Below are 113,058 nucleotides of genomic sequence, written 5' to 3' on the forward strand. Positions count from 1 at the left end.
GAGCAGGCGGTCCGCCCGGTGGAGGATCGCGGCGTCCACAGGGTGTGGATCGCCGTCCGCATTGAGGCGGCGGGCGATCTGGTTGACGTTGTTGCCGATCCGGGCGATCTGCGCCCGCATAGCGGCGAGCTCGTCGACCGCATCGTCGTAGACCGTGCGCTCGGCAGCGACGGTGATCTCACCGCGGACGCGAGCCATGGTGGCGTCAGCAATGTAGCGGGCCATGGTCACGTGAGCGGTCTTCGCCGACGACTGGATGTCGTGCTTCTCGTGCGGCGCGAAGCGCGCGGTGACGTGCTCGGAGCGCTGCGCATCGAGGTTCGCGCGGCGGTACGGCGCACGCTGCGTGGCCCCAACGGAGGGATCGCGCGGCTGCTCGCCGGCGACCACTCGCTCCTGTTCCGGCACGCCCTCGTGCCGGAGCTGCTCCTCCGCCACCCCCGGGGCGGAGGGGTCCGCGATGGACCGGCCTATGGACGGTCCATCGCCATTGCTTGCTGCGCTGTCGAGGCCGGTGATCATCTCCTCCTGGGGAGTGGGGAGTTCGTTGTGCGAGTCGTGCATTGAGTGGTTGTCCTTGGGCGTTGGGGGTGGTCTCAGTGCGGGTGGCCGACGGGCGCCGTCGGCAGCTCGGCCTTGACGGTGCGGACCACCTCGCCGGCGGTGTCGCTGGCCACGCTGTAGCCGTCCTTGCGCACGGCTTCCTCCAGCAGGTCACGGGAGAGACGTCCGTGCTCGCGGTAGAGGTCACCGGCGTACTTGTGGAGGAGGTCCCGTGTCGCGCGCGGTTTGGAGCCCGGACGCTTCGACTCCGCCCGCCAGGCTGGGCTTTGGCCGCTGCCCGGCAGTTCATCGCCCGGTTCTCGTTCTGGGCCGACGGTGGTGTGGACTGACTGTCGCGGGCGGTTTTCGGGCTGGGGACGGGCTGCCCGGTCGGCGGCGTCATCGCCCGCGACCTTGGAGGGCGGGCGGCCCGAAATTTCTGTCCGCTCTCTTGCCGTGGCCCGCGGGCGGGCCGTCGCGGAGCTGCCCCTCGTACGCGCGGCTGGTTCGGGCCACCGCGCGGGCAATGGCTTGGAGGCCAGGGCAGCGACCTGTTGGCGGGTGGCGAGCTTGCGCAGCAGCAGCTCGTCCTGGCGTTCATCGCGGTCGACATCGGCCTGCTCCAGCGCCTGGTACAGGCGGCGGGTGAGGCGCCGGCCTCGCCACTTGGTGTGCTTGTCGGGCGGCATGATCTCTACCCGGAGGATCAGGGTGACGGCCCGGTCGAGGGCGCGGTCGCGGATGATCCGGGCGGCATCGGCGTCCCGGTCGGTAATCCCCAGACGAGCCAGCAGCCGTTCGCGTGCTTGTCGGGTGAGGATGGCGGTCAGGCTGCGGGAGTCGGCGTGCGGGCTGCGGTGGCGCAGTTCGATGCCCATGGCCAGGTGCCAGAGCACGGCCGCCAGGACCGGGCCGAAGACGGCCCGCACAGTTCCGCCGACCAGGCCGGACTCGGCGTAGGCAGGCACGATCTGCACGCCGGTGATTACCCAGGTAAGAGTGCCGGGCGCGCCAGGCGCCTGCTTCGGGCCGTTGAGGTTCTGCCGGGCCATGAGCGCGGTGGCGAACAGGGCGAGTTCGGCGGCGGCGAACATCGCGGCGCGCTCGGTGGTGCTGCCCATGTCGAGGTAGTCGGCGGCGAAGCGCCAGCTGGTGTCCGCGCTGTAGGCGGTGCAGCCGATCGCGGCGACGGCGGCGACCGGGATCGCGGCGGTTCTACGGCGCTGTCCAGCGCTCGGCTTCCGTAGGTACCGCTGCAGGGACCATGTGGCGGACAGCGCGACGACGAACAGGGCGGCCATGGCTGCAGGCGCCGGGAGCCAGTGCGGCAAGGCGGGCATGCCGAGGTCGTTGGCGTTGGTGAGTGTGGTGGTGCCAGGTGTCATGCAGAGGCTCTCCAAGGGGTCCACGCGTTCGAGGGCATGCGGAAGCGCGGACGGGCGGGGTGGTGAGGAGGGAGCGCGCGCCGTTCAGGCGGTGGGCGAGGTACGGCGGCGGTCGGGTCCGGTGAGGATGACCCGCTCGGTCATCTCGGCGAGGCGGGAGGCGACGCGGTCGCCGAGCGCGGTGCGCAGCTCGGCGGTGGGGAGGTTGGTGGTGATGAGGGTGGGGAGCATGTGCTCGTACCGGTGGTTGATCAGCCGGTAGGTCAGCTCCTCGGTCCACTCGCTGGTCTTGGCCGTGCCGAGGTCGTCCAGGAGCAGCAGCGGGCAGCGGGCCAGCGTCTGCAGGTCCCGTTCGGCGTCGTGGCCGGCGCGGGGGCGGAGGCGCGCGTGCAAGTCGGCGGAGGTGGTGGCCTCCCAGCGCAGGCGGACGCCCCGGGTGAGGAGGGCGCGTACGGCGCCGTACGCCTGGTGGGTCTTGCCCGTGCCGGTGGGACCGGCGATCAGCAGCGAGGGGCCCTCGGCGATGCCGGGTCCGCTCGGGCCGGGGCGCCCGGCGCGGGCGATCTGGTCGGCCCAGGCGGTGATCTGGGGGTGGTCGGCCAGGGCGCGGCGATAGCGGGCGGAGATGCGGGCGTCGGCGAGTTCCAGGGCGGTGACGGTCTCGGGCGGCGGCTCGTGGGCGGCAGTTGTGGTGGGGTCGATGCCGCGGTTGGTGAGGATCGTGTTGAGCCGGTCGGTGATCGCGCCGACGGGCTGGGGTGCGCGGGTGAGGGTGGCGGTCAGAGCTCATCTCCGTAGGCGGCGACGACGTCGGTGGGGTTCGTCCACGCTCGGTGGGCGGCGGGTGCGGTGGGGGATGCGGCGTTCATGACCTCGTGGACGAGGCTGGGCAGGACGCCCGGGGACAGGCCCTTGACCCGGTGGCGTTCGAGGGCGGCCCGGAGGTGGGCGGGAGCGATGCCCTCGTCGAGCAGCTTGCGCACCTGACCGCCGAGATGGTTCAGGAAGGCACCCGGCGGGCGGTGATTGCAAGCGGCGACGTACTCACCAAGGAGCTGCTTGGCCGAGACGCTGTCGGGCGCGTGGGCGCTTGCGCCCCCCGAAGGGATATCTCCTAGATCCACGGTCCTAGGTCCTAGATCCGGACGGTGAGACGCCACTGCTGCTTCATGGAGCGCTCCCTGATCCGTCACGGAGGACTTCGTGACGCGCTCCTCACCTGCGGTTTCGCTATCACGCCTCGGATTCAGGGCGGACTCACGGGACTCGCCGGAGCCCTCACCGAAGACTCCGTGAGACGGTAGTGAGGATTCCGTGACACTGGCGCTCATGGCGGGAGCGGCAGCGACCGAAGCGTCGTGAATCGGGCAGGCAGGGAGGCGGCTCTTGCTGGGCCGGTTGATCTTCTGATGCTGGTGCCAGGTCACGACGTGCAGGTACCGCTTGTGATCCGGCCCCTTGTAGCGGCAGATCAGTCCGGCGTCGGCGAGCTGGGTGAGGTCCGTCTCGACATCGGACGGGGTGTGCTCGGGGCGCAGCACCCACAACTGCCCGGCGATGATCGCGGCGTGGTCGCGGTGGCGGCCCTGGTCGTCGGCCTGTGTGAGTAGGCCGAGGAAGGTGCGCTCGGCAGTCAGGGAGACGGCGGCCAGGGACTCGGAGACGAAAGCTTCGGGCTTGATGGTGCGGATTCGTGCCAAGTGCGGGGCGGTCCTCACTCGGTGGCCTGTGCGTGGACATCACGGCTCACCGTCGGTCGGGGCGGGATTCGAGGGGGTGCTGGCGCGGGCGCGCGCCGGGAAGCGATTGCGTTTCCGGGGGTGTCGTCAACATAGCCACACCCCAGTCGCGCAAGTCCAGCCCTATCCGGCGCAATCTCTCACGGCAGAAAGGCCGCGAGAAATGGGGCTCGGTGGCGGGCGGGAGCAAAACCGTAAGGCACGATCCGCTGTTGACCAAATAGTTGCCCGAACTGCAGAGCCAGAAGCATCACATCGGCAAGCCGTTGACGAGCCGCAGACGGGGAAGCTACAACACAACACCCCACGTCAAAGCCATGATCGGCACACTGTTCCGCGCCCCTTCCCGACCTTCCGGGAACCGCATCTCGGCGAACGACGCGAGCGCAACATAGACCATGATCGCCGGTTACCCAAACCGGCGAATGCACCTTTCAATTGGAGTCATGTCCCCACGCTCACTGGAAGTCGGACCTGCAGGAATTCAGGCGCCCGCACCATCGAAATCCTCCGAACCGAACGCGGCCTGTCACAACGCCAGTTGGCCGACCGCGTCACCGCCCTCGGCCACCCGATGTCCAACACCATGCTGTCCCGCATCGAACGCGCCCAACGACGATGTGATGCAGACGACCTCGTCGCGATCTCCGAAGCCCTCCTCGTCTCGCCTCTCGTGCTGCTGCAGAGGCCGACCGCCACGTGACGAGGCCCGCCCAGCGCCGCTGACAGAGCACGCTCCCACCCAGTAAGGACCCGCCCTTCTTGCACCACTCCGACATACCCCCTGCCCTCGTACGACGCCTTCCCGGCACAGAGGGCGGAGCCCCCTTGCCCCGCCTCTACCGTCCTGAAGAAATCGCCGAAGCCCTCGGCTGTTCCGCCTGGTGGGTCAAGGACCGGGCCCGACGCGGACTCATCCCGCACACCCGCGTCGGCCGCGCCTACCGCTTCACCGCCGTGCACCTCGCCGAGATCGTCCGCCTCCACGAAGAGCGCCCGAAGCGATCCGACAGCAGCGTGTCGGCGAGTCGGGCAGCGACAAGTCCTCCCGCGGTACGAACTCGTGCCGCCCGGCCTCCTGGGCCGACTACGGCCTCGACGCCGGGGCGTCTGCGGGCTCGACCGCCGCGCCGTACCCAGTACGAGACCGTCGCGTAGCGCGCCCGCGCCCAGTCACAAGCCGAGAGCAGGGGAGGAAGACGGAAGTTGGGTTTCGCGGAGAAGCGCGGAAACTACTGGCGCGGCCGGTACAAGACCGAGCCCGGCAAGCACCTCACGGTGGTCGACGGCAACGGCAAGGCGATCCGGTTCGCAACCAAGGGAGAGGCCCAGCGCGCCGCGAGCGAGGCCGAGAACAAGTACCGGCGCGGCGACTGGCGCGACCCTGCACTCGGCCAGGAGACCTTCGGCGAGTACGCGAACCGCTGGTACGAAACCCAGGACCTGGCCGCCTCGACCATGCAGAACTACAAGCGCCACATCGAGGAGCACCTGCTCCCCGACTTCGAGGACAAGGCGCTTGTCGGCATCCTGCGCACGGACGTCGCCCTGTGGGAGAAGAAGGAGAAGGCCGTCTACGCGGCCTCCAGCGTCAAGACCTGGCGCTCGACGCTCCACCTGATCTTCGAGGACGCGATCGACGAGGGCCTGATCACCTCGAACCCGGCTGCTAGACGGCGCGGACGCGGCAAGCGCGCCGGCCGTTCCCGCGACCGTGGCCCGGAGAAGGTGGTCACTGACCCGCTCGGCATCCTGCTGACCGCGGAGCGCGCTGCCTTGCTCTCCGGCCGTGACGACGAGTTCGTCGCCGTCGTCCTCAAGGGCTACACCGGCATGCGCTGGGGCGAAATCGTCGGCCTGGAAACGGAGTTCGTCCGCCCCGGTGCCTTCCGCGTCGAGTGGCAGCTCTATGAGCTGGACACCGGCGAACTGGTGCGCTGCCCGCCCAAGGACGACAGCTACCGCACCATCGACTCGATGGACTGGCTGTCCGCCCTGGTCTTCAACCACGTCGCCCGCACGAAGCCGGCGCCCTGCTCATGCCACGGCAGGACCTACGTCTTCCGGGGGCTGGGAGCCGCTCGCACCGGTGGCCACCAGGGCGCGAAGCTCGTTGACGTCGCACGCTTCGCAGGGGTGTCCACGGGGACAGTGTCCAACGTCCTCAACCACCCCGACCGCGTGCGGGAGGACACCCGCGTCCGCGTCGAGCAGGCGATCGCCGACCTCGGTTTCGTGCGGGGCGGCACGACCACTGAGCACGCGGCCCACTGGCGCAGGAACGGCTTCGGCACCTGGCTGTTCACCCCGGCGGTCTCCGGCTGGTACCCGAAGAAGGCACCGCAGGAGGCCCGACCGGTGCCGATCCTCGGTGAGCCGTGGCCCGGTATCCCGGCACGCGGGCGCGGCGCGAGTCAGCGGGCCGACGCCTGCTGGCTCCCGATCGCCAAGGGCCTCACACCCCACGGCCTACGCCACACTCACCGCACGATGATGGAGGACCTCGGCACTGAGAAGGTCCTCATGGACGAGCGCATGGGCCACATCGACGGCTCGGTCTCGGCGCGCTATGCCCACGTCCCACTGGGCATGCGCAAGCGCCTCATGCTCGGTCTCACCGAGCAGTGGGAGATGGCACTCGACGCTCGCCTCGCGAGGCGCCCGACGTCACCGGTGCGTGTGCTGGATGATCTACTGCGCGCACGCTAGTAGGAACCTGGGCTCGTCGCTCGGGACTCTCAATTGCCCCGAGCGACGAGAACCCGGTCAGGGAGTGCTCCGTAAGCGGAGCACTCCCTGACCGGCTTTCAGCGCAACCAGTTCGCTGCTCCCATGGCAACGGCCGTCATCGTGCTCCCGAGTGCCAGCAACTTGAGCGGTGCGCGATCAAGTGTCACGTGCAAGGGGCCGCAACGAAGCTCGAAGGCCGGCGTGCGTGAGGGCGGCTCTGACTGGTAGACCGCTTGAGCGTCAGGAACCACGTGAGAGTTGAGGTGCTTGGCCATGGCCTCTCCGATTCTTCGGGCCTACGGCGCATATCGACCGTAAGCAAGTGGGTTGCCCGGTGATTCGAGCGCGCCCACCTTCGAGCAGCTGCTACTTAGCACCGCAAGTCAATCCGCCCGCTTTCCGGCCTTGCTGTCGAGGCTGGTCACTTCCTCTAGGCCAGGTCATGCGGGCGTGACCTGCAGTTTTGTTCTCCTCTCTGTGGCTTCGAGTCGAGTAGCCGAGCACATCAAACTTTCGAAGTCCGCTCTGCGACGGGCCCGTTGCGACCATCACGGATGTCCTCACCGGGCATGCTGTGACAACTACGGTTGTCCCCATGCGTTCAGTGAGCGATGACGAGTTCTGGTTCGATTCGGACGCCATGGCGGATCCGTGGCGTCCGCCTCATGCTGCCGAAGCAGCCTGGATGCAGGACCAGTTGAGGGAGCTTGCCTGCAAGATCGCGGGTCGGATCTCGGCGCGTGGTCAGGAATGCCTGGTCAACGGACACGAACCCTCTGCTATGGCGGAGTTGTTCGCAGACTGGCAGCTCGCCTACCTGCATGCCCTGCGGCGGGTGCATGAAGCCGCTGAGGCGCTTGCCGCAGAGGCTGCGCTGATGGGCGGGGGAATGGGCGCTACCTATGGCCATCTGGGATCTGCCTGGGGGATCTCCAAGCAGGCAGCGCGTAAGAAGTGGCCCGGCGCGGTCGACGACGGCTCGGGGCAACCAGAGAAGATCACGGTGGAAAGGTACGGCGGGGTTGCCGAGATCACATACCTTCCAGATCGGTGTGCTTGGGGCTGGGCTGCTCACGGCGACGATGGAACATACCGGGAGGCGGAGGAGGCGTATACCGTCCGGTGGATAGCCATGAGTGCGGCCGAGGACTTCCTTCGTGATCACGCCGTGCCTTGGGAGGGCGTCGATGTTCCGCATGCGCTTGGCGATCCGAAGGATTGCTGGTGCTGGGATGACGACGTCTGGGCGTAGGAGCCGAGCAGCGACACGTGACGGCGGTTCCCTCGGTGGAGCTGTGCAGGGGGACTGATCCCTCTTTCGGGTCCGGCTCCCAAATGGCTCCCAAGAGTGCCCCAGAAACCCAGAAGGGGCCCGACCCGCAAAGCGGATCAGGCCCCTGACCTGGTGTTTCACTGTCGGGGTGGCGGGATTTGAACCCACGACCTCTTCGTCCCGAAGCAACTTGGGTGGGCGCTCGACCTTGGGCCAGTGTGCTTCTCACCTGCGGCGCCAGTCCATGGGTGCTCGCGGTTGTCCGCCGCTGTGCGCTGGCGTTGTCACGCAGTTAGACACTCACCTTCCCACGGGCGGTGTCGTAGGGCTCGGCTAAGTTGCCCGCATGACTGACAGGGATCCGCTTGTGCCGGCACTCACCGGCCTGCTCGTCGACGTCGTGTGGTGGCTGGAGAACTGCGGGGATGAGGAAGTGGATCCCGACTCTGCGGTGAAGATGATGGAGAGCCTGGGGTGGGCGCTCCTGCAACTGTCCCCAGACCAACGCCAACGACTCTTGCATGTGCTCGCGGACCTGGCCGAGAGGGAGCAAGATCCTTCGCGGCGTGAGTTCCTGGACTCGTTCCCCTCCGCGATTGGCATGGTCGAGGAACAGGAGGTCTGAGCTGGCTGCGACTCAGTTCAGCCACAACTGATCACGCGCGGCCGTGACCTGCGGCCGCCCTATCGATCAACGCCCTGACCTGCTGCTGAGCCGTCGGTAGCTGTCGGCGTTGGTCAACGCTGAGTGCCCTTCCACGGCCCTAGGACGGCCCGGGAGGGCGCTCTGTGTGTGGTACGGCTTCCCGTCACTATTTGCAGTCTCGGCAGATGTCGCGCATGTCCACATCCTCCAAGCCCTCGGGCCTGTAGCTAGGCACTCCGAGCCGGTCTCCGTCGAGGGACAGTCCTCCGGAATCCGATCGCATGTCGCACGAATAGCCCAAGAAGTAGCAGTTAATTCCGAAGTGGCTACTTATGGACCTGATGGCCGTATTGGTTGAATTGAGCCAAACCTGATTAGGGCCAGACCAGAGGCTGCCGCCGTGAATTCCGTGAACATCTCTTAGGTGTGCGGCCATCTCGCGGACCGAGAGGTTTATGCTCATTTCCATTTGCACGTGTGGCAAATCTGCCCGCGCGTCGTTCAGGAAATCAACAACACCATCCGGGATGCGCAGTCTGTCTTCGGCCAATCGGCAGCATACGTGCTTAACGAAGTACTTCAGTAGGTCTGAGGATCTCTCGCTCCAGTTGGTGCCGAATATCGCACTCATGCGAACTTCTCCAGTGGATACGATCAGCTCCTCCTCGGTGTGCAGGTACTCGGCGAAGACGTCATAGGCCCTGTCGAACGCCTGGCTGCGTTCATTGTTGCAGCGTGCGCAAAGAACTTTGGCGAACTTTAGCTTTCCTGAATTAGCGCCCTGGATATATTCTTCACGGCTGGATCCACCCTTCACGCGTATAACTCCTGCCTTCCAGACGTCCGTCTGGAAGTTTCGGACAACATCAGACCTCTTGTAGCGGTGCTCTCTGGAATCTGCCTCATTTCCGCACCACCAGCACCTCCCTTGATAGTCGTGTAGTAGTGCATCCGAAACTGAAGTGCTCATCTCGATCCTCCTCGACTCTGACCACATGATGGCACGTGGTAGGTCTTTCGGTAGCAGCTTTATCGACTCTGTTGGTCAAGGCGCTAGAGACCATGGAGTGCAGGAGTCCGCGGCGGTAGAGTCCCGGTGTGACTAAGAGAGCTAAGCGGCAGGTATCTGACGGTGCTGCGCAAGCGGCCATAGCTGGTGTTGCGACAGGCGCTGGCGCAGTCTTGGGAGGGCCTGCGGGTGCACTTGTGGGGGCTGTGGCCACACCTGCACTGTCGACCGGGCTGAGACTGCTTTCGGAAACGGTTGCGCGAAAGCGTCAGGAGCGGAGTTCTGAAGTAATTCTTCTGGCGGCTGGTGCGCTCGGAATAAAAGAGGAAGACTTGGCGGGCATTCTCTTGCAAGATGAACGCCTTCTAGAGCTAGCTGGGAGGGTGATCCTTTCGGCTCAAGACATATCACTAGAGGCGAAGCGTCGGGCTTTGGCGCTTGCTCTTGCTGCGGCCGTAGACGACCCCTCGCCAGCGAGACTGGATATCATGGAGCTAGTCCATACGGCTCTATCATCCATAGATGCTCCCCATATTCGATTTATGCACGTCATGTCAGAGGCTGAACCTCTGCCGGAACTCCCTGAGCAGCCGATTCATGGGCAGAGCTATGGAATGTCCGTCGATCAAGTCTCCAAGAGGGATCCAGGGCTAACGGAAGGTGCCTCGGCGATCCTTCAGAAGCTGTTGTCTCTAGGTCTAGTAGAAAGCGCGTCGAACGGTATAACGTTCGGTGATCGATACAAGGCATATGCGCTCTCACGTCTTGGGTACCGTCTCCTCTCGTTCCTCCGGGATCCGCAGGTCGAGTGAGTGAGAAGGTCGGCGGAGCGGCTTTGGGCTGGAGCTGCTTTGGGGCGAGTGATCTTGGCCCCGTAAGCTGATGGCGAGTCGGGCAGTCTGTGGACCTGCCCGTTAAAGCACGACGTTGGGGCCAAGATCTTAGAGGCTCGCCCCAAAGTGGCTGCCTAAAGCCGTGGAGCCGACCGCCCCAGCCACAGAGGGTGTCTCCCCACTTCATGCCCGCAGCCGCCGAGCGCGCCGCCGGGCGCGGCCAGCCGGGGCGAAGACAGGAGGCGGGCCGCGCCGTAGAGGCGGCGCGCGCCCGCGCCGTGCGCGGGCCTTGATGAAGTAGAGAAAGTCTTATCCCGCTGGGATGAGGTGCTTGCCGTCGTGACTCCGCACGTGGGGACCAGCTCCGTCTAGGGCGTCCAAGAGCCTGATCGCGTAGACCTCGGCCATGCGCTCGCTGACTTCGTCGGGCGTGAGCCACGAGACAGCCGTCGACTCGCTGGACGTGCGCTCGACCCCGCCGGACGGCTTGCACCGGAAGACCAGGGCCACGATGCCTCGGGTGGTGTTCTTGTAGACGCCGGTGAGCTCGTCGACCTCGACGCGGATGCCTGTCTCTTCCCAGACTTCGCGGGCTACGCCGGTCTCCGGGGTCTCGTCCAGTTCGAGTACACCGCCGGGGAGCTCCCAGGTGCCGTTGTCGGCTCGGCGGATCGCCAGGAGACGCCCGTCTTCGCGCACCACCACTCCAGCAACGGATACGGAGTGCAGCGGCGGCGACGTGGCTTCCTGTGGTTGACTCATGTACAGGAGCATAGGAGGCAGAGAAGGACTATGGGAACCACGGTAGAAGGGGGCAGGTCGGGGCCTCGATACGTGCAGATCGCGGACGAGATCGTGCAGCAGATCCGGGCTGGTGTCCTCAAGCCCGGCGACATGGTGCCAAGTGAATCGGAGCTCGTCGATCGCTACGGCGTGTCCGGCGGCACAATCCGCAAGGCCATGGTCGAGGTGCGAGCGAGCGGACTCGTCGAGACCCGGCACGGCAAAGGCTCGATCGTGAAGGACCGGCCGCCGGTACGGCACCGCTCCTCCGACCGCTTCCGGCGCTCGCTCCGCCAGGGCGGCAAGGCCGCCTACCTCGCCGAGTCCGCGCAGTCCGGAGCCACGGCCAAGGTGAGCGTCCTCTACATCGGCCCCATGGAGGCCCCCGCGGACGCCGCCCAGCGACTGGGCGTCCCCGCCGGCACTCAGGTGCTCGCCCGGCGGCGCCTCTACTTCCGCAACGGCACCCCGGTCGAGACCGCCTCCTCCTACCTCCCGTGGGACGTCGTCAAGGACATCCCCGAGCTGTTCGCCGAGAACCCCGGCGGCGGTGGCATCTACGCCCGACTCGAAGACCACGGGCACGAGTTCGCCGAGTTCGTCGAGACGCTGCAAGCACGGCCGGCCTCTAAGGCGGAAGCCACCGAACTGGCTCTCAGCCCAGGCGCCCCGGTCGTTCACCTGATCCGGGAAGCCCGCACCACGGCCGGGCTCGTCGTCGAGGTCTGCGACACCCTCATGGCCGCTGACCAGTTCGTTTTCGAGTACCGGATCCCAGCAGCCGACTGACGACCGCTCAACTCCTCACAGCCCGTCGCGAGTTCTCTGTCGCGGCGGGTTGACTCATGTATAGGAGTGGTGTACTCTTCTTCATGTCACTCATATACATGAGTGACGGAGTCCAGCCTCTATAGAGGAGTGATCCGCTGTGCGTCAGATCCCCGTCGACACCTCCGCCGCAACCGTGATGGTCGCCAAGACTCCGGAGCCGAAGGTGAAGGACCGCCGGACCGGTGAGCTGGCCGTCGACGCCGAGACCGGTGCCAAGCTCATGACCGTGAACGTGATGTTCGCGGCCAACGACGAAGTCGAGATTCTGTCCGTGACCGTCCCGGAGACCGGTATCTCCGGTGAACTGGCCATGGGTACCCCGGTCGCGCTGACGGGGCTCATCGCCCGGCCGTGGGAGAACGAGTTCAACGGCCAGAAGCGGCACGGCATCGCGTTCCGCGCGGTCGCGGTCACGTCGCTGACCGCTGCGGGCTCGAAGGCTGCCTGATCATGACGTGGTTCATGGTCGCTGTGGTTGTGGTCGTCGCTGCTGCGGGTCTCCTGCGGTGGCGGCGCCCCGCCTGGTACTGGCTCACCTTCGGGGCCCTGGTCGCGACGGTGCGGGTCCTGGTCCGCTACGCCTCGGTCATGGAAGCGTGCGGGCTGACGGTCCCGCCCTCACGCTGGCGGCTGGCTCTGGCCCGGATGGCGAATCGGCCGGCGCCTGAGTCCCGGCCGCCGCGCATCTTGCGGTTACGTCCCACTCGTACCGGCCTGGTCCTGCGGCTCAAGCTCCGGCCGGGACAGGATGCCTTCGACGTGGCCGCCACCACCGACCGACTCCGCCACTCCTTCGGCGTCTACGGCGTCACCTCCCGTGAACTGCGCTCAGGTGTGGTCGAGGTGCGGATGACCGGCTACGACGTCCTCCAGCGGGTGCAGATGCCCGCCACAGCCGAGACGCGGCCGATGCGCATCCCTGTGGCGCTGCGGGAGGACGGTGCGGTGCACTACCGCGACTACCGTGCCGTCCCGCACGGTCTGACCCTGGGGGCCACGGAGTCCGGGAAGTCCGTCTACCAGCGCAATCTGGTCGCCGGGCTCGCTCCGCACCATGTTGCCCTGGTCGGCATCGACTGCAAGCAAGGCGTGGAACTGTTCCCGCTGGCCCGCCGGTTCTCCGCGCTCGCCGACAACCCCGACACCGCCCTCGATCTCCTCGAAGCGCTCGTCGGACACATGGAGGACGTCTACCAGCTCATCCGGGCCGAGCAGCGCATCAGCGTCGCCGTGCCGGATGCGGAGATCGCCGCCGATATCTGGGACCTGCGCGAGGACCTGCGGCCAGTGCCGGTCGTGGTCCTGGTCGACGAGGTCGCCGAACTCGCTCTCTTCGCCACCAAGGACGAAGAGAAGCGCCGCGACCGCATCATCACTGCCTTGGTCCGCCTCGCCCAGCTCGGCCGCGCCGCTGGCATCTACCTCGAAATCTGCGGGCAGCGCTTCGGCTCCGAACTCGGCAAGGGAATCACCATGCTCCGTGCCCAGCTCACCGGCCGTACCGCCCACCGCGTCAACGACGAAACGTCCGCGAACATGGCCTTCGGTGACGTGTCACCCGATGCCGTCCTGGCTGCCATCCAGATCCCCACCGACACACCCGGCGTCGCTGTCACCGGTGACTCGACAGGCGGCTGGGCCCGTATCCGCGCCCCGCACACCACGCTGCGCGAGGCCGTGAACATCTGCAACAAGCACGCCGACCGCACACCTGATGTGCCCGCGCTGGCCGCCTTCCGGCCTGCCCTCGCCCCGCTGCCCCAGGCCCGGGTGCCGCTGTCCAAGACAGCCCCCGCCACCGCCTGACCTACCCGCTCCTCGGTCGGCGCGACCACCCTTCGTGCCAGCTCCCTACCCCTCCCATGCCTGAAGACAGGAAGGAGACGTGATGGCCCGCCCCGCTCTCCGCATCGACGCCGTGCTCGTCCAGGCCGTCATCGCCGGGGCACTGTCCTTCGCCCACCTTCACGACCTGGCCGCCGCTGCCGGACAGGACGGCTGGAAAGCCTGGGCCTACCCCGTCTCGGTCGACCTGCTCCTGGTCGCAGCCTGGCGCCGACTGCGCACCGACGGACCGTCCCGGCTGGCCTGGTCCTGGTTCGTCATCGCCCTGGTCGCCTCGCTCGGCGCCAACGTCGCCACCGCCGGACTCCTCGACCTGAACGACGTCCCGGCCTGGCTTCGCATCCTCGTCGCCGCCTGGCCCGCCCTGGCCTTCATGGGCGGCACCCTCCTCGCCCACACCGCCACCCACCACGAGCCGGAAGCGCCGGCACCCACCCAACCGGCGCCCGAACCCCCGGCCTTCACGGACGAACACGACCTCGTGCGCGTGGACGACACCGAAGAACCCCCGGAACTCCCCGCACCCGGACTCCAGCAGGCCCCGGCTCCGCCCGCGGTTCCCGCCCCGCCGGTCCCGGCTGCACTGATCGACCACGCCCGCAAGGTCGCCGCCGACCACGAACACCGCACCGGCAGCCCTATCGACACCGACACACTCCGCACCCGCCTCGGCGTCCCGCCCCAGCTCGCCGACGCCATCGCCGCCCAGCTCGCCTGACCCGAAAGGAGAACGACGCCTCATGCCTGCCCGCGACCACTTCCACTCCGTGATGCGGATCGGCCCCGTGCAGATCGGCACCCACCGCGACCGCCACGGCCGCACCAAGCACGCCGCCGTGTGCACCAACGACCGCTGCGGCTGGTCCGCCGACTACACCGCCCAGTCCGCCGCACAGCTCGCCGCCCGCACCCACCGCTGCAAGGTCAGCTAGGAGGCCCCCGTGGACGTCCCGCTCTGGTTCGCCCTGCTCTGCGTCGGAGTCCTCGGCGTCAAGCTCATCCGCCCGCCCTGGTGGCTCATCGCCGTTCTCCTCCTCGGCGGCTACCTCCTCGCCGACAGCCTCCTGGCCCCGGTCATCGACACCGCCGTCAAGTAAGGAGATCCGCCCATGTTCCGGCCCAAGCACCCGACCATGCCCCAGCCCACCGGCACGGTCACCCCGCCCGCCGTCGTCGAGCCGACGACCATCACGCCCGGCACCCCGGCCCCGTCACCGGCCCCCACCGCCCCGGCTCCGTCCCGCCCGGTCTTCCACCTCACCCCGGGCACCGCGCTCGCCCTCGTCGGCGGCGGCACCGCCGTCGTCCTGGTCGTCGGCGCCGTCCTGGTCTCCATGCTCCTCGCGGCCGCCGTCACCGCCGCCTCGCTGGCCATCTGCGCCCTGGTCATCCGCTCACTCGTCAACGCCCAGCACCGCCGCTGAACGAATCACCGGGGCGACGCACAAGCCGCCAAGCACGCCGCCGCCCCCGGGCTGACCGTCCCGCCAAACCAACCGCCATCGCCAAAAGGAGAACACCGTGGACCCGCAGACAGCCGCGACCCTCCTGCCGTTACTCGGCTGGGCCCTGCACGGAAGCGTCCTCACCCGCCGCCTCGCCTCCGCCCGCCGCGACCCCCTGACCGGCCTGCACACCCGCGCCGGATGGACCGCCCGCGCCGAACACTGCATCCACCGCCACCCCCGCGCGGCCGTGCTCCTGGTCGACCTCGACCACTTCAAAACCCTCAACGACACCCACGGCCACGCCGCCGGAGACGCCGCCCTCATCGCCACCGCCCACCGCCTGAGCAGCTGGTGCGGACGCCACGGAACCGCCGGCCGACTCGGCGGAGACGAATTCGTCACCGCCATCCGCGACCTGGACGCCGTCGACCTCGACGCCCTCACCACCGCACTCCACCAGCCCACGAACTACGACGGCACCGCCCTGCCGCTGGCCGCCTCGGTGGGGGTCTGCCGCGTCGCTGAGCTGCCGGTGCCCGCGCTCACCGATGCCCTCGCCGCCGCTGATGCGGCCATGTACGCCGCCAAGGGCCGTAGCCGCCGGGGCTCGCGCCCTGCTCGCTGACCGGCCACCGGGTGGCGCACAAGCCGCCAAGCACGCCGCCACCCGGGGCCGTCCCTTCCAACCGCAATCGAAAGGAACCACCATCATGGCCCACTACACCCCGCCCCGGCCGAGGATCTGCCCGGCCTGCGACGGCTTCGCCTCCGTCCACATCACCACCGGCGGCCGCAACGCCCGCGGCCACCTGCGCACCATCACCGCCCACTGCCCGGCCTGCCACGGCACCGGCACCACCACCCGCCCCACGCGGGAGGGCGCCCGTGCCTGACACCCTGCTCGACCCGACCACCCTCGGCGACCTGCTGAGGGTGGCTTCGGCCCCTGACTACGCCCGCTGGGAAGACCAGATCCGCCGCACCGGCGCTGGCGCCAACCCCATCCACCTCACCGGCTGGACCCTCCACAAGGACAAGACCACCGGCGAGACCCTGCACCACTACACAACCGCCGTTGAGCCCGGCGGACGCCTCCGCCTCGCCTGCGGCAACCGCCGCGCCTCCCGCTGCCCCTCCTGCGCCTGGACCTACGCGGGCGACACCTACCACCTCATCCGCGCCGGACTCGCCGGAGACGACCGCCGCGACATTCCCGCCACCGTCCGAGACCACCCGCGCGTGTTCGCCACCCTCACCGCCCCCTCCTTCGGCCCAGTCCACAACCGACCCGACCACGGCACCTGCCGCTGCGGCACCCGCCACGCCCCGGACGCCCCGGAGTTGGGCGCCGCCCTCGACCCGACGACGTACGACTACGCGGGCGCCGTCCTGTTCAACAACCACGCCGGACAGCTCTGGCAGCGCTTCACTACACGATTGCGCCGTGAGATCGCCGCCCGCGCCGGCCTTTCCCGCCGGGAACTCCCCGACTGCCTTCGAGTCTCTTACGGCAAGGTCGCCGAGTTCCAGAAGCGTGGTGCCCTGCACTTCCATGCCGTGATCAGGCTCGACGGACCGGAGGGGCCCGACACCACGCCACCGGCCTGGGCCACGGTCGCCCTCCTCGCCGACGCGATCCGAGCCGCCGCCGCGCACTCCTACACCTCCGTCTCGGTCCCGGCCGCCGAGGACCAACCGGCCCGGACCTTCCGGTGGGGCACACAGCTCGACGTGCGCCCGGTCAAGGCGTTCGGAGACGGCTCCGACATCACCGAACAGGCCGTCGCCTCCTACGTTGCCAAGTACGCCACCAAGGCCGCCGAGAACACCGGCACCCTCGACCGCCGCATCGGGGAGCTGTCCGAACTCGACCGGCACGACGTCCCCGACCACACCCGCCGCCTGGTCGAAGCCTGCAAGATGCTCGATCCCCTGTACCCCGAACGCCGCCTGTGGGCCTGGGCGCACATGCTCGGCTTCCGCGGCCACTTCTCCTCCAAATCCCGCCGCTACTCCACCACCCTCGGCGCCCTCCGCCAGGCCCGCGCCGACTACCGCGCCGCACAGGAACACGCCGCCCTCGCCCTGGACGACCGCGAGCCGGACACCGTCCTCGTCCTCGCCGACTGGCAGTACGCCGGCCACGGCCACACCCCCGGCGAATCCGTGCTCGCCGCCACCATCGCCCGGAACCTCCAGCTCAACCGCGAGACAGCTCGTGAAGCCGTACGCGACCAACTCGACCAGGAAGGAGTCGCAGCATGACCACCGTCACTCCAGAGCTGCTGACCGTGCCGGAAGTCATGGCGCGGCTGAAGGTTGGACGCAGCAAGGTCTACGACCTCATCCGCACCCGCCGCCTTGCCTCCATCAAGATCGACGGAGCGCGTCGAGTACCCACCGACGCCGTACGCGACTTCATTCAGGACCAGTTGGGAGAGGCCATCTGATGGCCAAGCGACGTAGCCGGGGTGACGGCGGCCTCCACTGGGACGAGAAGAGACAGCGCTGGATCGCCACGGCGAACCTCGGCTTCGATCCGAGCGGTAAGCGGATCGTCAAGCGGGGGAGTGGCAAGACCAAGACGGAGGCCAAGAACAAGCTCAAAGAGGTTCTGCGTGACCACGAAGACGGTCTCGCGATCGCACCCACGGGGTACACCGTCGCCGACGCGGTGAACGACTGGCTTGCCTACGGTCTCGCTGGCCGTGACCAGCGCACCGTCGAGAACTGCACCCACCTAAGCCAGAAGCACGTCATACCGGGTTTGGGTGCCCGGAAGCTGCGTGACCTCAGCGCAGAGGACGTCGACCGCTGGCTGGCCGCCAAGGCTCAGACTCTGAGCACGCGCAGCCTTCAGGCGGTCCACTCCTGCCTGAACCGGGCGGTCAAGCGGGCCATGGCGCGTGACAAGGTGAAGCGCAACGTGGTGGAGCTGTGCTCTGTGCCCCAGGGCCAGCCTGGCCGGCCGTCCAAGGCGCTCACCTTCGCCCAGGCCGAGGCGGTGCTGAATGCTGCCGAGGGCACGTCGATGCACGCCTACATCGTCGTCGCCCTGCTGACCGGTGCGCGCACCGAGGAGCTGCGGGCGCTGACCTGGGACCACGTCTTCCTCAAGGGAAGTCCGGACGTTGAGCCGCCGCAGCCTCCGCACATCGCCGTCTGGCGCTCGGTCCGGCGCGGTGGGGACACGAAAACCCGGAAGTCTCGGCGAACGCTCGCCCTGCCGGCGCGTTGCGTGGAGGTCCTCTGGCAGCACTTTGAGGACCAGGGCTGGGAACGGCTCGCCGCCGGTGACAAGTGGGAGGAACACGGCCTGGTCTTCTCGTCGGCCGTTGGCAAGCCGCTCGACGCGACTAACGTCCGGCGCGCCTTCCGCCAGGCGCTCAAGGATGCCAACGGGATCAACGCCGACGAGTGGACACCGAGGGAGCTGAGGCACAGCTTCGTGTCCCTGCTGTCCGACCGCGGCGTCCCGCTGGAGGAGATCTCCCGGCTCGTCGGACACTCCGGTACGGCCGTGACTGAGGAGGTCTACCGGAAGCAGATCCGGCCCGTCATCCAGACCGGCGCTGTGGTCATGGACGGCATCTTCAAGCGGGGTCCGGCGCGATAGTCACGCAGATAGACACGCACAGAAAACAGGTGAGGCAGACCGTAACGTTACGGTCTGCCTCACCTGGTGTTTCTCTGTCGGGGTGGCGGGATTTGAACCCACGACCTCTTCGTCCCGAACGAAGCGCGCTACCAAGCTGCGCCACACCCCGATTGTCGCTGCTCGTCGCGGCGACGTCGTTTACTTTAGCCCACCGGGGGCCGGAGGCGAAATCCGGATTACCGGCGGCGGCGGAGGGGGTTCGGGCGGATGTGGTCCAGGGCCACGAGGAGAACGCCCAGGGCGTAGAGGGCGAGGCCGAGGAGGAGGGCGTTGCCGAGGACGCCCTTGTAGCCGTGCTGGTCGACGTCGAGGAAGGGGTAGAGGTAGCGGCCCTCGGTGCCGGGGAGCAGGAGCTCGCCGCGGGCCAGGGTGAAGGCCAGGTAGGCCAGGGGGTAGAGGATCCACGCGGCGGCCTGGCGCAGGTGCAGACGGCCGGGGACGCTGAGGAGCAGCCAGTCGAGGGCCGCGGCGACGGGGACGGCCGTGTTGAGCAGGTGGGCCGCGACCGTGTCCCAGCCGCCGGCGCCCGTGCTGCCCGGCACCGCGAACGGGCTCGCCGGGTTGGCCAGGAGCAGGTGGTGGACGAGGCCTGCGGCGGTGACGTAGAGAAGCGCCGCGCCGGTGAGGGCACCCGACAGGGGGCGGCGGGCGGACCAGGCGCGACGGGCCGAGGCGAGCATGACCAGGGACAGCAGGATGCTGCTCTGCGCCGTGAAGTGGCTCAGGGTCCTGCTCGCGGGGCCACCCAGGAGGAGCTGTGCCGTCACGCCCGTCAGCGCCAGCACCGCGGTGACGAGGCGGAAGGCGGCGACCAGCGGCCGGCGTACAGGGGTCACGACGGCCGTCGCCGGGACCGGCGAGGGCAGCAGCTTGGGCGGGCGCGGGACCGCGGGGAGGTCCGGGATGTCCCTGGGTATCGAGGCTGTCATGGCATCAAGCTAGGCATACCAGACATAACGGGCTATGCGGGGTGAGCCGTGTGGGTTACCGGACCCCGCGAGGCCCCGCCGATCACCGCTCCCGGCTTCAGGCCCCCGGCCCCGCTCCTCCGCCGGTCACCGCTCCCGGCCCACCAGCGTCAGCAGCGTCGCCTCCGGCGGGCAGGCGAAACGGACCGGGGTGTAGCGGTTGGTGCCGCAGCCCGCCGACACGTGGAGGTAGGCGGTACGGCCCTCCGCCGTGTGTGTGGACAGGCCCTTCACACGGTCCGTGTCCAGGTCGCAGTTGGTGACCAGGGCACCGTAGAAGGGGATGCACAGCTGGCCGCCGTGGGTGTGGCCGGCGAGGATCAGGGGATAGCCGTCCGCCGTGTAGGAGTCCAGGACGCGCAGGTACGGCGCGTGGACCACGCCCATCGAGAAGTCCGCCGCGCCCGACGGGCCGCCCGCCACCTCCGCGTACCGGTCCCGCTTGATGTGCGGGTCGTCCAGTCCCGTCAGCTCGACGGACACGCCCTCGACCTTGAGCGTGCCGCGCGTGTTGGTGAGGTTCTGCCAGCCGGCGGCGTCGAAGCCGTCACGGAGGTCCTCCCACGGGTTGTGGACGACACCCTCGGCGGGCGCGTTGCCGTTCAGGCCGTGACGGCCCTGGGCCTTCTCGATCAGGTACCGCGCGGGATTGCGCAGCTTGGGGCCGTAGTAGTCGTTGGAGCCGAAGACATAGGCGCCCGGGAACTCCATCAGGGGGCCCAGGGAGTCCAGGACCTCCGGGACACCGTCCGGGTCGGACAGGTTGTCGCCGGTGTTGATCACGAAGTCGGGACGCAGGCCGGCCAGCGAGCGCAGCCAGCGCTGCTTCTTGCGCTGGCCGCCGACCATGTGGATGTCGGACACCTGGAGCACGCGCAGCGGGCGCATTCCGGAGGGCAGGACGGGGATCGTCACCCGTCGCAGGCGGAACGAACGGGCCTCGAAACCCGCCGCGTAGACCAGACCGGCGGCGCCAACCGCCGTGATTCCCAGGGGTACTCCGTATCGCGCGCGCATACGTCCATCGTGTCAGAAGCCGTGCCGGAAGCGAGCGGCCGCCGGACGCACGGCCCCCTCCGGGCCGTGACGGGGCCACCGGGGCCGGCCGGGAGCGACGAGAGTCTCCGGACGGGAATCACGAGGGCCGCGAAATCGGCAGGCGTCCTTCCTCCCGCACCTGCGACAATCACCCCCATGACCACGCTCAAGTCGAAGCTGCAGGACGACCTCAACGCCGCGATCAAGGAGCGCGACGAGCTCCGCTCCTCGACGCTCCGGCTGACGCTCGCCGCGATCACCAAGGAGGAGGTCGCGGGCAAGGAGAAGCGCGAGCTCTCCGACGACGAGGTACAGAAGGTGATCACCCGCGAGGCGAAGAAGCGTCGTGAGGCCGCGGACGCCTTCGCGCAGGGTGGCCGCCCCGAGAGCGCCGAGCGGGAGAAGGCGGAGGGCGAGGTGCTCGCCGCCTACCTGCCGAAGCAGCTGTCGGACGACGAGCTGAACACGATCGTCGCGCAGGCCGTCGAGGAGGCGAAGGCGGCCGGTGCGGAGGGGCCGCGGGCCATGGGCGCCGTCATGAAGATCGTGAACCCGAAGGTGGCCGGGCAGGCCGAGGGCGGCCGGGTCGCCGCCGCGGTGAAGAAGCTGCTGGCGGGCTGACCCCGTGACCGGGCGCCACTGGCTGATCCCCGTAGCCGGGTACCACCGGCTGATCCCGTAGCCGGTACAAGCGAAGAAGGCCGGTGGCCCTCACCTCTCGGTGAGGGCCACCGGCCTTCGTGCGTACGGGATAGGCGTACGGGGCGGCGGGGGACGGACTCAGTCGCGCCGTCCGCCGATGCCGCCGCCGTTGCCCTGTCCCTGGAAGATGTTGCCGGGGAAGCCACCGTCGCCGCCGCCGCTGCCCGTGCCGCCGTCGATCAGGCCGCCGATGACACCACCGGCCTCGTTGCCCTCGTCGCCGTTGCCGCCGTCGTCCCGGCCGCCGTCGTCACCCCGTCCGCCGTCGTTGCCGCGGCCCTTGTCCTTGTCCTTGCTGTCCGGGATGTCGACGAGGTTGAAGGGGTTGGGCGGTGTGCCCTCCAGCGCGCCCGCCATCATGTCGCCCCAGATCGGGCCGGGGACCTCGCCGCCGAAGACCTTCTCGTGCGGGACGCCGCCGATGGTGATGTCGACCATCTTCCGCTCGTGCTTGGGGTCGCCGACCCACACGGCGCCCGCCAGGTCCGGCGTGTAACCGACGAACCAGGCCGCGAAGCGTTCGTCCGTCGTACCGGTCTTGCCGGCGCTCGGACGGCTGTCGAGGCCGGCCTGCTGACCCGTACCGTCCTCGACCACGCCCTTGAGGAGCGTGTTGACGGTGTCGGCCGTCGTCTCGGACATGGCCCGCGAGCACGTGGACTTCGGCACCTCGAGCGACTTGCTCTTGTTGCCGATCCGCTGGCTGATCGACTCGATGGCGACCGGCGTGCAGTACATGCCGCGCGAGGCGAAGGCCGCGTAGGCGCTCGCCATGGTCAGCGGGGACACCTCGGTGACGCCGAGGGCGATGGACGGCGTCTGCTCCAGCTCGTTCCCGTTGGCGCGCTCGACGCCCATCTTCTGGGCCATCTGCGTCACCGGGCAGATGCCGATGTCGCTGATCATCTGGACGTAGTAGGTGTTGACCGACTTGGCGGTCGCCTCCCGCATGTCGTAGGGGCCGACCTCCGTCTCGTTCTCGTTGGCGAGCTCGGCACCCTCGTTGTTCACCCAGTTCTTGCCGTCGCAGGCCGCGACCGGGCTCGGGTACTCCATCTCGTACGGCGAGGAGTACGACTTCGTCGCCGGCATGCCGCCCTCGATGGCCGCGGCGGCCACGATCGGCTTGAACGTCGAACCGGGCTGGTAGCCCGCGCCGCCGCCCATGGCGCTGTTGACGGACAGGTTGAGGGTCGTCTCGCCGTTCTTGATGTCGACGCCGTACGGGCGGGACTGGCCCATCGCGACGATCTTGCCGGTGCCGGGCTCGACGATGGTGGCCGCGGTCGCCACGTCGTCCTTCTTGTAGACGTGGTCCTTGATCGACTGCTGCACCGACTCCTGCGCCTGCGGGCTCATGGTCGTGCGGATCGTCAGACCGCCCTGGTTCCAGACCTTGGCCCGGTCCTCCTTGGTCTTGCCGAAGACCGGGTCGCTCAGGAACACCGCGCGGACGTAGTCGCAGAAGAAGCCCGCGCCCTTGACGGCCGTGATGCAGCCGTTCTTGGGCCGGCTGACCTTCAGCCCGAGCGGCGCCTCCTTCGCCTTGGCGGCCTCCGCCTCGGAGATGTCGCCGACCTGCGCCATGCGGGTCAGGACCACGTTGCGCCGCTTGACGGCCTCCGCCTCGTCGTTGACCGGGTCGTACCGGCTGGGTGACTGGACGATGCCGGCCAGGAGCGCGGACTCCTGGACGTTGAGGTCCTTGGCGGACTTGGAGAAGTAACGCTGGGCGGCCGCCTCGATGCCGTAGGCCTGCTGGCCGAAGAACGTGATGTTCAGGTAGTTCTCGAGGATCTTCTTCTTGCCCAGCTCCTCCTCGACCTGGATCGCGAGCTTCAGCTCGCGGATCTTGCGGCCGATGGTCTGCTGGGTGGCCTGCGCGACCTTCGTCGGGTCGTCGCCGGCCTCCTCCACGAAGACGTTCTTGACGTACTGCTGCGTGAGCGTGGACGCGCCCTCGGAGACCCCTCCGCTACGGGCGTTCTTGTTGAGCGCGCGCAGGACGCCCTTGAGGTCGACCGCGCCGTGCTCGTAGAAGCGCGAGTCCTCGATCGCGACGATCGCCTTCTGCATGTACGGCGAGATGTCCTTCAGGGCGACCACCGTGCGGTCGCGCGAGTAGACCGTGGCGATGGTGCCGCCCTCGGCGTCGAGGATGGCGGTGCGCTGGCTCAGCGGGGGAGTCTTCAGGTTGGCCGGGAGAGCGTCGAAGCTCTCCACCGAACCCTTGGCCGCCAGCCCCAGCGCGCCCACTGCGGGCAACGCGATGCCGGCCAGCACGGCTCCCGCGAGCACACTGACACCGAGGAACTTGGCGGCCTGCTGCGTTGGCGACAGACCACCGCCCGAGCGCTTCTTTGGCATGGAGGCAGCCTACGTTCTCATTCGCCGGACACGCGTGAATGCCTTGGCCTAAGCTGCACTCAACTGTCACAGCAGTGAGGCCACGTATCAATACGTCCGGCGACCCCGAATCGTTCCGGATCCGCTCGAGTTTTTTCCGAGAGGCGCCCCTGGGGGGCGTGTTGGTGTGTACGGGCGCGTGCCACGGCGTGTGGGATACGTGTCCGAAACCGCCTTGTGTGTCAATTGGTGTCCGTTGTGGCGCAACTGAAACGACCCTGATGCCGGGATCGTCGCGTATGTCGCCAGCTCACTCCCCCGGGTGATCTGCCGCTTACCCATAGTCCGTTCGGGCCATTCAAGATTGGGCCCGAAGGGGGTGTTGCGCTGTGCCCACCTTCCGTAACGTCCTCAACTGGCGGCGGTGAATATGCCGCTGCCGCCGTGGGGGAGCCTCGATTCGGGAGAGGACGGCGCCGGTATGGGCTGGGTAACCGACTGGAGTGCGCAGGCCGCCTGCCGCACTACCGATCCGGACGAACTGTTCGTTCAGGGAGCAGCGCAGAACAGGGCCAAGGCGGTGTGCACCGGATGTCCGGTGCGGACCGAGTGCCTGGCCGACGCGCTCGACAACCGCGTCGAATTCGGCGTGTGGGGAGGCATGACGGAGCGGGAGCGCCGCGCACTGCTGCGCCGGCGGCCCACCGTGACCTCCTGGCGCCGACTGCTGGAGACGGCGCGGACGGAGTACGAGCGAGGGGTCGGCATCGTGCCCCTCGACGACGACGAGGTCTACGAGAACTTCGCGGCCGTGGGCTGAGGCGGCCGGGGTCTTCCCCACGCACGCACGCCTCGGGTACGTGCGTCCCCGGGGCGCCCAGGGACCCGGGGGCCGGTCAGGCGCCGGGCTCGGGCAGCTCGGGTCGGCTCGTCGCGAGACGGTCCCCGATGTCCCGCAGCCCCGCGAGGTCGTGCACGTCGCCGGGCAGCGCGGCCACCTCGGTGACCGCCACCTCGGGATGACGCGCGGTGAAGCGGTCGCGCGTGCGCTGCTCGCGGGCGAGCAGGTGCATCCGATCGGCGTGCAGCCTCAGCAGGCCCGCGGCGAGCTGGTCGACGGACCGCTCCGGCGCGTCGGCAGCCTCGGGAGGGGCGTCGGCAGAAGGTCGGGGCTCGGGGGTGGACCCGGAGGCGGGGCCGGTCTCAGAGGCGTGCTCGGTCTCGGGTGCGAGGTCGGTCTCCGACGAGGGGTCGGCCTCGGGGGCGGTCGCGGGTGAGAGGGAGGGCTCGGGAGCGTCTGAACTTCCTTGCACGTCGGGAGAGTTACGAACTCCAGCTTTCCCGCCGTCCTGATCCACAATGCGACGGTCCTCAAGATTTTCCGCGGCGGCGAGCGCCCGCTCGGCCGACAGCCGGTCGGCGTCGCTGCCGTGGACCCGGTTGAGCACCAGACCGGCCAGCGGCATGTCCTCGGCCGCCAGCCGCTCCACGAAGTACGCGGCCTCGCGCAGTGCGTCCCGCTCCGGGGCCGCGACGACCAGGAACGCCGTCCCGGGCGCCTGGAGCAGCTTGTACGTCGCGTCCGCGCGGGTACGGAAGCCGCCGAACATCGAGTCCATCGCGGCCACGAAGGTCTGCACGTCCTTCAGGAACTGCCCGCCCAGCACCTTTCCCAGGACGCCCGTCATCATCGACATCCCGACGTTCAGGAACTTCATGCCGGCCCGGCCGCCGACCTTCGCCGGGGCCAGCAGGAGGCGGATCAGCTTGCCGTCCAGGAAGGACCCGAGGCGCTTGGGCGCGTCCAGGAAGTCCAGTGCCGAACGGGACGGCGGAGTGTCGACGACGATGAGGTCCCATTCGTCCCTCGCCCGAAGCTGTCCCAGCTTCTCCATCGCCATGTACTCCTGCGTGCCCGCGAAGCCCGCCGAGAGCGACTGGTAGAAGGGGTTGCCCAGGATCGCCGCCGCCCGGCCGGGATCCGCGTGCGCCTCGACGATCTCGTCGAAGGTGCGCTTCATGTCGAGCATCATGGCGTGCAGCTCGCCGCCCGCGGAGTCGTCGACGCCCTTGACCCGGCGCGGGGTGTTGTCCAGGGAGTCGATGCCCATGGACTGGGCGAGCCGCCGGGCCGGGTCGATGGTGAGGACGACGACCTTGCGGCCCCGTTCGGCGGCACGCAGGCCGAGGGCCGCCGCGGTGGTCGTCTTGCCGACGCCGCCCGAGCCGCAGCACACCACGATGCGGGTCTTCGGGTCCTCCAGCAACGGGTCGACGTCCAGTACCCGCGCGGGGCTCAGGCGCCGCGCGCCCTCCTGGGGCCGGGCCGGGTCCGGACTCATGCGATCCCCTGCTTCCGCAGCTCGGTGGCCAGTTCGTACAGCCCCGCCACATCCATGCCCTCGGAGAGCAGCGGGAGTTCCAGCAGGGGCAGGTCCAGATCGCCCAGGACGGCCCGCTGCTCCTGCTCCAGCGCGTACCGCTCGGCGTACTCCTCGGCCTGCCCCAGGAGCGGGTCCACCAGCCGCTCGGCGTGCCCGCCCCGCCGCGCCCCGCCGAGCCCGGCCCCGGACAGCGACCGCGCGAGCGCCGTACGCGGTGTGCTCCGCACGAGCTCCAGATCGGTCGCGTCCAGCACCGAGGGCCGGACCATGTTGACGATGACCCGCCCCACCGGGAGCCGCGCCGACCGCAGCTCGGCGATGCCGTCCGCGGTCTCCTGGACGGGCATCTCCTCCAGCAGCGTCACCAGGTGCACGGCCGTCTCGCGCGACTTCAGCACCCGCATCACCGCCTGCGCCTGATTGTGTATCGGGCCGACCTTCGCGAGGCCGGCCACCTCGTCGTTGACGTTGAGGAAGCGCGTGATGCGGCCGGTCGGCGGGGCGTCCATCACGACGTGGTCGTAGACGAACCGTCCGCTCTTGTCCTTGCGCCGCACCGCCTCGCACGCCTTGCCGGTCAGCAGGACGTCCCTGACACCGGGCGCGATCGTGGTCGCGAAGTCGATCGCCCCGAGCTTCTTCAGGGCCCGTCCGGCGCTCCCCAGTTTGTAGAACATCTGGAGGTAGTCGAGAAGGGCCCGTTCCGCATCGATGGCGAGGGCGTACACCTCCCCGCCCCCGGGAGCGACGGCGATCTTCCGCTCCTCATAAGGCAGCGCTTCGGTTTCGAAGAGCTGCGCGATGCCCTGGCGACCCTCGACCTCGACGAGAAGCGCGCGCTTCCCCTCGGTGGCCAGGGCCAGCGCGAGGGCCGCGGCCACCGTGGTCTTGCCGGTTCCGCCCTTGCCGCTGACGACCTGGAGCCTGCTCACGTATTCGAGCGTAACCAGTCCGCGCGCGGAGTACGCGGGAGGCTGTGGACAACGTCGCCGTGGTCGGCCGCCGGAGGCGCGTCGGGCAGCGGCTAGAGTCGGCCACATGACCAAGTGGGAATACGCAACCGTGCCGCTGCTCGTCCACGCCACGAAGCAGATCCTGGACACCTGGGGCGAGGACGGCTGGGAGCTCGTCCAGGTCGTGCCCGGGCCGAACAACCCCGAGCAGCTGGTGGCCTACCTGAAGCGCGAGAAGCAGGCATGAGCGCCGTCGAGGCCAGGCTGGCCGAGCTGGGCCTGACGCTGCCGGAGGTCGTACCGCCGCTGGCCGCCTACCAGCCGGCCGTGGTGTCCGGCCCGTACGTCTACACCTCCGGCCAGCTGCCGATGGTGGAGGGCAAGCTCGCGGTCACCGGCAAGGTGGGCGGCGAGGTCACGGCGGAGGAGGCCAAGGAACTCGCCCGCGTCTGCGCGCTGAACGCCCTGGCCGCCGTGAAGTCCGTCGCCGGTGACCTCGACCGCGTCGCGCGCGTGGTGAAGGTGGTCGGTTTCGTGGCGTCCGCGCCCGACTTCACCGGCCAGCCCGGCGTGATCAACGGCGCCAGCGAGCTCCTCGGCGAGGTCCTGGGCGACAAGGGCGTCCACGCCCGCAGCGCGGTCGGCGTGGCGGTGCTGCCGCTGGACGCGCCGGTGGAGGTCGAGGTCCAGGTGGAGCTCGTCCAGGCGTAGCCCGTACGGCTCGGCACGAGGGCCGTGGGAACGCGCGCGGGCGGTACGTCCGGCCGGGTGACGTGAGGCCTCCTCGGGCCGCGTGCCGCCCCGCTCGACGCGGGGTCGTTGCCGGGCCGGCAACACAGCTCGCCTCCGCCGCGGCGGCGCCGCAGGATCGCTCCCGGTGCCCCGTACGGAGCGGAGGCCGGCCCCGCAGCGGGGCGCGGCCCCGGCGCGTGCGTCCCCGGCACCGGTCCGACCGCACGTGCCAGGAGGAGCCATGCCGCAGCCGCCCGCGACCGACCACGACCGCCCCGTCCACCGTCTCGTGCCCTCACCGGCCGGCCGGATCCATCTGGTGGAGCAGGGCAGCGGGCCCCTGGTCCTGCTCGTCCACGGCTTCCCCGAGTCCTGGTACTCCTGGCGCCGCCAACTGCCCGCGCTGGCCTCCGCCGGCTTCCGCGCCGCCGCGATCGACGTGCGCGGCCACGGGCGCTCCTCCCGGCCCGAGGCCGTGGAGGCGTACCGGATGCTCGACCTCGTGGCGGACAACGTCGCCGTGGTGGAGGCCCTGGGCGAGCGGTCGGCCGTGGTCGTCGGGCACGACTGGGGTGCGACCGTGGCCGCGCACTCGGCGCTCCTGCGGCCCGACGTGTTCCGCGCGGTCGGCCTGCTGAGCGTGCCGTACACCCCGCCCGGCGGCCCGAGGCCCAGCGAGGTCTTCGCCGCCATGAGCGCTCCCGCCGGCCCCTTCGCCGGGCAGGAGTTCTACGTCTCCTACTTCCAGGAGCCCGGCCGGGCCGAGGCGGAGATCGAGCCCGACGTACGCGGCTGGCTCGCCGGCTTCTACGCCGCCCTGTCCGCCGACACCATGCCCCCGCCCGAGGCGCCCGACCCGCACTTCGTCGCCGCCGGCGGCAGGCTGCGCGACCGGTTCCCGGCCGACGGGCGGCTGCCCTCCTGGCTCACCGAGGAGGAGCTCGACGTCTACGCCGGGGAGTTCGAGCGCACCGGCCTGACCGGCGCCCTCAACCGCTACCGCGCCATGGACCGCGACTGGGCCGACCTGGCCGCCCACCGCGGTGCCCCGATCACCCAGCCGTCGCTGTTCCTCGGCGGCGACCGGGACGCCTCCACCACCTGGCTGTCCGACGCCATCGAGGCGTACCCCGCCACCCTGCCCGGGCTGACGGCCTCGCATCTCCTGGACGGCTGCGGCCACTGGCTCCAGCAGGAACGTCCCGAGGAGACGAACCGGCTGCTCACCGACTGGCTGGCCGGCCTCCCGGGCTGACCGCCGCCGCGGGCCACGGCCACCCCGGGGACCACTCGAACATCCGCCCGTCACCGGATAGCCTCCGGCCATGGCGAATGGTCAGTGGTACCCCCCGGAGTGGCCGGACCGCATCCGCGCGCTGGCGGCCGGCACCCTCACGCCGGTGATCCCGAAGCGCGCGGCCACCGTCATGCTCCTGAAGGACACCGGTTCCGGCCCCACCGTCCACATGCTGCGCCGCAGGACCTCCATGGCGTTCGCCGGGGGCGCGTACGCCTATCCGGGCGGCGGAGTCGACCCGCGCGACGACGACCGTGCCATCGGCTGGGCGGGCCCCCCGCGCGCGTGGTGGGCGGACCGGCTCGGCGTCGACGAGGCGTCCGCCCAGGCGATCGTCTGCGCGGCCGTACGGGAGACGTACGAGGAGGCGGGCGTCCTGCTGGCCGGGCGGACCGGCGACGCGGTCGTCGGCGACACCACGGGCGCGGACTGGGAGGCCGACCGGGCCGCCCTGGTCGCCCGTGAGCTCTCCTTCGCGGAGTTCCTGGACCGCCGGGGCCTCGTCCTGCGGTCCGACCTGCTGGGCGCCTGGGCGCGCTGGATCACGCCGGAGTTCGAGTCCCGGCGCTACGACACGTGGTTCTTCGTGGCCGCCCTCCCCGAGGGGCAGCGCACCCGCAACGCCTCCACGGAGGCCGACCGCACGGTGTGGATCACCCCGGCCGAGGCGACCGCCGGATACGACAAGGGCGAGCTGCTGATGATGCCGCCGACCGTCGCGACCCTGCGCGCGCTGTCGCAGTGCGGTACGGCGGCCGAGGCGCTCGCGTCGGCTCCGGGCCGCGACATGACGCCGGTGCTGGCCGAGGCACGGCTGGCCGGCGACGAGATCGTGCTCTCCTGGCCGGGGCACGACGAGTTCACCAAGCACGTCGCTCCCACGGCGCCGGCCACACCTACCGACCCGACCGGGGGAGCCCCCGCATGACGGACGCAGCAGCACTGCCCGGCCAGCCCAGGGGCGGTGTCCTCTCGGGGCCCGCCACCGCGCGCGCGGTGAACGTCCTGGCGCCCAACGCCTCCGCGATGACCCTGGACGGGACGAACACCTGGATCCTCGCCGAGCCCGACTCCGACCTGGCCGTCGTGGTCGACCCGGGCCCACTGGACGACACCCATCTCCGGCACGTCGCCGACACGGCCGAGCGGGCGGGCAAGCGCGTCGCCCTCACCCTGCTGACGCACGGTCACCCGGACCACGCGGAGGGCGCCGCGCGCTTCGCCGAGCTGACGCGGACGAACGTAAGGGCCCTGGACCCGGCGCTGCGGCTCGGCGACGAGGGGCTGGCCGCCGGTGACGTGATCGGGGTCGGCGGCCTGGAGCTGAGGGTCGTACCGACCCCGGGGCACACGGCCGACTCCCTGTGCTTCCATCTCCCGGCCGACCGGGCGGTCCTGACGGGCGACACGGTCCTGGGCCGCGGTACGACGGTGGTGGCCCATCCCGACGGGCGGCTCGGCGACTACCTGGACTCCCTGCGCAGGCTCAGGTCGCTCACGGCCGACGACGGGGTGCACACGGTGCTCCCGGGCCACGGCCCGGTCCTGGACGACGCCCAGGGCGCCGTCGAGTACTACCTCGCGCACCGTGCCCACCGCCTCGCCCAGGTCGAGACGGCCGTGGAGGACGGCTACCGGACGCCGGGCGAGGTCGTCGCCCGCGTGTACGCGGACGTCGACCGCTCACTGTGGCCGGCGGCGGAGCTGTCGGTGCGGGCGCAGCTGGAGTACCTGGGTGAGCACGGGCTCATCCAGCTGCCCGACTGACGTCCGTCAGCGGGAGCGCTTGGCGAGCCGCTCCACGTCCAGCAGGATCACCGCGCGGGCCTCCAGCCGGAGCCAGCCGCGCTGGGCGAAGTCCGCCAGTGCCTTGTTGACCGTCTCGCGGGACGCGCCGACCAGCTGGGCCAGCTCCTCCTGCGTCAGGTCGTGCACGACGTGGATGCCCTCCTCGGACTGCACGCCGAAGCGGCGGGACAGGTCCAGCAGGGCGCGGGCGACACGGCCGGGCACGTCCGAGAAGACGAGGTCGGACATGGCGTCGTTGGTCTTGCGCAGGCGGCGCGCCACGGCACGCAGCAGGGCGGTGGCGACCTCGGGGCGGACGTTCAGCCAGGGCTGGAGGTCGCCGTGGCCGAGGGCGAGCAGCTTGACCTCGGTCAGCGCGGTGCCGGTCGCCGTGCGCGGGCCCGGGTCGAAGAGCGACAGCTCACCGATCAGCTCGCTGGGGCCGACGACCGCCAGCATGTTCTCGCGCCCGTCGGGGGAGGTGCGGTGGAGCTTGACCTTGCCCTCCGTGACCACGTAGAGGCGGTCTCCGGGGTCCCCCTCGTGGAACAGTGTGTCGCCGCGGGCGAGGGTCACCTCACTCATGGAGGCGCGGAGCTCCGCGGATTGCTCGTCGTCGAGCGCCGCGAAGAGCGGGTTGCGCCGCAGAACGTCGTCCACGAGTTCTCTCCTTGTCGACCGGCTCAGAGGATCTTGTTCCCCCGGTGTACCAGGGGTCCGTGGTGCCCATTTTGCCGGACAGTCCAAACAGTGTGATCTGTCACAAGGATGCCGCACTGGTGTCCTGGGGTACGCGGCAGGGGTCCAATTGGGCGCCGATCTTCGGGGTCCGGGGCGGATGCCGGTGCCGGGCCGTAGGCTGGCCGGGTGTCCAAAACGCCGGTGAGAGCACAGGCCGAGGGGGCTGCGAGGGTGGGTGTGCGTCGTGATTCCGCTGTGGGCGAACGGGGCCCCGATGGCGGTAGGAAAACGGCGAAAACGACGAAGAGGACGGCGCCTGCCAAGAGGGTGACCGCGGAGAAGGGTGCCGTGAAGAAGAACGCCGACAAGGACCCGGTACCCGCCGACGCCAGGCCGGCCTCCGCGAAGAAGGCGGCGCCCGCGAAGAAGAAGGCGGCGCCCGCTAAGACGTCGGCTGCCGCCAGGAAGACGGCCTCCGCGAAGGAGGCGGCGCCCTCGAAGAAGGCGGCGCCCGCCGAGACCTCGCCCTCCGCGAAGAAGGCGGCGCCCTCGAAGAAGGCCGCGCCCGCCAAAAAGGGGAGCGCGGCGAAGTCGGCCTCCGTCAGGAGGCAGGCCCCCGCCAGGAAACCCGCCGTCGCCCCCAAGAAGGCTGCCGCCGCCGTCAAGGGCGTCGCCCCGGCGAAGACCGTCGCCCCGAAGTCGCCGCGCGCGGAGTCCCGCACCGCCCTGGTCCGCCGGGCCCGCCGCATCGACCGCGAACTCGCGGAGGTCTACCCGTACGCCCACCCGGAGCTGGACTTCGAGAACCCGTTCCAGCTCGTCGTGGCCACGGTGCTGTCCGCCCAGACCACCGATCTGCGCGTCAACCAGACGACGCCCGCCCTCTTCGCCAAGTACCCCACCCCCGAGGACCTGGCCGCCGCCAACCCCGAGGAGGTCGAGGAGATCCTGCGCCCGACCGGCTTCTTCCGGGCCAAGACCAAGTCGGTCATAGGGCTCTCCAAGGCCCTGGTGGAGGACTTCGGCGGCGAGGTCCCCGGCCGCCTCGCGGACCTCGTCAAACTGCCCGGCGTCGGCCGCAAGACCGCCTTCGTCGTCCTCGGCAACGCCTTCGGCCGCCCGGGCATCACCGTGGACACGCACTTCCAGCGCCTGGTGCGCCGCTGGCAGTGGACCGACGAGACCGACCCGGACAAGATCGAGGCGGCCGTCGGCGCGCTCTTCCCCAAGAGCGACTGGACGGACCTCTCCCACCACGTGATCTGGCACGGCCGCCGGATCTGCCACGCCCGCAAGCCCGCCTGCGGCGCCTGCCCCATCGCCCCGCTCTGCCCGGCGTACGGCGAGGGCGAGACGGACCCGGAGAAGGCGAGGAAGCTGCTGAAGTACGAGAAGGGTGGCTTCCCCGGCCAGCGCCTGAATCCCCCGCAGGCGTACCTGGACGCGGGCGGGACCCCGGCGCCCCCGTTGGGGGCCGGGTGACGGAACGATCTCGGGGGCGTCGGGCGTTGGAGTCGGCAGGACGGGGGTGGAGATGACACGGGCGAGCGACACGCAGGGCCACACTCGGGGCTCGCTTCTCAGCAAGGAGGGGCTGCCCGGCTGGCTGGACCCGGTGGTGCGGGCCGCCGAGACGGTGCAGCCCCGGCAGCTGAGCCGCTTCCTGCCGCCGGAGGACGGCGCCGGCCGCCAGTCCGCCGTGCTGATCCTGTTCGGCGGGGGCGAGAGCGCGGCCGAGGACGGGCGGAGCGGCGCGGGCCGCGGGCCCGAGCTGCTGCTGATGGAGCGGGCCGGCACGCTGCGCTCCCACGCCGGCCAGCCGGCGTTCCCGGGCGGCGCGCTCGATCCGGAGGACGGTGATCCGCAGGGCGAGGGGCCGCTGCGGGCCGCCCTGCGCGAGGCCGAGGAGGAGACCGGGCTCGATCCGGCCGGAGTGCAGCTCTTCGGCGTCCTGCCCAAGCTCTACATCCCGGTGAGCGGCTTCGTCGTCACACCGGTCCTGGCCTGGTGGCGCGAGCCCTCCCCGGTCGGCGCCGTCGATCCGAACGAGACGGCGCGGGTCTTCACCGTCCCCGTGGCGGATCTCACGGACCCCGCCAACAGAGTCACCACCATCCACCCCAGCGGCCACCGGGGCCCGGCATTCCTGGTCGAATCGGCGCTCGTCTGGGGCTTCACGGCCGGTGTCATCGACCGGCTGCTGCACTTCGCGGGCTGGGAGCGGCCCTGGGACCGGGAGAAGCAGGTCCCACTGGACTGGCGGTCATGACAGGGTGACTCGTGTGAGCGTAGGACGACGAGGCGGGGCCTGAATCGGTGAACGTGCTGGACATCCTGTTGCTGCTGGCCGCCGTCTGGTTCGCGATCGTCGGATACCGCCAGGGCTTCGTCGTCGGCATCCTGTCGGTGGTCGGCTTCCTCGGCGGCGGTCTCGTCGCCGTCTCCCTGCTGCCGGTCGTCTGGGACGCCCTGACGGACAACGCCGAGGTGAGCACGACCGCCGCCGTCGTCGCGGTCGTCGTGGTGATCGTCTGCGCCTCCGTCGGCCAGGCCCTGACCACCCACCTCGGCAACAAGCTGCGCCGCTACATCACCTGGTCCCCGGCCCGTGCCCTGGACGCCACCGGTGGCGCCCTGGTCAACGTCGTGGCGATGCTCCTGGTCGCCTGGCTGATCGGCTCCGCGCTCGCCCAGACGACGATGCCGACGATCGGCAAGGAGGTCCGGCAGTCGCAGGTGCTGCTGGGGGTGCAGGAGGCACTGCCCCAGCAGGCGGACACCTGGTTCGACGACTTCACCTCCGTCCTCGCCCGGAACGGCTTCCCGCAGGTCTTCAGCCCGTTCGCCAACGAACCGATCACCCCGGTCCAGCCGCCCGACCCGGCCCTGGCGAACAGCCCGGTCGCCACCCGTGCCAAGCGTTCCATCGTCAAGGTCATGGGCACCGCCCCCGACTGCGGCAAGGTCCTGGAGGGCACCGGCTTCGTCTTCGCGGACCGCCGGGTCATGACCAACGCGCACGTGGTGGGCGGCGTCGACGAACCCACGGTGCAGATAGGCGGCGAGGGCAGGAAGTACGACGCGACGGTCGTCCTCTACGACTGGCGGCGCGACATCGCCGTACTGGACGTGCCGGAGCTGAGCGCGCCCGCGCTGCGGTTCACGGACGAGGACGCCGCCCGGGACGACGGAGCGATCGTCGCGGGCTTCCCGGAGAACGGGGCGTACGACGTCCGCGCGGCGCGCGTACGCGGGCGCATCACGGCCAGCGGCCCGGACATCTACCACCGCGACAGCGTCCGCCGGGACGTCTACTCGCTCTTCGCGACCGTCCGTCAGGGCAACTCGGGTGGCCCGCTGCTGACCCCCGAGGGCGAGGTCTACGGCGTGGTGTTCGCCAAGTCCCTGGACGACGCCGAGACCGGGTACGCGCTCACCGTGGACGAGATCCGTGAGGACATCGCCCAGGGCCGCACCGCCGACCAGCAGGTGGACAGCGACAGCTGCGCGCTCTAGAAGCCGTTCAGCCGTCCAGCCGTGAGACGCACGGAGGCCGGGCGCTCAGCCCGCGGAGGGCGCGGGCCGGCGCTCAGCCGCGTGGATGGCGAAGGCGTACGGAGACCCAGCGGGCCCGGCGGCGCAGGATGCGCGGAATGCCCACCCGTAGGTCCGCACCCGCCAGTTGCGGGGTGCCGCCTCGTTGGTGGGTGCTGCTCACGCCGCTCGTGGAGCGGCCGTCGCGTGCTACGTCACTGTAGTCGTGCGTCCAGCCCATACACCGACGTGTGCCCCCGCCCCAAGGTCGATAACCGTTCTCGGGGCGCCCAATTGGCCTATGCGCCGGGCAAGTGGCCGTTCGTACGACAAGCGTTCCGGTTCGGGTACCGGGCGCGTTCGTTCGGTCACCGATCGGGTTCGGGATCCTTCAGCCAATTGATCAGTTCGGTGGAGAAAGCGACCGGGTCCTCTTCGTGAGGAAAGTGGCCGAGCCCGTCGAACAGCCGCCAGCGGTAGGGCGCTTCGACGTACTGCCCGGACCCGGCGGCGCTCCGCGTCCGCATCACGGGGTCCAGCGAACCGTGCAGGTGCAGCGTCGGCACCCGCACCGGCCGCTTCATACGGCGGTAGAACTGGATGCCGTCGGGCCGCGCCAGGGAGCGCACCATCCAGCGGTACGGCTCGACGGAGCAGTGCGCCGTCGAGGGGATGCACATGGCGCGCCGGTAGGCGTCCACCGCCTCCTCGTCCAACGGCCGCGGCCCGGACCAGTCGTGGATCAGCCGACCGACCAGCGCGCCGTCGTCGGCGGTGAGTTGACGCTCCGGGATCCAGGGGCGCTGGAAGCCCCAGATGTAGGAGCCGGCCCGGGTCTGCCGGACGTCCCCGAGCATGGCCGAGCGCCAGCGCCGGGGGTGCGGCATCGACGAGACCGCGAGCCGCCGCACCAGCTTGGGCCGCATCGCGGCGGCCGTCCAGGCCAGGTAGCCGCCCAGGTCGTGGCCGACCAGCGCGGCGTCCGGCTCGCCGAGCGAGCGCACCACGCCGGTGATGTCGAGGGCGAGGCCGGCGGGGTCGTAGCCGCGCGGGGTGCGGTCGCTGCCGCCGACGCCGCGCAGGTCCATGGCGACGGCGCGGAAACCCGCGTCCGCCAGCGCCACCAGCTGGTGCCGCCAGCTCCACCAGAACTGCGGGAAGCCGTGCAGCAGCAGCACCAGCGGTCCGTCACCCAGCTCGGCGATGTGGAAGCGAGCGCCGTTGGCGGCGACGTCCCGGTGGGTCACCTGGTGGCCGCCGGGGATGCCGAGGCGTACGACCGAGGTGGGGTGCTGCGCCGGTGGAGTGGCGGGATCCGTCATGAGGACGAGCGTGCCACAGCCTCGATGGCTTCGGGGGACCGGTCCGCGGGCAGCTCCGGCCGCGGGTGCGGCTTGGCGTTCTGCAGGACGCCCGCCGACTGCTTCACGGACGCGGCGACCTTCTGCGGGCCCTTGCCCTTCTTGGCCTTCTTGGCGAAGACGATGCCGATCAGCGCGAGGAGTGCCGCGACCAGGACGTTCGCCGCGAAGGAGAGCAGGAAGCAGACCGCCATGTTCCAGCCGCTCCAGGTCCGGATGCCGTAGGCGAGCGCGAAGCTCAGCATCGGCAGCGAGAACAGGAGGACCGCCCCGGCCGCCGAGAACGCGCCGCCGCTCGTCGCCCCGCGCTTGACGTCCTGCCTCAGCTGCGCCTTGGCCAGCGCGATCTCGTCGTGCACGAGCGCCGACAATTCGGTGGTCGCCGAGGCGAACAGCTGGCCGATGCTGCGTTCGGTGCCGACCGGGCTGCCGTCGGGTGCGCTCATCGCGGTCTCCCTCTTCTCCTGGCTCATCTGCGTACGTTCTGCTGGCTCGTCTGCGGACGGCTTCCGTGGCTGTCGCGCGCTGCTGGTCCACTGCGGCACGACCGCGTACGGTCCGTCTTTTGTACCGTCTCGTCAGATCATGCCGGACCGCTGCCCTCATCGCCTGCCCCGCCCGGTACTTCGGCAAGCCGCGCCGACTCCATCTCCTCGGCGATCCGGCGGTGCTCGGCGGCCTTCCTCTCGTAGATCGCGGCCACGCGCAGGTGGTACGCGGGGTCGTCCTGCTCGTAGATGTCCGGGACCCCGCTGAGGTCCTCGTCGCGCTCCTCGGCCTCCGTCATGCGCCGGTACTTGGCGTTCCGTACCTTCAGCAGCACCGTGGCCAGGAGCGCCGCGACGAGGGAACCGGTCAGGACCGCGGCCTTGACCTCGGCGGTCAGCGCCGCGTCGTCCTCGAAGGCCAGCTCGCCGATGAGCAGAGAGACGGTGAACCCGATGCCGGCCAGGGTCGCCACCGCGAACACGTCGGCCCACGCGAGATCGTCACTGAGCGAGGCCCTGGTGAAACGCGCCGTCAGCCAGGTGCCGCCGAAGATGCCGAGCGTCTTGCCGACGACGAGTCCGAGCACCACGCCGAGGGTCTCCGGCCGGGTGAACACGTCGGCCAGCGCACCGCCCGACAGCGAGACACCCGCGCTGAACAGCGCGAACAGCGGCACCGCCAGGCCCGCCGACAGGGGACGTACAAGGTGCTCGATGTGCTCGCCGGGGGAGTGCCGCTCGCCCTCGCGGGTGTGGCAGCGCAGCATCAGGCCCATCGCGACGCCGGCGATGGTGGCGTGGACGCCGCTGTTGTACATCAGCGCCCAGATCACCAGGCCGAGCGGGACGTACACGTACCAGCCGCGCACGCCCCTGCGCAGCAGCAGCCAGAAGACGGCGAGGCCGACGACCGCGCCACCGAGCGCGGCGAAGTTCAAGCTCTCGGTGAAGAAGACCGCGATGATCAGGATCGCGAACAGGTCGTCGACGACCGCGAGCGTCAGCAGGAAGGCGCGCAGGGCGCTCGGCAGGGACGTGCCGATGACGGCGAGTACGGCGAGCGCGAAGGCGATGTCGGTGGCGGTGGGCACGGCCCAGCCGGCCAGGGACCCGCCCCCGGCGCTGCTGGTGATCGTGTAGACGAGCGCCGGTGCGGCCATGCCGCACAGGGCCGCCACCACCGGGAGCGCGGCGGCCTTCGGGTCCTTGAGGTCACCGGCGACCAGCTCTCGCTTGAGTTCGATGCCGGCGACGAAGAAGAAGATCGCGAGCAGTCCGTCGGCGGCCCAGTGCGCGACCGACAGGTTCAGACCGAGGGCCTCGGGGCCGAAGTGGAAGTGGCTGACGCTCTCGTAGCTGTCCTGGAGCGCCGGTACGTTCGCCCACACCAGCGCGGTGACGGCGGCGACGAGCAGCAGGACACCGCCGACCGTCTCGGTGCGCAGCGCGTCGGCGACGTAGGTCCGCTCGGGCAGGGACAGCCGTCCGAAGGCTTTGCGGGGGGTGCGGGGCGCGGTCACGGGGTGGACCTCCGGTCTGTGGGCAGCACTGGAACACTTGCCGACCAGACTTCCCGGCGCACCATGAGGATCTTGTTGGTTCTCTTACGCGTTCCTGAGCCTACCCAACCTGCGGCGGTGGTGCCGGGTGATCTCCGTGACGGTAGGTATGGGGCTGAACAGCACGAAAAGGGCACCCGGCGGATCGGTCGCCGGGTGCCCTGGGAGCCGGTGGTTCAGTCCTCGCTGGGCGCCGCCGGAAGCTTCGTCTGGATGAGGTCCATGACGGTGGAGTCGGTCAGGGTGGTCACGTCCCCGAGCTGCCGGTTCTCCGCCACGTCGCGCAGCAGGCGCCGCATGATCTTGCCGGAGCGGGTCTTGGGCAGCTCCGCCACCGGCAGGACCCGCTTGGGCTTGGCGATCGGGCCGAGGGTGGCGCCGACGTGGTTGCGCAGGTCGGCGACGAGGTCCTCGGTCTCCGCGGCCGAGCCGCGCAGGATCACGAAGGCCACGATGGCCTGCCCGGTGGTCTCGTCCGCCGCGCCGACCACGGCCGCCTCGGCGACCGAGGGGTGGGAGACGAGGGCCGACTCGACCTCGGTGGTGGAGATGTTGTGGCCCGAGACGAGCATCACGTCGTCGACGCGGCCGAGCAGCCAGATGTCGCCGTCGTCGTCCTTCTTGGCGCCGTCGCCGGCGAAGTACTTGCCCTCGAACCTCGACCAGTACGTGTCGATGAACCGCTGGTCGTCGCCCCAGATGGTGCGCAGCATGGACGGCCACGGCTCGGTGAGGACCAGGTAGCCGCCCCCGCCGTTCGGCACCTCGTTGGCCTCGTCGTCGACGACGGTGGCGGAGATGCCGGGCAGCGCGCGCTGGGCGGAGCCGGGCTTGGCCTCGGTCACGCCCGGCAGCGGCGTGATCATCATCGCGCCGGTCTCGGTCTGCCACCAGGTGTCGACGACTGGGGTGACGTCGGCACCGATGTTCTTGCGGTACCAGATCCAGGCCTCGGGGTTGATCGGCTCGCCGACCGAGCCGAGGACCCGCAGGGACGACAGGTCGAACTTCGCGGGGATGTCGTCACCCCACTTCATGAACGTCCGGATCGCGGTGGGCGCGGTGTAGAGGATCGTCACGCCGTACTTCTGGACGATCTCCCAGAAGCGGCCCTGGTGCGGGGTGTCCGGGGTGCCCTCGTACATGACCTGCGTCGCGCCGTTGGCGAGCGGGCCGTAGACGATGTAAGAGTGCCCGGTGACCCAGCCGACGTCGGCGGTGCACCAGTACACGTCGGTCTCCGGCTTGAGGTCGAAGACGGCCCAGTGCGTGTACGCCGTCTGCGTGAGGTAGCCGCCGGAGGTGTGCAGGATGCCCTTGGGCTTACCGGTCGTGCCGGAGGTGTACAGGATGAACAGCGGGTTCTCGGCGTCGAACGCCTCCGGCGTGTGCTCCGCGGACTGGCGGTCGACCGTCTCGTGCCACCACTTGTCGCGGGAGTCGTCCCAGGCGACGTCCTGGCCGGTGCGGCGGACGACGAGCACGTGCTCGACGGTGCCGGCGCGCTCGACCGCCTCGTCCACGGCGGGCTTGAGCGCGGAGGGCTTGCCGCGGCGGTAGCCGCCGTCGGAGGTGATGACGACGCGGGCGTCGGCGTCCTGGATGCGGGTCGCGAGCGCGTCCGCGGAGAAACCGCCGAAGACCACCGAGTGGGCGGCGCCGATCCGGGCGCAGGCCAGCATCGCGATCGCCGTCTCCGGGATCATCGGCATGTAGACGGCGACCCGGTCGCCCTTGCGCACGCCCAGCTCCAGCAGGGCGTTGGCGGCCTTGGAGACCTCGTCCTTGAGCTCGGCGTAGGTGAGGGCGCGGCTGTCGCCCGGCTCGCCCTCGAAGTGGATGGCGACGCGGTCGCCGTGCCCGGCCTCCACGTGCCGGTCCACGCAGTTGTACGCGACGTTGAGCTTGCCGTCCTGGAACCACTTGGCGAACGGCGGGTTCGACCAGTCCAGGGTCTCGGTCGGTTCCTGTGCCCAGGTCAGCCGGCGGGCCTGCTCGGCCCAGAAGCCGAGCCTGTCAGCCTTGGCCTGTTCGTACGCCTCAGCCGTGACGTTGGCGTGTGCGGCCAGGTCAGCGGGCGGCGCGAAGCGTCGCTCCTCCTTCAAGAGGTTGGCCAGGCTTTCGTTGCTCACGACATCTCCCATTCTCAGGGTTGTCCGTTGTGTCCCAGGCCACACCTCATCAGACCCGGGGGGCCGATGACAAGGGTCGACGGGCAATTGGTTTAGACCTGTCTGGTGATCGCCCGTCTTCGTGACCAGTGGTCATTTCGTACCCACGGACGCCGACGGCGCGGGGTTCAGCGTCTGTAACGACGCTCACACTCCCCGCGCCTCGGCTCTCCGGCCCTTCAGGCCGTCAGGCCGGTCTCCAGCACCAGCTCGAACACGCCGTCCCCGGCGTCCTCGGCGAGCAGGTAGGCCTGGGCCTCGCCCACGTGGAAGTACATGCCCTGCAGCTCCAGGTCTCCCGCCTCCAAGGCCTGGGAGACCGCGTCGTGGGCCCGCAGGTGCTCCAACTGCTGGACGACGTTGGCCAGGCAGAGCTGCTCGGCCGCGTCGGCGGGACGGCGGCCGGCCAGCCGGGGCCAGGCGTCCTCGTCCTCGGGGATACGCTCCAGGCTCGGCAGCCCGTGCCGCAGCCACCGCTTGAGCGGGGTCTGCGCGCCTCCCGGTTCGGCGCTCAGCAGCGCCTGCATGGCCCCGCACCCGGAGTGCCCGCACACCGTGATGGACCGCACCTTCAGCACGTCCACCGCGTACTCGATCGCGGCGGCCACCGAGTCGTCGCCGCTCTCCTCGCCGGGCATCGGTACGAGGTTGCCCACATTGCGCACGACGAAGAGGTCACCGGGGCCACTGGAAGTGATCATCGAGGTGACCACCCGTGAGTCGGCACAGGTCAGGAAGAGCTGGGAGGGCTGCTGCCCCTCACGGGCCAGCCGGGCCAGCTCCGGACGCATCAAGGGTGCGGTGTTCCGCTGGAACGCGCTGATGCCACGGGCCAGTTCGCCTCCGCTGGGGCCGCTCGGTCCGCTGGATCTGCCGGACCCGTCGGACCTGGCGGGTGCCTCGGGTCGGCCGTCCGGTCCACCCGGTGCGTGGGATCCGTCCGGTCCGTCCGGTCCGCCGGGGCCGTTCGGTCGGCTCGGACCGTTCGCCGGATCGACGGTGCCGGCCGCAGGGCCCTGCCGGCCGGAGCCGACCGGCGACGCCGCGTGCTGGGGGCGTTCGTCGCACTGGTGGTTGCGCCAGGGCGTCCAGGGGCGGCAGCGGCAGCCCTCGGCATCGGCCGGTTCGGAGATGCGGGTGCCGGGCCGGCGGCCGGTGATGTCGACCGAACCCCCCTGGGCGGTGTGCGTCTTCTGCCAGTCCTGGAGGGTCTCGAACGCCGCGTGGTCCATGAAGGAACCGTCCAGCTCCACCACGGCACTCCCCCCATGGGGCACCTGATGCAGGACCCGGCTGAGCCGGGGCACCGCGAGGAACGTCAACTGGCCTCGGACGTGTACGTGGTGGACTCCGTCCGTCTCGGCGTGCGTGATCCGCGTGCGGGTCAGGCGGTGCAGGGCGACACCGACGGCCACGGCGATGCCCAGCGCGACACCCTGCAGGACGCCCAGGAAGACCACGCCGCCGGTGGTGACGGCGTAGACCAGCACCTCACGGTGGCGGGTCACCGTGCGGATGTGGTTCAGCGACACCATCTTCAGGCCGACGGCCATGACCAGGGAGGCGAGCGAGGCGAGCGGGATGAGCTCCAGGGCCGGGACCATCAGCAGTGCGGCGATCACTACGAGAACGCCGTGCAGCATCGTGGAGTTCCGGCTGACGGCACCCGCGGCCACGTTCGCGGAACTGCGCACGGCGACACCGGCGATGGGCAGTCCGCCGAGCGACCCGGAGACGATGTTGGCCGCGCCCTGCCCGAGCAGCTCCCGGTCGAGGTCGGAGCGCTTGACGCGGCCGGTCAGGCCCGGCCGGGCGGCGGCCAGCTTGTCCACGGCGACCGCGCCGAGCAGTGACTGCACACTGCACACGAGCGTGGTGGTCAGGACGGCGGCGAGCAGACCCAGCACCGGACCGTCGGGCAGCGTGGCCAGGGCGTGGCTGCTCCAGGACGGCAGGTCGACCTTGGGCAGTCGGAGTTCGGCGCAGGCCGCGACCGCGGTGGCGCCGGCGACGGCGATCAGGGCGGCGGGGAGTCTGCCCAGGAGCCGACCGGCCCGGCCGGGCACCCGTGGCCAGAGCAGCAGCAGGCTCAGTGTCAGCGCGCTCACCGCGAGGTCGGCGGGGCGCAGGTTCGCCAACTGGGCGGGCAGCGCGACCAGGTTGTCGGGGACGGAGCTCTGCGGGGTGCCGCCGAGGACGATGTGCAGCTGGGCGACGGCGATGGTGACGCCGATGCCGGCGAGCATGCCGTGCACGATGGCGGGGCTGACGGCCAGCGCGGAGCGTGCCACGCGCAGGCAGCCGAGGCCGAGCTGGGCGAGCCCGGCGAGCACCGTGATGGCGCAGGTCGTACGCCATCCGTAGCGCTGGATGAGGTCGGCGGTGACCACGGTGAGGCCGGCGGCGGGGCCGCTGACCTGCAAGGGGCAGCCACCGAGCCATCCGGCGACGATCCCGCCCACCGCGGCCGCGACGAGGCCGGCCTGGAGGGGGGCGCCGGTGGCGAGGGCGATGCCCAGGGAGAGGGGCAGGGCGATCAGGAAGACCGCGATCGAGGCCGACAGGTCGGCGCCCGCGACGCGAAGGCGCCGGGGTCCGCCGGGCGGCGGGCTGTGCGGTGGGTGGACGTGTTCGGTCCGGGCCGATTCGGCACGGGCGGGGACGCAGGCTGACATGTTTCCCGTCTCCTCCGGGGCTGCGCGGTCGCGGTCATGGACGGTCCCCCGCGGACGGGGGCAATTCGCGGCCGTTTGTCACGGCGTACAGCGGCGGGATGCCGAGTGCTCGGTGCGCACTCGGCGAGCATCCGTGAGCACGTGGTGATTGCGCTCAGTAAACAGATCGTAATTCAGAGTAAAGAGGAGGCATAGACTTTTCGCGCAAATGGAGTATTAGGTCGCTCTACAGGGTGAATCGAGCATTTCATCGGCTTGTCGTATTAATTCCTTCTCGGTCTCGTGCCACCTTGACGGCGCTGACGGCATGTCCCGGCTCAGCACCCGACATCGCCCTCGTCGGCGTTGGCCCGAGAGAAGGAAGAAGGTGGGCGGAACATGGCCGCCACCCACAGGATCGCCGCGCGCTCCGCGATCGCGGCCGCGATCTGCGCCGCGTCGCTCGCCGGCTGCGCGATCGGCAGCGACACCGGTTCCGGTGAAGGGACGAACGGTCCGCACAAGGAGAAGGGAAAGCCGGCGCCGGCGCCCAGGAACGTGGTCCGGCTGATCGGTGACGGCTCCACCGCGTACACCGGAGCCCAGCCACACCTGCCCCGGCCCGAACGTCTCAAGCCCGGGCAGAAGCCCCCGCAGTTCGTGGTGTTCTCCTGGGACGGCGCGGGCGAGGACAGTCAGCGGCTGTTCTCCCACTTCCGCGAAGTGGCCAAGGAGAACAACGCGACGATGACCTACTTCCTGAGCGGCGTGTACCTGCTGCCCGAGGAGGACCGGGACCTCTACCGGCCGCCGCAGCACTCCCCGGGCCGCTCCGACATCGGCTTCAACGACGAGCAGGGCATCGCCGAGACCGTCAAGCAGCTACGGCTCGCCTGGCAGGAGGGCAACGAGATCGGCACCCACTTCAACGGGCACTTCTGCGGCAGCGGCGGCGGGGTCGGCGAGTGGTCCGTCGAGGAGTGGAAGGACGAGATCGGTCAAGCCAAGCGGTTCGTCAAGTCCTGGAAGACCAACACGGGCATGAAGAACGCCGCGCCCCTCCCCTTCGACTACGACAAGGAGTTGATCGGCGCCCGGACCCCGTGCCTGGAGGGCCAGAAGAACTTCGTGAAGGCCGCCGGCGAGATGGGCTTCCGCTACGACAGCAGCGGCGTCAACAACCAGGTCTGGCCGAAGAAGAAACAGGGCCTGTGGGACGTGTCGATGCAGCTCGTGCCGTTCCCCGGGCACACCTTCGAGCAGCTCACCATGGACTACAACTTCATGGTCAACCAGTCGGGCACCACGACCCAGGGTGATCCGGCCAAGCACGAGTTCTGGGGCGACCAGATGCGCGACGGCCTGCTCCAGGGATTCCAGCGGGCCTACGACGGCAACCGCGCACCCCTGATCATCGGCAACCACTTCGAGTCATGGAACGGCGGCACCTACATGCGTGCCATCGAGGAGGTCATCGAAGGGGTGTGCACCAAGGACGAGGTGCGCTGCGTCTCCTTCCGGCAGCTCGTGGACTGGCTGGACGCCCAGGACCCGAAGGTCCTGAAGAAGCTGCGCACACTGGACGTCGGCGAGGCCCCCGAGAAGGGCTGGGCCTCCTTCCTGTCGGCCGGCCCCGCGCCGGCGCCGAAGGGCGTGCCCGGGGCGCCGGCCGCCCAGCGGTAACCGTCCGGCGGCAACCCGTCCGGAGGGATGCCGCGAGGGAGTCGTCACGCCGGAGCGACGACTCCCTCGCCGAGGACGAACCCTGGATCGACCTGCGCCGCCAGGTCGGTCCCGGTGCGCTCGTCGCCCCAGCTCCGGGCGTTCTTCAGATGGAAGTGGATCATCTGCTGCGTGTAGCGCTCCCAGTCCCGCAGCCCGTACGCCGCCTCGACCGCCGCGTGCAGAGCGCGCAGCGCCCCCCGGTTGGCGTCCTCCAGGAGCGCGAACCGGGGCGGCCGGCCCTTCTCCATCGCGCGCACCCAGTCCGAGTGCCCGACGGTCGTCAACAGGTCCTCGCCGACGTGCTCGTGCAGGAAATCGAGGTCGTCGGGACCCTGGACCTTGTTGCCGACGACCTTCAGGGCGACTCCGAAGTCGCGGGCGTAGTCCTTGTACTGGCGGTAGACGGAGACCCCCTTCCGGGTCGGCTCGGCGACCAGGAACGTGAGGTCGAAGCGGGTGAACATGCCGGAGGCGAAGGAGTCCGAACCCGCGGTCATGTCGACCACGACGTACTCGTCGGGGCCGTCGGCCAAGTGGTTCAGGCACAACTCCACCGCTCCCGTCTTGGAGTGGTAGCAGGCGACTCCGAGGTCGGCGTCCGTGAAGGGTCCGGTCACCATCAGACGGACGGCTCCGCCGTCGAGTTCCACCGGCCGGGCGCAGGTGTCGTAGACCGGGTTGTCCTCGCGCACCCGCAGCAGGCGCGAACCCTCCCCGGGGGGCGTCGTCTTGATCATCTTCTCGGCCGAGGCGATGCGCGGGTTGGTGCCGCGCAGGTAGTCCTTGATCAGCGGGAGGTGCTCGCCCATCGCGGGCAGACCGGCCGCCGCCGCCTCGTCGAGGCCCAGCGCGGCACCCAGGTGCTGGTTGATGTCGGCGTCGATCGCGACGACGGGCGCACCGGTGGCGGCGAGGTGGCGGATGAACAGGGAGGACAGGGTCGTCTTGCCACTGCCGCCCTTCCCGACGAAAGCAATTTTCATGTTCACCAAGGGTAGTGGAGCGATAGCTGTACGTGGCACGAGAGCCTGTCCGTACGTGAAGAAGACCACTCGTTCGTGGGGTGGCGCGCCGGGGTGCGTAGGGTCGTACCCATGAGTACGACAGGCGCGACCGCCGATCCGCTCGCGGCCCTGGGCGCACTGCCCGGTGTGGCCGAGTCCGTGGAGTCCGTACGCAAGGCCGTGGACCGGGTCTACGGTCACCGGATCATGCGGCGCCGCAGCCACGCCGTCACCTCCGAAGCGGCCCTGCGCGGTGCCCGTGGCTCTGCGGCGCTGTCCGGGGCGGACTGGGCTCTGGAAGAGGTCCGCAGGCGTTCCGACTTCAGTGGTGACGACGAGGCGCGCGCGGTCGGCGCGGCCCTTCGGCTGACCGCCGAGGCGGGGCAGCTGCTGTCCATCTGGCGCCAGTCGCCGCTGCGGGTGCTGGCCCGGCTGCACCTGGTGGCGGCCGCGGACGACGGCGACCAGGTGGGGCGGCCCCGACAGGAGGGCGAGCCGGTGGACGAGCCGCTCGTCGAGCTGCCGTTGCCGGACGCCGAGGAGACGCACGGCCGCCTGGACGGGCTCGCCGGGCTGGTCATGGCCGGCGGATCCGCGCCGGCGCTGGTGACGGCCGCCGTCGTGCACGGCGAGCTCATGGCGCTGCGCCCCTTCACCACGAACAACGGCCTGGTCGCGCGCGCGGCCGAGCGCATCGTGCTGATCAACAGCGGCTTGGACCCGAAGTCGGTCTGCCCGGCCGAGGTCGGCCATGCGGAGCTGGGGCGCGCGGCCTACCTGGCGGCGCTGGACGGCTACGTCTCCGGTACCCCGGACGGCATGGCCGCCTGGATCGCCCACTGCGGCCGGGCGGTCGAACTGGGGGCCCGTGAGTCGACGGCGGTGTGCGAGGCGCTCCAGCGCGGGGCCGCGTGACCTCGGGGACCCACATAAATGCGGCGGTACGAGAATTCGTACCGCCGCTGGCATGACCACCGGGTTACCAGGCGTCCTCGATATATGCCCATCAGGTCGGGAACTTCGCCCGTCACCTGGTGCGGCTGGCCCGTAATCGACGGGTCGACGTCGCGTGGGTGCCCGGTGTCCATGCTCGGTCCGTGGGGCCAAATGCGTTCCTAAGGTGATCCTTTCGGATGTCCTTGGTCTCGCGGGCCGTTGAGTCCTTTGTACTCCTGAGTCGAAGCAAGCGGAAGTGGTGCCCGCACTTCTTTACTTTTGCGCTCATACGCGGGTGAAAGAGACGGAACTGCCGTACGCGCGTGAGGGCAGCGCGCGGGAGGGCGGGCAGCGGGTCAGGCCACCGTGGACCGTCGCCGGCTCGCGTACCAGACGAGGCCCGCGGTGGCCGCCGCGGCCCCTACCGCGGCGGCGGCGACGAGCGCCGGGCGCGGCGGCACGGAGAAGCCCCGGACCCGCTGCTTGAGCCGTACCGGGCGATGGAAATCGAGGATCGGCCACTCGCGCGCGAGAGCCTCACGGCGCAGCGCCCGGTCCGGGTTCACCGCGTGGGGGTGGCCGACGGACTCCAGCATCGGCAGGTCCGTCACCGAGTCGCTGTAGGCGTAGCAGCGCTTCAGGTCGTACCCCTCGGACTCCGCCAGCTCCCGGATGGCCTCCGCCTTGGTGGGCCCGTACGCGTAGTACTCCACCTCGCCCGTGAAGCAACCGTCGTGCCCCACGATCATGCGGGTCGCCACCACGCGGTCCGCGCCGAGCAGCTCGCCGATCGGCTCGACGACCTCGGCGCCCGACGTGGAGACGATCACGACGTCACGGCCGGCGGCGTGGTGCTCCTCGATGAGCGAGGCGGCCTCGTCGTAGATGATCGGGTCGATCAGGTCGTGCAGGGTCTCGGCGACGAGTTCCTTGACCAGCTGGACGTTCCAGCCGCGGCACAGTGCGGAGAGGTACTGGCGCATCCGCTCCATCTGGTCGTGGTCGGCCCCGCCCGCGAGGAAGACGAACTGGGCATATGCGGTGCGCAGGACGGCCCTGCGGTTGATCAGACCGCCTTGGTAGAAGGACTTGCTGAACGTGAGTGTGCTCGACTTCGCAATGACCGTCTTGTCCAGGTCAAAGAAGGCCGCCGTCCGGGGCATGGAGTGGGGCAGGGAGTGGTTTTCCACGACCCTGAGCATAGGCGCAGCCCATTCGGCGTAAGGTGGGGCGCGTGGGTTTGCCTGAGAAGGCTCTCGGGTACACCATGGAAGTCACGGATCGTTCGCGACCGTGCTAACCCGGTCCGACTCCTCCCCCCCCGAGTCGGCCGTGGAGACGACCCCCGCTCTCCCCCCCGGCGGGGGTCGTCGCATGTCCGGATGCGTTTTCCCTCCCTCCTTCGGCCTCAGGCGTCGCGTGAGGGCGGGATCGCGGAGGCGTATTGTCATGCGCATGACTGTTACGCAGGGTAGTCGTCGGGCTGCTCTGCGGAAGTCGCGCACGGGGTCGAGTGAGGGTGTGCGGGCTCACTGGTTCGAGTGATGGCGATATTCACAACAGTCGAGTTGTCCACAGTTTTTGACCAAGATCCACACGATTTCCCGGATCACTGCACCGTGATTCCCATGCGTCCGGGCCGCGCCGAGTTCCACGGCCGGTTCCGTTTGCCGGACGCGTATGGCCGGGTTCGACCGACGGCCAAGTCGACGTTCGAGTGGATTGTTCAAGTCGGGCGTCGCAGCCGGGCGTCGAAGTCGGGCGTTCGAGTGGGGCGTTGAAGTCGGGCGCCCCATCCGCCGTTCGGGTGGGGCCGATCACCGGTTTCCACTCGGCCGGGACCGCGGGGCCGCAGGGGCCGCACGAGAGACCACGAGATGTCGGACGCGAGCGCGGAAGTCGCGACGACGGGGGACACACCATGACCGGAACCATCACCCACGACCCGCCGTACGCCGCCGGAGGGCGGCAGAGCGGGCCACTGATCGTCACCGAGGACACGGAACTCCTCGACGACCTGCTGCGCCTGTGCGCGGCGGCGGGCGCCACACCGGAGGTGCACCACTCGGTGCCGGCGACGCCCGCGATCCCCTCGGCGTCCGGCCCGTGGGGCAGCTGGGAGGCCGCACCACTGGTCCTCGTCGGCGACGACGCCGCACGGCGCGTCCGCGGGGCGGTCCGGAGGCGAGGAGTGGTCCTCGTGGGCCGCGACCAGGACGACTCGGGGGTATGGCAGCGGGCCGTGGAGATCGGCGCCGACCACGTCCTGATGCTGCCCGACGGTGAGCAGTGGCTGGTCGACCGCATCGCCGACGTCGCCGAGGGCGTCGGACGGCCCGCTCTCACCGTCGGCGTCATCGGCGGCCGGGGCGGTGCCGGGGCGTCCACGCTGGCCTGCGCGCTCGCCGTCACCTCGGCCAGGGAAGGGCTGCGCAGCCTCCTGGTGGACGCCGATCCGCTGGGCGGCGGCCTGGACGTCCTCCTCGGCGGCGAGACGGCCGAGGGGCTGAGGTGGCCCGCGTTCGCGGCCTCGCGCGGGCGGGTCGGCGGCGGCGCCCTGGAGGAGTCACTGCCCGAGCTGCACTCGTTGCGGGTGCTCAGCTGGGACCGGGGGGACTGCGTGACGGTGCCTCCCCAGGCCGTGCGGGCGGTGCTGGCCGCTGCCCGGCGCAGGGGCGGCACAGTCGTCGTCGACCTGCCGCGCCGCATCGACGACGGAGTCGCCGAGGTCCTCGCCCAGCTCGACGTCGGGCTCCTCGTCGTCCCGGCCGAACTGCGGGCCGTCGCCGCCGCCGGCCGGGTGGCAGCCACGGTCGGCATGGTCCTGCCCGACCTGCGCGTCGCGGTACGCGGACCGTACGACTCCGGACTCGACGACCGCGAGGTGGCCGGGCTGCTCGGCCTCCCCCTGGTCGGCGAGGTCCCCGTCGAACCGGGCCTCCTGCGCGCCACCGACAGCAGGCGTCCTCCGGGCGCGTCCGCGCGCGGACCGCTGGCGCGCTTCTGCCGGGAGTTCTGGGAGCGGGCGCTGGTGGAGACGGGCGGTGGGACGGCATGAAGGTGTCGGCGGACGCGCTCGGTCGAGGGGATCGCCCGACGACGGCGCCGGGGCCTGCCGGTGTGCGGCCGTCGGGCGGTGATCCGGCGACTTCCGGGGGCCGGGCCGCAGGGGGAGGTCAGAGCGGCCGGGTCGTGGGAGGAGTTCTGACCGGCCGGGCTGTGGGACCACCCGACGGGCGGCCGACCGCGCGCGCGGTCCCGGGCTGGGCCGCACGGGCAGCCGCGGGAGCGGGGCCTGGGGAGACTGCGGGGTCGGTCTTGGAGTCGGTCGGCGGGCGGGGCTTGGGGGCGGTCGTCGGGCAGGGCTTGGGTCCGGTTGCTGGGCCGGGTGGCATGGGTTCGATTGCTGGGCGGTACGCGGAGCCGGTCGTCGGGCGGGGCTCGGGGTCAGCCGTCGGGCGGGGCTCGGGAACTGCTGCTGAGTGGGGTGCGGGCTCGACCGCTGGGCGGGGCGGGAGGTCGGTCGTCGGGCGGGATTCGGGGCCGGTCGTCGTGCGGAGCCCGGGATCGGTCGCCGTGCCGGGCCCGGGGTCGGTCAGCGGACGCCGTGCGGCGGAATCGGCGTCCGGGCGGTCCGAGGGAACGGCGTCCGGGCGGTTTGCGGCGGAGGCCTTCGGGAGCGGTCCGGGGCCTGCCTCGGGGATGCTCGACGGCGTACGGCGGTGGCTTGCCGAGAGCGGGGCGGAGCCGACGCCCGCACGCGTGGCGCAGGCGCTGCGTGAGCAGGGGCGGGTGCTCGGGGACGCGGAGATCCTGGGCGCCGCCGAACAACTGAGGTCGGAGCTCGTCGGCAGCGGACCCCTGGAACCGCTGCTCGCCGATCCGTCGGTGACCGACGTGCTGGTCTCCGCCCCGGACCGGGTCTGGGTGGACCGGGGCGGCGGGCTGGAACTGACACCGGTCGCCTTCCCGGACGCCGGTGCGGTGCGACGGCTCGCGCAGCGCCTCGCCACGGTCGCCGGTCGCCGGCTCGACGACGCCCGCCCCTGGGTGGACGCCCGGCTGCCCGACGGCACCCGGCTGCACGCGGTGCTGCCCCCGGTCGCCGTCGGCTGCACGTGCCTGTCGCTGCGGGTGGTGCGGCCGCGCGCGTTCACGCTCGACGAACTGGTGGCCGCGGGCACCGTACCGCCCGGCGGTGACCGCGTCCTGCGCGCGCTGCTGCGGGCCCGGCTGTCCTTCCTCGTCAGCGGCGGCACCGGCAGCGGCAAGACGACCCTGCTGAGCGCGCTGCTCGGGCTCGTCGGCCCGGACGAACGCATCGTGCTCGCCGAGGACTCGGCGGAACTGAGGCCCGATCATCCGCACGTCGTCGGTCTGGAGACCAGACCCGCCAACCAGGAGGCCGCGGGCCTGGTCACCCTGGAGGACCTGGTGCGGCAGGCGCTGCGCATGCGACCGGACCGGCTGGTGGTCGGCGAGGTGCGCGGCCCCGAGGTGGTCCACCTGCTGGCCGCGCTGAACACCGGTCACAGCGGTTGCGGGACGGTGCACGCCAATGCCGCCGCCGACGTACCGGCCCGGCTGGAGGCGCTCGGCACGGCCGCCGGGCTGGACCGGGCGGCTCTGCACAGTCAGCTGGCGGCGGCCCTGTCGGTGGTCCTGCACCTGGCGCGGGACCGGACGGGACGGCGCCGGATCGCCGAGGTGCACGTACTGGAGCGCGAGCCGTCGGGGCTGGTGCGGACGGTTCCGGCGTTGCGGTGGGGCGCGGAGGCCTTCGTGGCCGAGCGCGGCTGGGAGCGGCTGCGGGAGCTGCTGCGGGGTGACGGACTCGAGACGCGATCTCTTGGAGAGGAGGCCCGCAGGTGACGGGGACGGGGACGGAGACGGGTGGACTGTCGACAGGCGTGGCCCTGGCGCTCTTGGCGGCGGCGGCATGGCCGGTGGGCAGCGGATGGCACACCGGGGTGCGGCGTGCGCGGCTGGTGCTCGCCGCCGGCGGCGGGGCGGTCGGTACCGGGCCGCCGCCGGTGCGCCGGGCGACGGACGGGTTGCGGCGTCTCCGCGCCCGGCTGAGGCCCGAGTGGTGGTCACTGGCGGCCGGACTGGTGCTGGCGGTGCTGGGCGACTCCGTGCTGCCGGTCATCGCGGGGGCGGCCGGGGTGCCGGTACTGCGACGGACACGGCTCGCGGCACGGGCGAGGCGGGCCAGGGAGAGCCGCCGGGACGCGGTGATCGCGCTGTGCGGCGCGCTCGCCGGGGAGGTGCGTACGGGGCAGCAGCCGGGCGAGGCGCTGCTGTGTGCCGCACACGACTCCGGAGGACTCGGCGAGGCACGGGCGGCGGTGCTGGCGGCGGCCCGCTTCGGCGGGGACGTCCCGGGGGCGCTCGCGGCGGCGGCGCGGCAACCGGGCGCCGAGGGGTTGCGAGGGCTCGCGGCGTGCTGGCGGGTCGCCGTCGACCAGGGTGCCGGGCTCGCGGCCGGCCTCGACCGGCTGGAGGGCGCCCTGCGCGCCGAGCGGGACCAGCGCTGCGACCTGCGGGCCCAGTTGGCCGGTGCCCGCGCCACGGCGGTGATGCTCGCGGGCCTGCCGGTCCTCGGTCTGCTGCTCGGCGTCGCCCTCGGTTCCGACCCGCTGCACGTCCTGCTGCACACGGGAGCCGGGCTGGGCTGTCTGCTGGCCGGCGGAGTCCTGGAGTGCCTGGGCGTGTGGTGGGTGGCGCGGATCGTACGGGGAGCGGAGGCGGCGTCGTGAACGGGGACGTCGTCCACAGGCTGGGGGCGGTGGTGGGGATGTTGCTGGCCGCCGGGTGGCTCGCGCGCGGATTCGTGACCGGCCGACGGCGGCGGAGGGTGCGTAGGCGACTGGCCGGGCTGCTGGCCGCCCGACCGGTCCGCGCCGCCCCGCGAGGCCCCGCGGTGCTGGGCGCCGCTCGCGACTGGCTGCCCGTGGCGGGCGTGGTGGGTGCCGGTTGGGCCCTGGTCGGGGGCGTGGCCGGCGTCGTGGTGGGCGTGGTCGGGGCGGCAGGGATGTGGCGTTGGCGCACTCGACGGTCGGCCGCCGGCACGGCCGAGGCGGAGACCGTTGCCGCGGAGGCCGCGAGGCAACTTCCTCTGGCGGCCGACCTGCTGGCCGCCTGCATCGCGGCGGGTGCCGGGCCGGTGGCCGCGGCCCAGGCGGTGGGCGAGGCCCTCGGCGGGCCCGTCGGCGAGGCCTTGGGACGGGGTGCCGCTGAGGTGCGGCTGGGCGGTGAACCGGACGGCGCCTGGCGTGCGTTGGCCGCGCTGCCGGGCTCCGGGCCCCTGGCGCGGCTGCTCGAACGGGCCGATGTGTCCGGTCTGCCCGCAGCCGGTCCGGTCGCTCGACTCGCCGCCCAGGCCCGTGCCGACCGGTCCCGCGCCATGACGACCCGGGCCCGCCGCGCGGCCGTCCTGGTGACCGCCCCGGTGGGGCTGTGCTTCCTGCCCGCCTTCATCGCGGTGGGCGTACTGCCGGTGGTGATCGGGCTCGCGGGCGGGGTCCTGGGAGACGGGGGAGGTGGGCGCTGACGGGGCGGGGGCGGGGCCAGGCGCGGCGGCGGTCCGGTGAGGAGCCGGCGCTCGTGGCGGACGAAGCCCGCGACGAGAACAACGGATCAACGACGAGAACAACGGGTCAACGACGAGAACAACGGGTCAACGACGAGAACAACGGATCAACGACGAGAACGACCGACCGGCGAGAAGAACGACGGACCGGCGACGAGAACAACGAACCAGAACCTTACGGGGGTTGCGATGTATCAGGTGGTACGGGCACGGCTGAGTGTCCTGATGGGCGCGGTACGCACGACGTGGCTTCGGCGGGCTGGGCGAAGGGACGCAGGGATGGTCACGTCCGAGTACGCGATGGGGATCGTCGCGGCGGTGGCCTTCGCCGTGGTGCTCTACAAGGTGGTCACGAGCGGCGCGGTCAGCGCGGAGCTGCAGGGCATCGTGAAGCAGGCCCTCGATGCGCGGATGTGAACGGGCGGCGAGGACGGGATCGCGCGGCGCCGCCCGCGGCGACCTCGACAGCCGCTCGAGGAACGGTTGGAGGAGCGGGTCGGGGAGGGGTCCGGGCTCGGGTTCCGACAGGGGGTTCGTGACGGCCGAGACGGCCGTGGTGCTTCCGGTGCTGGTGGTGTTCGCGATGGCGCTGGTGTGGGGGCTGCTCGTGGTCGCCGCGCAGATCCAGTGCGTGGACGCTGCCCGCACGGGCGCCCGTGCGGCCGCTCGCCAGGACCCGGCCGACGCGGTCCTGGAGGTCACCAGAGAGGCGGCACCGCGCGGGGCGAGGGTCACCGTCGACCGGGAGGCGGGCAGGGCCCGCGTGGTCGTCGTCGCCGAGCCACCGGCCTTGCACGGCCTGCCCTTCGAAGTGCGGGAGGAAGCGGTGGCATCGGTGGAGCAGACAGTGGGGGCGGAGCCGTGAAGGACATCGCCGCGCCCCGACGGATGACAGCCCCGGGCCCCCGCTGGGACCGGGCCCCCGTTGCCGGCCTCCGTCTCGGCTCGGGCCGGGCTTCTGGTCCTCGTCCTGGCAAGCGCCCTCGTCCTGGCCGCGATCCGGGCCCCCGCCCCCGCCCGGGGGCCGGGGGCGAGGTCGCCGGGACCGACCAGGGGTCCGCCACGGTGTGGAGCGTCGGTGCCATCGCCGTTCTCTGCCTGGTGTTCGGCATCGTGCTGGCCCTGGGGCAAGCCGTCGTGGCCCGGCATCGCGCGGCCGGCGGTGCCGACATGGCGGCGCTCGCGGCGGCGGACCACTGGGCTCTGGGCGGAACCGCGGCCTGCGTCCGGGCGGAGCGGGTCGCACGGGCGCAGGGCACGCGGTTGGTGCGGTGCGTGCTCACCGGCCAGGTCTCGGACGTGACGGCGTCGTCGGGCCGTGGGCTGTTCGCGGCGGAGGTCCGGGCGAGGGCCGGCCCGGCGTCCGAGGCGGCTGCTCCTGTGCCGAGGGCCCCGTCGACGGAGGAACCGCCGACGGGCAGCCCGGTGGTCGGGAGCCCGACGACGGTATCCCCCGACCCCGGGGACGGCCCCGGGGACGAGGGCGGTGGCGGTGGTGGTGACGGGGGACCGGGCCCCGGAGGCCCCGCCGACCCGGCCGGTTTCACGGTCCGGCGTCCGTCGTCTCCGCCCCCCGCAGCAGCACCGTGAGCAGCCGTACGGCTCCCCGCTTGTGCAGGGGATCGTTGCCGTTGCCGCACTTGGGGGACTGGATGCAGGAGGGGCAACCGGCCTCGCACTCGCAGGAGGCGATGGCCTCCCGGGTGGCCGTGAGCCAGTCGCGAGCCGTGTGGAAGGCGCGCTCGGCGAAGCCCGCGCCGCCGGGATGGCCGTCGTACACGAAGACCGTCGGCAGCAGCGTGTCCGGGTGCAGGGGGACCGACACGCCGCCGATGTCCCAGCGGTCGCAGGTCGCGAACAGGGGCAGCATGCCGATCGAGGCGTGCTCGGCGGCGTGCAGGGCCCCGCCGAGGATCTCCGGGTTGATCCGGGCCGCGTCCAGCTGGTCCTCGGTGACCGTCCACCACACCGCGCGCGTGCGCAGGGTCCGGGGAGGGAGGTCGAGCTTCGTCTCGCCCAGCACCTCGCCGGTGATGAGGCGCCGGCGCAGGAAGGAGACCACTTGGTTGGTGACCTCGACGGAGCCGTAGCACAGGCGCCCAGCGCCCCACGGGACCTCGGTGTCGGTCTCCAGGACGGAGATCGCCGTCGTGTCGCGGGCCACCGTGGAGTACGTCGGCGTGGCCTGTTCGACCAGGGCGACGGAGTCCTCCAGGTCGAGGGTGCGGACGAGGTACGTGCGGCCCTGGTGGAGGTGGACGGCGCCCTCGTGGACCGTCGTGTGGGCGGCGCCGGCGTCGACGGTGCCCAGCAGGCGCCCGGTCCCGGCCTCGACGACCTGGACCGGACGGCCGCCCTCTCCGCGGATGTCGGTGAGGTCGGCGGCCCGTTCCCGGCGCGTCCAGTGCCAGGCGCGGGTCCGGCGGCGCAGCAGCCTGGCCTCCTCCAGCTGGGGGAGCAGCTCCTCGCAGGCGGGGCCGAAGAGGGGCAGGTCCTCCTCGGTCAGGGGGAGCTCGGCCGCCGCCGCGCACAGGTGGGGGGCGAGGACGTACGGGTTGTCGGGGTCGAGGACCGTGGACTCCACGGGCTGGTCGAACAGGGCCTCCGGGTGGTGGACGAGGAAGGTGTCCAACGGGTCGTCGCGGGCGACCAGCACCGCGAGGGCCCCCTGCCCGGAACGGCCCGCGCGGCCCGCCTGCTGCCACAGCGAGGCCCGTGTGCCCGGATAGCCGGCGATCACCACGGCGTCCAGGCCGGAGATGTCCAGGCCGAGTTCGAGGGCGTTCGTCGCCGCGAGGCCGAGGAGTTCACCGGAGTGCAGGGCACGTTCCAGGGCGCGGCGCTCCTCGGGGAGGTAGCCGCCGCGGTAGGCGGCCACCCGCCGGGACAGCGAGCGGTCGACCTCGGCGAGGCGTTCCTGGGCGATCACCGAGATCAGCTCGGCGCCACGCCGGGAACGGACGAAGGTGATCGACCGCAGGCCCTGCACGGTGAGATCGGTCAGCAGGTCGGCGGCCTCGGCGGTGGCGGTGCGGCGCACGGGCGCGCCCTTCTCACCCTCCATGTCGGTCAGCGGCGGTTCCCACAGGGCGAACACCAGTTCACCACGGGGTGAGGCGTCGTCGGCGACCTCGACCACCGGGAGCCCGGTGAGCCGGCGGGCCGCCACCGCGGGCTCCGCGGCGGTGGCGGAGGCGAGCAGGAACACCGGCGACGCGCCGTAGCGGACGCACAGGCGGCGCAATCTGCGCAGCACCTGGGCGACATGGGAGCCGAAGACGCCGCGGTAGGTGTGGCACTCGTCGATGACGACGTACTTCAACGACTTCAGGAAGGAGGACCAGCGGGGGTGGGACGGCAGGATGCCGCGGTGCAGCATGTCCGGGTTGGTCAGCACGTACGTGCCGTACTGGCGGATCCACTCGCGTTCCTCGACCGGCGTGTCGCCGTCGTACACGGCTGCCCGAACTGATGTGCCCAGAGGTTGTGAAAGTTCCTTCACGGACCGGCACTGGTCGGCGGCCAGCGCCTTGGTCGGAGCCAGGTAGAGGGCGGTGGCGCCCCGTCCGTTCAGGGCCTCCGAGCCGTCCAGGAGCGCCGACAGCACCGGCACCAGATACGCCAGGGACTTGCCGGAGGCGGTACCGGTGGCCACGACCACCGAGTCGCCGTCCAGCGCGTGCTCGGCCGCCGTCGCCTGGTGGGCCCAGGGGTGTTCGATGCCCGCGGCCTGCACCGCGGCGACGACCTCGGGGCGAATCCGGTCCGGCCAGACGGCATGACGGCCCGGACGCGGGGGCAAGTGCTCCGTATGAGTGATGCGCGCAGCCCGGTTCGGCCCCGCGGCGAGCCGGGTCAGGATCGTGCCTGGTTCGGGCCGGGAGCCGGGCCCAGCCGGGGATCGATCGGATCGGAGATTCTTGGCCATCGGCACCGAGTCTGTCACTGGCGTGACGGACAATGGGACCAAGGCGTCGTGCACGCCTGCCGGTAAGTGATTGAATGCCATCGCGGCTGGCGAACCGTCCTGGGGGCTTCAAGCCGAGGTGTCCCGAAGGGCGACCGCTCGATAGCAAGGTGCTGGAGGATCCGTGGACCTGTCCCTGTCGACCCGTACCGTCGGCGATCGTACGGTCGTCGAGGTCGGTGGCGAAATTGACGTATACACCGCGCCCAAGCTGCGTGAGCAGCTGGTCGAGCTCGTGAACGACGGGAGTTTCCACCTCGTCGTCGACATGGAGGGCGTGGACTTCCTCGACTCCACCGGGCTCGGCGTGCTGGTCGGCGGACTGAAGCGGGTGCGTGCCCATGAGGGCTCGCTGCGCCTGGTCTGCAACCAGGAGCGCATTCTCAAGATCTTCCGTATCACCGGCCTCACCAAGGTGTTCCCCATTCACACCTCGGTCGAGGAAGCGGTGGCGGCCACCGACTGACGACCTGTTCCGGGCCGGTGGGCCCGGGACGACTTGAGTACAAGGGGGTCCGGGCCGTCAGCGGTCCGGGCCCTCGACAGCACGCCCGTAGTTCCGAGGGGGATGCATGGCCACCGTTGAACTCCGTTTCAGCGCGCTGCCCGAGCATGTCCGCACCGCCCGTCTCGTGGCGGCCGCGGTGGCACGCAGGGCCGGAGTGGACGAGGCCGTCCTCGACGAGGTCAGGCTCGCCGTCGGTGAGGCCTGCACCCGGGCCGTGGGCCTGCATCAGAACGTCGGCATCACGGCGCCGGTCAAGGTGTCGCTGATCGAGGAGGAGAAGCAGTTCTCCATCGAGGTCGGCGACGAGGCGCCGCACGCGGTGTCCGGGGCCGGAACCCGGGGCGCCGCCGGGGGTGACCCGGAGGCCGAGGAGGACGAGATGGGGCTCGCGGTGATCAGTGGGCTCGTCGACGACGTCGAGGTCACGGCCGGTGAGGACGGCGGCCTGATCCGCATGACCTGGCCGACCGCGCCCGCGGTGCTGCCGCCGGTCTGACACTGCCGCGGTCCCCGCAGCCATCGGAGTTCACCCGAAGGGCCCTACCCCGTAGGGCCCTTCGTCGTGTGCGGGCGAGGATTCCCACGCTTACAGTGGTCCCGAGCGCACGCCAAGTGAATTCGTTCACGATCAATAGTTCGGGCAATCCGCGGGCAATCCACGATCAATCCCGCGGAGAAGGATCACGGATTTAATGCCGGAAGGGCATTACTACTTCCGGGCTCCTTGTGGTTGACAAGATATTTCCTTTTGTCGTGCACTGTTTTGATCAGGTTCCGGTACCTACAATCCCGTCCACATCTTGAGCTCAGCCCAAGCGTCAAGGAGGACGAATGGCGGAGCTTTCCACCTCTCATCAGTTGGGCGACACCTCGACCCTCGCCGCCGCCGTACTGACCGACGGAAACCGCGTCCTGATCGCGGTGATCGCGGTCGTCGCGCTGGCGGCGCTGGTCCTCGCGGCCGTCCTGGTACGCCAGGTGCTCGCCGCGGACGAGGGCACCGACAGCATGAAGGAGATCGCGGCGGCGGTTCAGGAAGGCGCGAACGCCTACCTGGCCCGGCAGCTGCGCACGCTCGGCGTATTCGCCGTCGTCGTGTTCTTTCTGCTCATGCTGCTGCCCGCGGACGACTGGAACCAACGTGCCGGGCGGTCGATCTTCTTCTTGATCGGCGCGGCGTTCTCCGCGACCACCGGCTATATCGGCATGTGGCTCGCCGTGCGCAGCAATGTGCGTGTCGCCGCGGCGGCACGGGAAGCGACACCCGCCCCGGGTGAACCGGAAAAGGATCTCACTCTCGTCTCGCACAAGGCGACGAAGATCGCGTTTCGCACGGGCGGCGTGGTCGGCATGTTCACGGTGGGGCTCGGCCTGCTGGGCGCCTGCTGCGTGGTGCTGGTGTACGCGGCCGACGCGCCGAAGGTCCTGGAAGGGTTCGGTCTCGGCGCCGCGCTGATCGCGATGTTCATGCGGGTCGGCGGCGGCATCTTCACCAAGGCCGCCGACGTCGGCGCCGACCTGGTCGGCAAGGTCGAGCAGGGCATTCCCGAGGACGATCCGCGCAACGCCGCGACCATCGCCGACAACGTGGGCGACAACGTCGGCGACTGCGCGGGCATGGCGGCCGACCTCTTCGAGTCGTACGCCGTGACCCTGGTGGCCGCGCTGATCCTCGGCAAGGTGGCCTTCGGCGACTCGGGGCTGGCCTTCCCGCTGCTGGTGCCGGCGATCGGCGTGCTCACCGCCATGATCGGCATCTTCGCGGTGGCGCCCCGGCGGTCCGACCGCAGCGGCATGAGCGCGATCAACCGGGGGTTCTTCATCTCCGCGGTGATCTCGCTGGTGCTGGTGGCGGTGGCCGTCTTCGTCTACCTGCCCGGGAAGTACTCGGAGCTGGACGGCGTCACGGACGCGGCGATCGCGAGCCGCGACGGCGACCCGCGGATCCTCGCGCTCGTCGCGGTGGCGATCGGCATCGTGCTCGCCGCCCTGATCCAGCAACTGACCGGCTACTTCACCGAGACCACCCGACGACCCGTCAAGGACATCGGCAAGACCTCGCTCACGGGGCCCGCCACCGTCGTCCTCGCCGGTATCTCGCTCGGCCTCGAGTCCGCCGTCTACACCGCCCTGCTGATCGGTCTCGGCGTGTACGGGGCGTTCCTGCTCGGCGGCACCTCGATCATGCTGGCGCTGTTCGCGGTGGCGCTGGCCGGCACCGGCCTGCTCACCACGGTCGGTGTGATCGTCGCCATGGACACCTTCGGACCGGTCTCCGACAACGCGCAGGGCATCGCCGAGATGTCCGGTGACGTCGAGGGCGCCGGCGCCCAGGTGCTCACCGACCTGGACGCGGTCGGCAACACCACCAAGGCCATCACCAAGGGCATCGCCATCGCCACCGCCGTCCTCGCGGCGGCGGCCCTGTTCGGGTCGTACCGGGACGCCATCACCACCGGCGCCGCGGACGTGGGCGAGAAACTCAGCGGCGAGGGCGCGCCGATGAGCCTGATGATGGACATCTCGCAGCCCAACAACCTCGTCGGGCTCATCGCGGGCGCCGCTGTCGTCTTCCTCTTCTCGGGACTGGCGATCAACGCCGTCTCGCGGTCGGCGGGCGCGGTCGTCTTCGAGGTGCGGCGGCAGTTCCGGGAGCGGCCCGGAATCATGGACTACAGCGAGAAACCCGAGTACGGCAAGGTCGTCGACATTTGCACCAGGGACGCCCTGCGGGAACTCGCCACGCCCGGGCTGCTCGCCGTGCTGGCGCCCATCTTCATCGGGTTCACGCTCGGCGTGGGCGCGCTCGGCGCGTTCCTGGCGGGCGCGATCGGCGCGGGCACGCTGATGGCGGTGTTCCTGGCCAACTCCGGTGGTGCCTGGGACAACGCCAAGAAGCTCGTCGAGGACGGCCACCACGGCGGCAAGGGCAGCGAGGCCCACGCCGCCACCGTCATCGGCGACACGGTCGGCGACCCCTTCAAGGACACCGCGGGCCCCGCCATCAACCCTCTGCTCAAGGTCATGAACCTGGTGGCACTGCTCATCGCGCCGGCGGTCATCAAGTTCTCCTACGGCGCCGACGAGAACATGGTCGTGCGGGTACTGATCGCGGTCGTCGCCTTCGCCGTCATCGCGGCGGCGGTCTACGTCTCCAAGCGGCGCGGCATCGCCATGGGCGACGAGGACGATCCCGACCCGAAGCCCAAGTCGGCCGATCCGGCGGTGGTTTCGTAGTCCTCGGCGCGAAGCCTCGTACGGGGCGCAGGTCAAGGCACGGGCGGACGGCGCGGGGTGACGCGTCGTCCGCCCGTGACGTGTTCCGCACCTCTTTCACCGTGAGCCTTATCTCTCGTGGTGCAAATGGCTGCAATACCGTCATAACGGATGTTCGTCCTGCGGATGTCCCCCATCCGGCGTGTATGTTCCGGGGCCGAGAGCCATGGAAGGGACCAATCCGGTGAACAAGAAGCTCGCGGCCGCACTGTCCGGCGGTGCGGTACTGGTACTGGCGTTGACGGGATGCAGCAGCGGCGACGACGACGACAAGCTGGACGCCTGGGCGAAGGACGTCTGCGACGCGGTGCAGCCGCAGGCCAAGAAGATCGAGTCGGCCAACGCGGCGATCCAGAAGGAGACCTCGGACAACAGCACGCCGGCGGAGGTCCAGAAGACCGACGCCAAGGCGTTCCAGGACATGTCCGACGCCTACAAGGCGATGGGCGGCGCTGTCCAGAAGGCCGGGGCGCCGGACGTCGAGGACGGCGAGAAGAAGCAGAAGGACGCCGTCACCGAGCTCAACGGCCTCTCCGCGTCGTACGCCTCCCTGCGCAAGCAGGTGGAGGAACTCGACACCAAGGACCAGGCGAACTTCGCCGACGGCCTCAAGGACATCGCCACCGAGCTGAACAAGCTCAGCAAGAGCGGCAGCAACGCGCTGAAGACCCTGGAGGAGGGTGAGGTCGGCCAGGCGATGGCCAAGCAGGAGAGCTGCAAGTCGGCCTCGGTGACGCCGTCGGCCGCCGCCGGCTGACCTCTGCCGCACGGGCGCGGGGCGGGGGCCGCAGGGCCACAATGGGGGTGTGAGTAACGCCAGCCTGTCCCCCCTGCCCTCCGCCGACCGCCCCGACGTCACCGCCCGGCTGCGGGACGCCCTGCTCGGCGCCTCCTTCACCGCCGACGGACTGCTGGAGCTGCTCGGTGCTCCCGCCTACGCGGCGCTGTCACGCAGCGAGACCGTGCCCGCGCTCCGGGCCACCCGCGGCGACACGCCGCTGGAACACCTCGTACGGCTGTTCCTGCTCCAGCAACCCGTGCCCCACGCGCGCGCGGCCAACGTGCTGCCCGTGGACGCCTGCCTGGAGACCGGATGGCTCGTCCGCGCGGGCGACGACGAGGTGGCGGCCACCGTGGACGTACGGCCGTACGGAGGGCCCGGCGGCGAGGACTGGTTCATCGTGTCCGACCTCGGCTGCGCGGTCGGCGGCGCCGGCGGCATCGGCAACCACGCGGAGGGCGTCGTCCTCGGCGTCGGCGGAGCGTCGATGACGCTGGCCGGCCTGACCGTCCGTACGCCCGTCTCCGCCGCCCTGGACCTCGGCACCGGTTCCGGCATCCAGGCACTGCACGCCTCCCGGCACGCCACGCGCGTGACGGCGACCGACGTCAACCCGCGCGCGCTGCACATCACCGCGCTCACGCTCGCCCTGTCCGGCGCCCCGGCCGCCGAGCTGCGGGAGGGCTCGCTCTACGAGCCGGTCGACGAGGACGACACGTACGACCTGATCGTCTCCAACCCGCCCTTCGTGATCTCGCCGGGCGCCCGCCTCACCTACCGCGACGGCGGGATGGGCGGGGACGATCTGTGCCGGTCGCTCGTTCAGCAGACGGGGGAGCGGCTGAACGAGGGCGGGTTCGCGCACTTCCTCGCCAACTGGCAGCACGTGGAAGGGGAGGACTGGACGGACCGGCTGCGCTCCTGGGTGCCGCGCGGCTGCGACGCGTGGATCGTGCAGCGCGAGGTGCAGGACGTCACGCAGTACGCCGAGCTGTGGCTCAGGGACGCGGGTGACCACCGCGCCGACGCGGCCGAGTACCAGGCCCGCTACGACGCGTGGCTGGACGAGTTCGAGGCGCGCAAGGTCAAGGCGGTCGGCTTCGGGTGGATCTCGCTGCGCCGGACCGGGTCCGCGGAGCCCTCGATCACCACCGAGGAATGGCCGCACCCGATCGAGCAGCCGCTCGGCGAGACGGTGCGCGCGCACTTCGACCGCGTCGACTACCTGCGCGCCCACGACGACGCCGCCCTGCTGGAGGCGCACTTCACGCTGGCGGGCGAGGTGGTGCAGGAGCAGGTCGGGCTGCCCGGAGCCGAGGACCCGGAGCACGTCGTGCTGCGCCAGAACCGCGGCATGCGCCGCGCCACCCGGGTCGATACCGTCGGCGCCGGGTTCGCGGGCGTCTGCGACGGCTCCATGAGTGCCGGGCGCATCCTCGACGCCATCGCCCAGCTGGTCGGCGAGGACCCGGTGGCGCTGCGCGACCGCACACCCGCCCAGATCCGGCTCCTGGTGGAGCAGGGCTTCCTCGAACCGGCGTAGGCGGTGTGCGCCGGACGGCCCTGGAAACCGGCGCGACCGGGGGTCGGCGGTCGCCGGGGCCGGCCCGGGGAGGGTCCCGCGGTCGCCGGAGCCGCCGTAGGGCAGGCCCCGCGGTCGCCGGAGCCGGCGGACGGAAGGCCCGCGGTCGCCGGGCCGGGACCGGCGGATGGCGGATGGCGGATCACGCTGTGCCGGACCCTGCATCGGCCGGTTCCCGCGGTCGCCGGGCCCGGCGAGGGCCGGTCCCGCGGCCGGGCCCTGCATCGGCCGGTTCCCGCGGTGCCGGACCCTGCATCGGCCGGTTCCCGCGGTGCCGGAACCGGCATCGGGCGGATCTCGCGGTGCCGGAACCGGCTTCGGGCGGGCAGCGACGGTCCCTGGGGCCTACAGGAGAAACGAGCCACGGGCGGTCGCACCGCCGGTCCGTCGGCTCCTCGTTCACCTCGGGTTCGCCTGCCCGCCGCCCGCGCGTGACAGCCTCCCCGGGGCTGGACACGCGCGGGCTGGAGAAAAGGGGCACGGGGACCATGGAGAGCGGGCCGGCGATCTTCGCGGGAATGGTGTTCGCCCTGTTCGGAGCGGGTCTGCTGACCTGGACGGCGACCCGGGTACGGCACGGCCGGCCCGTCGCGCAAGGTGTGAGCCCCGTCGCATCGGCGACGCTCGCGAGTGTCGCCGGAGTCATCGCGCTGGCCCTCGGGGCATGGTGCCTGACACGCGTCTGACAGGCCGGTTCCGGACCTCGGCCGCACCCCCGCCCAGGTAATCGGCGGGTCGCGCTCCGGATACACGCGCCAGGGCCGGTACGCACTCCGGGCGGCAGGAACAGGGTTCGTCGGGTTACCGTTCGAGTGGCCGTTGCGGGCTTTTCCCGTTTGACACGGGGGCGGGAGGTACCGTCACACTCCGCAGCGTCACGACCGAAACGCAGCCCGACCCGACCCCGGGAGCACTGCCTGGGGAGGCCCCAGCGTCGACCGGAGAGAAGAGCGAAGTTGTCCCCGACCAGCGAGACCGCGAACGGCGGCCGCCGACTCGTCATCGTCGAGTCGCCTGCCAAGGCGAAGACGATCAAGGGCTATCTCGGCCCTGGTTACGTCGTCGAGGCGAGCGTCGGGCACATCCGCGACCTTCCCAGCGGTGCCGCGGAGGTGCCGGAGAAGTACACCGGCGAGGTCCGTCGCCTCGGTGTGGACGTAGAACACGACTTCCAGCCCGTCTATGTGGTCAACGCCGACAAGAAGGCGCAGGTCAAGAAGCTCAAGGACCTGCTGAAGGACTCCGACGAGCTCTTCCTCGCCACCGATGAGGACCGCGAGGGCGAGGCCATCGCGTGGCACCTCCAGGAAGTCCTCAAGCCGAAGATCCCGGTCAAGCGCATGGTGTTCCACGAGATCACCAAGGACGCGATCCGGGCCGCCGTCGCCAACCCGCGCGAGCTCAACCAGAAGCTCGTGGACGCCCAGGAGACCCGCCGCATCCTCGACCGCCTCTACGGCTACGAGGTCTCGCCGGTCCTGTGGAAGAAGGTCATGCCGAAGCTGTCGGCGGGCCGCGTCCAGTCCGTCGCCACGCGTCTGGTCGTCGAGCGGGAGCGCGAGCGCATCGCCTTCCGTTCCGCCGAGTACTGGGACCTCACCGGCACCTTCGCGACCGGCCGCGCGGGGGACGCCTCCGACCCGTCGTCGCTGGTCGCCCGCCTGCAGACCGTCGACGGCAGGCGCGTCGCCCAGGGCCGCGACTTCGACTCCCTGGGGCAGATCAAGAGCGCGAACACCCTCCACCTCGACGAGGCGAACGCCCGCGCGCTCGCCGCCGCCCTGGAGAACACGCGCTTCGCCGTCCGCTCGGTCGAGTCCAAGCCGTACCGCCGCTCGCCGTACGCGCCGTTCCGTACGACGACGCTCCAGCAGGAGGCGAGCCGCAAGCTCGGCTTCGGCGCCAAGCCGACCATGCAGATCGCCCAGAAGCTGTATGAGAACGGCTACATCACCTACATGCGTACGGACTCGACGACGCTGAGCGACACGGCGATCACCGCCGCCCGCGCCCAGGTCACGCAGCTGTACGGCGCCGACTACCTGCCCGCGCAGCCGCGGACGTACGCCGGCAAGGTCAAGAACGCCCAGGAGGCGCACGAGGCGATCCGCCCCTCGGGTGACCGTTTCCGCACGCCCGCCGAGACCGGTCTGACCGGCGACCAGTTCAAGCTCTACGAGCTGATCTGGAAGCGGACCGTCGCCTCCCAGATGAAGGACGCGACCGGCAACAGCGTCACCGTGAAGATCGGCGGCGCCGCCTCCGACGGCCGGGACGTCGAGTTCAGCGCGTCCGGCAAGACGATCACCTTCCACGGCTTCCTCAAGGCGTACGTCGAGGGCGCCGACGACCCGAACGCCGAGCTCGACGACCGCGAGCGCCGGCTGCCGCAGGTCTCCCAGGGCGACGCGCTGACGGCCGAGGAGATCACGGTCGACGGCCACGCCACGAAGCCCCCGGCCCGCTACACCGAGGCGTCGCTGGTCAAGGAGCTGGAAGAGCGCGAGATCGGCCGCCCGTCGACCTACGCGTCGATCATCGGCACGATCCTGGACCGCGGCTACGTCTTCAAGAAGGGCACGGCCCTCGTCCCGTCCTTCCTCTCCTTCGCCGTGGTGAACCTCCTGGAGAAGCACTTCGGGCGGCTCGTCGACTACGACTTCACCGCCAAGATGGAGGACGACCTCGACGCCATCGCCCGCGGCGAGGCCCAGTCGGTGCCCTGGCTGCGCCGCTTCTACTTCGGCGAGGGCGCCGGCAGCGGCGGCGCGGCCGACGCCGGCAACGGCGACGGGGACCACCTCGGCGGCCTCAAGGAACTGGTGACCGACCTCGGCGCGATCGACGCGCGCGAGGTGTCCTCCTTCCCCGTCGGCAACGACATCGTGCTGCGCGTGGGGCGCTACGGCCCGTACATCGAGCGCGGTGAGAAGGACTCCGAGAACCACCAGCGCGCCGACGTCCCCGAGGACCTCGCGCCGGATGAGCTCTCCGTCGAGCTGGCGGAGGAACTGCTCGCCAAGCCGAGCGGCGACTTCGAACTGGGCACCGACCCGGCCACCGGCCACACCATCGTCGCCAAGGACGGCCGCTACGGCCCCTACGTCACCGAGGTGCTCCCCGAGGGCACCCCGAAGACCGGCAAGAACGCCGTGAAGCCGCGTACGGCCTCGCTGTTCAAGTCGATGGCGCTGGACACGGTCACCCTGGACGACGCCCTGAAGCTCATGTCGCTGCCGCGCGTCGTCGGTACCGACGCCGAGGGCGTGGAGATCACCGCGCAGAACGGCCGCTACGGCCCGTACCTGAAGAAGGGCACGGACTCGCGGTCCCTGACGTCCGAGGACCAGCTCTTCACCATCACGCTGGACGAGGCGCTGGCGATCTACGCCCAGCCGAAGCAGCGTGGCCGGGCCGCGGCCAAGCCGCCGCTGAAGGAGCTGGGCACCGACCCGGTCAGCGAGAAGCCGGTCGTGGTCAAGGACGGCCGCTTCGGCCCGTACGTCACCGACGGCGAGACCAACGCGACCCTGCGCTCCGGCGACAGCGTCGAGGAGATCACGCCGGAGCGCGGCTACGAGCTGCTCGCCGAGAAGCGCGCCAAGGGGCCCGCCAAGAAGACGGCGAAGAAGGCCACCAAGAAGGCGCCCGCCAAGAAGGCGGCGCCCGCCAAGAAGGCGGCGGCCACCAAGAAGACGGCGGCGGCCAAGACGACGGCCGCGAAGAAGACGACGGCCAAGACCGCGGCGAAGAAGACGACCGCCAAGACGGCCGCCAGGAAGGCCACCACGTCGAATGCGGTGGAGGACTGATCCCTCCCGGGGGGCCTTCCTGTGCCCTTCCTGTGCCCTTCCCGTGCTCTTCCGGAGTCGACACCGGGCCGGTCCGAGCCGGTCCGATCCGGCCTGAGCCGGTCTGAGCCCGGATCAGGAACCGCGAAGGGGCTCCCGCGCCCTTCGCAGATCGAACGCCCCGGCATCATTTCGGTGTCGGGGCGTGCGTACGTTCGGCCGGGTACGCCGGAGTGTCGGCGGCGACCGATAGGCTGAACGCATGACGCGAGCCGAGCAGCCAACGGCCCCTCACCCCGCCCCGGACGACGCCCTGGTCGCGGACTCCCGCGAGCGCGCCGTCCGCGCCCTGCTGCGGCGACCGCAGCTGAGGCGGTTGTGGAGCGCACAGCTCGTGGGGGGTGTCGGCGATCTTCTCGCCCTCCTGGTGCTGGTCCTCCTCGCCGTCCAGGCCGCGATCGGCGCGGGCTCGTTCGGCGGGGGTTACCGGGGCGTGGCGTTCGCAGTGGCGACCGTTTTCGGCGTACGCATCCTGGCGACGCTGCTCTTCGGCGCGGTCCTGCTCGGTCCGCTCACCTCGCTCACCTCACCGGACGGTCCGCTGGACCGGCGCTGGACCATGGTCGGCGCGGACGGACTGCGGACCGCGCTGCTGATCGTCGCGCCGCTGTGGATCGACTGGACGCCGGACGACGCGCTCGCCGTTCTCCTGGTGACCGTCTTCGTCACCGGCGTCGCCGAGCGCTTCTGGACGGTCTGCCGGGAGAGTGCGGCCCCCGCGCTGCTGCCCGCGCCGCCCCCGGAGGGCGCGACGGTACGGCCGCTGCCGGACCACATGGACGCGCTGCGCCGCCTCTCGCTGCGCACGGGCTTCGTGGCGGTCCCGCTGGCCGGTGCCGCGCTCGTCGTCGCGGGGCTGCTGAACAACCTGCTGGGCGCCGGCATCGACTGGTTCGCCGAGCACCAGGCGGCGCTCGGTTCGTACGTCGCGGCGGGGCTGTTCGCCGCGTCCCTGTCCGTGGTGACCTTCCTGGAGCTGCCCGGAGCGCGCACCCCGCGCGCGCGGTCGCCGCTCGAAGGCCTGCGCCGCCCCAAGAGCGGCACGGGCGTCGACAAGGGCCGCACCGGTGTCCTCCCGCTGCTGGTGTTCGCCTGCGCGGCGGTCGCCGCCGTGGTGGCCGCCGCCGTCGCCGTCGCGGTGCTGCACGCCAAGGACCTCGGCGGCGGCCCCGTGCTGTACGGGCTGACGGTGGGCGCGCTGACCGGCGGCGTCGTCGTCGGCATCCGCACGGCGCCCGCCCTGCTCCCCTCCCTGTCGCGCCGGCGGCTGCTGGCCCTGGCGATCGCCTTCGTCGGCGTCGCCCTGCTGGCCGCGGGCCTCGTCCCGGACGCCACCACCGTGCTGCTGCTCCTGGCGCTGGCCGGCATCGGCGCGGGCGTGGCCGCCAACACCGGGCACGCGCTGCTCGACCAGGAGACCGAGGACCACCGCCGGGCGCGGACGACCGAGCACCTGCACGCGGTCGTCCGGGTCTATGTGGCGCTCGGCGCGGTCGTCGCCCCCGTGGTGGCGGCGGCGATCGGACCGCACCGCCTGGAGAACGGCAAGTTCGTCTTCGCGCACGGTGGCGCCGCGTTCCTGTTGATGCTGGCCGGCGCGCTGCTGCTGCCGGTGGCCGCGCTGGTGCTGGCCAAGGTCGACGACCGCTCCGGGGTGCCGCTGCGGCAGGACCTGCGGGACGCGCTGCTCGGCGGCGACGACCCGGTGCCCGCGCCCGCGACGGGCGGCTTCTTCATCGCCCTGGAGGGCGGCGACGGCGCCGGGAAGTCCACCCAGGCCGAGGCCCTCGCCGAGTGGATCAGGGGCAAGGGACACGAGGTCGTGCTGACGCGCGAGCCGGGGGCCACACCGGTGGGCAAGCGTCTGCGGTCCATCCTGCTCGACGTGTCGAGCGCCGGTCTGTCGCACCGCGCGGAGGCGCTGCTGTACGCCGCCGACCGCGCGGAGCACGTGGACACCGTGGTGCGGCCCGCCCTGGAGCGCGGCGCCGTGGTCATCTCCGACCGGTACATCGACTCCTCGGTGGCCTACCAGGGCGCCGGCCGCGACCTGTCGCCGACCGAGATCGCCCGTATCAACCGCTGGGCGACCAACGGGCTCGTACCGCACCTGACCGTCCTGCTGGACGTCTCGCCGGAGGCCGCACGCGAGCGGTTCACCGAGGCGCCGGACCGGCTGGAGTCGGAGCCCGCCGAGTTCCACGCGCGCGTGCGCTCCGGCTTCCTGACCCTGGCCGCGGCCGACCCCGGCCGCTACCTCGTCGTCGACGCCGCCCAGGAGCCCGAGGCCGTCACCACCGTCGTGCGCCACCGGCTCGACCAGGTGCTGCCGCTGTCCGAGGCCGAGATCCAGGCCCGGGAAGAGGCTCGCCGCAAGGCGGAGGAGGAAGCGCGCCGCAAGGCCGAGGAAGAGGCCGCGCGCAAGGCCGAGGAGGAGCGCCTGGAGCGCGAGCGCCTCGAGCAGCTGGAGCGGCTGCGCGCCGAGGAGGAGGAGCGCAAGCGGCGCGAGCTGGAGGAGGCGCAGCGCCGCGAGGCCGAGCGGCAGGCGGAGGAGGCCAGGCAGCGGGCCGAGGAGGCGCGCCGCAAGGCCGAGGAGGAGCGGGCACGGCTCCTCGCCGAGGAGAAGGCACGGGCCGAGGAGGAGGCGCGCCGCCGGGCCGAGGAGGAGCGGCGGCGCAAGCAGGCCGAGGAAGAGGAACGGCTGCGGGCCGAGGCCGAGGCCAGGCGCCTGGAGAAGCAGCGCAAGGCCGAGGAGGCCCTGATGCGGGCCGAGGCGGCACGCCGGGCGGCGGAGCAGGCGGCGGCCGCGGCCGCGGCGGGCCCGAAGCCGACGGCGCCGCCCGCGGCGGACGAGCCTCGTCCGGCACCGGCCGGTCCGGCCCCCTCGGACGCGGCGACCGTGGCGACGCCGGTCGTCACCCCGACGAACGCCTCCGGCGGGCCCGTGGAGGACACGGCGGTGCTGCGCCCGGTACGGGACCCGCGGGACGGCGCCCGCGGGGACGGCGACGGTGACGCCGGGGCACCCGGTGCCTCGGAGTCCGAGGTGACGACCGAGCTGCCCATGCCTCCGGTGCCGCCCGCGACACCGGGAGCCGCCGACGAGACGGCGGTGCTGCCCGCGGTGGAGCCGGGTGCGGCGGACGAGACGGCGGTACTGCCGCCCGTGACGCCGGGAGCCGCCGACGAGACGGCGGTGCTTCCGCCGGTGGGCGGCGACGACCCCGCCGACCGGGTCCCGCCGGGTTACTTCCGGGAGGAGGGCCCGGCCGCCCCGGCCGACCGGCCCGAGGAGGCGCAGGACCGCACGCGCGAGATGCCCCGGATCGACCCCGACCAGGCGCCGCCCCGCAGGCGACGCTCCGACTGGGCGGAGGAGACCCCGCTGGACGACCTGCCGACCCTGGCGGACGAGCTGCTCGGCCCGCACGACGGTGACGGGCCCGGCCGCCCCGACGGCCGTGACGGCGACGAGGGCCGCCGGGGCAAGGGGCGGGGCCGGCGCTGACCGCCCGGAGCGCCCGTGCCCTCCGGGCGTATCTCGGCGCACGCCCGCAGGAAGCGCCGGGGACGACGACGACGGCGGCAGAGACGAAGGCGGTGACGGCGGCGGGCGTACGGTCCGGCGCCGCTGAGGACCTGGTGCCGCTGAGGACCTGGTGCCGCTGAGTGCCTGGCGCCGTTGAGGGCCCGGCGCCGGGTGCCTCGCTCCCGTTGTCAGTGCCGCCCCGCACAATGGGAGGCGCGACGCGGGGTGCGGAGCGCGGCGCGGAGCAGTGCGGCGGAGTGTGACGGAAGGACGGCGTGACCCATGACCGTGTGGGACGACCTCGTCGGGCAGGAGAAGGTGAGCGAGCAGCTCGCCGCGGCTGCCCGGGACGCCGACGCCTTCGTCACCGCCGCCGCGGCCGACGGCCCCCTCCCCGAGGCGTCGAGCATGACGCACGCCTGGCTGTTCACCGGCCCGCCCGGCGCGGGAGTGACGCAGACGGCGCGGGCCTTCGCCGCCGCGCTGCAGTGCGTGAGCCCGGACCGGGCACTGGGCGGCATCCCCGGATGCGGGTTCTGCGACGGATGCCACACGGCGCTCATCGGTACCCACGCGGACGTCAGCACGGTGACCGCCGTCGGCGCGGAGATCCGCGTCGGCGACATGCGGGACACGGTCCGCAAGTCCTTCACCTCGCCGGCCAACGGCCGCTGGCAGGTCATCCTGGTCGAGGACGCCGAGCGGTTGAACGAGAAGTCCGCCAACGCCGTCCTCAAGGCGGTCGAGGAGCCCGCACCCCGGACGGTCTGGATGCTGTGCGCCCCGTCCGTCGAGGACGTCCTGCCCACCATCCGCTCCCGCTGCCGCCACCTGAACCTGCGAACGCCCTCGGTGGAGGCCGTCGCCGACATGCTCGTGCGCCGCGAGGGCGTCGAACCGGACGTCGCCGCCGCGGCGGCCCGCGCCACGCAGGGACACGTCGACCGGGCCCGTCGCCTGGCCACCGACCCGGCGGCCCGCGAGCGCCGAGCCGCCGTCCTGAAGCTGCCGCTGCGGATCGAGGACGTCGGCGGCGCGCTCAGGGCGGCTCAGGAGCTGGTCGACGCGGCGGCGGCGGACGCCAAGCAGCTCGCCGAGGAGACGGACGCCAAGGAGACCGAGGAACTGAAGGCGGCCCTGGGCGCGGCCCAGGGCGGTCGGATGCCGCGCGGCACGGCGGGTGTGATCAAGGATCTGGAGGACAACCAGAAGCGGCGCAGAACGCGCACCCAGCGCAACACCCTCGACCTCGCCCTGTCCGACCTCACCGCCTTCTACCGCGACGTGCTCGCCCTCCAGCTGGGCTCCCGCGTGGCGATCGCCAACGCAGACGCCGAGGACGCCCTGGAGCGCGTCGCCGGCGGCAGCTCCCCCGAGTCCACGCTCCGCCGCATCGAGGCGATCGCCGCCTGCGGTGACGCCCTCGACCGCAATGTGCCGCCGCTGCTCGCGGTGGAGGCGATGACGATGGCACTGAGAGCGGGCTGACCCACCGTGAGGCCGGGAGCCCCGCGCCGGCCGTTGACGACGTAACTCGTACGAGGCATGCCGGGCACGTAGGGCATCGGCGCGGTCGCGGAGAGTTACGCTCGCTGAATGCACACCAGGCGCACTCACCGCAGGACCCGCACCGGCAGGACTCGCACCGGAGCCACGTTCCTGGCCGCGGCACTGCTCGCCACCGCCTGCTCGGCCGGGAGCGCGTCGACCTCCGCCGGTTCGTCGGCGGCGGAGGCCGCCGGATCGACGGAGGCGGCGAAAGCGGTGCTGGCGGCACTGCCCCGGCCCACGCCCTCCGCGCTGGCGCCGTACTACGAGCAGAAGCTGAACTGGCGCGACTGCGGTGTCCCGGGCTTCCAGTGCGCCACCATGAAGGCCCCGCTCGACTACGCGAAGCCGGCCCAGGGGGACGTCCGGCTCGCGGTGTCCCGCAAGAAGGCCACCGGCCCGGGCGAACGGCTCGGGTCCCTGCTGGTGAACCCGGGCGGACCGGGCGGCTCGGCGATCGGCTACCTCCAGCAGTACGCGGGCATCGGCTACCCGGCGAAGGTCCGCGCACGGTACGACATGGTGGCGGTCGACCCACGGGGCGTGGCCCGCAGTGAACCTGTCGAGTGCCTCGACGGCCGAGAGATGGACGCGTACACGCAGACGGACGTCACCCCCGACGACCAGGCGGAGACGGACGGGCTGGTCGACGCCTACAAGGAGTTCGCCGAGGGCTGCGGAGCGGACGCGCCGAAACTGCTGCGCCATGTCTCGACGGTCGAGGCCGCCCGCGACATGGACGTCCTGCGGGCGGTGCTCGGCGACGAGAAGCTGACCTACGTCGGCGCCTCGTACGGCACGTTCCTCGGGGCGACGTACGCCGGCCTCTTCCCCGACCGGGCGGGCCGCCTCGTCCTGGACGGCGCGATGGACCCGTCGCTGCCCGCGCGCCGGCTGAACCTGGAGCAGACGGAGGGCTTCGAGACGGCCTTCCAGTCCTTCGCGAAGGACTGCGTGACGCAGCCGGACTGCCCCCTCGGCGGCAAGGGCGCCACCCCCGCCCAGGTGGGCAAGAACCTGAAGGCCTTCTTCGAGGACCTGGACGCCGAGCCGGTCCCGGCCGGAGACGCCGACGGCCGCAGGCTCACCGAGTCCCTGGCCACCACCGGCGTGATCGCGGCGATGTACGACGAGGGCGCCTGGCAGCAGCTGCGCGAGTCGCTGACCTCGGCGATGAAGGAGAACGACGGCGCCGGCCTCATGGTCCTGGCCGACAGCTACTACGAACGCGAAGCCGACGGCAGCTACAGCAACCTGATGTTCGCCAACGCCAGCGTGAACTGCCTGGACCTCCCCGCGGCCTTCTCGTCCCCGGACGAGGTGCGCGCGGCCCTGCCCGACTTCGAGAAGGCGTCCCCGGTCTTCGGCGAGGGCCTCGCCTGGTCCTCCCTGAACTGCGCGTACTGGCCGGTGCAGCCCACGGGCGAGCCGCACCGCATCGAGGCCGCCGGCGCCACCCCGATCGTCGTGGTCGGCACCACCCGCGACCCGGCCACGCCCTACCGGTGGGCCGAGGCCCTGGCCGATCAGCTCTCCTCCGGCCGCCTCCTCACCTACGAGGGCGACGGCCACACCGCCTACGGCCGCGGCAGCACCTGCATCGACTCCGCGATCAACACCTACCTCCTGCGCGGCACCCCGCCCAAGGACGGACAGCGCTGCTCGTGACCCCCGCCCGCCCCGGAGCCCGGGCCTCCGGGGCGGGTACGAAGCACCCGCGGAAACTGTGTAGACTTACCGACGTTGCTGATCGCACCATGGTGCACAGCGCGCCGCCTTAGCTCAGATGGCCAGAGCAACGCACTCGTAATGCGTAGGTCTCGGGTTCGAATCCCGAAGGCGGCTCCATCAAACCCCGGGCCAGTTCTCTGCTGGCCCGGGGTTTTTTCTTGTCCGGGCCCGGGGTTTTCTCGTGTCCGGGGACAGGGCGCGCGTGGCCCTGGGATTGCGGGTCGGCGGGGCGACGGGCGTGGCGGTCAGTCCGGTGGTGACTGGGCGGGGAGGCCGAGCGACCGCTCCGCCGCGTCGAGCCGGCGCTCCTGCCGGCGGAGCGTGAGCGGGCCCAGGAGGAAGAACAGGGCCCAGAGCAGCGTCAGGGCACCGGAACCGTACGAGCCGGACGTGAGCTGGACGACCGCCAGCAGCGAGAACAGGATGATCAGGCACGTCCGCGCTCGGCGGTACCCCTTGTGCCGCTGGAAGCCCAGTGCCCGGCGCTGCCGTCCGAGGAGCTCCAGTACCGCCGGCCGTGCGGCGGGGTCGGTGGGCGGTGTCCCACGGCGTACGTCTCGGGCGAGGTGGAAGAGCTGACCGGTGCTCAGGCCGAAGCGCCGCGCCCGGCGGGTCTCCCGTCGCCACACCGCGGCGAGGGTGACCGCCGCGACGACGGACGCGATCGCCGCGACGACGGTCCCGGACCACCACCGGCGCTCGCCGTCGGCGGTCAGGGCGCCGAGGGCGAAGCCCACGCCCGCCGTCAGGAGGAGCAGGGCCGTCGTGCGCGCGGCCGTCCCGTGCCGGTGACTGCTCCGAGGTCCGTTCTCCGTCGCGCCCGCCACCCCCACCACCCCCTGTGGTCCGTCCCGCCGGAACATCTCTCCTACCCCTCGGACCGGCCGGCATCCACGGCGGCCGCCCACCGCTCCGGACACGGCCAGTGCGGCGAACCACCGGGGCCCCGGCGGGCGTACGCCGTGGATCCGCGTCGTGAACGGCTAGCATCGCGCACACGTCGGTCGGCCGGGACGAGGTGAGGGCATGGGCGAGTACACGGGTGCACCGAGGGTCGCCGTCGCGGTGGTGACCATGGGGAACCGGCCCGCGGAGGTCGACGCCCTGCTGGAGTCCGTGGCCGAGCAGGACGCCCCGCCCGCGCGGATCGTCGTCGTCGGCAACGGCTGCCCGCTGCCCGAGTTCGCCGCGCGGCTGTCGCTGCCCGGGGAGGTCACCGCGATCGAGGTGGACGAGAACCTCGGCTGTCCCGGCGGGCGCAACGTGGCGCTCGCGCGGCTGCGGGAGTTCGGTGACATCGACGTGGTCGTGGAGCTGGACGACGACGGACTGCTCGTCGACGCCGATGTGCTGCGCCGGGTGGGGGAGCTGTTCGCCGCCGACGACCGGCTCGGCATCGTCGGCTTCCGGATCGCCGACGAGAACGGTGAGACCCAGCAGCGGCACGTCCCCCGGGTCGGCGCCGGTGACCCCATGCGGGGCGGGTACGTCACCGGCTTCCTCGGCGGCGGGCACGCGCTGCGGATGGCGATGCTCGACCAGGTCGGGGACTGGCCCGCCGAGTTCTTCTTCGCGCACGAGGAGACCGACCTGGCCTGGCGGGCGGCCGACGCCGGCTGGCGGATCCTGTACGCCCCCGAACTGCTGCTCCAGCACCCGAAGACCTCACCCGCGCGGCACGCCATCTACTTCCGGGTCAACGCCCGCAACAGGGTGTGGCTCGCCCGGCGTCGGCTGCCGTTGCCGCTCATCCCCGTCCACCTCGGCGTGTGGATGCTGCTGACGCTGGCGCGGAACCGGTCGCTCGGTGGGCTGCGGGCGTGGTTCGGCGGGTTCGTGGAGGGGCTGCGCAGGCCGGCGGGGGAGAGACGGCCGATGCGCTGGCGCACCGTGGTGCGGCTCACCCGGCTGGGGCGTCCGCCCGTCGTCTGAACGGGCGGACGGAGGCGGGCCGTACGGCCCGGGTCACTTCGCGTCCGCGTAGCACTCCACCACCGCCGTGGTGAACGGGAACCGCACCGGCGTCCGGCCGAACGTCAGGCGGCCCGCCAGCTCCGCCGCGTCCCGGATCGCCGCGACGACGGCGTCGGCCTCCTCCCGCGGACAGTGCACGATCACCTCGTCGTGCTGGAAGAAGACCAGCTCCGCCGCCATGTCCGCGCAGGCCTGCCGCAGCGCGGCGAGCAGCAGGAGGGCCCAGTCGGCGGCGCTGCCCTGGACGACGAAGTTGCGGGCGAAGCGGCCCCGCGCGCGGGCGTTCGTCGAGGCGTAGCCGGGCACCCACTCCTGCGCGTGGCCCGGGGTGTCGGAGGGGTCGTCCTGCGGCATGCCCGCCTCCTCGGTGCCGTCGGCCGCTCCGGCCGCCGGCGGGCAGGTGCGACCCAGCCAGGTCCGTACGAGGCGTCCCTCCTCGCCCGCTCGGGCCGCGTCGTCGACGTACGCCACCGCCCGGGGGAAGCGGCGTCTGAGCGCGGCGAGGTTCTTCAGGCCGTCGCCCGAGGTCTGGCCGTAGACCGCGCCGAGCACGGCGAGTTTGGCCTGGTCGCGGTCGCCGGAGAAGGCGCGGTCGGACACCGACTGGTAGAGGTCGGTCTCCCGGCCCGCCACCTCCATCAGCCCGGGGTCGCGGGAGATCGCCGCCAGTACGCGCGGTTCCATCTGGTCGGCGTCGGCGACGACCAGCCGCCAGCCCGGGTCGGCCACGACGGCCCGCCGGATCACCTTGGGGATCTGCAGACCGCCGCCGCCGTTGGTCACCCAGCGGCCGGTGACGGTGCCGCCGGCCAGGAACTCGGGGCGGAACCGCCCGTCGCGCACCCAGTCCTGCAACCAGGACCAGCCGTGGGCGACCCAGATGCGGTAGAGCTTCTTGTACTCGATCAGGGGCTTCACGGCCGGATGGTCGACCGACTCGATCTCCCACCGGCGGGTGGAACCGACCTTGATCCCGGCCTGGGCGAAGGCCTTGACGACGTCCGCGGGGAGGTCCGGCCGAACCCGGCGCCCGAACGCCGCGGACACCTCGTCGGCCAGCTCTGCCAGGCGGCGCGGTTCACCCCCGCCCGCGTACCGCTCGCCGAGGAGGTCGTGCAGTACCTCGCGGTGCACGTCGGTCCGCCAGGGCAGCCCGGCGCGGTTCATCTCGGCGGCCACCAGCATCCCCGCCGACTCGGCCGCGGTCAGCAGCCGCAGCCGGTCGGGGTGCGCGGACCGGTCGTGGCGGTGCCGTTGCTCGGCGTAGACCGCGAGCAGGTCGTCGAGGGGGAGGTGGACGCCCTGCGGTTCGAAGAGCGGGGACTGGGCGCCCGGCTCGGCGGACCGCTGCGGCGGATCGGGCGGTACCGGGCCGCCGCGCAGCCGGGCCAGGGCCGCCGCGGCCGAGCGCGGCTCCCCGTACCGCCCCTCGTGGCCGAGGAGGAGGTTCTCGGCGGCCTCCACGTCGTAGCACCGCTCCGCCCGCACCCCCGCGGCGAGCAGGTGCGGGTAGACCTCGGCGGTGGAACGCCACACCCAGCGTGCGACGTCCGGCCGGGCCCGGACGGCCTGCGCCGGGCCGGGCTCGCGCCGCACCGGTCCGGCGGGCAGCCCGTCGGGGCCGAGGGGGGCGACGTCCACGCCACCGTCCTCGGCCACGGCGAGCGCCCACCGGTCGGCCATGTCGCGAGTCTCGCAGGAGGGACTGACAACCGACCCCGCTCGCCGTCACCGGCGCCCCCGCGCCCACCGGCGCCCCCGCCCCCACCCGTACGGTGACCGGCGCGTCAGTGATCCGTCCCGGCGTGCCGTGGCGGGTACGTCCGTGGCCGTCCCGCCTGCCGTGGCCGGTCCGTCAGGGCCGTCCCCGCGTGCCATGGCCGGTCCGTCAGCCCTGTTCCGCCCCGGAATCCTGCGGGTCCTGCTCCTCGGTCACGGTCAGGAACTCCGCCAGTACCTCGGTGACGTAGCGCTCGGTCGCCTCCTTGTCGAGGCCGAGTCCGCTGAGCACGCCCTCGCCGTGCTCGTGCTCCAGCAGGGCGAGCAGGATGTGCTCGGTGCCGATGTAGTTGTGGCCGAGCCGCAGGGCCTCACGGAAGGTGAGTTCGAGGACCTTCTTGGCCGCGGGACCGTACGGCACCAGCTCCGGGGGCTCCGCGGCGGCGGGCGGGAGCGCCGCGGACGCGGCCTCGCGTACCGCGTCGAGGGTCACGCCCTGTGCGCCGATCGCCTTGGCGGAGAGGCTCTCCCGCTCGGTGACCAGGCCGAGGACGAGATGCTCGGGCACGCCCTCGGTGGCGCCGGCGGTCTTGGCCGCGGTGTGGGCGGCCATGACCACGTTGCGCGCGCGGGGCGTGTAGCGGTTGAAGCCCTGGCTCGGGTCCAGGTCGGCGGACTCCTTCGGCACGAAGCGCTTCTGCGCCGCCTGCCGGGTCACGCCCATGCTCTTGCCGATCTCCGTCCAGGACGCGCCCGACCGCCGGGCCTGGTCCACGAAGTGGCCGATGAGGTGATCGGCCACCTCGCCGAGGTGGTCTCCGGCGATGACGGCGTCCTGGAGCTGTTCCAAGGGCTCCGCGTGCGCCTTCTTGATCGCGGTGATGAGTTCGTCGAGACGTACGGATGACGTGATGCTCGGATTCGTCGCCATGTGTCAACCGTAGGTTGCCTATCTGAGGGCGTCAACCCGCGGTTGACAGTGGTTGCCGAGCGTTCGCGGGCTACTTCGGTGACGCCACCACCAACCGCACCGCCAGCCCCGTGAACACCGTCCCGGAGACGATGTTGAGCCAGCGGTTCACCTGGGCGTTGCGCCTGAGGAGGCCCGCCAGTCGCCCCGACAGGAGCCCGACGAAGCCGTCCCACAGGAAGCCCATCACCACGAGGGTGCCGCCGAGCAGCAGCAGCTGACCGGGGACGTGTCCGAGCGAGGGGTCGGCGAACTGCGGCAGGAACGCCACGTTGAAGAGGATCACCTTGGGGTTGAGCAGGTTGGTGATCGCGCCCTGCCAGAAGGCCCGCCGCATGCCCGTGCCCCGGAGCGCCGGGTCCTCCTCGCCCGGCACCGACCGGTCCCGGAAGGCCTTCACCGCCAGGTACAGCAGATAGGCCGCACCCGCCCAGCGCAGCACGTGGTACAGCGTGGGCAGCGTCGTGAAGAGGGCCGACAGCCCGAGCGCGGCGGCGACGGCGTGCACCAGCATCGCGCAGGCCACCCCGAACGCGGCCATCACGCCCGCCCTCGGTCCGCCCCGGCCGCCCACCGCCACGATGAACATCATGTCGGGGCCCGGGGATACGCACAGCGCGAGAGCGGCGACGAGGAACGCCGTGTAGAGAGTCATGTCCACCATGCGCGCCATGGTCGGCACCGAGTGGCGCGGTCTCCGTCGAATTCCACGGAGTGAGACGGAGCCGGGAGCCGTGGCACCATCGCCGGGTGAGTACGCCCAGCACCGTCGACCGTGCCTTCGAGACCGCCCTGTACGACGACGACGCCGACACCCTCGACACCGCCGCCTCGCTGCTCGCGGCGGACCCGGGAGCGGACCCGGAACTGGGCCGCCGCGGTGAGGAGTTCGTGGCGACGGCCTGGCGGCGCGGCTGGCAGCCCGCCGACCTCGTGCGGATCGTGCGGCGCGAACTGGAGGACGTGCACGTACGGCTGGTCGCCGCGCTGATCCGCGCCCAGGCGCCGCACGACCGCTCACGAGGCCCCCGATGGGCCGCGCAGCTGGCCGGCGTACCGGAGCAGGGGCCGCCCCGCACCGACCGCTTCTCGCACGCCACCGCCGTCCTGGAGCTGTACCGCCTGCTGCTGCGCCTGCCCGCGCTGGAGCCGCTGGAGGCGGGGCTGCCGGGGGAGGCGCCCCGCCGGGAGCACCGGCCGGAGTCCCGGGCCCTCGCCCGCATCCGCGCACTGCTCGCCAAGGCGGAGGCGACCGGTTACCCGGAGGAGGCCGAGGCGCTCAGCGCCAAGGCGCAGGAGCTGATGGCCCGGCACAGCATCGACGAGGCGCTGCTGTCGGCCCACGCGCCCTCACCCGACGCGCCGGGCGCCTGCCGGATCGGGGTGGAGCCGCCGTACGAGCAGGCCAAGGCGGTGCTGCTGGACGCGGTGGCCGACGCCAACCACTGCCGGGCGGTGTGGAACGAACCCCTGGGCTTCTCCACCGTCGTCGGCTTCGAGGCCGACCTGGAGGTGGTCGAACTCCTCTACACCTCGCTGCTGGTGCAGGCCGAGGGCGCGATGGCGAAGGCGGAGGCCGCCCAGCGGGCCGGCGGACGCAAACGGACCAAGACCTTCCGGCAGTCGTTCCTGGCCGCCTACGCCCACCGCGCGGGCTCCCGGCTCCGGGCCGCCGCGGAGACGGTCGCCGCCGAGACCGGCACGGCGACGGACGTGGACCTCCTGCCGGTCCTCGCCTCCCGCGAGGTCGCGGTCACCGACCGTCTGGAGCGCATGTTCCCGGAGACGACCACGACCCGTCTGCGCGGTGCCGCCGACGCGGCCGGCTGGACGGAGGGCACCCGCGCGGCCGACCACGCCCGGGTCGACCGCCGACGTCCGCTGTCGTAGGCGTCGCCGTGCGCCGGGCCCCCGCCACCTCTCGTGCGCCGGGTCCGGGCCCCCGCCACGTCTCGTGCGCCGGGTCCGGGCCCCCGCCACGTCTCGTGCGCCGGGCCCCCGCCCCGTCTCGTGCGCCGGGTCCGGGTCCAGGCCCGTCTCGTGCGTCGGACCGCCATGTCGTCGCCGGGGAGGCGGGAGCGGCCCTCCTCAGTCGCCGGCGCGTTGGAACGCCCCCACCGTGGCGTCCGGCCGGCCCTCGCCCTTCGTCGCCACGGTGCCGTACGACCAGGGGAAGCGGTGGGTGGAGGCGTCGTCCGGCAGGGCGAACTCCACCGAGCGCACGGTGAGGCCGCCGGTGGCGTCGGTGCCGCTGGTGCCGTCCGCGTCGCCGGGTTCGCCGGTGCCGTCGTCCCCTCCCCGTACGTAGGCGACCGTGAAGGACGCCGTGTCCTGCTTGCCGAGGGTCAGCCGCTGGGGCGTGGCCGCCTCCTCCCGCGGGACCCGGACCGAGGCGTCACCCGCGTTCAGCGTCACGGTGGGGAAGCCGTGGAGGACGCATGACGGGCCGCGGTTGGTGAGGGTCACCGAGACGGTGCCCGTGTCCCCCGCGGCCGGGGCGGGGCTCGGTTCGACCCCCACACCCACCTCGGCGACGCGGCAGGCGGCGTCGCCGCGGTCGTCGGTACCGCCGCCACTGCCGTCACCACCGCTCCCGCCGTCGCCGCAGGCGCTCAGGAGGAGCGCCGCGGCCAGGACGACGGCGGCGGCGGTGGTGGGCTGTGCGGGCCTGACGGACCCGGCGGACGCGGCGGGCCCGGTGGACTCGGTGGACTCGACGAACTGGGTGGTGCGCACGGGTGACGTTCCTTCGTGGGGTGGTGGTTTCAGGAGCCGAGACCGGCCGTCGGCAGGCCGGGAGGCAGTGATCCGCCCTCGGACCGGGTGTACGTCTCCTCGCCGACCCCGCCCTGCCAGGCCACCGTGAGCGAGCTCCCGTCGACCGACTGGACCGTACCGGTCGCCCGGTCGTCGCCGCCGGACGTGCACTTCAGGCGGATCGTGCGGGTCCCGGCGTCCTCACCGGCGGTGCCGCTGCACACGGTTCCGCCGGTGGCGAAGAGGGCGGCCTTGTCACCGGTGACCATCAGCGCGACCGCCTGGCCGTCGGTGGTGGCGAGCCAGCTGCCCTCCAGCTCACCGGCGGCGGACGGCGACCCGCCGGTGCCGCCGCCCGTGTCCGCGGTGGCGGCGTCGCTGGGTGCGGAAGAGGACTTGTCGCCGCCTCCCGAGCCGCCGGTGGCCGAGCCGCCGTCACCGTCGCCGCCGTCGGTGCACGCGGTGAGCGCCAGCGCGCCCACCAGGCCGACGACCGCGACCGCGGCCCGCACGGACCGCCGCCTCCGCACCCCTCGTCCCCGCCCATGCGCACCGGGCGTGCCGGCCGACCGGTCCTGCCCACCTGCATCCGGCGTACCGGCCGCTGTGCCCCGACCGTCCGGACCGCGTCGGCCGGTGACCGAACCCGTCACGCCGTCCGTACCGCGTCGGCCGGTGACCGAACCCGTCACGTCGTCCGTCGCACCGGTACCGCCCGGCACGAGCCCGCCCGATGGACGCCCACCCGTACCCGCCGCGGGGGACGCGTTCCTCGCCTTCGCCGTGCTCTCCGTGGTCGCAGTCGCCAGTGTCACCGGAAGCTCCAAGCTGTAGCCGGACGGCCGGTTCGGCCCAAGACAGCCGCAAGCTACCAGGACGACTTGCGCACTCCCGGGAGATGTCCGGCGTGTGCCTGCTCGCGCAGGTTCACCCGGGACAGCCCGAAGGCGCGGAAGTACCCGCGCGGGCGCCCGTCGATCTGGTCGCGGTTGCGCACGCGCGTGCGGGCGGCGTCGCGGGGCTGCCGGCGCAGTTCCCGCTGGGCGGCGAACCGTTCGGCCTCCGTGGTGGACGGCCGGCGGACGATCTCCTTCAGCTCGGCCCGGCGCGCGGCGTACCGCTCGACGGTCTCCTGGCGCCGCCGGTTCTTCGCGATCTTGCTCTTCTTCGCCATCAGACCCTCACCCCCCGCGCGCGGATGCGCGCCACGGCCGCCTCGACGCCGATCGCGTCGACGGTCCTGATCGCCTTCGTGCTCAGCCGCAGCCGTACGTGCCGGCTCTCGCTCGGCAGCCAGTAGCGCTTCGTCTGGATGTTGGGGTCGAAACGGCGGGAGGTCCGCCGGTGGGAGTGGGAGATGCGGTTGCCGAAACCCGGCCGGGTGCCGGTCAGCATGCAGTGGGCGGACACGGTGACGTACCTCTCCTTCGGACCGGACGGTCCTAGCTGTTAATGGAATTCATTTTCAGTAAGGTATCAGCATGGCACGCAACGAACTCCGCCCGGTCATCAGACTCCGGTCCACCGCCGGGACCGGTTTCACCTACGTCACCCGCAAGAACCGCCGCAACGACCCGGACCGGCTGACCCTGCACAAGTACGACCCGGTCGCCGGTCGCCACGTCGACTTCCGAGAGGAGCGCTGATCCGCCGTGCGCAAGGGAATCCACCCCGAGTACCGTCCGGTCGTCTTCCGCGACCGCGCCGCCGGACACGCCTTCCTCACCCGGTCGACCATGACCGGCGAGCGCACCGTGGAGTGGGAGGACGGCCACACCTACCCCGTGGTCGACGTCGAGATCTCCGACGTCAGCCACCCCTTCCACACCGGCACCGCACGCGTCCTGGACACCGCCGGCCGGGTGGAGCGCTTCGAGCGGCGGTTCGGGAAGCGGGGCGGGGCATGAGCCCGGCGGTGCGGCTGCCGGTGGTCGTCGTCGGCGGTCTGCACGCCGACGCCCGCAGGGCGGCCGTGGCTCGGCTGCTGGCCGACGTGCCCGGCAGCGTCGTCCTCCACCACGACCTGGCGACGGCCGCCGCGGGAACGGTCGTACGGACCCTGCGGGACGCCACCGGCGTCCTCTCCGCCGGCGAGACGACCCTGGTCGACGACTGCGCCTGCTGCGCGCTGCGCGAGGACCTCGTCCCCGAGCTGGAGCGACTCGCGGACGCCGGAGGCACCCCGCTGGCGGTCGTCGAGCTGTGGGACTCCGTCGAGCCCAAGGCGATGGCGGAGGTGGTGACGGCCGGCGGCTTCACCGTCACCGGCGTGATCACCGCCGTCGACCCGGCCCTGGTGCTGCCGTACCTGGGCAACGGCGACGACCTCGCCGAGGGCGGCCTCGCCGCCGCGGCCACCGACCGGCGCACCGTCGCCGACACCTTCGCGCGGCAGCTGGAGTACGCCCCCGTCCTGGCCCTCGCCGACTCCCCGGAGGCCGACGACGAGGACCTCGAACTGCTGGCCCAGCTGCACCCGACGGCCCGCCGGGTACCCCTCGGGTCCCCCTCCTCCGCGCTGGCCCGCGCGGCGCTCGCCGGCTTCGACGTGGAGGCCGCGGCAGCCGCCCAGCACCCGGCCTGCGCCCTGTTGCCCGCCGAGGCCGACGCGCACGGTGTCACCACCCTCGTGTGGCACCGCCGCCGCCCCTTCCACCCGGAACGCCTGTACGCGGCGCTGGAGGACCTGACCTGTGCCGCCGCCCGCAGCCGGGGCCGGTTCTGGCTCGCCGACAGGGCGGACACGCTGCTGCACTGGGACGCCGCCGGCGGTGCCCTGTGCGTGGAGGGCGCGGGACCCTGGCTCGCGTCGCTCCCTGACGCCGCCTGGGAGCTGGTCCCGCCCGTGCGCCGCGCGGCCGCCGCGATCGACTGGCACCCCGAGCACGGCGACCGCTGCCAGCACCTGGTCTTCACGTCCCCCGGCCTCGACCGCGACGGCCTGGAACGGCTCCTGGAGAGCTGTCTGCTGACCGACGCCGAGTACGCCGCCGGCCAGGCCGCCTGGCGGCGCCTGCCGTCCGCCTTCGACAACCTCCTGGAGGTCTGACCCCATGCCCCGCAACAGCGACCGAACGCCCCGCAACAGCGACCGGAAGCCCGTCGGCCGGCGGTCCGATCCGCTGGACCGGGCCGGAGTGACGTACATCGACTACAAGGACACCGATCTGCTGCGGCAGTTCGTCTCCGACCGCGGCAGGATCCGCGGTCGGCGCGCCACCCGCGTGACGTCCCAGCAGCAGCGGCAGCTGGCCAGGGCGATCAAGAACGCACGCGAGATGGCCCTGCTGCCCCACGCCACGCGCTGACCCCGCCCCGGAGGCCGCGCGCCGACCTCGCACCGGGGGCCGCTCCTGGGGAGCGGCCCCCGGTGTTGTTGCATGTAGTTGCATTTTCTTCGAATTCGTGGGCATACGCGGGAACGACTTCCCTGGGGCAGGCGTCCAAGAGGGCAAGGGCTTTCGGTAAAGCACCCGTCAAAGCTGTAACCGCAGGAACACCGCGCGTGCACGTGCATTTGCTCATGCATCGGCACGTGAACGGGGTTATGATCCGGATCAGTTACCACTGCATCAATGGCCACATCAGCCAGTGCACCACCGGGGAGCGACCTGTGGACCACGACGTGTACGACGTTGACGACGCGTCCGGCGTGTACAACGGCATGGCCGCCACGCTGCTGCACGACGTGGCCTGGCAGAAGAGTCGCCACAGCAACTCGCAGGGCTCCTGTGTGGAGTTCGCGCGGCTGCCCGACGGTGGCGTGGCCATGCGCAACTCCCGCTTCCCCGACGGGCCCGCGCTGGTCTACACGCGTGCCGAGATCGAGGCCATGCTGCTGGGCGTCAAGGACGGCGAGTTCGACCACCTGGTCGCGAGCTGACCCGCGCGCGACCGACTCCGGGCACCGACCCGGCAGGCGCGGCACCGGCCCACGCGAACGCGCGACCCACCCCCGCGGAACCGACGCGCGTAGAACCGCGGCACGTCAAGGCGTAGCGGAACGCGTCACTCGTAGCACCGGGCCGTGCGGTCGCCGGGGTGCCGGAGCCGGAACAGGGCCCATACGACCTTGCCGTTGAGCGTCCCGGCGAGCGGGTGCCAGCCCCAGCTGTCGCTGAAGGAGTCGACGAGGAACAGGCCGCGGCCCGACTCCGCCGAGAAGTCGTCCGTCGCGCGGGCCACCGGGCTGTCGTGACTGGGGTCCCGCACCGCGCACACGAGCCGGTCGGACCAGCGCATCAGGTGCAGCCGGACGGGGCCGTGCCGCTCCCCGTGCCGCGGGGTGTCGGCCGGCAGCGCATGCCGCAGGGCGTTGGTGACGAGTTCGGAGACCACCAGGCAGACGTCGTCGAAGCGGTCGCCCGTGTCCCAGCCGTCGAGCGTCTTGCGGGTGAATCTCCGTGCCTCGCCCACCGCTTCGTAGCGGGGCGGCAGAGCGCAGGAGGCGGCGTTGGAGACGGCTGCGGGGTCGAGTGGCGGAAGGCCCTGCCGTAACGGCTCGAGCATGGTCGATCCATTCGTCCCCATGCGAGGCACTCCCGGGAGTTCGCGGTCATAGCGATGCGGCGCGGTGGTGCGGGACCATGGTTTCGGATGCGTACCGCAGATGCAAGGGCAGATGCACGTGCACGTGACCGAAATGGACCTGCCCGTACCGCTTGTTGGTCAAATTTTCCGTCATCTTCGCCTCCTCTTCACCGCGGTCGGTGTCCACTTTCGGTCCCCTCCCGGCATGATCCTGCGTTTTTCGTTCGGCTGGATTCCGTTTCCGTAACCGGGCGAGTACTGCTCGAAGTGTTTTAGTGGCAGACTTCGGCCCCTGAAGACGGTTGGGGAGGCTGGCGAACGTGAGCGCGGGAGAGCCCGGATCGGTGGTGCGGCGCATGCTGCTCGGATCACAACTCAGGCGACTGCGTGAGACGCGGGGGATCACGCGAGAGGCGGCGGGCTACTCGATCCGCGCCTCGGAGTCGAAGATCAGCCGGATGGAGCTGGGCCGGGTGAGCTTCAAGACGAGAGACGTCGAGGACCTGCTGACGCTGTACGGCATCACGGACGAGCACGAGCGCGCCTCCCTGCTCTCCCTGGCCAAGGAGGCCAACGTCGCGGGGTGGTGGCACAGCTACTCCGACGTACTGCCCAGCTGGTTCCCCACCTACGTCGGCCTGGAGGGCGCCGCCTCGCTGATCCGGGTCTACGAGGTGCAGTTCGTGCACGGGCTGCTGCAGACCGAGGAGTACGCCCGCGCGGTCGTCCGGCGCGGCATGAAGGGCGCGAGCGAGGCGGACGTCGAGCGGCGGGTCGCGCTGCGCCTGGAACGGCAGAAGCACCTCGTCTCCGAGAGTGCCCCCGAGTTCCACATCGTCCTCGACGAGGCCGCGCTGCGCCGTCCCTACGGTGGCCGCGGGGTGATGCGCGGGCAGCTCCAGCACCTGATCGAGGTGTCCGAACGCCCCCATGTGCGGCTGCAGGTGATGCCGTTCGGCTTCGGCGGCCACTCCGGCGAGAGTGGCGCGTTCACGATCCTCAGCTTCCCCGAGTCCGACCTCTCGGACGTCGTCTACCTGGAGCAGCTCACCAGCGCGCTGTACCTCGACAAGCGCGAGGACGTCACCCAGTACGAGACGGCGCTGAAGGAGCTCCAGCAGGACAGCCCGGGACCCGACGAGAGCCGCGACCTTCTCCGGGGACTCCTTCAGCTCATCTGAACAACTCCCGTGAAACACAAGTACGATGACGCGCAATCAGGGGCGGTCGGCCCCCGGTGGTTGCGAGGCCGCGGAGGCCGCGGCAGCTAGGGGATTGAGGGATCACATGTCGTCGTACTTCACCGACCTCGCCCAGCAGTACATCGACGGCGAGTGGCGCCCGGGCACCGGCTCCTGGGACATCATCGACTTCAACCCGTACGACAACGAGAAGCTGGCCTCGATCACCATAGCCACGGTCGACGAGGTCGACACGGCGTACCGGGCGGCCGAGCGGGCGCAGAAGCAGTGGGCGGCGACGAACCCGTACGCGCGCCGCGCGGTGTTCGAGAAGGTGCTGCGGCTCGTCGAGGACCGCGAGGCGGAGATCAGCGAGGCGATCATCGCCGAACTGGGCGGCACGCGCCTGAAGGCCGCCTTCGAGCTGCACCTCGCCAAGGAGTTCCTGCGCGAGGCGGTCCACCTGGCGCTGCGCCCCGAGGGCCGGATCATCCCCTCGCCGGTCGACGGCAAGGAGAACCGCGTCTACCGGGTGCCGGTCGGCGTGGTGGGCGTCATCAGCCCCTTCAACTTCCCCTTCCTCCTTTCCCTGAAGTCGGTCGCGCCGGCCCTCGCCCTCGGCAACGGCGTCGTCCTCAAGCCGCACCAGAACACGCCGATCGTCGGCGGCACGCTGGTGGGCAAGCTCTTCGAGGAGGCCGGTCTGCCGGGCGGGCTGCTCAACGTCGTGGTCACCGACATCGCGGAGATCGGCGACGCCTTCCTGGAGCACCCGGTCCCGAAGGTGATCTCCTTCACCGGCTCCGACAAGGTCGGCCGCCACGTCGCCACCGTCTGCGCCGCGCACTTCAAGCGCTCCATCCTCGAACTCGGCGGCAACAGCGCCCTCGTCGTCCTCGACGACGCCGACCTCGACTACGCCGTCGACGCCGCCGTCTTCAGCCGCTACGTCCACCAGGGCCAGGTCTGCATGGCCGCGAACCGCGTCCTGGTCGACCGGTCGGTGGCCGAGGAGTTCACCGAGAAGTTCGTCGCCAAGGTCAGGACCCTCAAGGCCGGCGACCCGCGCGACCCGTCGACCGTCATCGGGCCCCTGATCAACTCCTCGCAGGCGGACGCCGTCACGGGTGTCGTCGAGCAGGCCCTCGCCGAGGGCGCCACCGCCCTGGTGCGCGGCACCGTCACGGACAACCTCGTCACACCGTCGGTCCTCACCGACGTGCCCGCCGACTCGGCGCTCCTGCGGCAGGAGGTCTTCGGCCCGGTCGCCTTCCTCGTCACGTTCGACGGCGAGGAGGAGGCGGTCCGCCTCGTCAACGACACCCCGTACGGCCTGAGCGGCGCCGTGCACACCGGTGACATCGAGCGCGGCGTCGAGTTCGCCAGGCGCATCGACACCGGCATGTTCCACGTGAACGACGGGACCGTGCACGACGAGCCGATCGTGCCCTTCGGCGGGGAGAAGCACTCCGGCATCGGCCGCCTGAACGGCGACACCATGCTGGACGCCTTCACCACCCAGAAGTGGATCTCGGTGCAGCACGGGCGGAGCGGCTTCCCGTTCTAGTTCCCGCTCCCGTGCCGGGCCCTTGCGGACAGACGCTGACCGCAAGGGCCCGTAGCTTTCTCGGTGTCGGGGGGAAGTCCCCCGTCCGACGAAAGGCGGCCGGTCATGGTCACTCACGTGCGACCCGAAGCGCAGGGCGACGAGCGCGGAGCGCTGCTCTCCTTCCTGGCGGAGCAGCGCGGCGGCATCCGCCGGTCGGTGCTGGGGCTGACCGACGAGCAGGCGTCGTCCCGGCCGAGCGCCAGTGAACTGTCCCTGGCCGGGCTGATCAAGCACGTCACCGAGGTCGAGCAGGGGTGGGTCGCCCGCGCCCGGCAGGTGCCGCCGGCCGTCGAGCGGGACGAGTCGAACTGGCACGAGTGCTTCGTCCTGGTGGGGGACGAGACGGTCGCCTCGCAGCTGGCGTACTGGGAGAGGGTCGCCGCCGAGACGGAGGCCTTCGTCCGGGAGGTGCCCAGCCTCGACGACACCTTCCCGCTGCCCAAGGCCCCCTGGTTCCCGCCGGACGAGCGCGTCTCCATGCGGTGGCTGTGTCTGACGCTGATCCGCGAGACGGCCCGGCACGCGGGCCACGCCGACATCGTCCGCGAGTCGCTGGACGGCGCCTCGGCCTGGGACCTGGTGGCCAGGGAGCAGGACGCGCCCGCCTAACCTGGACCGTATGTCAGTGATCCGTCTCCTGGTGCTCGGCGCGGTCCGCCAGCACGGGCGGGCCCACGGCTACCAGGTCCGCAACGACCTGGAGTTCTGGGGCGCGCACGAGTGGTCCAACGCCAAGCCCGGCTCGATCTACCACGCGCTGAAGCAGATGGCCAAGCAGGGCCTGCTGCACGCGCACGAGATCGCCCCGTCGACCGCCGGCGGGCCGCCCCGCACGGAGTACGAGATCACGGAGAAGGGCACCGAGGAGTTCTTCGGCCTGCTACGCGCGTCCCTCACCGCCTACGACCAGAAGCCGGACGTGCTCGCCGCCGGGCTCGGCCTGATGGTGGACCTGGCGCGCGAGGAGGTGCTGACGCTGCTGGAGGAACGGGTCCAGGCGATCCAGAAGTGGCGCAGGGCCGTCACCGAGTACTACACCCCGGAGGACGGCCCCGGGCAGCTCGGCCACATCGGCGAGATCATGAACCTGTGGGTGCACTCCGCCGACACGGGCGCCGAGTGGACCCGCGCGCTCATCGAGCGCATCCGAGGCGGGGCGTACACGTTCGCCGGTGAGGGCGAGCCGTTCGTCGGCGTCCTCGGCGAGGGCGAGGAGAACCCGTTCGCGACGCCGGAACCGCATCCGGGGGACCGCGACTAATCAAGTTTGACTAAGCCGGGAGGCGGGCATACGCTCCGCGGGTCAGTAGTCAAGTTTGACTAAACGAGGAGTGCCAGTGACCGACGCGGCGATCATCGTCGAAGGGGCACGCAAGAAGTACGGCGGCAAGCACGCGCTGGACGGGCTCGACCTGACGGTCGCCCGCGGCACGGTGCACGGGGTGCTGGGTCCCAACGGCGCGGGCAAGACGACGCTGGTCCGGATCCTCGCCACCCTGCTGCGCCCCGACGCCGGCCGGGTCGAGGTGGCCGGGCACGACGTGGTCGGCGACGCGTACGCCGTACGGCTGCGCATCGGCCTGCTGGGGCAGCACGCGGCGCTGGACGAGGAGCTGGGTGGCCGGCAGAACCTGGAGATGTTCGGCCGCCTCCACCACCTGGGCGCCCGGCGGGCCCGCGCGCGGGCCGACGAACTGCTCGCCCGCTTCGACCTCGCCGACACCGGACGCAAGCCGGTCAGCGCCTACAGCGGCGGCATGCGGCGCCGCCTGGACCTCGCCGCCTCCCTGATCACCGAACCGCAGGTGCTCTTCCTGGACGAGCCGACCACGGGCCTCGACCCGCGCGGCCGCGCCGAGGTGTGGGCCTCGGTCCGCTCCCTGGTCGTCGGCGGTACGACGGTCCTGCTCACCACCCAGTACCTGGAGGAGGCCGACCAGCTCGCCGACCGCGTCTCGGTCGTCGACGCCGGCCGGGTCGTCGCCGACGGCACGGCGGACGAACTGAAGGCGGCCATCGGCGGCGACCGCGTCGACGTGGTCCTGCGCGACGCCGGACAACTGGGCGCCGCGGTCGCCCTGCTGCCGCTCACCGGCGTCCGCGTCGACACCGACCGCCGGCTGGTCAGCGCCCCGGTCACCGACCGCATGGCGGCGCTCTCCGGCGTCGTACGGGCACTGGAGGAGGCCGGCATCGAGGCGGAGGACGTCGTCCTGCGCCGCCCGACCCTGGACGAGGTGTTCCTGCACCTCACCGATCGCCCGAAGGAGACCGCGTGAGCACGGGCACCGTGACACCCGCGACGTACGCCCTGACCGATTCCTGGACCATGACCCGGCGCGAGCTGGCCCGCTGGGCGCGGCAGCCCGTCGCGGTCGCCGTCAACCTGGTCTTCCCGGTCATGCTGCTGCTGATGTTCGGCTACCTCGTCGGCGGCGGCCGCGGGGTGAGCGGCGACTACCTCGACTACCTGGTCCCCGGGATGCTGGCGCTCACCATGGCCTTCGGCCTGGAGGGCACGATGATCGCCGTCACCCAGGACCTCAACAAGGGCGTCGTCGACCGCTTCCGCTCCCTGCCCATGACCAACGGCGCCGTGCTGGTGGGCCGGTCGGCCGCCGACATGCTCCAGTCGACGCTCGGGCTCACCGTGCTCGTCGCGGTCGGCCACGCGCTCGGCTGGCGGACCCACGGCGGCCCCGCCGCCTTCCTGGGCGCCGTCGGCCTGCTTCTCCTCTTCCGGTTCGCGATGCTCTGGATCGGCATCTTCCTGGCCCTGGTGGCCGGGAAGCCGGAGCTGGTCCAGGCGGTCCAGATCCTGGTCTGGCCGGTCGGCTTCCTCTCCAACGCCTTCGCCTCCCCGGACTCCATGCCGGGCTGGCTGGGCACGGTCGTCCAGTGGAACCCGATGTCCCAGACCGCTACGGCCGTACGCGACCTGTTCGGCGGTCCCGGCGGGGAGGCGGGCCACGTGTGGGCGGCTCTCGCCTGGCCGCTGGCCCTGCTCGCCGTGTTCTTCCCGCTGGCGGTGCGAAGGTTCGCCCGGCTCAGCCGCTAGACGGGCCTAGTGGTGGAACCCGGTCGCCGCCCCCTTGTCCCGGGTCAGCGGGTGCGGCTGCCGCCGCAGCTCCGGCAGCAGCCGCTCCAGCTCCTCCACCAGCAGGTCGGCCATGTCGGCCGAGAAGCCGTTGCGGCACACCACGCGCAGCACGGACAGGTCCTCGCGGTGCGGCGGGAAGGTGTACGCGGGCACCAGCCAGCCGCCTTCCCGCAGCCGCCGCGAGACGTCGAACACGTCGTACGCCGTCACGTCGTCGGCCGTCGTGAAGGCGAACACCGGCAGCTCGTCGCCGCGCGTCAGCAGCCGGAAGTCGCCGAGCGCCTCCACCCGCTCGGCGAGCCCCCGTGCGATGTCCCGCGAGGCCTGCTGCACCGCGCGGTAGCCCTCCCGGCCCAGCCGCAGGAACGTGTAGTACTGCGCGACCACCTGGGCGCCGGGCCGGGAGAAGTTCAACGCGAAGGTCGGCATGTCGCCGCCCAGGTAGTTGACCCGGAAGACCAGCTCCTCGGGCAGCGCCTCCGCGTCCCGCCACAGCGCCCAGCCGACTCCGGGGTAGACCAGCCCGTACTTGTGCCCCGAGGTGTTGATCGAGGCGACCCGCGGCAGCCGGAAGTCCCACACCAGGTCCTCGTCGAGGAAGGGCGCGACCATGGCGCCGGAGGCCCCGTCGACGTGCACCGGGACGTCGAGTCCGGTGCGTTCCTGGAGGGCGTCCAGGGCCGCGCACAGATCGGCGACCGGTTCGTAGGACCCGTCGAAGGTGGAGCCGAGGATGCCGACGACCCCGATGGTGTTCTCGTCGCAGAGCTCGGCGGCGGCCTGGGGGTCCAGGTGGTAGCGGTCGCCCTCCATGGGGACCTGCCGGGCCTCGACCTCCCAGAAGGTGCAGAACTTCTCCCAGCAGACCTGGACGTTCACGCCCATGACCAGGTTGGGCCGCACGTCCTTGGCCGGATACCGGTCGGCGTTGCGCAGCGCCCACCGCCGTTTCAGCGCCATCCCGGCCAGCATGCAGGCCTCGCTCGACCCGGTCGTCGAGCAGCCCACCACCGCCGAAGGGTCGGGCGCGTGCCACAGGTCGGCGAGCATCGTCACGCAGCGCCGCTCCAGCTCGGCGGTGCGCGGGTACTCGTCCTTGTCGATCATGTTCTTGTCCCGGCACTCGCCCATCAGCACCCCGGCCTGCGGCTCCATCCAGGTGGTGACGAAGGTGGCCAGGTTGAGGCGGGCGTTGCCGTCCAGCATCAGCTCGTCGTGGACCAGCCGGTACGCCGTCTCCGGGGGCAGCGGGGAGTCGGGCAGCCGGTGGGCCGGCGGTGCCTCGGTCATCCCGCCGAGCGGGTTGGTCGCGCCGTGGAACGGGTTGACGGCGAGCCGACGCCGGTCACGGTCGTCGTCGTGGGACGTGGGGGGAGCCTGGTGCAGGGGCATGCCATCGACGGTAGGTCCGGGTCCCGGGCCCCGCATGCGGGCTTGCACCTCACGTCACGTGAGGAGGCAGCGTGGAGGACGTCGGAGAAAGGAGCGGAAGTGAGCTATTCCGTGGGACAGGTCGCCGGTTTCGCCGGGGTGACGGTGCGCACCCTGCACCACTACGACGACATCGGCCTGCTCGTACCCAGCGAGCGCAGCCGCGCGGGCCACCGGCGTTACAACGACGCCGACCTCGACCGGTTGCAGCAGATCCTGTTCTACCGGGAGCTCGGCTTCCCGCTCGACGAGGTCGCCGCCCTGCTGGACGACCCGGCCGCGGACCCGCGCGCGCACCTGCGCCGCCAGCACGAACTGCTGTCCGCCCGGATCGAGAAGCTGCAGAAGATGGCGGCGGCCGTGGAGCAGGCCATGGAGGCACGCAGCATGGGCATCAACCTCACGCCCGAGGAGAAGTTCGAGGTCTTCGGTGACTTCGACCCCGACGAACACCAGGAGGAGGTGCGCGAGCGCTGGGGCGACACCGACGCCTACCGCCAGTCGCAGCAGCGCACGGCCTCGTACACCAAGGAGGACTGGCAGCGCATCCAGGACGAGGCGGACGAGCTCACCCGGCGCTTCGTCGCCCTGATGGACGCGGGTGAGCCCGCCGACTCCGAGGGGGCGATGGACGTCGCCGAGGACCACCGGCTGGGCATCGCCCGCAACCACTACGACTGCGGGTACGAGATGCACACCTGTCTGGGCGAGATGTACGTCTCGGACGAACGTTTCACGCGAAACATCGACGCCGCCAGGCAGGGCCTCGCCGTCTACATGCGCGACGCGATCCTCGCCAACGCCGTCCGGCACACCTCCTGAGCGGTGGTCGTGGCCCGGGTCTCACTCCCGGGCCACGACCACCGCCGTCCCGTACGCGCACACCTCGGTGCCCACGTCCGCGGCCGCCGTCACGTCGAAGCGGAACGCCAGCACCGCGTTGGCCCCCCGCGCGCGTGCCTGTTCGACGAGTCGCCCCATCGCCTCGTTGCGGGTCTCCACCAGCGTCTTGGTGAGTCCGCGCAGCTCGCCGCCGACCATCGACTTCAGCCCGGCGCCGATCTGGCTCCCCAGGTGCCGGGAGCGCACGGTCAGTCCGAAGACCTCCCCGAGCACCTCCTGCACGCGGTGGCCCGGCAGGTCGTTCGTGGTCACGACGAGTACCTCGGGCCGAGGGCCCTGTCCGCCGCCGTATTCTTCGATGCTCATGGTTCTCAGGCTTCCCGCGCCCGGCCACGGTGCACACCGGGATGCCCGGTGGAACCTGGAACCCGACGGCTGCGTTGATACGTTTGGGCAGCCAGTCCCAGCCCGCCTCCCCCCAGCAGCAGGAGCCACAATCCCGTGACCACCCTTGCGCTCGGCCCCGAGTGGCTCAGCCCGGACTACCTGATCGAGACCTTCGCTCTCCCGGGCATCCTGCTCATCGTCTTCGCCGAGTCCGGACTCTTCGCGTTCCTGCCCGGCGACTCGCTGCTGTTCACCGCGGGCCTCTTCGTCGCCCAGGGCGAGTACATCAGCCAGCCGCTGTGGCTGGTGTGCACGCTGATCGTGCTGGCCGCCGTCATCGGCGACCAAGTGGGATACATGATCGGCAAGTTCCTCGGCCCCAAGCTCTTCAGCCGCCCCAACTCCAGGCTCTTCAAGAAGGAGAACCTGGACAAGGCTCACGAGTTCATGGAGAAGTACGGCCCCAAGGCGATCGTCCTGGCCCGCTTCGTCCCGATCGTGCGCACCTTCGCGCCCATCGTGGCGGGCGCCGGCCGCATGAAGTACCGCACCTTCCTCACGTACAACGTCATCGGCGGCGTGGCCTGGGGCTCGGGCGTCACCCTCGCGGGCTACTGGCTCGGCCAGATCGAGTTCATCCGCACCAACGTCGAGCCCATCCTCGTCCTGATCGTCGTCGTCTCGGTCGTCCCGATCGCCATCGAGTACCTGCGCGAGCGCGGCAAGAAGAAGCGCGCCGCCGCGACCGCGGTCCCGGGGGCGCAGCAGCAGCCGCAGACCCCGTACCCGGTCATGGACGACGCCACGACCCAGCTCCGCAGGGTCGACCAGTACGAGCAGCCGCAGCAGCAGTACCGGCAGCCGCAGCCCCCGCAGTACCAGCAGCCGCAGCAGTACCAGCCGCAGCCTCCCCAGTACCAGCAGGCCCCACAGCAGCCGTACACCCAGCAGTACCCGCAGGACTACGGCCAGCAGCCCTACGGCGACCAGCAGAGCGGTCAGTACCCCTACAACCAGGGTCGCTGAACCCGCCGAAGGGGCGCGGGGCGGCAGCACCCGGGCGCGTGGGCGACCCGCGCTAGAACCCCCGCGTCCGCTTCGCCGCCCGCCGCCCGGCGGCGCTCGCGGCGCCGGGCACCTTCAGGAACAGCCGCGAGATCTCTCCACCCAGGTTCACGCCGATGGCGATGGCCATCGCCAGCGCCACGGCCTTGGACAGCGACAGCAGCCCCGAGTCCACCTCGCTCTGCGCGATCGCCAGCAGTCCGAAGTAGGTCGCCGAACCGGGCAGCAGCGGCCCGATCGCCGCGGTCGTGTACGGCAGCGCCGAGGCGAACCGGTACCGGGACATGAGCTGCCCGAACAGGCCCACCAGCCCCGCCGCGGCCGCCGTGGAGGCCACCGGCGAGATGTCGCCGGCGTAGTGCATGGCGCCGTACACGCACCAGGCGACGCCGCCGTTCAAGGTCACCGCCAGCACGGTCGAGCGTTCCTGCTGGAGCAGGATCGCGAAGGCCAGCGACAGCAGCATCGAGGCGAAGATCTGCACGATCGGTTCGTCACCGGTGCCCAGCTCGGCGTCCGGGTTGAGCTTGGCGCCCAGCTGGACGCCGAAGTACAGCACCACCAGCACCCCGGCGACGATGCTGACGAAGAAGTACATGACCTCCAGCAGGCGCGCGGCGGCGGTGATGTAGAAGCCGGTCAGACCGTCCTGCACGCCCGCGACCAGCGCACGCCCCGGCAGCAGCGCGAACAGGCCACCGGTGATGACCGCGGACGCCTTCACGTCGACGTGCGTCAGCGTCAGCGCGATGCCGATCGCGGCCGGGGGCATCGCGGCCACCGCGAACTGGTAGAACTCCGGCAGCCCGCGGCCGGCGCACAGCCACGCCAGCCGGTCACCGAGCATCGCGCCGAACAGCGCCGCGAAGAACACGATCACGTCACCGCCGACGAGCAGGGAGGCCGCGCCCGCCAGCAGACCGCTCGCCGTGGTCAGCACCCAGGTGGGGTACGGGTGCCGGTTGCGGCGGATCTCCGCGAGGCGCCGGTAGGCCTCCTCCAGGGAGATCTGCGTCTCCGGGTCGCTGAGGTCGTCCACCAGCTGGAAGACGGCCGCGAGCCGGGTGTAGTCGGTACCGCGGCGGCGTACTGTCCGCGACGCCGTCACCGGGTCCTCGACCAGGGACGGCTGGTGGGAGATGGAGAGCAGGGTGAAGGTGACGTTCGGCTCGCAGCGGTCCAGGCCGTAGGAGCGGCAGACGGCGAACATCGCCGCCTCCACGTCCTCGGCGCCCTCGCCACCGGCCAGCAGCAGTTCCCCGATACGCAGGGTCAGGTCGAGGACGCGGGGCACGGCCGGACCCGTGTCGTCGTCGTGCCGCTGGGGTGACTCGGGCGCGGGCCGCTCGGCCACCGGCATGCGCAGCATCGCGCGCATCCGGTCCTGCCAGGGCACGTCCGCCAGATTGACCGCCGGGAAGCCGCTCGCGGGCGTGAAGGCGTTCGGCGCCGACCACGCGCTGTAGGTGCTCGGAGTGGTGAACGCCGAGCCCTCGGTGTCCTCCGCGGGCCCGGCCGGCGGCGCGTCCACCCCGTCCGGCAGCGCGAACTCCGAGGTGGTCTCGGACTCCGAGCCGGCGTGCCGCGCGACGGCCAGCCCCTGGGGGATCTCGAACTCGGACGTCGTCGACGACTCGCCGTCGATCGACGCCACGACACCGCCCGGCGGCCGGAAGGCACTGTGGGCCTCGTCCGACTGCGGCTTGCGGTCCTCCGCCTCCGTCACCTGCGCAACGCTCCCTGCTACGAACACAACCTCCTGTAACCCTCAGTATGCGCACCCAAACGTGAACGGGCCGCACGCGTCACGCGTGCGGCCCGTTACGAAAGGGAACGCTGCTCAGTGGCCGCCCTGGTCCTTGAAACGCTTGTAGGACCGCTCGATCTCGGCCTCGGCGTCGGTGCGGCCCACCCAGTCGGCGCCCTCGACGGACTTGCCGGGCTCCAGGTCCTTGTAGACCTCGAAGAAGTGCTGGATCTCCAGGCGGTCGAACTCCGACACGTGGTGGATGTCACGCAGGTGCTCCACGCGCGGGTCGGTCGACGGCACGCACAGCAGCTTGTCGTCGCCGCCGGCCTCGTCCGTCATCCGGAACATGCCGATCGCGCGGCAGCGGATCAGGCAGCCGGGGAAGGTCGGCTCGTCCAGGATGACCAGCGCGTCCAGCGGGTCGCCGTCCTCGCCGAGGGTGTTCTCGACGAAGCCGTAGTCGGTCGGGTAGGCGGTCGAGGTGAACAGGCGGCGGTCCAGGCGGATACGACCGGTCTCGTGGTCCACCTCGTACTTGTTCCGCGAACCCTTCGGGATCTCGATCGTGACGTCGAACTCCACCGGACGCTCCTCCATGATCAGCACATAGTTCTGGTGGTTAAGTGTCCCTCACGCAGGTGTGTGATCGCGAAAGGGGCTGGTGGTAGTGCCAGAGCTGAGGCCTTGGCGGGCCGCGAGGCCGCACGTGGCGCGGGCCGCGGGCGCCGTCCGTCCGCGTCTCGCACGCGCCGCACGGTCCGCCGGACCGCGGGTCGCGCGGTTCGCACGGGCCACGGCACCGCAGCTCACCCGGATCACCAGGCCGAAGACCTGGCAGTACACCGCCGGCGCCGCCACCGCCGGGCTGGCACTCGCCGCCGGTGTGGTGACCGCCGCCGGCCCCTGGGACTCCACGGGTCAGCGTACGGCCGAGCAGGACCGGGCCGTCGCCCTGGGGCACACGGGTGGCGCAGATCACGGTCGCGGATCACGAGGCTCCGGCACGGCGGCCGGCCCGCCCCGCCCCGCGCCCAGCGCCGGCTCCGTCCTGGCGTCCCTGGGCGGCGACTCCGGCTCGCGGCCGGACGGCGCCAAGGCGGCGCCCGGAGGCAGGGCCCTCGCCGACGCCCTCGGGCCCCTGCTGGAGGACCCGGCGCTCGGCACCCGCCCCGGCGCGACCGTCGTCGACCTCACCACCGGCAAGCGCCTCTACGGCGTCGGCGCCGGCACGCCCCTCACCCCCGCCTCCACCATCAAGATCGCCACCGGCGTCGCCGCCCTCACCGCCCTCGGCCCCGATCACCGGCTCACCACCCGCACCGCCCTGGAGCCCGACACCGGCGAACTCGTCCTGGTCGGCGGCGGCGACCCCACCCTCACCGCGCGCGCGGACGCCCGGGGCCTCGCGAGCCTGCGCACCCTCGCCGGGAAGACGGCGGCGGCCCTGAAGAAGAGGGACGTGCGCAAGGTGACGCTGTCGTACGACACCACGCTCTACGCGGGGGCGGAAATGCACCCGATCGGGGTCAACGAGAACCTCGCCCGCGTCACCGCCCTGATGGCCGACGAGGCCCGCACGGACGACTCCACCAGCGGGCCCGCCCCCCGCGTGGCCGACCCGGCCGCCGACGCCGCGCGCACCTTCGCCGGTCTCCTGAAGAAGCACGGCGTCACCGCCTCGCCCCCCGGCCCCTCCAAGGCCACGAACCGCGCCGACACCCTCGCCACCGTCTCCTCGCCCCCGCTGTCGGCCCTGGTCGAGCGGATGCTGACCAACAGCGACAACGACCTCGCCGAGGCCCTGGCCCGGCACACCGCCGTGGCGACCGGCAAGCGCGCCGACTTCAAGGGGGTCTCCGCCGCCGTCACCGCCCGCCTGAAGCAGCTGGGTCTGCCCGTGCGCGGCGCCGAGTTCCACGACGGCAGCGGCCTGGACCGCGCCGACCGGATCACCGCCGAGCTGCTCACCGCCCTGCTGGCCGAGGCCGCCGACCCGGCCCGCCCCGAGCTCCGCCCGGTCCTCACCGGCCTGCCCGTCGCCGGCTTCACCGGCACGCTGACCAGCCGCTACACGGACGGCGCGGCCGGCCTCGTCCGCGCGAAGACCGGCACCCTGACGGGTGTGAACACCCTCGCGGGCACCGTGGTCACCGACCAGGGCCGCCTCCTGGCCTTCGCCTTCCTCAGCTCCGGCACGACGGACGCCTGGGCGGCCCAGTCGGCCCTGGACAAGGCGGCGACGACCCTGGCGTCCTGCGGCTGCGCCTGACCACCCGCCCCTCCCTCCCCGTGCGGTGCCGCCCACCCCACCGCTCGCCACAGCCTGCCCCCGGCGGCGGTGCTCACGTACGGTTGACGCATGACGAGCATCGGCGCATCTTCCGGCATGGTCGACTGGAATCTCGCGGTGGCGACCGCGACCCGGCTCGTACGGCCGGGCCCCGAGGTGAGCCGCGACGAGGCCAGGGCCGTCGTCGCGGAACTCCGCCGCCATGCCAAGGTCTCGGAGGAGCACGTCCGGGGCTTCACCCGGATGGCCACCGAGGAGATCCACGACACCCCCGTCCTCGTCGTCGACCGGCCCGGCTGGGTCCGGGCCAACGTGGCCGGGTTCCGGGAGATCCTCAAGCCCCTGCTGGAGAAGATGCAGGAGCGGCGCGGCGGCACCCCGGGCGGCGCGGTCCTCGGCGCCGTCGGCGGCAAGGTCACCGGCGTGGAGCTGGGCATGCTGCTGTCCTTCCTGTCCTCCCGCGTCCTCGGCCAGTACGAGACCTTCGCGCCGGCCACCCGCGAGCTGCCCGCCGGGGCGAACGGCGGCGGCCGGCTGCTGCTGGTCGCGCCGAACATCGTGCACGTGGAGCGCGAACTCGACGTGGACCCGCACGACTTCCGTCTGTGGGTGTGCCTGCACGAGGAGACGCACCGCACGCAGTTCACCGCGGTGCCCTGGCTGCGCGACCACCTGGAGGGCGAGATCCAGTCGTTCCTCGCGGAGACCGACGTCGACCCCATGACGGTGCTGGAGCGGGTCCGCGAGGCCGCCCAGACGCTCGCGGGGGGCCGCCCGGAGGGCGAGGAGGACGACGGCGGGCGCTCCCTGGTCGAGCTGGTGCAGACCCCCGCCCAGCGCGAGGTCCTCGGCCGGCTCACCGCCGTCATGTCCCTCCTGGAGGGCCACGCCGACTTCGTGATGGACGGCGTCGGCCCGTCGGTCGTGCCGAGCGTCGGAGAGATCCGCGAGAAGTTCCAGCAGCGGCGCGCCAAGGGCGCCTCGCGCCTCGACCTGGCGCTGCGCAAGCTGCTCGGCCTGGACGCCAAGCTCCGCCAGTACCGCGACGGCGAGCGCTTCGTCCGAGCCGTCGTCGACGAGTGCGGCATGGACGGGTTCAACCGCGTCTGGACCTCGCCCAACACCCTCCCCACCAAGTCGGAGATCGCCAAACCGGCGGATTGGATCGCGCGGATGCAGCGCAAGCCGGAGTCGTGAGCCCCGCGGGCGGGCGTGAAACGAAACCGGCCGACGGCAGGTAAACGCCCCTCCAATCACCCGTCCGAGGGACCGTGGGCCTTCGACAGGCGTGCGATGCTCGGGGAACGGCCCGTTTCTGTCACCATCTACACACTCTGCGTGACCGAACCTCGGGCTCACCCCCGACAACTTCATGAAGGGCACCGGACATGGGTCCCCATCCTGCGGTCGCGGCGATACGCCTGGCGGTCCGCCGCGTCCTCCACGACATCCTCACCGAACTCAACACCACGGCCGGCGTACCCGCCGCGGCGGCCGCCGACCGCGTGCCCGAGCGCCCGCCGGCACCGCTCGTGCTCGTGGCGTGCTCCGGCGGCGCCGACTCCATGGCGCTCGCCTCCGCCCTCGCCTTCGAGGCGCCCCGGCTCGGTGTCCGCGCCGGCGGCGTCACCGTCGACCACGGTCTGCAGAACGGCTCCGACCTGCGCGCCGAAGAGGTCGTCCTGCGCCTGCGCGAACTGGGCCTGGACCCCGTCGAGGCCACCAGCGTGACCGTCGGCCGCGCGGGAGGCCCCGAAGCCGCCGCCCGGGACGCACGCTACGCCGCCCTGGACGCCGCCGCCGCCCGGCACGGCGCCGCCGCCGTCCTGCTCGGCCACACCCGCGACGACCAGGCCGAGACCGTCCTGCTGGGCCTCGCCCGCGGCTCCGGCATCCGTTCCCTGTCGGGGATGGCCGCGGTCTCGGGGGCCGGCGGCCGTTACCGCCGCCCCTTCCTCCAGGTCGACCGGCAGACCGCCCGCAAGGCCTGCATGGTGCAGTCCCTGCCCGTCTGGGACGACCCGCACAACGCCGACCCGGCCTACACCCGCTCCCGGTTGCGCCACGAGGGCCTGCCCGCCCTGGAGAAGGCCCTCGGCAAGGGCGTCGTGGAGGCCCTCGCCCGTACGGCCCAACTCTCCCGGGACGACGCCGACGCCCTCGACACCTGGGCCCGCCAGGCCGAGGCCGGCGTCCGCGACGCCACCGGGGTACTGGAGTGCGCCAAGCTCTACGCCCTCCCGCCCGCCGTACGCCGCCGGATCCTGCGCCGCGCCGCCATCGAGGCCGGTGCCCCCGCCGGCGCGCTCTTCGCCCGGCACGTCGAGGAAGTCGACCGGCTGATCACCGGCTGGCGCGGTCAGGGGGCCATCAACCTCCCCGGCAAAGTCGTCGCCCGGCGGCAGGGTGGCAGACTGGTGATTCGGCAAGGCTGAATCCGGACCCTCCCACCGATCCGCGCACGGATCGCCGGGGTGCTCCGGAGTGGCCGGTGGGACGACCGAAAGTGATGCGGGTGGACGCGAACGACATGGGTGCCGACCTCGAGAAGGTACTCATCACCAAGGAAGAGATCGACGCGAAGCTGGCCGAGCTGGCCGCGAAGATCGACGCGGAGTACGCGGGCAAGGACCTGCTCATCGTCGGTGTGCTCAAGGGCGCCGTGATGGTCATGGCCGACCTGGCGCGCACCCTGTCCACCCCCGTCACCATGGACTGGATGGCGGTGTCCTCGTACGGCGCGGGCACCCAGTCCTCCGGCGTGGTGCGGATCCTCAAGGACCTCGACACCGACATCAAGGGCAAGCACGTCCTGATCGTCGAGGACATCATCGACTCGGGCCTGACCCTGTCCTGGCTGATCTCCAACCTCGGCTCGCGCGAGCCCGCCTCCCTCAAGGTGTGCACGCTGCTGCGCAAGCCCGACGCCGCGAAGGTCGCCATCGACGTGCAGTGGGTCGGTTTCGACATTCCCAACGAGTTCGTCGTCGGCTACGGCCTCGACTACGCCGAGAAGTACCGCAACCTCCCGTTCGTCGGTACGCTCGCGCCCCACGTCTACGGGGGCTGACACGGCCCCGTAGCGGGCTCCACGGCGTTCCGGGGGGCCGACCGGGAACCCCGGAGGCCTCCGCGCCGTTGGAGCATGCAGACGGGGCGCCGGCCGTCCCGTGCGGCTGAGGGCCGCCAGGCTGGGGTACCGTCAGAAGAACTGTCTTATCAAACTCACTATGGCAGGAGGGACGGGGCGGCACCGCTCCGTGTGGATGGACGTGAAGCGATACTTCCGTGGGCCGGTCATGTGGATCGTGCTGGCCGTCCTTGCCGTGGTCGTGTTGATGCAGGTCGTCGGCTCGTCCGGCGGCTACAAGACGGTGGACACTGGCCAGGTCGTCCAGGCGATCAACGACAACAGGGTCGAGTCGGCCAAGCTCACCACCGGTGACGAGCAGACCATCGAGGTCCACCTCAAGGACGGCGAGAAGGTCGAGGGCAGCTCGAAGATCAAGGCGAGCTACATCGGCGACCAGGGCGTGACCCTCGCCAGCACGCTGCAGAACAAGTACCAGGACAAGCAGATCCCCGACGGCTACACCGTGTCGCCGTCGAAGCAGAACCCGTTCGTCGGGCTCCTGATCACTCTGCTTCCCTTCGTCCTCATCGTGGTCATCTTCCTGTTCCTGATGAACCAGATGCAGGGCGGCGGCAGCCGGGTCATGAACTTCGGCAAGTCCAAGGCCAAGCTCATCACCAAGGACACCCCCAAGACGACGTTCTCCGACGTCGCCGGATCGGACGAGGCCGTCGAGGAGCTCCACGAGATCAAGGAGTTCCTGCAGGAGCCGGCCAAGTTCCAGGCCGTCGGCGCCAAGATCCCCAAGGGCGTGCTGCTGTACGGCCCGCCCGGCACCGGCAAGACCCTGCTCGCGCGCGCCGTCGCCGGCGAGGCGGGCGTGCCGTTCTACTCGATCTCCGGTTCCGACTTCGTCGAGATGTTCGTCGGTGTCGGTGCCTCCCGTGTGCGTGACCTGTTCGAGCAGGCCAAGGCGAACGCCCCGGCGATCGTCTTCGTCGACGAGATCGACGCGGTCGGCCGCCATCGCGGCGCCGGCCTCGGCGGCGGTCACGACGAGCGCGAGCAGACCCTGAACCAGCTGCTCGTCGAGATGGACGGCTTCGACGTCAAGGGCGGCGTGATCCTCATCGCCGCGACGAACCGGCCGGACATCCTCGACCCGGCGCTGCTGCGCCCGGGCCGCTTCGACCGGCAGATCGCGGTCGACCGTCCGGACATGCAGGGCCGTCTGGAGATCCTCAAGGTCCACCAGAAGGGCAAGCCGGTCGCGCAGGACGTCGACCTGTCGGCCGTCGCCCGCCGTACGCCCGGCATGACCGGTGCCGATCTGGCCAACGTGCTGAACGAGGCCGCCCTGCTGACGGCCCGCAGCGACCAGAAGCTGATCGACAACCACATGCTGGACGAGGCGATCGACCGTGTGGTCGCGGGCCCGCAGAAGCGGACCCGGATCATGTCGGACAAGGAGAAGAAGATCACCGCGTACCACGAGGGCGGTCACGCCCTGGTCGCGGCGGCCTCACCGAACTCCGACCCCGTCCACAAGATCACGATCCTGTCGAGAGGCCGGGCCCTCGGTTACACGATGGTGCTCCCGGACGAGGACAAGTACTCGACCACGCGCAACGAGATGCTCGACCAGCTCGCCTACATGCTGGGTGGCCGCGCGGCCGAGGAACTGGTCTTCCACGACCCGACGACGGGCGCGGCCAACGACATCGAGAAGGCCACCGGCCTGGCTCGTGCGATGGTCACGCAGTACGGCATGACCGAGCGTCTCGGCGCGATCAAGTTCGGTGGCGACAACACCGAACCGTTCCTCGGGCGCGAGATGGCTCACCAGCGCGACTACTCGGAAGAGGTCGCCGCGCTGGTGGACGAGGAGGTCAAGAAGCTGATCGAGACGGCGCACAACGAGGCCTGGGAGATCCTGGTCGAGAACCGCGACGTCCTCGACAACCTCGTCCTCGCCCTGCTGGAGAAGGAGACGCTCGGCAAGGAGGAGATCGCCGAGATCTTCGCCCAGATCGTCAAGCGCCCGGCCCGGCCCGCCTGGACCGGATCGTCCCGCCGCACGCCCTCGACCCGCCCGCCGGTGCTCTCCCCGAAGGAGCTCGCCCTGACGAACGGAGCGAACGGCGCCACGGCGGCGATCACCACCGCCAAGAGCACGACGGCGGAGCCCGCCCCGGCACCGGAGCGAGCCCCGGAGGACCGCCCGGAGAGCTGATCCAGCCACTCCCGGTGGCCCCACCAGGCCCGGAATGTATGCCGCGCCCCCCAGGTTCTAGCCTTGGGGGGCGCGGCGTTTCCGTATGCCGACGGCAGTATCAGGACAGGAACGAGGCACCAGATGACCGACCCCGTGACGCTGGACGGCGACGGCCAGATCGGCGAGTTCGACGAGAAGCGGGCCGAGAACGCCGTACGCGAACTGCTCATCGCGGTCGGCGAGGACCCGGACCGCGAGGGCCTGCGGGAGACGCCCGCGCGCGTGGCCCGGGCCTACAGGGAGATATTCGCCGGGCTGTGGCAGGAGCCCGAGGACGTGCTGACGACGACGTTCGACCTCGGGCACGACGAGATGGTGCTGGTGAAGGACATCGAGGTGTTCAGCACGTGCGAGCACCACCTCGTCCCGTTCCGCGGGGTGGCGCACGTCGGCTACATCCCGTCCCCCAGCGGGAAGATCACGGGCCTGTCCAAGCTGGCCCGTCTCGTGGACGTCTACGCGCGCCGCCCGCAGGTGCAGGAGCGTCTCACCACGCAGATCGCGGACTCCCTGATGGAGATCCTGGAGCCCCGCGGGGTGATCGTCGTCGTGGAGTGCGAGCACATGTGCATGTCGATGCGGGGGATCCGCAAGCCCGGCGCGAAGACCCTCACGTCGGCGGTCCGCGGTCAGCTGCGTGACCTCGCCACGCGCAACGAGGCGATGAGCCTGATCATGGCGCGCTGACGCCGCCGGGCGGGATCAGGCCGCCGGGGCCGCGCCCGGGTGGTCCTCGTCGTCGTCCTCCGGGAGCTTGCAGACCCGCTCCAGGAAGATCGCGGCCGCTATCACGGCGATCCCCGCCACGACCGAGAAGCCGGCGTAGAAGGCCTGGTCGCGGCGGGCCGGGACGTCGAGGTACTCCAGCAGGAAGACGCCCATGCCGCAGTACAGGCCCGCCACGAGGGCGGCCACCAGGGCGCTGGCCTGGCCGAAGACGACCGAGCGCGCCGCCATCATCGGGTCGACGCCCTTGGCGTCCGGGACCCGCTCCCGCTGGGCCTTCAGACGGGCCCGGAGGGAGAGCGCCGTGGCCAGCAGGATCACGGCGATCAGGGCGAGGACGATCGGCGCGGCCAGGGGGACGCTCGGGAGGCTCCCGAAGGAGTTCCACAGGCGGGCGCCCGCCCAGGACAGGACCGCCGCGACGACGAACACGCCGGCCAGCACCCTGATGCGCAGCTCTTTCACGGTGTCCCGGTGTCCCTTCGGTCCCCTGCGTGCTCGTCCAGCCGTGCCGGCCTCGTGGCCGTGCCGACCCCGTCGACCTTAACGACTACTCGGGCAGCCGGAGTTCCAGGTCGGCGCGGGGCGCGACGCCGTCCCGGGTGACGGCGTCCAGGAGGTCGGCGACCGGGCCGTGTCCCGGCAGGTCGGCGTGGGGGTCCACGTCGTGCCAGGGGGCGAGGACGAAGGCGCGCTCGTGGGCGCGCGGGTGGGGCAGGGTGAGCTGCGGGTCGTCGGAGACCACGTCGGCGTAGGCGACGATGTCGACGTCGAGGGTGCGCGGGCCCCAGTGCTCGTCGCGGACCCGGTGGAAGGCCTCCTCGACCGCGTGCGCCCGCTCCAGCAGGGAGGACGGGGGCAGGGTGGTCTTCACGACCACGACCGCGTTGAAGTACGCGGGCTGACTGGCGGGGTCGACGCCCCACGGCTCCGTCTCGTACACCGGCGAGACGCCTTTGACGCGGACGCCCGGGGTGTCCTCCAGGGCGTCGATGGCGCCCTGGAGGGTCTCCAGGCGGTTGCCGAGGTTGGCGCCGAGGGCGATCACCGCGCGCTTGGGGTTGGACAGCGTGGTGTCGGCGGCGTCGACCTGTTCGATGACGGAGGCGGGCACCGGCTGTACGGTCGGGTCGCTGGGACCCTTGGTGAACGAGGTGCTCATACACGGCTCCGGATGATGGTGACGGTCACGTCGTCGAAGGGCACGGTGATCGGCGCGTCCGGCTTGTGGACGCAGACCTCGACCTCCTCGACCCCTTCGTGCTTCAGACAGACCTGGGCGATGCGCTCGGCGAGCGTCTCGACGAGGTTGACGGGCTCGCCCTCGACGACGGCCACGACCTCCTCGGCCACGATGCCGTAGTGCACGGTCTTCGCCAGGTCGTCGTCGGCCGCGGCCGGTCGGGTGTCCAGGCCCAGGACGATGTCCACGAGGAAGGTCTGGCCGTCCTCGCGTTCCTTGGGGAACACTCCGTGGTGCCCGCGGGCCTTCAGGCCGCGCAGCGCGACACGATCCACGCGAATCACTCCTGCAGTCGTCGGTCTCGGCCGGTGCGCACCACGTGCGGGCGGTACGCCGGCCACAGTCGAATCTACCCGCGAGCACCGACAGCACCGGGCCACGGGGTGTGGGGGGCCGACCGGGAGCCAGGAGGTTTCACCGTGCGTTTTCCCTGGCGGCCCCGGTGGATCACGGGTTGGTAGCCGCCCATACCCCGCGGTCCGTGATTCCAACCACTTCTTGCTCCCCCCGGATCACGCGGGGGTGTCCTCGCCCTCTTCGTCCTCGGTCTCGGCCAGCACGGGGGAGGCGTGGTGGGACCAGAGTTTCCAGCCGGCGGGCGTGCGCCGGAACGCGTTGGTGGCGACCACGAGCTGGCCCACGAGCGGACCGAGCTCGTCGCCGCCCTCGGGGGCCGGTCCGCCGCTGAGGATGTTCTCGGTGCAGGTCACCAGGGCGGTGTCACCGGTGACGGAGACGTGCACGTCGGTGAGGAAGAACTGGATGTAGTCGGTGTTCGCCATGATCAGCGCGTAGGAGCGCAGGACCTCGCCGCGGCCGGTGAGCACCGGCCAGCCGGGGTGCACGCAGGAGACGACGCCGGCGTCGGCCGGGTCGTGGAAGGACTCGTCGATGCCCAGGTCGGACGGGGTGAGCCAGAACTCGGACACCGTCTCGAAGTCGCCCTGCTCCAGCGCTTCGTAGAAGGCGGTGTTGGCGGCCTCCACCTGCTCGACGTCGATGTGCGGCGCGTTCACCGGGTTCCTTCCGGGCGCTGGTCCGCTCCGCGCGCCCCTTCGACGGCGCGCGCGACCCGTACGGCGTCGGCCGTGGCGCGTACCTCGTGCACGCGTACGGCCCAGGCGCCGGCGTGCGCGGCGAGGGCGGAGACGGCGGCGGTGGCCGCGTCGCGCTCCCGCGCGGGCGGCGGGGCGGACTCCGGGCCGGCGAGCACCCGGCCGAGGAAGCGCTTGCGGGAGGCGGCGACGAGCAGGGGATGGCCGAGGTCGAGGAGACGGTCGAGGTGGGCTAGGAGGACGAGGTCGTGCTCGGCGTCCTTGGAGAAGCCGAGGCCGGGGTCGACGACCACGCGGTCGGGGGCGACGCCGCCCTCCAGGACGGCCTCCACGCGCGCGCGCAGCTCGTCCACGACCTCGGTGACGACGTCGGCGTAGGTGCCGCGGACGTTGCCGCCCTCCAGGAGGCCGCGCCAGTGCATGACCACGAAAGGGGCGCCGGCGTCGGCGACGACCGGGATCATCCGGGGGTCGGCGAGGCCGCCGCTGACGTCGTTGACGAGGGCGGCGCCGGCCGCGATCGCCTGCTCCGCCACGGAGGCGCGCATGGTGTCGACGGAGATCGTGACGCCCTCGGAGGCCAGGCCGCGTACGACCGGGACGACGCGCCTGAGCTCCTCGTCCTCGTCGACGCGGGTCGCGCCGGGGCGGGTGGACTCACCGCCCACGTCCACCAGGTCGGCGCCCTCCGAGACGAGGTCGAGGCCGTGCTTGACGGCGGCCGTGGTGTCGAAGAAGCGACCGCCGTCGGAGAACGAGTCGGGAGTCACGTTGACGACCCCCATGACCGCGCAGCGGTCCCATGCGGTCAGTCCCGCCAGGTGGTGGCGTCGGCCGGTCTGCTTGCTCATGTGTTCAGCGTAGGCCCAGTCGGCGGGGCGTTCGGGCGGTGGTGGGCAGGCCGGGGCGCCCGCGACGGCCTACGGCCCCGCGGCGGCTCGGTGGTCGGGTGGTGGCCTGGGGGTCGTGGCGGCCGGGTCTCGTGTTCGGTCGGGTGGTGGCCTGGGGGTCGTGGCGGCCCGCTCCCGTGCTCGGTCGCTCGGTGATCCGGTGGTCAGGCCGTCCGGTGATGCGGGGGTCACGGTCCGGTGATCCGGCGGTCACGCCGTCCGGGCCTCGTGCTCGGTCACCCCGTGCGCGCAGGGGCGGCGGGCGGGCGTGCGGCGGCGCAGGAAGCGGGGGAGGGGCGGCGTGAGGGTGAGGAAGCCCTCGGCCTGCAGGGCGGCGAAGCCGATGCGGGGCAGGTCGGCGGAGGCGCGGTAGACGACGAAGCGCGGCTCCCAGCGGGGGCGGAACTTCGCGTTGAACTTGTACAGGGACTCGATCTGGAACCAGCGGGAGAGGAACACCAGCAGTCCGCGCCAGGCCCGCAGCACCGGGCCCGCGCCGATCTTCTCGCCGCGGGCGAGGGCCGCGCGGAACATGGCGAAGTTCAGCGACACCCGCGCGATGCCCAGTTTCGGGGCGGCCTGGAGGGCGGCGACGATCAGCAGCTCGTTCATGCCGGGGTCGGCCGAACGGTCGCGCCGCATCAGGTCGAGCGACACGCCGTCGGTGCCCCACGGCACGAAGTGCAGGATCGCCTTCAGGTCGCCGTACTCGCCGGGCCGGCCGTACTCACCGTCCTGTTTGTGCGCGGTCGCGATCAGGCAGTCGCCGTCGGTGGGGTCGCCGATGCGGCCCAGGGCCATGGAGAAGCCGCGCTCGGTGTCCGTGCCGCGCCAGTCGTCGGCGGCGCGGCGGACGCGGTGCAGTTCCGCGTCGCCGAGGTCAGCCACGCGCCGTACGCGGGTCTCGTAACCGGCGCGCTCGATGCGCTTGACCATCTGGCGCACATTGCGCATCGCGCGGCCGGCGAGGGAGAAATCCGCGACATCCACCACCGCCTCGTCGCCCAGTTCGAGGGCGTCGAGCCCGGTCTCGCGGGTCCACACCTCGCCGCCGGTCTCCGAGCAGCCCATGACGGCGGGTGTCCAGGAGTGGGCGCGGGCCTCGTCCATGAAGCGCTCGATCGCGCCCGGCCAGGCCTCGACGTCACCGATGGGGTCCCCGCTGGCGAGCATCACGCCGGAGACGACGCGGTAGGTGACGGCGGCCTTGCCGCTGGGGGAGAAGACGACGGCCTTGTCGCGGCGGAGCGCGAAGTGGCCGAGGGAGTCCCGGCCGCCGTGCCGGGCGAGCAGGGTGCGCAGGCGGGCCTCGTCGTCCTCGGTGAGGCGTGCGGCGGGGTGTTCGGGGCGGAAGGCCAGGTAGATCGTGGTGATGGCGGTGAGCAGGCCGAGGGCGCCGAGCGAGAAGGCCACCGTCCAGGAGGTGTTGCCCCGGTAGTCGACCGGGCCCTCGACGCCGAACAGGCCGTAGAGGACGTGGGTGAGCCGGTCGGCCACGCTCGGATCGCCGACCATGCGGTGCGGGTGGGCGCTCACGACGAGCAGCCCGAGGGCGAGGGAACCGGCGCCCATGAGGACGAAGTTGGCCAGTGCCCGCCAGCGGCTGCGGGGGTCGGGCAGTGCCGCGAACTGCTCCCGGTGGCGCAGTAGCGGGGCGAGCAGGGCCAGCGAGATCAGTACGCCGAGGAGCGAGTGCCGGTACGTGAACTGTGCGACGGCGCCCAGGGGGAGCAGGGCGACGGCCGCCCGCCAGGCCCGGCGCTTGCGGCGCTTGAGACCGTGGGCGAGCAGCAGGAGCAGCACGCCCGCGCTGAGGGAGAGGGCCGCGGCGAAGGGACCGAACGCGCCGGGCAGCACCTCGGCGAGGGCGTGCATACGGCTGTGCCGGAAGCGCGGGAAGACGCCGGCGGCGATGTCCAGCAGGCCCACGAGCGCGCAGGCGCGGCCGACGAGGAGGGGCACGCTTTCGGGCCGGGGGCCGCGCGGCACCCGACGTGCGCTGGTGGGTTTCGCCGGAACCCGACCCGACATTTCCTCATCTGTCCTGACAGACATCGCACCTGTAGTTCTGCGAGAGACCGTGGATCCGGGCCCGTTTCGGGCATCCGGCGACATTGCGCCCTCTAGGACGGTGTCTCGGGAGCGGAGGTTCACTCCGCCTGATCGGAAAGCCCGAACGGCCCCACGGGGCGGCAGGTTCGGCGGACGACGGAAAGCGCGGGCAGGTAGAACGCATGGGTCTCACGAGCAACACGTTGCTGGCGCTGGCGGCTACGTCCGGGGTGCTGCTGTTCGCCGGGACGGTGTGGCTGTGGCCGCGGCTGGCCCGGCGGAGCCTGCGGGCGGTCCTCGGGCGGGTGGGCCTGCTGTTCGCCACCCAGGTGGCGGTCTTCGCCGCGGTCGGGCTGGCCGCGAACCAGGCCTTCGGGTTCTACGCCAGTTGGGCCGACCTGTTCGGCCGGGAGGACGGGCAGGGTGTGGTCGTCGACCACTCGGCCGGCGCGTCCGAGGGCCCCCTGCGGGTCGTCGGCGACCGGCGGGTGACGCCGGTCGGCGGCGGGCGGGCGGACGCCGCCGGGCGCGTCCAGGAGATACGGATCGTCGGCCGTACGACGCGGATCGCGACACCCGCGTACGTCTATCTGCCGCCGGAGTACTTCCAGGCGCGGCACCGCACCCGTACGTTCCCCGCGGCCGTCGTCCTGACGGGCTACCCGGGGACGGCCGAGGCGTTGGTGGACAAGCTCCACTATCCGCGTACGGCGTCCGAACTCGCCGCAGCGGGCCGGATGGAGCCGATGATCCTGGTGATGCTGCGGCCCACCGTGGCCCCGCCGCGCGACACGGAGTGCGTGGACGTGCCGGACGGCCCGCAGACGGAGTCGTTCTTCGCGAAGGACCTCCCCGAGGCCGTCGGTGCCCACTACCGCGTGGACGAGGGGCCGGGGCGCTGGGGCGTCGTCGGCAACTCGACCGGTGGCTACTGCGCCCTGAAGCTCGCCATGCACCACCCCGACGTGTACGCCGCCGGGGCCGGTCTGTCCGCCTACTACGACGCGCCCAACGACCCCACCACGGGCGATCTCTTCCAGGGGGACGAGGGGCGGAGGAATCGGGCGGACCTGTGGTGGTGCCTCGAGAACCTGCCCGCGCCCGACACTTCCCTGCTCGTCACCAGCAGCAAGTCCGGTGAGTCGAACTACAAGGACACGGTGGAGTTCATCGGGCGGGTGAAGGAGAAGAGTCCCACGCGGATCTCGTCGATCATCCTGGAAAGCGGCGGACACAACTTCAATACCTGGCGGCGAGAGATTCCCGCGACCCTGCGGTGGCTCGGTGAGCGGCTCGGTGAGCGGCTCGGCGGGCAGTCCGACGGGCGGCCCGGTGGGCGGCCGGACGGGCACTGACGGGGTGTTCGGGAAAAATGATCTTGGAGTAATTCGGCTGCCGCCGGGCATGTGGATTCCCGATCTCCTGTGAACACCTCGGAGACCGATGTGTTTTTACGGGGCGGGGCGCCAAGATTCGCCTACGCGCGGTAAGTTTCTGGCCATGCCACGTGGACGTCACCGCCATTCCCCGCCCCTGCACAGGCTGCTTCCTCCGTCGGCGATCGCAGGCGTCTCCCTCGTCTGCGCCCTCGGCCCCTGGGTGTTCAGCGAAGCGATGATCCTGCGCTCACTGGCCGCGGCCGCCGCGGTGACGGCCGTCGCCGGTGCGGTCGTCATGCGCCACTGGGACGCGCAGGCGGGCAGGCGCGTCGCCGACCTCACGCGCGCGC

Annotated in this window: 110 protein-coding genes, 2 tRNA genes and 1 pseudogene (2 of these 113 only partly in view); 71 read left to right on the forward strand and 42 right to left on the reverse strand. The window is 71.5% G+C overall.

Features of this window, described 5'->3' with window-relative positions; genetic code table 11:
- The 4 genes from SAM23877_RS19230 to SAM23877_RS19245 all read right to left on the reverse strand — a co-directional run.
- Positions 1-564, reverse strand: the 5' portion of a protein-coding gene (locus tag SAM23877_RS19230) for a MobC family plasmid mobilization relaxosome protein (protein WP_053134654.1). Its footprint begins 75 nt before the window's first position; 564 of the gene's 639 nt are visible here — the first part of the coding sequence; its start codon is at positions 562-564; the stop codon falls past the left edge of the window.
- A 32-nt stretch (positions 565-596) separates the two neighbouring features.
- Positions 597-1,928 carry a hypothetical protein gene (locus SAM23877_RS19235; protein ID WP_174532234.1) on the reverse strand — a complete coding sequence of 444 codons (1,332 nt, stop codon included), beginning with the start codon at positions 1,926-1,928 and terminating at the stop codon, positions 597-599.
- 84 nt (positions 1,929-2,012) lie between these two features.
- Positions 2,013-2,711, reverse strand: a complete 699-nt coding sequence (locus SAM23877_RS19240; RefSeq protein ID WP_053134657.1) for an ATP-binding protein — start codon at positions 2,709-2,711, stop codon at positions 2,013-2,015.
- On the reverse strand, positions 2,708-3,628 hold the full coding sequence (locus SAM23877_RS19245; protein WP_053142644.1) for a hypothetical protein: 921 nt from the start codon (positions 3,626-3,628) through the stop codon (positions 2,708-2,710). Before SAM23877_RS19245 ends, SAM23877_RS19240 begins: the two co-directional genes overlap by 4 nt.
- A 202-nt stretch (positions 3,629-3,830) precedes the next feature.
- Here SAM23877_RS19245 and SAM23877_RS41320 point away from each other — a divergent pair, with 202 nt between their 5' ends.
- From SAM23877_RS41320 to SAM23877_RS19265, 5 genes are all read left to right on the forward strand, one after another.
- The gene (locus tag SAM23877_RS41320; RefSeq protein ID WP_244902967.1) at positions 3,831-4,370 is read left to right on the forward strand and encodes a helix-turn-helix domain-containing protein; all 540 of its coding nucleotides are present in this window, start codon (positions 3,831-3,833) and stop codon (positions 4,368-4,370) included.
- Positions 4,371-4,444: 74 nt separating this feature from the next.
- Entirely contained in the window at positions 4,445-4,825 is a 381-nt protein-coding gene (locus SAM23877_RS41325; RefSeq protein WP_079030748.1) for a helix-turn-helix domain-containing protein, read from the forward strand.
- A gap of 48 nt (positions 4,826-4,873) precedes the next feature.
- Complete coding sequence (locus SAM23877_RS19255) at positions 4,874-6,376, forward strand: LacI family DNA-binding transcriptional regulator (protein WP_053134660.1); 1,503 nt, start codon at positions 4,874-4,876, stop codon at positions 6,374-6,376.
- 616 nt (positions 6,377-6,992) lie between these two features.
- Positions 6,993-7,649: a hypothetical protein gene (locus tag SAM23877_RS19260; protein WP_159041990.1), complete on the forward strand. Its 657-nt coding sequence runs from the start codon at positions 6,993-6,995 to the stop codon at positions 7,647-7,649.
- Between the two features lie 367 nt (positions 7,650-8,016).
- Positions 8,017-8,295, forward strand: a complete 279-nt coding sequence (locus SAM23877_RS19265) for a hypothetical protein (RefSeq protein WP_053134667.1) — start codon at positions 8,017-8,019, stop codon at positions 8,293-8,295.
- 187 nt (positions 8,296-8,482) lie between these two features.
- Here the strand turns inward: SAM23877_RS19265 and SAM23877_RS39665 are convergent, their stop codons facing one another.
- Positions 8,483-9,286, reverse strand: coding sequence for a hypothetical protein (locus tag SAM23877_RS39665; RefSeq protein WP_159041991.1), 804 nt, complete (start codon positions 9,284-9,286; stop codon positions 8,483-8,485).
- Between the two features lie 128 nt (positions 9,287-9,414).
- On the opposite strand from SAM23877_RS39665, the gene SAM23877_RS39670 reads away from it, so the two are divergent.
- Positions 9,415-10,137, forward strand: a complete 723-nt coding sequence (locus SAM23877_RS39670; RefSeq protein WP_159041992.1) for a hypothetical protein — start codon at positions 9,415-9,417, stop codon at positions 10,135-10,137.
- A 330-nt stretch (positions 10,138-10,467) separates the two neighbouring features.
- Here SAM23877_RS39670 and SAM23877_RS19270 read toward each other — a convergent pair whose 3' ends face one another.
- Positions 10,468-10,932, reverse strand: a complete 465-nt coding sequence (locus SAM23877_RS19270; RefSeq protein ID WP_032488566.1) for an NUDIX hydrolase — start codon at positions 10,930-10,932, stop codon at positions 10,468-10,470.
- 18 nt (positions 10,933-10,950) lie between these two features.
- On the opposite strand from SAM23877_RS19270, the gene SAM23877_RS19275 reads away from it, so the two are divergent.
- The 12 genes from SAM23877_RS19275 to SAM23877_RS19325 all read left to right on the forward strand — a co-directional run bounded on the left by SAM23877_RS19275 (position 10,951) and on the right by SAM23877_RS19325 (position 18,681).
- Complete coding sequence (locus SAM23877_RS19275) at positions 10,951-11,730, forward strand: GntR family transcriptional regulator (RefSeq protein ID WP_032488565.1); 780 nt, start codon at positions 10,951-10,953, stop codon at positions 11,728-11,730.
- 139 nt (positions 11,731-11,869) lie between these two features.
- A complete protein-coding gene (locus SAM23877_RS19280; protein WP_032489175.1) occupies positions 11,870-12,220 on the forward strand; it encodes an SCO3933 family regulatory protein in 351 nt (116 codons plus the stop codon).
- Positions 12,221-12,234: 14 nt separating this feature from the next.
- Positions 12,235-13,578 (forward strand): FtsK/SpoIIIE domain-containing protein, encoded by a 1,344-nt coding sequence (locus tag SAM23877_RS19285; protein WP_425314761.1) that lies wholly within the window; start codon positions 12,235-12,237, stop codon positions 13,576-13,578.
- Between the two features lie 82 nt (positions 13,579-13,660).
- Positions 13,661-14,335: a DUF2637 domain-containing protein gene (locus SAM23877_RS19290; protein WP_032489177.1), complete on the forward strand. Its 675-nt coding sequence runs from the start codon at positions 13,661-13,663 to the stop codon at positions 14,333-14,335.
- 22 nt (positions 14,336-14,357) lie between these two features.
- Complete coding sequence (locus tag SAM23877_RS19295) at positions 14,358-14,549, forward strand: mobile element transfer protein (protein WP_053134673.1); 192 nt, start codon at positions 14,358-14,360, stop codon at positions 14,547-14,549.
- A 9-nt stretch (positions 14,550-14,558) separates the two neighbouring features.
- On the forward strand, positions 14,559-14,714 hold the full coding sequence (locus SAM23877_RS40275; RefSeq protein WP_011030192.1) for a hypothetical protein: 156 nt from the start codon (positions 14,559-14,561) through the stop codon (positions 14,712-14,714).
- 12 nt (positions 14,715-14,726) lie between these two features.
- On the forward strand, positions 14,727-15,041 hold the full coding sequence (locus SAM23877_RS19300; RefSeq protein ID WP_032489179.1) for a hypothetical protein: 315 nt from the start codon (positions 14,727-14,729) through the stop codon (positions 15,039-15,041).
- A gap of 97 nt (positions 15,042-15,138) precedes the next feature.
- Positions 15,139-15,690, forward strand: coding sequence for a GGDEF domain-containing protein (locus SAM23877_RS19305; RefSeq protein WP_032488567.1), 552 nt, complete (start codon positions 15,139-15,141; stop codon positions 15,688-15,690).
- A gap of 85 nt (positions 15,691-15,775) precedes the next feature.
- Positions 15,776-15,958, forward strand: coding sequence for a hypothetical protein (locus SAM23877_RS19310; RefSeq protein ID WP_053134674.1), 183 nt, complete (start codon positions 15,776-15,778; stop codon positions 15,956-15,958).
- Complete coding sequence (gene repSA, locus SAM23877_RS19315; protein ID WP_032488569.1) at positions 15,951-17,330, forward strand: replication initiator protein RepSA; 1,380 nt, start codon at positions 15,951-15,953, stop codon at positions 17,328-17,330. Before SAM23877_RS19310 ends, repSA begins: the two co-directional genes overlap by 8 nt.
- Positions 17,327-17,515, forward strand: a complete 189-nt coding sequence (locus tag SAM23877_RS19320; protein WP_032488464.1) for a helix-turn-helix domain-containing protein — start codon at positions 17,327-17,329, stop codon at positions 17,513-17,515. The genes repSA and SAM23877_RS19320 overlap by 4 nt, the downstream gene beginning before the upstream one ends.
- Complete coding sequence (locus tag SAM23877_RS19325) at positions 17,515-18,681, forward strand: site-specific integrase (protein WP_032488465.1); 1,167 nt, start codon at positions 17,515-17,517, stop codon at positions 18,679-18,681. Before SAM23877_RS19320 ends, SAM23877_RS19325 begins: the two co-directional genes overlap by 1 nt.
- A 77-nt stretch (positions 18,682-18,758) precedes the next feature.
- Here SAM23877_RS19325 and SAM23877_RS19330 read toward each other — a convergent pair.
- The 3 genes from SAM23877_RS19330 to SAM23877_RS19340 form a co-directional block, all read right to left on the reverse strand.
- Positions 18,759-18,832, reverse strand: a tRNA-Pro gene (locus SAM23877_RS19330).
- A 67-nt stretch (positions 18,833-18,899) separates the two neighbouring features.
- Complete coding sequence (locus SAM23877_RS19335) at positions 18,900-19,652, reverse strand: Pr6Pr family membrane protein (protein ID WP_053134677.1); 753 nt, start codon at positions 19,650-19,652, stop codon at positions 18,900-18,902.
- Positions 19,653-19,778: 126 nt separating this feature from the next.
- Entirely contained in the window at positions 19,779-20,708 is a 930-nt protein-coding gene (locus tag SAM23877_RS19340; protein ID WP_053134680.1) for a metallophosphoesterase, read from the reverse strand.
- A gap of 177 nt (positions 20,709-20,885) precedes the next feature.
- Between SAM23877_RS19340 and SAM23877_RS19345 the strand changes: the two genes are divergently transcribed.
- On the forward strand, positions 20,886-21,350 hold the full coding sequence (locus tag SAM23877_RS19345; RefSeq protein WP_053134683.1) for a GatB/YqeY domain-containing protein: 465 nt from the start codon (positions 20,886-20,888) through the stop codon (positions 21,348-21,350).
- Between the two features lie 159 nt (positions 21,351-21,509).
- Here SAM23877_RS19345 and SAM23877_RS19350 read toward each other — a convergent pair whose 3' ends face one another.
- Positions 21,510-23,798 (reverse strand): transglycosylase domain-containing protein, encoded by a 2,289-nt coding sequence (locus SAM23877_RS19350; RefSeq protein WP_053134686.1) that lies wholly within the window; start codon positions 23,796-23,798, stop codon positions 21,510-21,512.
- Between the two features lie 460 nt (positions 23,799-24,258).
- Between SAM23877_RS19350 and wblA the strand changes: the two genes are divergently transcribed.
- Positions 24,259-24,597: a transcriptional regulator WblA gene (gene wblA / locus SAM23877_RS19355; RefSeq protein WP_053134689.1), complete on the forward strand. Its 339-nt coding sequence runs from the start codon at positions 24,259-24,261 to the stop codon at positions 24,595-24,597.
- A 76-nt stretch (positions 24,598-24,673) separates the two neighbouring features.
- Here wblA and bagB read toward each other — a convergent pair whose 3' ends face one another.
- Positions 24,674-26,119, reverse strand: coding sequence for an ATPase BagB (gene bagB, locus SAM23877_RS19360; RefSeq protein ID WP_053134692.1), 1,446 nt, complete (start codon positions 26,117-26,119; stop codon positions 24,674-24,676).
- The gene (gene bagA / locus SAM23877_RS19365; RefSeq protein WP_053134695.1) at positions 26,116-27,093 is read right to left on the reverse strand and encodes an ATPase BagA; all 978 of its coding nucleotides are present in this window, start codon (positions 27,091-27,093) and stop codon (positions 26,116-26,118) included. Before bagA ends, bagB begins: the two co-directional genes overlap by 4 nt.
- Before the next feature lie 106 nt (positions 27,094-27,199).
- Between bagA and sp36 the strand changes: the two genes are divergently transcribed.
- The 5 genes from sp36 to SAM23877_RS19385 all read left to right on the forward strand — a co-directional run bounded on the left by sp36 (position 27,200) and on the right by SAM23877_RS19385 (position 30,910).
- Positions 27,200-27,361: a Sp36 family protein gene (gene sp36, locus SAM23877_RS37575; RefSeq protein WP_003975360.1), complete on the forward strand. Its 162-nt coding sequence runs from the start codon at positions 27,200-27,202 to the stop codon at positions 27,359-27,361.
- Entirely contained in the window at positions 27,358-27,825 is a 468-nt protein-coding gene (locus tag SAM23877_RS19370) for a RidA family protein (RefSeq protein WP_053134697.1), read from the forward strand. Before sp36 ends, SAM23877_RS19370 begins: the two co-directional genes overlap by 4 nt.
- Before the next feature lie 262 nt (positions 27,826-28,087).
- A complete protein-coding gene (locus SAM23877_RS19375; RefSeq protein WP_053134700.1) occupies positions 28,088-29,101 on the forward strand; it encodes an alpha/beta fold hydrolase in 1,014 nt (337 codons plus the stop codon).
- A 70-nt stretch (positions 29,102-29,171) separates the two neighbouring features.
- Positions 29,172-30,071, forward strand: a complete 900-nt coding sequence (locus SAM23877_RS19380; protein ID WP_053134703.1) for an NUDIX hydrolase — start codon at positions 29,172-29,174, stop codon at positions 30,069-30,071.
- On the forward strand, positions 30,068-30,910 hold the full coding sequence (locus SAM23877_RS19385) for an MBL fold metallo-hydrolase (protein ID WP_053134706.1): 843 nt from the start codon (positions 30,068-30,070) through the stop codon (positions 30,908-30,910). The genes SAM23877_RS19380 and SAM23877_RS19385 overlap by 4 nt, the downstream gene beginning before the upstream one ends.
- 6 nt (positions 30,911-30,916) lie before the next feature.
- On the opposite strand, the gene SAM23877_RS19390 is transcribed toward SAM23877_RS19385, so the two are convergent.
- Positions 30,917-31,591: a Crp/Fnr family transcriptional regulator gene (locus SAM23877_RS19390; RefSeq protein ID WP_003975365.1), complete on the reverse strand. Its 675-nt coding sequence runs from the start codon at positions 31,589-31,591 to the stop codon at positions 30,917-30,919.
- Between the two features lie 369 nt (positions 31,592-31,960).
- On the opposite strand from SAM23877_RS19390, the gene nth reads away from it, so the two are divergent.
- From nth to SAM23877_RS19405, 3 genes are read left to right on the forward strand one after another with little or no spacing between them, the layout of a single operon-like run.
- Positions 31,961-33,094, forward strand: coding sequence for an endonuclease III (gene nth, locus SAM23877_RS19395; RefSeq protein ID WP_053142645.1), 1,134 nt, complete (start codon positions 31,961-31,963; stop codon positions 33,092-33,094).
- A gap of 52 nt (positions 33,095-33,146) precedes the next feature.
- On the forward strand, positions 33,147-33,881 hold the full coding sequence (locus tag SAM23877_RS19400) for an NUDIX hydrolase (protein WP_053142647.1): 735 nt from the start codon (positions 33,147-33,149) through the stop codon (positions 33,879-33,881).
- A 47-nt stretch (positions 33,882-33,928) separates the two neighbouring features.
- On the forward strand, positions 33,929-35,128 hold the full coding sequence (locus tag SAM23877_RS19405; protein WP_053134709.1) for a MarP family serine protease: 1,200 nt from the start codon (positions 33,929-33,931) through the stop codon (positions 35,126-35,128).
- A 73-nt stretch (positions 35,129-35,201) separates the two neighbouring features.
- Here the strand turns inward: SAM23877_RS19405 and SAM23877_RS41330 are convergent, their stop codons facing one another.
- The 6 genes from SAM23877_RS41330 to SAM23877_RS19430 form a co-directional block, all read right to left on the reverse strand.
- Positions 35,202-35,387, reverse strand: coding sequence for a hypothetical protein (locus SAM23877_RS41330; RefSeq protein ID WP_079030307.1), 186 nt, complete (start codon positions 35,385-35,387; stop codon positions 35,202-35,204).
- Between the two features lie 127 nt (positions 35,388-35,514).
- Complete coding sequence (locus SAM23877_RS19410) at positions 35,515-36,468, reverse strand: alpha/beta fold hydrolase (protein WP_053134711.1); 954 nt, start codon at positions 36,466-36,468, stop codon at positions 35,515-35,517.
- A complete protein-coding gene (locus tag SAM23877_RS19415; RefSeq protein WP_053142649.1) occupies positions 36,465-36,953 on the reverse strand; it encodes a phage holin family protein in 489 nt (162 codons plus the stop codon). Before SAM23877_RS19415 ends, SAM23877_RS19410 begins: the two co-directional genes overlap by 4 nt.
- Positions 36,954-37,090: 137 nt before the next feature.
- Positions 37,091-38,515 (reverse strand): Na+/H+ antiporter NhaA, encoded by a 1,425-nt coding sequence (nhaA, locus tag SAM23877_RS19420; protein ID WP_053134714.1) that lies wholly within the window; start codon positions 38,513-38,515, stop codon positions 37,091-37,093.
- A gap of 215 nt (positions 38,516-38,730) precedes the next feature.
- Positions 38,731-40,686: an acetate--CoA ligase gene (gene acs, locus SAM23877_RS19425; protein WP_053142651.1), complete on the reverse strand. Its 1,956-nt coding sequence runs from the start codon at positions 40,684-40,686 to the stop codon at positions 38,731-38,733.
- Between the two features lie 218 nt (positions 40,687-40,904).
- The gene (locus SAM23877_RS19430; protein WP_053134716.1) at positions 40,905-43,400 is read right to left on the reverse strand and encodes a bifunctional SulP family inorganic anion transporter/carbonic anhydrase; all 2,496 of its coding nucleotides are present in this window, start codon (positions 43,398-43,400) and stop codon (positions 40,905-40,907) included.
- Positions 43,401-43,778: 378 nt separating this feature from the next.
- On the opposite strand from SAM23877_RS19430, the gene SAM23877_RS19435 reads away from it, so the two are divergent.
- Positions 43,779-45,062 (forward strand): polysaccharide deacetylase family protein, encoded by a 1,284-nt coding sequence (locus tag SAM23877_RS19435; protein ID WP_053134719.1) that lies wholly within the window; start codon positions 43,779-43,781, stop codon positions 45,060-45,062.
- A 44-nt stretch (positions 45,063-45,106) separates the two neighbouring features.
- Here the strand turns inward: SAM23877_RS19435 and SAM23877_RS19440 are convergent, their stop codons facing one another.
- On the reverse strand, positions 45,107-46,087 hold the full coding sequence (locus tag SAM23877_RS19440; RefSeq protein ID WP_053134722.1) for an ATP-binding protein: 981 nt from the start codon (positions 46,085-46,087) through the stop codon (positions 45,107-45,109).
- A gap of 111 nt (positions 46,088-46,198) precedes the next feature.
- On the opposite strand from SAM23877_RS19440, the gene SAM23877_RS19445 reads away from it, so the two are divergent.
- Positions 46,199-47,023, forward strand: a complete 825-nt coding sequence (locus tag SAM23877_RS19445; protein ID WP_053134725.1) for a Fic family protein — start codon at positions 46,199-46,201, stop codon at positions 47,021-47,023.
- Between the two features lie 377 nt (positions 47,024-47,400).
- On the opposite strand, the gene SAM23877_RS19450 is transcribed toward SAM23877_RS19445, so the two are convergent.
- Positions 47,401-48,246 carry an HAD family hydrolase gene (locus SAM23877_RS19450; protein WP_053134728.1) on the reverse strand — a complete coding sequence of 282 codons (846 nt, stop codon included), beginning with the start codon at positions 48,244-48,246 and terminating at the stop codon, positions 47,401-47,403.
- Between the two features lie 719 nt (positions 48,247-48,965).
- Between SAM23877_RS19450 and ssd the strand changes: the two genes are divergently transcribed.
- The 7 genes and pseudogenes from ssd to SAM23877_RS41335 all read left to right on the forward strand — a co-directional run.
- Complete coding sequence (gene ssd, locus SAM23877_RS19455) at positions 48,966-50,102, forward strand: septum site-determining protein Ssd (protein WP_053134731.1); 1,137 nt, start codon at positions 48,966-48,968, stop codon at positions 50,100-50,102.
- Between the two features lie 644 nt (positions 50,103-50,746).
- On the forward strand, positions 50,747-51,916 hold the full coding sequence (locus SAM23877_RS19460) for a TadA family conjugal transfer-associated ATPase (RefSeq protein WP_053134733.1): 1,170 nt from the start codon (positions 50,747-50,749) through the stop codon (positions 51,914-51,916).
- Positions 51,913-52,803, forward strand: a complete 891-nt coding sequence (locus tag SAM23877_RS19465) for a type II secretion system F family protein (protein WP_053134736.1) — start codon at positions 51,913-51,915, stop codon at positions 52,801-52,803. Before SAM23877_RS19460 ends, SAM23877_RS19465 begins: the two co-directional genes overlap by 4 nt.
- Positions 52,800-53,597: a type II secretion system F family protein gene (locus SAM23877_RS19470; RefSeq protein WP_053134739.1), complete on the forward strand. Its 798-nt coding sequence runs from the start codon at positions 52,800-52,802 to the stop codon at positions 53,595-53,597. The genes SAM23877_RS19465 and SAM23877_RS19470 overlap by 4 nt, the downstream gene beginning before the upstream one ends.
- Positions 53,598-53,825: 228 nt before the next feature.
- Positions 53,826-54,053, forward strand: a complete 228-nt coding sequence (locus SAM23877_RS37585; protein WP_079030309.1) for a DUF4244 domain-containing protein — start codon at positions 53,826-53,828, stop codon at positions 54,051-54,053.
- 118 nt (positions 54,054-54,171) lie between these two features.
- Complete coding sequence (locus SAM23877_RS19475; RefSeq protein ID WP_053134742.1) at positions 54,172-54,501, forward strand: TadE family type IV pilus minor pilin; 330 nt, start codon at positions 54,172-54,174, stop codon at positions 54,499-54,501.
- Positions 54,502-54,665: 164 nt separating this feature from the next.
- Positions 54,666-55,031: pseudogene (locus SAM23877_RS41335) on the forward strand (Rv3654c family TadE-like protein); the annotation flags it as partial.
- 148 nt (positions 55,032-55,179) lie between these two features.
- Here the strand turns inward: SAM23877_RS41335 and SAM23877_RS19485 are convergent.
- Positions 55,180-57,645, reverse strand: a complete 2,466-nt coding sequence (locus tag SAM23877_RS19485; protein ID WP_053134744.1) for a DEAD/DEAH box helicase — start codon at positions 57,643-57,645, stop codon at positions 55,180-55,182.
- A gap of 82 nt (positions 57,646-57,727) precedes the next feature.
- Between SAM23877_RS19485 and bldG the strand changes: the two genes are divergently transcribed.
- From bldG to SAM23877_RS19540, 11 genes are all read left to right on the forward strand, one after another.
- Positions 57,728-58,069, forward strand: coding sequence for an anti-sigma factor antagonist BldG (gene bldG / locus SAM23877_RS19490; RefSeq protein WP_003975386.1), 342 nt, complete (start codon positions 57,728-57,730; stop codon positions 58,067-58,069).
- A 106-nt stretch (positions 58,070-58,175) separates the two neighbouring features.
- The gene (locus SAM23877_RS19495) at positions 58,176-58,607 is read left to right on the forward strand and encodes an ATP-binding protein (RefSeq protein WP_053134747.1); all 432 of its coding nucleotides are present in this window, start codon (positions 58,176-58,178) and stop codon (positions 58,605-58,607) included.
- A gap of 335 nt (positions 58,608-58,942) precedes the next feature.
- On the forward strand, positions 58,943-61,348 hold the full coding sequence (locus SAM23877_RS19500) for a sodium-translocating pyrophosphatase (RefSeq protein WP_053134751.1): 2,406 nt from the start codon (positions 58,943-58,945) through the stop codon (positions 61,346-61,348).
- 205 nt (positions 61,349-61,553) lie between these two features.
- Positions 61,554-62,144 (forward strand): nucleoside/nucleotide kinase family protein, encoded by a 591-nt coding sequence (locus SAM23877_RS19505; protein ID WP_053134754.1) that lies wholly within the window; start codon positions 61,554-61,556, stop codon positions 62,142-62,144.
- A 49-nt stretch (positions 62,145-62,193) separates the two neighbouring features.
- Positions 62,194-63,711, forward strand: a complete 1,518-nt coding sequence (locus SAM23877_RS19510) for a DUF7059 domain-containing protein (protein WP_053134757.1) — start codon at positions 62,194-62,196, stop codon at positions 63,709-63,711.
- Between the two features lie 527 nt (positions 63,712-64,238).
- Positions 64,239-64,436, forward strand: coding sequence for a hypothetical protein (locus SAM23877_RS19515; protein ID WP_053134760.1), 198 nt, complete (start codon positions 64,239-64,241; stop codon positions 64,434-64,436).
- Between the two features lie 270 nt (positions 64,437-64,706).
- Positions 64,707-67,562 carry a type I DNA topoisomerase gene (topA, locus tag SAM23877_RS19520; protein ID WP_053134763.1) on the forward strand — a complete coding sequence of 952 codons (2,856 nt, stop codon included), beginning with the start codon at positions 64,707-64,709 and terminating at the stop codon, positions 67,560-67,562.
- 241 nt (positions 67,563-67,803) lie between these two features.
- Positions 67,804-71,109 carry a dTMP kinase gene (tmk, locus tag SAM23877_RS19525; protein WP_053134766.1) on the forward strand — a complete coding sequence of 1,102 codons (3,306 nt, stop codon included), beginning with the start codon at positions 67,804-67,806 and terminating at the stop codon, positions 71,107-71,109.
- 303 nt (positions 71,110-71,412) lie between these two features.
- The gene (locus SAM23877_RS19530) at positions 71,413-72,618 is read left to right on the forward strand and encodes a DNA polymerase III subunit delta' (RefSeq protein WP_053134769.1); all 1,206 of its coding nucleotides are present in this window, start codon (positions 71,413-71,415) and stop codon (positions 72,616-72,618) included.
- 108 nt (positions 72,619-72,726) lie between these two features.
- On the forward strand, positions 72,727-74,346 hold the full coding sequence (locus SAM23877_RS19535) for an alpha/beta hydrolase (RefSeq protein WP_053134771.1): 1,620 nt from the start codon (positions 72,727-72,729) through the stop codon (positions 74,344-74,346).
- 103 nt (positions 74,347-74,449) lie between these two features.
- Positions 74,450-74,526: transfer RNA gene (locus SAM23877_RS19540), tRNA-Thr, on the forward strand.
- A gap of 128 nt (positions 74,527-74,654) precedes the next feature.
- Here SAM23877_RS19540 and SAM23877_RS19545 read toward each other — a convergent pair.
- Positions 74,655-75,272: a hypothetical protein gene (locus SAM23877_RS19545; protein ID WP_053134774.1), complete on the reverse strand. Its 618-nt coding sequence runs from the start codon at positions 75,270-75,272 to the stop codon at positions 74,655-74,657.
- A gap of 163 nt (positions 75,273-75,435) precedes the next feature.
- Between SAM23877_RS19545 and SAM23877_RS19550 the strand changes: the two genes are divergently transcribed.
- On the forward strand, positions 75,436-76,341 hold the full coding sequence (locus SAM23877_RS19550) for a glycosyltransferase family 2 protein (RefSeq protein WP_053134777.1): 906 nt from the start codon (positions 75,436-75,438) through the stop codon (positions 76,339-76,341).
- Positions 76,342-76,374: 33 nt separating this feature from the next.
- Here the strand turns inward: SAM23877_RS19550 and SAM23877_RS19555 are convergent, their stop codons facing one another.
- From SAM23877_RS19555 to SAM23877_RS19565, 3 genes are all read right to left on the reverse strand, one after another.
- Complete coding sequence (locus SAM23877_RS19555; protein ID WP_053134780.1) at positions 76,375-78,066, reverse strand: bifunctional 3'-5' exonuclease/DNA polymerase; 1,692 nt, start codon at positions 78,064-78,066, stop codon at positions 76,375-76,377.
- Between the two features lie 205 nt (positions 78,067-78,271).
- A complete protein-coding gene (locus SAM23877_RS19560) occupies positions 78,272-79,033 on the reverse strand; it encodes a Clp protease N-terminal domain-containing protein (RefSeq protein ID WP_053134783.1) in 762 nt (253 codons plus the stop codon).
- 70 nt (positions 79,034-79,103) lie between these two features.
- The gene (locus SAM23877_RS19565) at positions 79,104-79,736 is read right to left on the reverse strand and encodes a LysE family translocator (protein ID WP_053142653.1); all 633 of its coding nucleotides are present in this window, start codon (positions 79,734-79,736) and stop codon (positions 79,104-79,106) included.
- A gap of 86 nt (positions 79,737-79,822) precedes the next feature.
- Between SAM23877_RS19565 and SAM23877_RS19570 the strand changes: the two genes are divergently transcribed.
- Positions 79,823-80,962, forward strand: a complete 1,140-nt coding sequence (locus SAM23877_RS19570) for a DUF2786 domain-containing protein (RefSeq protein WP_053134785.1) — start codon at positions 79,823-79,825, stop codon at positions 80,960-80,962.
- 198 nt (positions 80,963-81,160) lie between these two features.
- On the opposite strand, the gene SAM23877_RS19575 is transcribed toward SAM23877_RS19570, so the two are convergent.
- The 4 genes from SAM23877_RS19575 to rpmB form a co-directional block, all read right to left on the reverse strand.
- Positions 81,161-81,808, reverse strand: coding sequence for a DUF4232 domain-containing protein (locus SAM23877_RS19575; RefSeq protein ID WP_079030312.1), 648 nt, complete (start codon positions 81,806-81,808; stop codon positions 81,161-81,163).
- A 29-nt stretch (positions 81,809-81,837) separates the two neighbouring features.
- The gene (locus SAM23877_RS19580) at positions 81,838-82,341 is read right to left on the reverse strand and encodes a hypothetical protein (RefSeq protein ID WP_053134788.1); all 504 of its coding nucleotides are present in this window, start codon (positions 82,339-82,341) and stop codon (positions 81,838-81,840) included.
- A gap of 356 nt (positions 82,342-82,697) precedes the next feature.
- Complete coding sequence (rpsN, locus tag SAM23877_RS19590) at positions 82,698-83,003, reverse strand: 30S ribosomal protein S14 (RefSeq protein WP_053134794.1); 306 nt, start codon at positions 83,001-83,003, stop codon at positions 82,698-82,700.
- Positions 83,003-83,239, reverse strand: a complete 237-nt coding sequence (gene rpmB / locus SAM23877_RS19595) for a 50S ribosomal protein L28 (RefSeq protein ID WP_053134797.1) — start codon at positions 83,237-83,239, stop codon at positions 83,003-83,005. The genes rpsN and rpmB overlap by 1 nt, the downstream gene beginning before the upstream one ends.
- A 71-nt stretch (positions 83,240-83,310) precedes the next feature.
- On the opposite strand from rpmB, the gene rpmG reads away from it, so the two are divergent.
- From rpmG to SAM23877_RS19620, 5 genes are all read left to right on the forward strand, one after another.
- Positions 83,311-83,475, forward strand: coding sequence for a 50S ribosomal protein L33 (gene rpmG, locus SAM23877_RS19600; RefSeq protein WP_053134800.1), 165 nt, complete (start codon positions 83,311-83,313; stop codon positions 83,473-83,475).
- Between the two features lie 6 nt (positions 83,476-83,481).
- Entirely contained in the window at positions 83,482-83,736 is a 255-nt protein-coding gene (locus SAM23877_RS19605) for a type B 50S ribosomal protein L31 (protein ID WP_053134801.1), read from the forward strand.
- On the forward strand, positions 83,733-84,878 hold the full coding sequence (locus tag SAM23877_RS19610) for a CobW family GTP-binding protein (RefSeq protein WP_053134805.1): 1,146 nt from the start codon (positions 83,733-83,735) through the stop codon (positions 84,876-84,878). The genes SAM23877_RS19605 and SAM23877_RS19610 overlap by 4 nt, the downstream gene beginning before the upstream one ends.
- Positions 84,879-84,882: 4 nt before the next feature.
- A complete protein-coding gene (gene rpsR / locus SAM23877_RS19615) occupies positions 84,883-85,137 on the forward strand; it encodes a 30S ribosomal protein S18 (protein WP_053134808.1) in 255 nt (84 codons plus the stop codon).
- 305 nt (positions 85,138-85,442) lie between these two features.
- A complete protein-coding gene (locus SAM23877_RS19620; protein ID WP_053134811.1) occupies positions 85,443-85,712 on the forward strand; it encodes a DUF397 domain-containing protein in 270 nt (89 codons plus the stop codon).
- Between the two features lie 125 nt (positions 85,713-85,837).
- Here SAM23877_RS19620 and SAM23877_RS19625 read toward each other — a convergent pair whose 3' ends face one another.
- Together SAM23877_RS19625 and SAM23877_RS40050 are read right to left on the reverse strand one after the other, a co-directional pair.
- Positions 85,838-86,359, reverse strand: a complete 522-nt coding sequence (locus SAM23877_RS19625; RefSeq protein WP_162492115.1) for an ATP-binding protein — start codon at positions 86,357-86,359, stop codon at positions 85,838-85,840.
- Positions 86,360-86,384: 25 nt separating this feature from the next.
- Positions 86,385-86,546 (reverse strand): hypothetical protein, encoded by a 162-nt coding sequence (locus tag SAM23877_RS40050; RefSeq protein WP_162492082.1) that lies wholly within the window; start codon positions 86,544-86,546, stop codon positions 86,385-86,387.
- Between the two features lie 169 nt (positions 86,547-86,715).
- Between SAM23877_RS40050 and SAM23877_RS19630 the strand changes: the two genes are divergently transcribed.
- From SAM23877_RS19630 to SAM23877_RS19655, 6 genes are all read left to right on the forward strand, one after another.
- Entirely contained in the window at positions 86,716-87,540 is an 825-nt protein-coding gene (locus SAM23877_RS19630) for a helix-turn-helix domain-containing protein (protein ID WP_053142656.1), read from the forward strand.
- Positions 87,541-87,646: 106 nt separating this feature from the next.
- Entirely contained in the window at positions 87,647-89,107 is a 1,461-nt protein-coding gene (locus SAM23877_RS19635) for an aldehyde dehydrogenase family protein (RefSeq protein WP_053134817.1), read from the forward strand.
- A gap of 105 nt (positions 89,108-89,212) precedes the next feature.
- Complete coding sequence (locus SAM23877_RS19640; protein ID WP_053134821.1) at positions 89,213-89,758, forward strand: DinB family protein; 546 nt, start codon at positions 89,213-89,215, stop codon at positions 89,756-89,758.
- Between the two features lie 10 nt (positions 89,759-89,768).
- Positions 89,769-90,410, forward strand: a complete 642-nt coding sequence (locus SAM23877_RS19645; RefSeq protein WP_053134824.1) for a PadR family transcriptional regulator — start codon at positions 89,769-89,771, stop codon at positions 90,408-90,410.
- 76 nt (positions 90,411-90,486) lie between these two features.
- Positions 90,487-91,428, forward strand: coding sequence for an ATP-binding cassette domain-containing protein (locus tag SAM23877_RS19650; protein WP_053134827.1), 942 nt, complete (start codon positions 90,487-90,489; stop codon positions 91,426-91,428).
- A 50-nt stretch (positions 91,429-91,478) separates the two neighbouring features.
- Positions 91,479-92,207 carry an ABC transporter permease gene (locus SAM23877_RS19655; RefSeq protein ID WP_053142658.1) on the forward strand — a complete coding sequence of 243 codons (729 nt, stop codon included), beginning with the start codon at positions 91,479-91,481 and terminating at the stop codon, positions 92,205-92,207.
- A 6-nt stretch (positions 92,208-92,213) separates the two neighbouring features.
- Here the strand turns inward: SAM23877_RS19655 and gad are convergent, their stop codons facing one another.
- Positions 92,214-93,641, reverse strand: a complete 1,428-nt coding sequence (gene gad, locus SAM23877_RS19660) for a glutamate decarboxylase (RefSeq protein ID WP_053134830.1) — start codon at positions 93,639-93,641, stop codon at positions 92,214-92,216.
- Positions 93,642-93,740: 99 nt separating this feature from the next.
- Between gad and SAM23877_RS19665 the strand changes: the two genes are divergently transcribed.
- A complete protein-coding gene (locus tag SAM23877_RS19665; RefSeq protein ID WP_053134833.1) occupies positions 93,741-94,502 on the forward strand; it encodes a MerR family transcriptional regulator in 762 nt (253 codons plus the stop codon).
- A gap of 21 nt (positions 94,503-94,523) precedes the next feature.
- On the opposite strand, the gene SAM23877_RS19670 is transcribed toward SAM23877_RS19665, so the two are convergent.
- Positions 94,524-94,889 (reverse strand): YbjQ family protein, encoded by a 366-nt coding sequence (locus SAM23877_RS19670; RefSeq protein WP_053134836.1) that lies wholly within the window; start codon positions 94,887-94,889, stop codon positions 94,524-94,526.
- A 135-nt stretch (positions 94,890-95,024) separates the two neighbouring features.
- Here SAM23877_RS19670 and SAM23877_RS19675 point away from each other — a divergent pair, with 135 nt between their 5' ends.
- Positions 95,025-95,936 carry a DedA family protein gene (locus SAM23877_RS19675; protein WP_053134839.1) on the forward strand — a complete coding sequence of 304 codons (912 nt, stop codon included), beginning with the start codon at positions 95,025-95,027 and terminating at the stop codon, positions 95,934-95,936.
- Between the two features lie 52 nt (positions 95,937-95,988).
- Here the strand turns inward: SAM23877_RS19675 and SAM23877_RS19680 are convergent, their stop codons facing one another.
- Positions 95,989-97,701 carry a threonine/serine exporter family protein gene (locus tag SAM23877_RS19680; RefSeq protein WP_053134842.1) on the reverse strand — a complete coding sequence of 571 codons (1,713 nt, stop codon included), beginning with the start codon at positions 97,699-97,701 and terminating at the stop codon, positions 95,989-95,991.
- Positions 97,702-97,815: 114 nt separating this feature from the next.
- Positions 97,816-98,307 (reverse strand): inorganic diphosphatase, encoded by a 492-nt coding sequence (locus SAM23877_RS19685; RefSeq protein WP_007452023.1) that lies wholly within the window; start codon positions 98,305-98,307, stop codon positions 97,816-97,818.
- A gap of 79 nt (positions 98,308-98,386) precedes the next feature.
- On the opposite strand from SAM23877_RS19685, the gene dacB reads away from it, so the two are divergent.
- The 6 genes from dacB (at position 98,387) to folE (ending at position 106,050) form a co-directional block, all read left to right on the forward strand.
- On the forward strand, positions 98,387-99,994 hold the full coding sequence (gene dacB, locus SAM23877_RS19690; RefSeq protein WP_244902968.1) for a D-alanyl-D-alanine carboxypeptidase/D-alanyl-D-alanine endopeptidase: 1,608 nt from the start codon (positions 98,387-98,389) through the stop codon (positions 99,992-99,994).
- Positions 99,995-100,084: 90 nt separating this feature from the next.
- Positions 100,085-101,212 (forward strand): zinc-dependent metalloprotease, encoded by a 1,128-nt coding sequence (locus SAM23877_RS19695; RefSeq protein WP_053134845.1) that lies wholly within the window; start codon positions 100,085-100,087, stop codon positions 101,210-101,212.
- A gap of 191 nt (positions 101,213-101,403) precedes the next feature.
- Entirely contained in the window at positions 101,404-102,450 is a 1,047-nt protein-coding gene (tilS, locus tag SAM23877_RS19700; RefSeq protein WP_053134848.1) for a tRNA lysidine(34) synthetase TilS, read from the forward strand.
- A gap of 74 nt (positions 102,451-102,524) precedes the next feature.
- Positions 102,525-103,085 carry a hypoxanthine phosphoribosyltransferase gene (gene hpt / locus SAM23877_RS19705; protein ID WP_053134850.1) on the forward strand — a complete coding sequence of 187 codons (561 nt, stop codon included), beginning with the start codon at positions 102,525-102,527 and terminating at the stop codon, positions 103,083-103,085.
- 196 nt (positions 103,086-103,281) lie between these two features.
- Positions 103,282-105,321 carry an ATP-dependent zinc metalloprotease FtsH gene (gene ftsH / locus SAM23877_RS19710; protein WP_053134853.1) on the forward strand — a complete coding sequence of 680 codons (2,040 nt, stop codon included), beginning with the start codon at positions 103,282-103,284 and terminating at the stop codon, positions 105,319-105,321.
- Between the two features lie 123 nt (positions 105,322-105,444).
- Positions 105,445-106,050, forward strand: a complete 606-nt coding sequence (gene folE / locus SAM23877_RS19715) for a GTP cyclohydrolase I FolE (protein ID WP_053134856.1) — start codon at positions 105,445-105,447, stop codon at positions 106,048-106,050.
- Between the two features lie 15 nt (positions 106,051-106,065).
- On the opposite strand, the gene SAM23877_RS19720 is transcribed toward folE, so the two are convergent.
- From SAM23877_RS19720 to SAM23877_RS19745, 6 genes are all read right to left on the reverse strand, one after another.
- Positions 106,066-106,554, reverse strand: a complete 489-nt coding sequence (locus SAM23877_RS19720) for a DUF3180 domain-containing protein (protein WP_053134859.1) — start codon at positions 106,552-106,554, stop codon at positions 106,066-106,068.
- A gap of 85 nt (positions 106,555-106,639) precedes the next feature.
- Positions 106,640-107,251 (reverse strand): 2-amino-4-hydroxy-6-hydroxymethyldihydropteridine diphosphokinase, encoded by a 612-nt coding sequence (folK, locus tag SAM23877_RS19725; protein ID WP_053134862.1) that lies wholly within the window; start codon positions 107,249-107,251, stop codon positions 106,640-106,642.
- Positions 107,248-107,607, reverse strand: coding sequence for a dihydroneopterin aldolase (folB, locus tag SAM23877_RS19730; RefSeq protein WP_011028954.1), 360 nt, complete (start codon positions 107,605-107,607; stop codon positions 107,248-107,250). The genes folK and folB overlap by 4 nt, the downstream gene beginning before the upstream one ends.
- 237 nt (positions 107,608-107,844) lie before the next feature.
- Entirely contained in the window at positions 107,845-108,348 is a 504-nt protein-coding gene (locus SAM23877_RS19735) for a nuclear transport factor 2 family protein (protein WP_053134869.1), read from the reverse strand.
- The gene (gene folP / locus SAM23877_RS19740; protein ID WP_053134872.1) at positions 108,345-109,238 is read right to left on the reverse strand and encodes a dihydropteroate synthase; all 894 of its coding nucleotides are present in this window, start codon (positions 109,236-109,238) and stop codon (positions 108,345-108,347) included. The genes SAM23877_RS19735 and folP overlap by 4 nt, the downstream gene beginning before the upstream one ends.
- Positions 109,239-109,487: 249 nt before the next feature.
- A complete protein-coding gene (locus SAM23877_RS19745) occupies positions 109,488-111,308 on the reverse strand; it encodes a phosphatidylglycerol lysyltransferase domain-containing protein (RefSeq protein ID WP_053134875.1) in 1,821 nt (606 codons plus the stop codon).
- A 203-nt stretch (positions 111,309-111,511) separates the two neighbouring features.
- On the opposite strand from SAM23877_RS19745, the gene SAM23877_RS19750 reads away from it, so the two are divergent.
- Both SAM23877_RS19750 and SAM23877_RS19755 read left to right on the forward strand, forming a co-directional pair.
- Complete coding sequence (locus tag SAM23877_RS19750) at positions 111,512-112,684, forward strand: alpha/beta hydrolase-fold protein (protein ID WP_053134878.1); 1,173 nt, start codon at positions 111,512-111,514, stop codon at positions 112,682-112,684.
- Positions 112,685-112,829: 145 nt separating this feature from the next.
- A protein-coding gene (locus SAM23877_RS19755) for a hypothetical protein (RefSeq protein WP_079030317.1) crosses the window boundary here: on the forward strand, positions 112,830-113,058 show its 5' portion. Its footprint extends 1,214 nt past the window's final position; 229 of the gene's 1,443 nt are visible here — the first part of the coding sequence; the start codon lies at positions 112,830-112,832; the stop codon falls past the right edge of the window.

The organism is Streptomyces ambofaciens ATCC 23877 (assembly GCF_001267885.1).
Taxonomy (GTDB): domain Bacteria; phylum Actinomycetota; class Actinomycetes; order Streptomycetales; family Streptomycetaceae; genus Streptomyces; species Streptomyces ambofaciens.

Bases quoted from the DNA above. Each gene is read 5' to 3' on its own strand.
- SAM23877_RS19235 (WP_174532234.1), bottom strand. From the start codon at position 1,928: ATGACACCTGGCACCACCACACTCACCAACGCCAACGACCTCGGCATG.
- SAM23877_RS41320 (WP_244902967.1), top strand. From the start codon at position 3,831: ATGGGGCTCGGTGGCGGGCGGGAGCAAAACCGTAAGGCACGATCCGCT.
- SAM23877_RS19260 (WP_159041990.1), top strand. From the start codon at position 6,993: ATGCGTTCAGTGAGCGATGACGAGTTCTGGTTCGATTCGGACGCCATG.
- SAM23877_RS19265 (WP_053134667.1), top strand. From the start codon at position 8,017: ATGACTGACAGGGATCCGCTTGTGCCGGCACTCACCGGCCTGCTCGTC.
- SAM23877_RS39665 (WP_159041991.1), bottom strand. From the start codon at position 9,286: ATGAGCACTTCAGTTTCGGATGCACTACTACACGACTATCAAGGGAGG.
- SAM23877_RS19270 (WP_032488566.1), bottom strand. From the start codon at position 10,932: ATGCTCCTGTACATGAGTCAACCACAGGAAGCCACGTCGCCGCCGCTG.
- SAM23877_RS19275 (WP_032488565.1), top strand. From the start codon at position 10,951: ATGGGAACCACGGTAGAAGGGGGCAGGTCGGGGCCTCGATACGTGCAG.
- SAM23877_RS19285 (WP_425314761.1), top strand. From the start codon at position 12,235: ATGGTCGCTGTGGTTGTGGTCGTCGCTGCTGCGGGTCTCCTGCGGTGG.
- SAM23877_RS19290 (WP_032489177.1), top strand. From the start codon at position 13,661: ATGGCCCGCCCCGCTCTCCGCATCGACGCCGTGCTCGTCCAGGCCGTC.
- SAM23877_RS19295 (WP_053134673.1), top strand. From the start codon at position 14,358: ATGCCTGCCCGCGACCACTTCCACTCCGTGATGCGGATCGGCCCCGTG.
- SAM23877_RS19300 (WP_032489179.1), top strand. From the start codon at position 14,727: ATGTTCCGGCCCAAGCACCCGACCATGCCCCAGCCCACCGGCACGGTC.
- SAM23877_RS19310 (WP_053134674.1), top strand. From the start codon at position 15,776: ATGGCCCACTACACCCCGCCCCGGCCGAGGATCTGCCCGGCCTGCGAC.
- SAM23877_RS19320 (WP_032488464.1), top strand. From the start codon at position 17,327: ATGACCACCGTCACTCCAGAGCTGCTGACCGTGCCGGAAGTCATGGCG.
- SAM23877_RS19325 (WP_032488465.1), top strand. From the start codon at position 17,515: ATGGCCAAGCGACGTAGCCGGGGTGACGGCGGCCTCCACTGGGACGAG.
- SAM23877_RS19335 (WP_053134677.1), bottom strand. From the start codon at position 19,652: ATGACAGCCTCGATACCCAGGGACATCCCGGACCTCCCCGCGGTCCCG.
- SAM23877_RS19340 (WP_053134680.1), bottom strand. From the start codon at position 20,708: ATGCGCGCGCGATACGGAGTACCCCTGGGAATCACGGCGGTTGGCGCC.
- SAM23877_RS19345 (WP_053134683.1), top strand. From the start codon at position 20,886: ATGACCACGCTCAAGTCGAAGCTGCAGGACGACCTCAACGCCGCGATC.
- SAM23877_RS19350 (WP_053134686.1), bottom strand. From the start codon at position 23,798: ATGCCAAAGAAGCGCTCGGGCGGTGGTCTGTCGCCAACGCAGCAGGCC.
- wblA (WP_053134689.1), top strand. From the start codon at position 24,259: ATGGGCTGGGTAACCGACTGGAGTGCGCAGGCCGCCTGCCGCACTACC.
- bagB (WP_053134692.1), bottom strand. From the start codon at position 26,119: ATGAGTCCGGACCCGGCCCGGCCCCAGGAGGGCGCGCGGCGCCTGAGC.
- sp36 (WP_003975360.1), top strand. From the start codon at position 27,200: ATGACCAAGTGGGAATACGCAACCGTGCCGCTGCTCGTCCACGCCACG.
- SAM23877_RS19370 (WP_053134697.1), top strand. From the start codon at position 27,358: ATGAGCGCCGTCGAGGCCAGGCTGGCCGAGCTGGGCCTGACGCTGCCG.
- SAM23877_RS19375 (WP_053134700.1), top strand. From the start codon at position 28,088: ATGCCGCAGCCGCCCGCGACCGACCACGACCGCCCCGTCCACCGTCTC.
- SAM23877_RS19380 (WP_053134703.1), top strand. From the start codon at position 29,172: ATGGCGAATGGTCAGTGGTACCCCCCGGAGTGGCCGGACCGCATCCGC.
- SAM23877_RS19385 (WP_053134706.1), top strand. From the start codon at position 30,068: ATGACGGACGCAGCAGCACTGCCCGGCCAGCCCAGGGGCGGTGTCCTC.
- SAM23877_RS19400 (WP_053142647.1), top strand. From the start codon at position 33,147: ATGACACGGGCGAGCGACACGCAGGGCCACACTCGGGGCTCGCTTCTC.
- SAM23877_RS41330 (WP_079030307.1), bottom strand. From the start codon at position 35,387: ATGGGCTGGACGCACGACTACAGTGACGTAGCACGCGACGGCCGCTCC.
- SAM23877_RS19410 (WP_053134711.1), bottom strand. From the start codon at position 36,468: ATGACGGATCCCGCCACTCCACCGGCGCAGCACCCCACCTCGGTCGTA.
- SAM23877_RS19415 (WP_053142649.1), bottom strand. From the start codon at position 36,953: ATGAGCGCACCCGACGGCAGCCCGGTCGGCACCGAACGCAGCATCGGC.
- SAM23877_RS19430 (WP_053134716.1), bottom strand. From the start codon at position 43,400: ATGTCAGCCTGCGTCCCCGCCCGTGCCGAATCGGCCCGGACCGAACAC.
- SAM23877_RS19435 (WP_053134719.1), top strand. From the start codon at position 43,779: ATGGCCGCCACCCACAGGATCGCCGCGCGCTCCGCGATCGCGGCCGCG.
- SAM23877_RS19440 (WP_053134722.1), bottom strand. From the start codon at position 46,087: ATGAAAATTGCTTTCGTCGGGAAGGGCGGCAGTGGCAAGACGACCCTG.
- SAM23877_RS19445 (WP_053134725.1), top strand. From the start codon at position 46,199: ATGAGTACGACAGGCGCGACCGCCGATCCGCTCGCGGCCCTGGGCGCA.
- SAM23877_RS19450 (WP_053134728.1), bottom strand. From the start codon at position 48,246: ATGCTCAGGGTCGTGGAAAACCACTCCCTGCCCCACTCCATGCCCCGG.
- ssd (WP_053134731.1), top strand. From the start codon at position 48,966: ATGACCGGAACCATCACCCACGACCCGCCGTACGCCGCCGGAGGGCGG.
- SAM23877_RS19460 (WP_053134733.1), top strand. From the start codon at position 50,747: ATGCTCGACGGCGTACGGCGGTGGCTTGCCGAGAGCGGGGCGGAGCCG.
- SAM23877_RS37585 (WP_079030309.1), top strand. From the start codon at position 53,826: ATGTATCAGGTGGTACGGGCACGGCTGAGTGTCCTGATGGGCGCGGTA.
- SAM23877_RS19485 (WP_053134744.1), bottom strand. From the start codon at position 57,645: ATGGCATTCAATCACTTACCGGCAGGCGTGCACGACGCCTTGGTCCCA.
- SAM23877_RS19495 (WP_053134747.1), top strand. From the start codon at position 58,176: ATGGCCACCGTTGAACTCCGTTTCAGCGCGCTGCCCGAGCATGTCCGC.
- SAM23877_RS19500 (WP_053134751.1), top strand. From the start codon at position 58,943: ATGGCGGAGCTTTCCACCTCTCATCAGTTGGGCGACACCTCGACCCTC.
- SAM23877_RS19505 (WP_053134754.1), top strand. From the start codon at position 61,554: ATGGAAGGGACCAATCCGGTGAACAAGAAGCTCGCGGCCGCACTGTCC.
- SAM23877_RS19515 (WP_053134760.1), top strand. From the start codon at position 64,239: ATGGAGAGCGGGCCGGCGATCTTCGCGGGAATGGTGTTCGCCCTGTTC.
- tmk (WP_053134766.1), top strand. From the start codon at position 67,804: ATGACGCGAGCCGAGCAGCCAACGGCCCCTCACCCCGCCCCGGACGAC.
- SAM23877_RS19530 (WP_053134769.1), top strand. From the start codon at position 71,413: ATGACCGTGTGGGACGACCTCGTCGGGCAGGAGAAGGTGAGCGAGCAG.
- SAM23877_RS19535 (WP_053134771.1), top strand. From the start codon at position 72,727: ATGCACACCAGGCGCACTCACCGCAGGACCCGCACCGGCAGGACTCGC.
- SAM23877_RS19545 (WP_053134774.1), bottom strand. From the start codon at position 75,272: ATGTTCCGGCGGGACGGACCACAGGGGGTGGTGGGGGTGGCGGGCGCG.
- SAM23877_RS19550 (WP_053134777.1), top strand. From the start codon at position 75,436: ATGGGCGAGTACACGGGTGCACCGAGGGTCGCCGTCGCGGTGGTGACC.
- SAM23877_RS19555 (WP_053134780.1), bottom strand. From the start codon at position 78,066: ATGGCCGACCGGTGGGCGCTCGCCGTGGCCGAGGACGGTGGCGTGGAC.
- SAM23877_RS19560 (WP_053134783.1), bottom strand. From the start codon at position 79,033: ATGGCGACGAATCCGAGCATCACGTCATCCGTACGTCTCGACGAACTC.
- SAM23877_RS19565 (WP_053142653.1), bottom strand. From the start codon at position 79,736: ATGGTGGACATGACTCTCTACACGGCGTTCCTCGTCGCCGCTCTCGCG.
- rpsN (WP_053134794.1), bottom strand. From the start codon at position 83,003: ATGGCGAAGAAGAGCAAGATCGCGAAGAACCGGCGGCGCCAGGAGACC.
- rpmG (WP_053134800.1), top strand. From the start codon at position 83,311: ATGGCACGCAACGAACTCCGCCCGGTCATCAGACTCCGGTCCACCGCC.
- SAM23877_RS19610 (WP_053134805.1), top strand. From the start codon at position 83,733: ATGAGCCCGGCGGTGCGGCTGCCGGTGGTCGTCGTCGGCGGTCTGCAC.
- rpsR (WP_053134808.1), top strand. From the start codon at position 84,883: ATGCCCCGCAACAGCGACCGAACGCCCCGCAACAGCGACCGGAAGCCC.
- SAM23877_RS19625 (WP_162492115.1), bottom strand. From the start codon at position 86,359: ATGGGGACGAATGGATCGACCATGCTCGAGCCGTTACGGCAGGGCCTT.
- SAM23877_RS19630 (WP_053142656.1), top strand. From the start codon at position 86,716: ATGCTGCTCGGATCACAACTCAGGCGACTGCGTGAGACGCGGGGGATC.
- SAM23877_RS19635 (WP_053134817.1), top strand. From the start codon at position 87,647: ATGTCGTCGTACTTCACCGACCTCGCCCAGCAGTACATCGACGGCGAG.
- SAM23877_RS19640 (WP_053134821.1), top strand. From the start codon at position 89,213: ATGGTCACTCACGTGCGACCCGAAGCGCAGGGCGACGAGCGCGGAGCG.
- SAM23877_RS19645 (WP_053134824.1), top strand. From the start codon at position 89,769: ATGTCAGTGATCCGTCTCCTGGTGCTCGGCGCGGTCCGCCAGCACGGG.
- SAM23877_RS19655 (WP_053142658.1), top strand. From the start codon at position 91,479: ATGACCCGGCGCGAGCTGGCCCGCTGGGCGCGGCAGCCCGTCGCGGTC.
- gad (WP_053134830.1), bottom strand. From the start codon at position 93,641: ATGCCCCTGCACCAGGCTCCCCCCACGTCCCACGACGACGACCGTGAC.
- SAM23877_RS19670 (WP_053134836.1), bottom strand. From the start codon at position 94,889: ATGAGCATCGAAGAATACGGCGGCGGACAGGGCCCTCGGCCCGAGGTA.
- SAM23877_RS19695 (WP_053134845.1), top strand. From the start codon at position 100,085: ATGACGAGCATCGGCGCATCTTCCGGCATGGTCGACTGGAATCTCGCG.
- tilS (WP_053134848.1), top strand. From the start codon at position 101,404: ATGGGTCCCCATCCTGCGGTCGCGGCGATACGCCTGGCGGTCCGCCGC.
- hpt (WP_053134850.1), top strand. From the start codon at position 102,525: ATGCGGGTGGACGCGAACGACATGGGTGCCGACCTCGAGAAGGTACTC.
- ftsH (WP_053134853.1), top strand. From the start codon at position 103,282: ATGGACGTGAAGCGATACTTCCGTGGGCCGGTCATGTGGATCGTGCTG.
- folE (WP_053134856.1), top strand. From the start codon at position 105,445: ATGACCGACCCCGTGACGCTGGACGGCGACGGCCAGATCGGCGAGTTC.
- folK (WP_053134862.1), bottom strand. From the start codon at position 107,251: ATGAGCACCTCGTTCACCAAGGGTCCCAGCGACCCGACCGTACAGCCG.
- folP (WP_053134872.1), bottom strand. From the start codon at position 109,238: ATGAGCAAGCAGACCGGCCGACGCCACCACCTGGCGGGACTGACCGCA.
- SAM23877_RS19745 (WP_053134875.1), bottom strand. From the start codon at position 111,308: ATGTCGGGTCGGGTTCCGGCGAAACCCACCAGCGCACGTCGGGTGCCG.
- SAM23877_RS19750 (WP_053134878.1), top strand. From the start codon at position 111,512: ATGGGTCTCACGAGCAACACGTTGCTGGCGCTGGCGGCTACGTCCGGG.